Here is a 113,980-nt window from a genome sequence, read left to right on the forward strand (position 1 = left end):
CGAGCGGGTCGACGGCCGCACCTGTCGTACTCATGAGTCCGACCCTACGCACCCGGACGGTCCCTGCCTCGAAGGAGTGGTCTTCTTCACGCGGGCTGCCACTCACAGCTATCACCCCACTACGCTTGGTGAACATGAAAATTGCTTTCGTCGGGAAGGGCGGCAGCGGCAAGACCACTCTGTCCTCCCTGTTCATCCGGCATCTCGCGGCCGCCGGTGCGCCGGTCGTCGCCGTCGACGCGGACATCAACCAGCACCTGGGCGCCGCGCTGGGGCTCGACGAGTCCCGGGCGGCGGCACTGCCCGCCATGGGCGACCGGCTCCCGCTGATCAAGGACTACCTGCGCGGCGACAATCCGCGCATCGTCTCGGCGGAGACGATGATCAAGACCACTCCGCCCGGCGAGGGTTCGCGGCTGCTGCGCGTGACCGAGGACAACCCGGTGTACGACGCCTGCGCCCACGAGGTGGAACTCGACTCCGGCACCGTGCGTTTGATGGTCACCGGCCCCTTCACGGACGCCGACCTGGGCGTCGCCTGCTACCACTCCAAGACGGGAGCGGTGGAGCTGTTCCTGAACCACCTGGTGGACGGCCGCGACGAGTACGTCGTGGTGGACATGACGGCCGGTTCGGACTCCTTCGCCTCCGGCATGTTCACCCGCTTCGACATCACGTTCCTCGTGGCCGAGCCGACCCGCAAGGGGGTCTCCGTCTACCGCCAGTACAAGGAGTACGCCCGCGACTTCGGTGTCGTGCTCAGGGTCGTCGGCAACAAGGTCCAGGGCCAGGACGACCTCGACTTCCTGCGCGCCGAGATCGGGGAGGACCTGCTCACCACCGTCGGGCACTCGGACTGGGTGCGCGCCATGGAGAAGGGCCGGCCGCCCCGCTTCGAGTTCCTGGGGGACGCCGACCGCCGCGCCCTGCGCCTGCTCCAGGTCGCCGCCGACGCCACGTACGAGCTGCGCGACTGGGAGCGGTACACCCGCCAGATGGCGCACTTCCACCTGAAGAACGCCGCCTCCTGGGGCAACGAGCGGACGGGGGCCGATCTGGCGGCGCAGATCGACCCCGGATTCGTCCTGCGTGAGGGCGTCACCGCCCCCGCCTGACGTCGCCTACGGCTTGGGCGCCCCGGGGACCCCCTTGGGCGCCGGGGCCGGGCCCGAGAGGAAGGACGCCCACCCCTGCTTGGGGGCCTCGCCGACCTCCAGGCCGCGCAGCTTGGCGAGGGTCTGCGGGTCCTGGGCGTCCAGCCAGTCGGCCAGCTGGTGGAAGGAGACGCAGCGCACGTCGGGCTTGTTGCACACCTCCTTCACGACGTCTTCGACGGCGCGCATGTACGTGCCGCCGTTCCAGGACTCGAAGTGGTTGCCGATGACCAGCGGGGCGCGGTTGCCGTCGTAGGCCCGGTAGAAGCCCTTGAGCAGGCCGTCGTGCATCTGGTCGCCCCAGTAGTCGAACTTGTCGGGGTCGCCCTGGGTCAGCGTGCCCGACTGGTTGACCATGAAGTTGTAGTCCATGGTCAGCTGCTCGAAGGTGTGCCCCGGGAAGGGCACCAGCTGCATGGACAGGTCCCACAACCCGTCCTTCTTCTTGGGCCACACCTGGTTGTCGACGCCGCTGCTGTCGTAGCGGAAGCCCATCTGGCCGGCCGCCTTCATGAAGTTCTTCTGCCCCTCCAGGCAGGGGGTGCGGGCGCCGATGAGTTCCTTGTCGTAGTCGAAGGGCAGCGGTGCGGAGGCTTTGAGGCCGCTGTTGGTCTTCCAGGTCTTCACGAACTGCTTGGCCTGGTTGATCTCGCTCTTCCACTCGTCGACCGACCACTGCCCGACGCCGCCGTCGGGGCCGCAGAAGTGGCCGTTGAAGTGGGTGCCGATCTCGTTGCCCTCGAGCCACGCCAGGCGCACCTGCTTGGCGGTGTCGGCGATGCCCTGCTCGTCGTTGAAGCCGATCTCCGAACTGCCCTGCGCGTGCTGTGGAGGCCGGTACAGATCACGCTTCTCCTTCGGCAGCATGTACACGCCGCTGAGGAAGAACGTCATCTTCGCGTTGTTCTCCGTGGCCACCTTGCGGAAGTGCGAGAACAGCTTCTGGCTGTCCTCGCCGGCGCCGTCCCAGGAGAAAACGACGAACTGCGGGGGCTTCTCGCCCGCCTTGAGCCGCTCCGGCCTGGGTAGGTACGGCTGGGCTCCGGTGTACGCGGTGGACCCGTCCCCGATCAGGCGGACGACGCTACCGGGCTGCCGCGCGGGGGCCTTCTGCGGGCCGGGCGCGCCGTTCTGGGGAGCGTGGGCGCCGCTCGCGCAACCGGCGAGCGACGAGGCGCAGGCCGCGGCGGCGACGACGCCCGCGGCGATCCTCTGGGTGGCGGCCATGTTCCGCCCACCTTCTTCCTTCTCTCGTCCAACGCCGAGACGGCGTGTGCTGGTGCTGTGCCGGACGACCGGTGCCGCGCCGGCAGCGCCGTCAAGGTCGCACGGGGCCGAGAAGGAATTAGTACGACAAGCCGATAAAAAGCCCACTTCACTCATTGAGGTGACTTGCGACCTCATTTGCCTCGAAAATCTATGCAGGGACTTTACGTGGCATTACTTTTATTTTGCCAATCGTTGAATCGCTCGCTCCCGAGGGGAGACCGGACCCATGTCGGCCTGCGCGCCCGATCACGCCACCGATTCCGCCCGTACGCAGCGCTCCCATCCGCCGCACAGCCCGCCCCCGTGGTGGCGCGGCATCCGCCCCGCCGGCGCCGACGTCTCGGCCGCCCTCGCGGTCTTCCTGATCGCCCTGCCGCTGTCCCTCGGCATCGCCCTGGCCACCGGCGCCCCGCTCCAGGCCGGTCTGGTGGCCGCCGCCGTGGGCGGGCTCGTCGCCGGACGGCTCGGCGGCTCGCCACTGCAGGTCAGCGGCCCCGCCGCCGGTCTCACGGTGGTCACCGCCGACCTGATCGCCCGCTACGGCTGGCGCACGACGTGCGCGATCACCGTCCTCGCCGGCCTCGCCCAGCTCGGCCTCGGCTGTCTGCGCGTGGCCCGCGGCGCGCTCGCGGTCAGTCCCGCGGTCGTGCACGGCATGCTCGCCGGCATCGGCGTGACCATCGCCGTCGCCCAGCTGCACATCGTCCTCGGCGGTAGCCCCCAGAGCTCCGTACTCGACAATCTCAGGGCGCTGCCTGCCCAGTTGGCCGCTCTGGACCCCGCCGCCCTCGCCGCGAGCGCGCTCACCCTCGCCCTGCTGCTGCTCTGGCCCCGGCTTCCCGGCCGGGCCGGACGGCTCCTGCGCAGAGTGCCGGCCCCGCTCGCCGCCGTGGTCGGAGCCACCGCGGTCGCCTCCCTCACCGGGCTGGCGCTGACGAGGGTCGACCTGCCGTCCTGGCGCAGTCACGCCCTGGCCGGACTGCCCGAGGGACCGGTGCTCGGCCTGGTCGCCGCGGTGCTCAGCACCACCCTGGTGTGCAGCGTGCAGTCACTGCTCGGCGCGGTCGCCGTGGACAAGCTGACGGCCGCCCGCTCCGGACCGGCGACCGGCCCCGGCCGCTCGGACCTGGACCGGGAACTGCTCGGCCAGGGCGCCGCGAACATCGTCTCCGGAGCCCTCGGCGGGCTGCCGGTCGCGGGAGTGGCGGTGCGGAGTTCGGCGAACGTCCGCGCGGGCGCCGTGAGCCGGAACGCCACGATGCTGCACGGCGCTCTCGTCGTGGTCGCCGCGCTGCTGATGGTCCCGCTCCTGGAGCTGATCCCGCTCCCCTCGCTCGCCGCCCTGGTGATGGCCGTAGGCGTCCAGATGGTCTCCCTGCACCACATCCGCACGGTGACCCGGCACCGAGAGGTGCTGGTGTACGCCGTCACCACCCTCGGCGTGGTGGCCTTCGGGGTCCTGGAAGGCGTGGTTCTCGGGGTGGCTGTGGCCGTCGCCCTCGCTCTGCACCGCCTCGCCCACACCCGTGTCACGCACGAGGAGCGGGAAGGAGCCCATTACGTGCTCGTACGGGGGCAGCTGACATTCCTCGCGGTTCCACGGCTCAGCCGCACTCTGCACCATGTGCCGCAAGGGACGCACGCGGTCGTCGAGTTGGGCGGCTCGTTCATGGACCATGCGGCATACGAGTCGCTCCAGGACTGGCAGCGCACGCACACCGCGCAGGGCGGCACCGTCACGTTCACCGGCCATCGCGCCGGACTCCGCACCGGAGCCCCGGTCCCCCCGACCACCTTGACCGTCTCGACCACCACCACCGCCACCGCCACCGCCACCGCGCCGAACGCTCCCACCGGCGCGGGATGCCCCGGCCCCGCGAACCACTGCCGGCCCTGGACTCCCTGGCGCGACCATGGATCCCGCGCCCGCTTCACGACCGGCCGTGGCTCCGGGTCACAGGACGAGTGGGGCCCGAGCAGAGAGCAACTCGCGCGTGGCGTCGGCGCCTTCCAGCGCGACACCGCACCGCACGTGCGGGGCGAACTGGCCCGGTTGGCGCGGGAGGGCCAGCGGCCGTCCCAGCTCTTCCTCGCCTGCGCCGACTCCCGGGTGGTCACCTCGATGATCACAGCCAGTGGCCCCGGTGACCTCTTCGTCGTGCGGAACGTGGGCAATCTGGTGCCACCGCCGGACGAAGGCGGCGACGACTCGGTGGCCGCCGGGATCGAGTACGCGGTCGATGTGCTCGGGGTGCGCTCCATCACGGTGTGCGGCCACTCCGGCTGCGGTGCGATGCAGGCGCTACTCGGTTCCGGTTCCGGCTCCGGCTCCGGCTCCGGCTCCCAAGATCACCGTACGCCGCTCGGGCGGTGGCTGCGGTATGGGCGGCCCAGCCTCGATCGGACGGCCGACCCCGGCGGTCTCGAGCCCGTGCTGGCCGGACGGCGGCCCGCCGACGCGGTCGAGCGGTTGTGCCTCGCCAATGTCGTCCAGCAGTTGGAGAACCTGCGCGCCCATGATGCGGTGGCCTGCGCGCTGCGTGAAGGCAGGCTGGAGCTGCACGGCCTGTACTTCCACGTGGCCGAGGCGCAGACGTACTTGCTCTCGACGACGGAAGAGAGGGAGGGAGTCTTCACCCGAGTGGATGCGACGGAGGGCCTGACGAGCCCCGCCTGACCGACGCCCGGCCGGCCCAGCCGCACATCCGCGCACCGGTCGCGCCCGGCCTGCCGGGCGACACGCGCCCCGCGGGCATGGCCCGCTCCACCCCGCGGGGGCCATGCTGAACCACGGTGCCCCGCCATCCGTGGGAACCGTCGACCGCCCCGCCCCGCCCCACTTCCCCCGGCCCCGCCACGCGCCGGCGCCCGGCCCAACCCGCACAGCCGACCCACCCCCACACACCCTGCACACTTCCACCTGACCATCCGCCCCACCCCCTTACCCGGCCGCCCGCTTGACCCCCGACCGTCGGCCCACCTGACCGCCGAAACCCCCGCACAGCACCACCGCACACCACCGGAGCTGTGCGAATACTGCACAACAGGTCTAAACCAATTTCCCGTCGACCCTTGTCATCGGACCCCCACGTCTGATGAGCTGTGGCCTGGGACACAACGGACACCCTGGGAAAGGGAGATGTCGTGAGCAACGAAAGCCTGGCCAACCTCTTGAAGGAGGAGCGACGCTTCGCGCCGCCCGCTGACCTGGCCGCGAACGCCAACGTCACGGCGGAGGCGTACGAGCAGGCCAAGGCTGACAGGCTCGGCTTCTGGGCCGAGCAGGCCCGCAGGCTGACCTGGGCCAAGGAGCCGACCGAGACCCTCGACTGGTCGAACCCGCCGTTCGCCAAGTGGTTCAAGGACGGCACACTCAACGTCGCGTACAACTGCGTGGACCGGCATGTCGAGGCCGGCCACGGCGACCGCGTCGCGATCCACTTCGAGGGCGAGCCCGGCGACAGCCGCGCCATCACCTACGCCGAACTCAAGGACGAGGTGTCCAGGGCCGCCAACGCCCTGCTCGAACTGGGCGTGCGGAAGGGCGACCGGGTCGCCATCTACATGCCGATGATCCCGGAGACCGCGGTCGCGATGCTGGCCTGCGCCCGGATCGGCGCCGCGCACTCCGTGGTCTTCGGCGGTTTCTCCGCGGACGCGCTGGCCACGCGCATCCAGGACGCCGACGCCAAGGTCGTCATCACGGCCGACGGCGGCTACCGGCGCGGCAAGCCGTCCGCGCTCAAGCCTGCCGTCGACGAGGCGGTCGGCCGCGTGGAGAGCGTCCGCAACGTGCTCGTGGTCCGCCGCACCGGCCAGGAGGTCGACTGGGACGACAGCCGCGACCTGTGGTGGCACGAGACGGTCGGGCGCCAGTCGGCGGAGCACGCCCCGGAGGCGTTCGACGCGGAGCACCCGCTGTTCATCCTCTACACCTCCGGCACCACCGGTAAGCCCAAGGGCATCCTGCACACCTCCGGCGGTTACCTGACGCAGGTCGCGTACACGCACTGGGCGGTCTTCGACCTCAAGCCGGAGACGGACGTGTACTGGTGCACCGCCGACGTCGGCTGGGTCACCGGTCACTCGTACATCGTGTACGGGCCGCTGGCCAACGGCGGGACGCAGGTCATGTACGAGGGCACGCCCGACACCCCGCACCAGGGCCGCTTCTGGGAGATCGTGCAGAAGTACGGGGTGACGATCCTGTACACGGCGCCGACCGCGATCCGCACGTTCATGAAGTGGGGCGACGACATCCCCGCGAAGTTCGACCTGTCCTCCCTGCGCGTGCTCGGCTCGGTGGGCGAGCCGATCAACCCGGAGGCGTGGATCTGGTACCGCAAGAACATCGGCGCGGACCGGACCCCGGTCGTCGACACCTGGTGGCAGACGGAGACCGGCGGCATGATGATCTCCCCGCTGCCGGGCGTGACGGACGCCAAGCCCGGCTCGGCGCAGCGCCCGCTGCCCGGCATCAGCGCGACCGTCGTCGACGACGAGGCGAACGAGGTGCCCGACGGCGGCGGTGGCTACCTGGTGCTCACCGAGCCGTGGCCGTCGATGCTGCGCACCATCTGGGGCGACGACCAGCGGTTCCTCGACACCTACTGGTCGCGCTTCGAGGGCCGCTACTTCGCGGGTGACGGGGCCAAGAAGGACGACGACGGCGACATCTGGCTGCTCGGCCGCGTCGACGACGTCATGCTGGTCTCCGGCCACAACATCTCGACCACCGAGGTCGAGTCCGCGCTCGTCTCCCACCCCTCGGTCGCCGAGGCCGCCGTGGTCGGCGCCGCGGACGAGACGACCGGGCAGGCGATCGTCGCCTTCGTGATCCTGCGCGGCGCGGTGACGGAGACCGACGACCTGGTCACGGAGCTGCGCAACCACGTGGGCAGCACGCTCGGCCCGATCGCCAAGCCGAAGCGGATCCTGCCGGTGGCGGAGCTGCCGAAGACCCGCTCCGGCAAGATCATGCGCCGTCTGCTGCGCGACGTGGCCGAGAACCGCCAGCTCGGAGACGTCACGACGCTGACGGACTCCACGGTCATGGACCTCATCCAGTCCAAGCTCCCGGCGGCGCCCGGCGAGGACTGATTCCAGGTCCTCCGGGACTGGAGGCGGCCCGGGAGGGGCACCCGGCGACACAGGCGTCGGGTGCCCCTTCCCCCACCTGCCCCCACCCCCGGCGCGCGGTGAGTAAGCTGGACGAAGCAACGACAACGTAAAGAGATCCTTCAGGTGCGCCGGGAAGTCTGGTCGGCATGTGATCCGTCCTGCCCCCGCCCGGAGGTTCCCGTGACTGCGCCACGCCCCCGCTCCACCGCCACCCGCAAAGCGTTCGGACGCCTGTCCCTGCCCGAGCGGAACTTCGTCGCGGACGCGCTGCGCACCGAGACCGTCGGCGGCGTCCTGCTGCTTGTCGCCGCACTCGCGGCACTCGTCTGGGCGAACATCCCGGCCCTGCACGCCGGCTACGAGAGCATCAGCCACTTCCGCTTCGGCCCCGCCGCCCTCGGCCTCGACCTGTCCGTCGAGCACTGGGCGGCCGATGGACTGCTCGCGATCTTCTTCTTCGTGGCCGGGATCGAACTCAAACGCGAACTGGTCGCGGGCGACCTCAAAGATCCCCGAGCCGCCGCGCTACCGGTGATCGCGGCGCTGTGCGGCATGGCGGCGCCCGCCGCGGTCTACGCCCTCACCAACCTCGTCGGGGGCGGCTCCCTCGACGGCTGGGCCGTACCGACCGCCACGGACATCGCCTTCGCCCTGGCCGTCCTCGCCGTCATCGGCACCTCGCTGCCCGGCGCGCTGCGGGCCTTCCTGCTCACCCTCGCCGTCGTGGACGACCTGTTCGCCATCCTGATCATCGCGGTCTTCTTCACCGACCACCTGAACTTCGCCGCCCTCGGCGGGGCCCTCGCCGGCCTGCTCGTCTTCTGGCTGCTGCTGCGCAAGGGCGTGCGCGGCTGGTACGTGTTCGTGCCGCTCGGCCTGGTGATCTGGGGGCTGATGTACAACAGCGGCGTGCACGCCACCATCGCGGGCGTCGCGATGGGCCTGATGCTGCGCTGCACTCCCCGGGAGGGCGAGGAGCGCTCTTCGGGCGAGCGCATCGAGCACCTCGTGCGTCCTGTGTCGGCGGGGCTGGCCGTGCCGCTGTTCGCGCTGTTCAGCGCGGGCGTGTCCCTCTCCGGCGGGGCGCTGGCGGATGTGTTCACCAGGCCCGAGACGCTGGGGGTCGTGCTCGGTCTCGTCGTCGGCAAGACGGTCGGCATCTTCGGCGGGACCTGGCTCACCGCGCGGTTCACCAGGGCCTCGCTCAGCGACGACCTGGCCTGGGCCGACGTCTTCGCCCTGGCCACGCTCGCCGGGATCGGCTTCACCGTCTCCCTGCTCATCGACGAGCTGGCCTTCGACGGCGACCCGACGCTCACGGACGAGGTCAAGGCCGCCGTCCTCACCGGATCCCTCATCGCGGCGGCGCTCGCCACGGTCCTGCTCAAGATACGGAACGCCCGCTACCGCAGGCTGTACGAGGCCGAGGAGCGGGACGAGGACCTCGACGGCATCCCGGACGTGTACGAGCAGGACGACCCGGCCTACCACCTTCGGATGGCGGACATCCTCGAACACAAGGCCGCCGAACACCGCCGGATCGCCGAGGAGAAGGAGGCCGAACGGGCACGACGGCTTGCCGAAGTGCCGGGCGGGGCAGGCGAGCAGAACGACAGTCCGGCATGATCTGACGGGACGGTACAAAAAACAGGACCGTCACCGGCCAGGCGGACGTCGGGCATCGGCACGCGATGGCGGCAGCCGAAGCCGGACGGACGCCGGACGGAAGCACAACGCCCAGTCAGGCAGGAGAGGGAGACCGCGATGAGCGCACCCGACGGCAGCCCGGTCGGCGCCGAACGCAGCATCGGCCAGCTGTTCGCCTCGGCGACGACCGAGATGTCGGCGCTGGTGCATGACGAGATCGCGCTGGCCAAGGCCCAGCTGAAGCAGGACGTCAAACGCGGCGCGGTGAGCGGCGGCGCGTTCTCGGTGGCCGGGGCGGTGCTGCTGTTTTCGCTCCCGATGCTCAACTTCGCCCTCGCCTACGGCATTCGCACCTGGAGCGGCTGGAACCTCGCGGTCTGCTTCCTGCTGTCCTTCGCGGCCAACGTCCTCGTCGCCGGTTTCCTCGGGCTGATCGGCGTGGTCTTCGCGAAGAAGGCCAAGAAGGGCAAGGGCCCGCAGAAGGTCGCCGCGTCGGTCAAGCAGACGGCCGGTGTCCTGCAGCTCGCCAAGCCGCACCCGCGCCCGGAGACCCCCGCCCTGGAGGACCGCACGCCCGCCGCCATCGAGGCTGTGGCACGCTCGTCCTCATGACGGACCCCGCCACCCCTTCGGCGCAACCGACCTCGGTCGTACGGATCGGCCTGCCCGGCGACCGGGAGGTGACCCACCGGGACGTCGCCGCCAACGGCGCCCGTTTCCACATCGCCGAACTGGGCGACGGGCCCCTGGTGCTGCTGCTGCACGGTTTCCCGCAGTTCTGGTGGACCTGGCGGCACCAGCTGGTGGCCCTCGCCGACGCGGGCTTCCGGGCGGTGGCGATGGACCTGCGCGGCGTGGGCGGCAGCGACCGCACGCCCAGGGGATACGACCCGGCGGGCCTGGCCCTGGACATCACCGGGGTGATCCGTTCCCTCGGCGAGCCGGACGCCGCGCTGGTCGGCCACGACCTGGGCGGCTATCTGGCATGGACGGCGGCCGCGATGCGTCCCAAGCTCGTCCGGCGGCTGGCGGTGGCCTCCATGCCGCACCCGCGGCGCTGGCGCTCGGCGATGCTCGCGGACGTACGGCAGTCGGCGGCGAGTTCCTACATCTGGGGGTTCCAGCGGCCCTGGATCCCCGAGCGGCGGCTCACCGCCGACGACGGGGCGCTGGTGGCCCGGCTCATCCGGGACTGGTCGGGGCCCAGGCCGCCGGACGACGAGGCGGTGGACGTCTACCGCCGGGCCATGTGCATCCCGTCGACGGCGCACTGCTCCATCGAGCCGTACCGCTGGCTGGTGCGCTCCCTGGCGCGCCCGGACGGCGTCCAGTTCTACCGCCGGATGAAACGCCCCGTGCGCGTGCCGACACTGCACCTGCACGGCTCCCTCGACCCCGTCCAGCGCACCCGCAGCGCGGCCGGCTCCGGCGAGTACGTCGAGGCCCCGTACCGCTGGCGCCTCTTCGACGGCCTCGGGCACTTCCCGCACGAGGAGGACCCGGCCGCCTTCTCCGCCGAACTGGTCAACTGGCTGAAGGACCCCGAGCCCGACCGGTGACGGAGCCGTAGCGGCCGGTATCCGGACGTGAACACCTGTCCTTCGAACGGCCACTTGCCCGGCGCATAAGCCAATTGGGTTGCCCGAGGGCGGTTATCGACCTTGGGGCGGGGGCAGACGTCCCGGTATGGGCTGGACGCACGACTACAGTGACGTAGCAAGCACCCGCCGTTCGGCGAGCGGTCCGGGCTCCCCTCACCGGGATGTCCCGCAACTGACGGACACGGACCCCCGGGTGGGCATTCCGCGTATCCTGCGTCGCCGGGCCCGCTGGGTCTCCGTACGCCTGCGCCACCCTCGCGGCTGAGCCCCGAGGCCGCGACAGGCCTCCGCGTGCACCTCGTCCACCCGAACGGACCGCCCTCGGACGGCCCGCGCCCGGACGGGGCTACATCGCGCAGCTGTCGCTGTCCACCTGCTGGTTCGCCGTGCGCCCCTTGACGATGTCCTGCTGGATCTCGTCCGCGGTGAGCGCGTAACCGGTGTCGGGGTCGTCCAGGGACTTGGCGAACACCACGCCGTACACCTCGCCGTCGGTGGTGAGCAGCGGGCCGCCGGAGTTGCCCTGGCGGACGGTCGCGTAGAGCGAGTAGACGTCACGGCGGACGGTGCCGCGGTGGTAGATGTCCGGGCCGCTGGCCGGGATGCGCCCGCGTACGCGTGCGGCCCGGACGTCGTACGCCCCGTTCTGCGGGAAGCCGGCGACGATCGCGCTGTCGTCGCTGTGCGCGGCGGTGTCGGTGAACTTCAGGGCGGGCGCCTTCAGGTCGGGCACGTCGAGCACGGCGATGTCGCGGTGCCAGTCGTAGAGGACGACGGTGGCGTCGTACTTCCTGCCCACGCCGCCTATCTGGACGGTGGGTTCGTCGACGCCGCCGACGACGTGCGCGTTGGTCATGACGCGCCGCTCGCCGAAGACGAAGCCGCTGCCCTCCAGCACCTTTCCGCAGCTGTGCGCGGTGCCCACGACCTTGACGACGGACCGCTTGGCACGGTCGGCGACGACGCTGTGCCGCAGGGCCGGGTCCGGGGGCCGTACGTGGGTGATCGGCTCGTTGTCGAACGGGCTGAAGACCTGCGGGAAGCCGTTCTGCGCGAGCACCGAGGTGAAGTTGGAGAACCAGGTGTTGGCCTGCGCGGGCATCACCCCGGAGACCCCGATCAGCACCTTGGAGTTGCGCACCTGCTTGCCCACGGTCGGTATCGTCGTGCCGCCGAGGAGCGAACCGATCACCCAGGCGACGAGCAGCAGCGCGGCCACGTTGACGACGGCGCCGCCGGTCGCGTCCAGGGCGCGGGCCGGGGACCAGGTGATGTACACGCGCAGCTTGTTGCCGAGGTGGGTCGTCAGGGCCTGGCCGACCGAGGCGCACACGATGACGACGATGACCGCGACGACGGCCGCGGTGGTGCTGACCGGGGTGTTGTCCGTCAGCGCGTCCCAGATCAGCGGCAGCGCGTACAGGGCGACGACTCCACCGCCCAGGAAACCGATCACCGAAAGGATGCCGACGACGAATCCCTGGCGATAGCCGACGACCGCGAACCACACGGCGGTGACCAGCAGCAGGATGTCCAGCACGTTCACCGTGTCGAGCCTCGCCTCATCGTCTTTCGGTCACCGGTCACCGCGGGTCGGCCGGGCCGGTGGGGTGTTCCCGGGGGTCCGGACCGGACGGCACGGAACACCCTGTCATGACCCCCAGTCGAGCGGGACCTGCTTGCCGCGGTCCCACGGCAGCTCCCAGCCCGCGTAATGGAGCAGACGGTCGATGATCCCGGCGGTGAAGCCCCAGACAAGCGCCGATTCGACCAGGAATGCCGGGCCGCGGAAGCCGCTGGGATGGACCGTGGTGGCACGGTTGTCCGGATCGGTGAGATCCGCCACGGGGACGGTGAAGACACGGGCGGTCTCGGCCGGGTCGACGACGTCCACCGGCGTGGGCGTGTGCCACCAGCCGAGCACGGGTGTGACGACGAAGCCGCTGACCGGGATGTAGAGCCGGGGCAGGACGCCGAACAGCTGTACGCCGCCGGGATCGAGTCCGGTCTCCTCCTCGGCCTCGCGCAGCGCGGCCCGCAGCGGCCCCTCACCCTGCGGGTCGCCGTCCGCGGGGTCGAGCGCGCCACCGGGGAAGGAGGGCTGCCCGGCGTGCGATCGCAGTGAGCTCGACCGCTCCATGAGCAGCAGCTCGGGCCCGCGCTCGCCCTCCCCGAAGAGGACGAGCACGGCGGACTGGCGGCCCGCGCCGTCCTCCGGTGGCAGGAAGCGGCTCAGCTGGACGGGCCGGACCGTCTCGGCGACGCGCACCACCGGCTCCAGCCACCCCGGCAGCCCTTCCTTGCTGAGGACCACCGGACCGCCGGGCGTCACCGGACCGCCGCGCGCGGCGGAGGCGCCCGGCACCGCCGGACCGCCCCGCGCCGCCGCTGGGGCACCTCGCGTCGACGAAGCGTCCTGTGCCACCGAACCGCCCTGCGTGCCGCCCGCCGTCCCGCTCGTCCGCGTCATCGCCACCCCCGTCCCCGTAGTCGTCCTGCCGTGTCCAACGCCCGGCGGCACCGGGATCGTTCCGCCGGGGTCACCCGGCCGCACCCAGGGGCGGCGCGGGCTTGCCGCCCGCGTCCAGGTAGGACTGCGGCGGCTTCAGGCGCTGCCCGGGGAACCCGCCCTTCTCGTACTTCAGCAGCTTCCTGGCCTTCTCCGGGTCGGTCTCCCCCTCGCCGTACGCCGGGCACAGCGGGGCGATCGGGCAGGCCCCGCAGGCGGGCTTGCGGGCGTGGCAGATCCGGCGGCCGTGGAAGATCACGTGGTGCGACAGCATGGTCCAGTCGCTCTTGGGGAAGAGCGCGCCGACCGCGGCCTCGATCTTCACGGGATCGGTCTCGTCGGTCCACTGCCAGCGCCGCACCAGCCGCTGGAAGTGCGTGTCCACGGTGATGCCCGGACGGCCGAAGGCGTTGCCGAGGACCACGAAGGCGGTCTTGCGGCCGACGCCGGGCAGCTTGACCAGGTCCTCGAGCCGGCCCGGGACCTCGCCGTCGAACTCCTCCACCAGCGCCTTGGACAGGCCCATGACCGACTTGGTCTTGGCCCGGAAGAAGCCGCAGGGCCGCAGGATCTCCTCGACCTCCTCCGGGACGGCGGCGGCGAGGTCCTCGGGGGTCGGGTACTTCTCGAAGAGCGCGGGCGTCGTCTGGTTCACCCTCAGGTCGGTGGTCTGCGCGGACAGGACCGTGGCGACCAGCAACTGGAAGGGGTTCTCGAAGTCCAGCTCGGGGTGGGCGTACGGATAGACCTCGGCGAGCTCGCGGTCGATGCGGCGGGCGCGGCGGACGAGGGCGGTGCGCGACTCGTCCTTCGGCGGCTTCGGCGCCACGATCTTCGCGGGCGGCGCCTTCACCGCGGCGTCGGCCTTCTTCGCCGCGGCGGCCGCCTTCCTCGCCGGCCTGGCGGCCTTCGCCGTCTTCGCCGGCTTCCTCGCTCTCGCCGCTCCCCCTCCGCTCTCCGGCTCCTGTTCGCCCACGGCGGAATCCTGACGTACGACCACTCGCCCAGCCCCCTCGGCCTGTGCTCTCACCGGCGATTTGGACACCCGGCCAGCCTACGGCCCGGCACCGACATCCGCCCCGGACCCCGAAGATCGGCGCCCGATTGGACCCCTGCCGCGTACCCCGGCACACCTGTACGGCATCCTTGTGACAGATCACACTGTTTGGACCGTCCGGCAAAATGGGGAACACGGACCCCTGGCACCCAGGGGCACAAGATCCTCTGAGCAGGTCGACAAGGAGAGAACTCGTGGACGACGTTCTGCGGCGCAATCCGCTCTTCGCGGCGCTCGACGACGAGCAGGCCGCGGAGCTTCGCGCCTCCATGACGGAGGTGACCCTCGCACGCGGCGACTCGCTGTTCCACGAGGGCGACCCGGGCGACCGCCTCTACGTGGTCACCGAGGGCAAGGTCAAGCTGCACCGCACGTCCCCCGACGGCCGCGAGAACATGCTGGCCGTCGTAGGCCCCGGCGAGCTCATCGGCGAGCTGTCGCTGTTCGACCCGGGCCCGCGCACCGCCACCGCGACCGCGCTGACCGAGGTCAAGCTGCTGGCCCTCGGCCACGGCGACCTCCAGCCCTGGCTGAACGTGCGGCCCGAGGTGGCCGGCGCCCTGCTGCGCGCCGTGGCCCGGCGCCTGCGCAAGACCAACGACCAGATGTCCGACCTGGTCTTCTCCGACGTGCCGGGTCGCGTGGCCCGCGCCCTGCTGGACCTCTCGCGCCGCTTCGGCGTGCAGTCCGAGGAGGGCATCCACGTCGTCCACGACCTGACGCAGGAGGAGCTGGCCCAGCTGGTCGGCGCGTCCCGCGAGACCGTCAACAAGGCCCTCGCCGACTTCGCCCAGCGCGGCTGGCTGCGCCTGGAGGCCCGCGCCGTCATCCTGCTGGACGTCGAGCGGCTGGCCAAGAGGTCGCGTTGACGGCCTCCCCGGAAGCCGGCCCGCACAAGGGCCTCACTCCGGAGGGCTACATCGCGCGCGAAGGATCCCTCGCGCGCGTGCAGGGGACCTTCCGTCCCGTCGTCGAGGCCGCGCGGGAGCGGCTGCCGGACGTCTACGGAACCCGGCTGCACAGCGCGTACCTCTACGGATCGATCCCGCGCGGCACCGCGCGCGTGGGACGCAGCGACCTGGACCTGCTGGTCGCGCTGCGGGACGAGCCCACGGACGCCGACCGGCGAGCGGCCCTGGCGCTCGGTACCGCACTCGACCGTGAGTTCGAGCAGATCGACGGTGCCGGCACGCTGCTCTTCGGCCGGGAGCGGCTGCTCAGCGACCTGGAGCGGTACGACCTCGGCTGGTTCGTCGCCTGCCTGTGCACGCCCCTGCTCGGCGAGGACCTGGCCGCCCGGCTCCCCCGCTACCGCCCTGGCGACCCGCTGCTCGCCCGCGAGACCAACGGGGACCTGGCACTGCTCCTGCCCCGCTGGGGGGAGCGGATCGCCTCGGCCGAGGACACGGAGGCGGCCCGCAGGCTCCTGGTGCGGTTCATGTCCCGGCATCTGGTCCGGACCGGGTTCACCCTGGTCATGGCCCGCTGGCGCGGCTGGACCAGCGACCTGCACGAGATGGCCGCAGCGTTCGGCGCCCACTACCCCGCGCGGGCCGCGCAGCTGCGCGCGGCGGCCGCGTACGGGTACGACCCCGTCGGCGATCCCGCCGTGCTGCGCTCCTACGTCGACGACCTCGGCCCCTGGCTCGCCGGGGAGTACACGCGCGTGCACGGCGTCAAGGAACCGAGACCCACTCCGTAGCGGCCGGATCCGCCCCCTGAGGCCGCCCCGCCTGTCCGCCCGCCGAGGCAGCCGCCTAGATGATCCCGTGCTCCTCCAGGTACTCCAGTTGCGCCCGCACCGACAGTTCCGCCGCCGGCCACAGGGAGCGGTCCACGTCGGCGTACACATGGGCGACGACGTCGGCCGGTGTGCGGTGACCGTCCTCCACGGCCGTCTCGATCTGGGCGAGCCGGTGGGCGCGGTGGGCCAGGTAGAACTCGACGGCGCCCTGGGCGTCCTCCAGGACGGGGCCGTGCCCCGGCAGGACCGTGTGCACGCCGTCGTCGACGGTGAGGGACCTCAGCCGCCGCAGCGAGTCGAGGTAGTCGCCGAGGCGGCCGTCGGGGTGCGCCACGACCGTCGTGCCGCGCCCGAGGACCGTGTCGCCGGTGAGGACCGCCCGGTCGGCCGGGAGGTGGAAACAGAGGGAGTCGGCGGTGTGCCCGGGGGTCGGCACGACTCTCAGCTCCAGACCGCCCACGTCGATCACGTCTCCCGCGCCCAGCCCCTCGTCACCCAGGCGCAGCGCCGGATCGAGCGCGCGCACGCGCGTACGCGTCAGCTCCGCGAAGCGGGCGGCGCCCTCGGCGTGGTCCGGGTGGCCGTGGGTCAGCAGGGTCAGGGCGACGCGTTTGCCGGCCCGCGCCGCGGTGTCGACGACATTGCCCAGATGGCCGTCGTCCAGCGGCCCCGGGTCGATGACGACCGCCAGTTCCGAGCCGGGCTCGGAGACGATCCACGTGTTGGTGCCGTCCAGGGTCATGGCGGAGGCGTTGGGCGCGAGCACGTTGACGGCCCGCGCGGTGGCGGGGCCGGAGAGGACGCCGCCCCGGGGCTGTCCGGGGAGCGCTGCTGCGTCCGTCATGCGAGGGGACCTTCCTGGACTTCGGTCGGACTGGTCCGAGCCGGGACGGGCTCGGGCAGGCTGGTTCCGGCCGTGCGGGGCCGGGGTGTGCTGATTCCGGCCGTACGGGTCCGGGACGTGCCGACGGCCGTACGGGGCCGGGGCGGGGTGGGGCGAGCCGTGCGGAGCCGGGTCATGCGGGGGCCGGGCCGCCGGTCGGGACGTGCTTGGTGAACTCGTCGTGGCCCGGCCAGGACAGGACGACCTCGCCGTCCTCCAGCCGGGCCCGAGCGAGCACAGGCGTCAGGTCACGGTCCGGCGCCGCCGCGAGGGCCTCGGCGGGGCCGGCGTACGGGATCAGCTGACGCAGGGTGGCGACGGTGGGCGGCATCATCAGCAGCCGGCCCTCGTCGTACGCGGTCGCCGCGTCCCGGGGGCGGATCCACACCGTGCGGTCGGCCTCCGTGGAGGCGTTCCGGGTGCGCTGGCCCTCGGGGAGGGCGGCCACGAAGAACCAGGTGTCGTAACGGCGGGGCTCGAACTCCGGGGTGATCCAGCGCGTCCAGGCGCCCAGCAGGTCCGAGCGCAGGGTCAGGCCCCGGCGGTCGAGGAACTCGGCGAAGGAGAGCTCACGGGCGACCAGGGCGGCGCGGTCGGTCTCCCAGTCGTCGCCCGTGGTGTCGCCGACGACCGAGTCCGGTCCGGTCCCGGCGAGCAGGACGCCCGCCTCCTCGTACGTCTCCCGGACGGCCGCGCAGACGATCGCCTGGGCCGCTGTCTCGTCCACCCCGAGCCGGTCGGCCCACCACGCGCGCGTGGGGCCCGCCCAGCGGACCTGGTGGTCGTCGTCCCGGGGGTCGACGCCGCCGCCCGGGTACGCGTACGCGCCCGCGGCGAAGGCCATGGAGGCGCGTCTGCGCAGCATGTGCACGGCGGGGCCGGCGTCGGTGTCCCTGAGGAGCATGACGGTGGCCGCCCGTTTCGGCGCGACGGGGGTGAGGGCGCCGTCCGCGAGCGCGCGGATGCGGTCCGGCCAGTCCGGGGGGAACCACTGCCCATTCGCCATGGCCGGAGGCTATCCCGTGGCGCGCGAATGTTCGAGAGGTGCCCGTGGCCGGTAAGGCGCGCGACGCCTTCCAGGGGACGCGTCGCGATCCCGGCGTCCGCCCACCTCGGGCGAGCGGTCGCCCTCCGGCCGCCTCGGGGCCGTCCGCACGCGGGCCGTCCTGTGGCGAGGCGACGAGGCTCCGAGCGGCCGGGGCCCTCCGGGGACTCCCACGGAAGTCCCCCCGAGCAGGGGCCTCGCAAGGCCCGGCTGGGCCGGAGCCGGCGGCGCCGGGCGCCCGGGAGCCTCCCAGGGGCGCGGAACGCCCCTGCGGCGTACGCCTCCCAGATCCGCCTACGGCACCAGCTCGACCTGGATCTCCACCTCGACCGGCGCGTCCAGCGGGAGCACCGCCACGCCGACCGCGCTGCGCGCGTGCACGCCCTTGTCGCCCAGAACCTCGCCCAGCAGCTCGCTCGCGCCGTTGACGACGCCCGGCTGGCCCGTGAAGTCCGCGGCCGAGGCGACGAAGCCCACGACCTTCACCACACGGGCGATGCGGTCCAGGTCGCCCACGACGGACTTGACGGCCGCCAGGGCGTTCAGCGCGCAGGTACGGGCCAGTTCCTTGGCCTCCTCCGGGGTGACCTCGAGGCCCACCTTCCCGGTGACCGGGAGCTTGCCGTCCACCATCGGCAGCTGGCCGGCGGTGTAGACGTACGGCCCGGACTGCACGGCCGGCTGGTAGGCGGCCAGCGGCGGCACGACCTCGGGCAGGGTCAGGCCGAGCTCGGCCAGCTTCGCCTCGACCGCGCTCACGCCTGCTTCTCCCGCTTCAGGTAGGCCACCAGCTGCTCGGGGTTCGGGCCGGGCACGACCTGGACGAGCTCCCAGCCGTCCTCGCCCCAGGTGTCCAGGATCTGCTTCGTGGCATGGACGAGCAGCGGCACGGTTGCGTATTCCCACTTGGTCATGGGGCGACTGTAGCCGCTGATCCGCGCCCCGCCGGCGGCGACCACGACCACGGTTGTCCACAGCCTCCCGCGTGGTCCGTGCGCCGACTGGTTAGGCTCGAAGACGTGAGCAGGCTCCAGGTCGTCAGCGGCAAGGGCGGGACCGGAAAGACGACGGTCGCCGCCGCCCTCGCGCTGGCCCTGGCCACGGAGGGGAAGCGCACGCTCCTCATCGAGGTCGAGGGTCGGCAGGGCATCGCACAGCTCTTCGAAACGGAGGCGCTGCCGTATGAAGAACGGAAGATCGCCGTCGCGCCCGGGGGCGGGGAGGTGTTCGCACTCGCCATAGACCCCGAACTGGCGCTGCTGGACTATCTCCAGATGTTCTACAAGCTGGGCAGCGCCGGACGCGCCCTGAAGAAGCTCGGGGCCATCGACTTCGCCACCACCATCGCGCCCGGGGTCAGGGACGTCCTGCTGACCGGCAAGGCGTGCGAGGCGGTGCGCCGCAAGGACAAGAGCGGGCGGTTCGCCTACGACTACGTCGTCATGGACGCGCCCCCGACCGGACGCATCACCCGCTTCCTCAACGTCAACGACGAGGTGGCCGGGCTGGCCAAGATCGGCCCGATACACAATCAGGCGCAGGCGGTCATGCGGGTGCTCAAGTCGTCCGAGACGGCCGTGCATCTGGTGACGCTCCTGGAGGAGATGCCCGTCCAGGAGACCGTGGACGGCATCGCCGAACTGCGCGCCGCGCGGCTGCCGGTGGGCCGCGTCGTCGTGAACATGGTGCGGCCGCAGGTGTTGGACGCGGCCGACCTGGAACTCGTACGGACCGTTCCGCGCGCCGACCTGGCCCGGTCGCTGTCGTCGGCCGGACTCGGCGGAGCGCGGCGCGGCGGGAACGCCGAGCGGCTGGTGGACCCGTTGCTGGCCCAGGCCGAGGAGTACGCCGAGCGGTACGCGCTGGAGCAGGAGCAGCGCTCCGCCCTGGGCGAGCTGGACCTGCCGCTGCACGAACTGCCGCTGCTCGCCGAGGGCATGGACCTGGCGGGCCTGTACGAACTGGCGACCGAGCTGCGGAAGCAGGGGATGTCATGAGCCCGGATCAGGCCCTCGCGCGGGAGACCGAGCGTTCCTTCGATGGTGCGCCCCGGGGCGCCGTAGGCACCGGCGACGGCGCGCACGGGGCGGCGCGCGCGCAGGAAGCCGTGTTCGCGCGGGAGTCCTCCGCCCGGCGACGGCCGGACGCACCGGAGTCGTCCGACGCACCGGAGTCGTCCGACGCACAGGACCCGCAGGACCCGCAGGACCCGCAGGACCCGCAGGACCCGTCGGCCGCGCACGAGCCCTCGCGCGGGCACGAGAGCGCGCGTCGTCTCGCCCACACGCGTGTGCTCGACGTCGACCCGCTGCTCGACGACCCGAAGACGCGCATCGTGGTGTGCTGCGGCTCGGGCGGGGTCGGCAAGACGACCACGGCGGCGGCCCTCGGGCTGCGGGCGGCCGAGCGCGGGCGCAAGGTGGTCGTCCTGACGATCGACCCGGCCCGCCGCCTCGCCCAGTCCATGGGCATCGACTCGCTCGACAACGTCCCCCGCCGGGTGAAGGGCACCGAGGAGGACGGCGAGCTGTACGCCATGATGCTCGACATGAAGCGCACCTTCGACGAGGTCGTCGAGGCGCACGCGGACCGGGAGCGGGCCGCCGCGATCCTGTCGAACCCCTTCTACCAGTCGCTCTCGGCGGGCTTCGCGGGCACGCAGGAATACATGGCGATGGAGAAGCTGGGGCAGCTGCGGGCCAGGGACGAGTGGGACCTCATCGTCGTCGACACCCCGCCCTCGCGCTCGGCCCTGGACTTCCTGGACGCGCCCAAGCGGCTCGGCTCCTTCCTGGACGGCCGGCTGATCCGGCTGCTGACCGCCCCGGCGAAGCTGGGCGGACGCGCGGGGATGAAGTTCCTGAACGTCGGGATGTCGATGATGACCGGCACGCTCGGCAAACTGCTGGGCGGTCAGCTGCTGAAGGACGTGCAGACGTTCGTGGCCGCGATGGACACCACCTTCGGCGGCTTCCGTACGCGCGCGGACGCCACGTACAAGCTGCTCCAGGCGCCCGGGACGGCGTTCCTGGTGGTGGCGGCGCCGGAGCGGGACGCGCTGCGCGAGGCGGCGTACTTCGTGGAGCGGCTGGCCGCGGAGAGGATGCCGCTGGCCGGTCTGGTGCTCAACCGCGTCCACGGCAGCGGCGCCGACCGGCTGTCGGCCGAACGTGCGCTCGCCGCCGCGGAAAATCTTGAGGAGCCCCGCATTGTGGATCAGGGCGACGGGAAAGCTGGACTTCGTAACTCTCCCGAAACGCCGGGCAGTTCAGACTCGCCTGGTTCATCGCCCGGCACCTCGCGCGGCTCTTCCTCCGGCTCCCCCTCCGGTCCCGCCGCCGAGTCGGCCGACCCGGTCGACCAGGTCACCGCGGGTCTGCTGAAGCTGCACGCGGAGCGCATGCAGCTGCTCTCCCGCGAGCAGCGCACGCGGGACCGCTTCACCGCCCGGCACCCCGAGGTGGCGGTGGCCGAAGTGCCCGCGCTGCCCGGCGACGTGCACGACCTCGCGGGATTGCGCGACATCGGAGACCGGCTCGCGGACAACCGCCGCGAGCTGCCGGAACCCGGCGCCTGACAGCGCACGGCGGACACACGACAGACACGACAGGCACGACAGCGCATACGACACACGGCGCACGACGGAGGCACACCCTCGCATGAGCGGCGTACGCCGCGCGTGACAGGCGCACGCGGTACGGCCCGACACCTCGGCGCACCACAGGCGCGTACGGCGGGCGGACACGCGCGACAGACACACAGGGCGCGGCACGGCGCGTGACCGACATGACGGGCGTGCACGGCACGTCCCCGACCCACGTCACAGGCGCACATGTCCGGCGCACGTCCCCGACGTGCGCCGCGGACACCATGCCGCCCACGCACAGCACGCGGAGGGCGGGCGCGGAACGCCACGGACGTACCCGGGCCCATGCGCTGCCTTGGGCCCCCGGCGGGCCTCAGCCCACCGCGGCGTAGTCCTCGTACACCTGGTCGTCGTCGAGGGACACCAGGCCCGTCCCGCGCTCGTACTCCATGCGCGCCGTCTCCAGCAGCCGGCGCCACGAGGTGACGGTCGGCCGCCGACGCAGCAGCGCGCGGCGCTCCCGCTCCGTCATGCCTCCCCACACGCCGAACTCGACGCGGTTGTCGAGCGCGTCGGCGAGGCACTCGGTGCGTACCGGGCATCCGGTGCACACCGCCTTGGCCCTGTTCTGCGCTGCTCCCTGAACGAACAGTTCATCCGGATCGGTAGTGCGGCAGGCCGCCTGCGCACTCCAGTCGGTTACCCAGCCCATACCGGCGCCGTCCTCTCCCGAATCGAGGCTCCCCCACGGCGGCAGCGGCATATTCACCGCCGCCAGTTGAGGACGTTACGGAAGGTGGGCACAGCGCAACACCCCCAGCGGGCCCAATCTTGAATGGTCCGAACGGACTATGGGGCGGTGGCAGATCACCCGGGGGAGTGAGGTGACGACTTCTGCGACATTCCCGGCAGAACAGGATGGTTCAGGTGCGCCACAACGGACGCCGGGTGACACACAAGGCGATTCCGGCACGCGTGTCCCGTGCCCGCACAGCCTTCACCGTGCCGCCCCGCACCCTCCGACACGCCTGAGCCTGCGGCCCGGTGAGAAAACCGGGCGGGCCCGGAACGTTCCGGGGTCGTCGGACGTATTGATACGCGGCCACATCGCTGTGACAGTCGAGAGCAGCTTAGGCCAAGGCATATACGCGTGTCCGGCGAATGAGAACGTAGGCTGCCCTCATGCCAAAGAAGCGCTCGGGCGGTGGCCTGTCGCCATCGCAGCAGGCCGCCAAGTTCCTCGGTGTCAGTGTGCTCGCGGGAGCGGTCCTGGCCGGTATCGCACTGCCCGCCGCCGGCGCGCTGGGTCTGGCCGCCAAGGGATCGGTCCAGGGATTCGACGACATCCCCGCCAATCTCAAGCGCCCCCCGCTCAGCCAGCGCACCACGATCCTGGACGACCAGGGCCAGCAGCTGGCCCAGGTCTACTCCCGGGACCGCACGGTGGTGGAGCTGAAGGACATCTCGCCGTACATGCAGAAGGCGATCGTCGCGATCGAGGACTCGCGCTTCTACCAGCACGGCGCGATCGACCTGAAGGGCGTGCTGCGCGCCCTCAACAAGAACGCGCAGAGCGGCGGCGTCGCCCAGGGCGCGTCCACGCTCACCCAGCAGTACGTGAAGAACGTCTTCGTGGAGGAGGCCGGCGACGACCCGACGAAGGTCGCCGAGGCCACTCAGCAGACGCTCGGCCGCAAGATCAAGGAACTGAAGTACGCGATCCAGGTCGAGCAGGACCTCGGCAAGAAGAAGATCCTCGAGAACTACCTGAACATCACCTTCTTCGGTGAGCAGGCCTACGGTGTCGAGGCCGCCTCCCAGCGCTACTTCTCCACGCACGCCAAGGACCTGACCCTGCCGCAGGCCGCGCTGCTGGCCGGCATCGTGCAGTCGCCGAGCCGCTACGACCCGGTCAACGACGAGGCGGAGGCCACCAAGCGGCGCAACACCGTGCTGCAGCGGATGGCCGAGGTCGGCGACGTCTCCCAGGCGGAGGCCGACAAGGCGAAGAAGGCCCCGCTGGAGCTGAAGGTCACCCAGCCGCGCAACGGCTGCATCACGGCCGTCAAGGACGCCAGCTTCTTCTGCAAGTACGTCGAACAGATCTTCCTCACCGACCCGACCTTCGGCAAGACGCGCGCGGAGCGGGCCAAGGTGTGGAACCAGGGCGGCCTGACCATCCGCACGACCCTGGACTCGAAGGCCCAGGCCTCGGTGCAGGACTCGCTGAAGCAGCACATCCACCAGTCGGACTCCGTCGCCGCGGCGTCCGTCCTGGTCGAGCCGGGCACCGGCAAGGTCCTGGCGATGGGCCAGTCCAAGCCGTACGGCTACGGCAAGAACGAGACCGAGATCAACTACTCGGTCGGCAGCGACCTGGGCGGCTCGAACTTCGGCTTCCCGACCGGTTCGACGTTCAAGCCGTTCGTGGCGGCGGCGGCGCTGGAGCAGGGCAAGCCGCCCACGCAGGAGTACTCCTCGCCGTACCAGATGCCGTACCCGAGCCCGGTCCAGGCGTGCGACGGCAAGCAGTGGGCGAACTCGGCCCACGAGAAGCTGGAGAACGAGAGCACCACCGAGCACGGCCCGTACGCGCTGAAGGAGGCCATGGCCAAGTCGGTCAACACCTACTTCGTGCAGATGATCAGTGACATCGGCCTGTGCCCGGTGGTCACCATGACCGACAAGCTGCACGTGGTGCAGGGCAACGGCGACAAGCTGCCGCAGACGCCCTCCATCGCGCTCGGCGCGGTCGGCATCTCCCCGCTGACGATGGCCAGCGCATACGCCACGTTCGCCTCCCGCGGCATGTACTGCACCCCGGTCGCCATCGAGTCGATCACGCAGAAGATCGGCGGCCAGGAGAAGTCGCTCGCGGTGCCGAAGACCAGGTGCACGCGCGCCATGTCCGAGAAGACCGCGGACACCGTGAACGCGCTGCTCAAGGGCGTGGTCGACTCCGGTACGGGCACGCTGGCCGGTCTCTCCGACCGCGACAACGCCGGCAAGACGGGCACCACGGACGAGCGCAAGAACGCCTGGTTCGTCGGCTACACCCCGAACCTGTCCGGCGCGGTCTGGGTGGGCAGCGCCACCCAGAAGGTCCAGATGACCCAGATCCGCATCGGCGGCGTCTACCACGAGCTCGTCTACGGCGCCGACGTCCCCGGCCCGATCTGGCGGGACGCCATGACCGGCGCCCTGCAGGGCAAGGGCGCCCCGTCCTTCAACCCCGTCGACATCCCGGACGGCGGTGACAAGGGCAAGGACAAGGACAAGGGAAAAGGAAGCGGCAGGGAGAAGGGAGACAACGGCGGAAACAACGGTGACGGCGGCCTCATCGGAGGCCTCTTCGGCGGACTGACCGGCGGCACGGGCGGCGACGGCGGCAACCCCAACCCGACCTTCACCGCCCCGGGCGGCTTCATCCAGGGCCAGACGGGCGGTTCCCGCGGCAACGGCAACGGGGGCCGGCACGGCGGCTGAGGCCGCACGCGGCACAGGGGCCGGCACGGCGGGCTGAGCCGGCTGTCGGCTGAGGCCGTACGCGGCGGAACACACGGCGAGAGGGAGGGACGCCCGGCTGTCCGCCGGGCGTCCCTCCCTCTCAGCGGTTGATCGGTCGGCCCGCAGGGGCCGCCGGGATCAGCCGGCCAGCAGCTTCTTGACCACGGCGGCCACACGGCCGCCCTCGGCCTGCCCGGCGACCTTCGGGTTCACGATCTTCATGACCGCGCCCATGGCCCGCGGCCCCTCGGCGCCGGCCGCCCGGGCCTCCTCGACGGCCTGGGCGACGATCGTGTGCAGCTCGTCGTCGGACAGCTGCTTGGGCAGGTACGCGGCGAGCACCTCACCCTCCGCCTTCTCCCGCTCGGCCGACTCCGCGCGACCACCCTGCGCGAAGGCCTCGGCCGCCTCGCGGCGCTTCTTGGCCTCCTTGGTGATCACCTTGAGGACCTCGTCGTCGGAGAGCTCGCGCTTCTCCTTGCCCGCGACCTCCTCCTTGGTGATCGCGGCGAGCGTCAGCCGGAGAGTCGCGGAGCGCAGCTCGTCGCGCTCCTTGATCGCGGCGTTGAGGTCATCCTGCAGCTTCGACTTGAGCGTGGTCATGGGCCGATTGTCGCAGGTGCGAGGGCGCCGCCGCGCGCCCATTTACGCGCCCCCGCCGACGGACCACGGCGCCCATGTCCCCATCCCCGTGGCCGGTTTCCGCTGCACCACGCGGTCCTGAGACGATGGACACATGCGCGCGCGATACGGAGTTCCCCTGGGCATCACGGCGGTGGCGACCGCCGGTCTCATCTATTCGGCGGGCTTCGAGGTCCGTTCCTTCCGGCTACGACGGGTGACGGTCCCGGTCCTGCCCTCCGGCATGCGCCCCCTGCGCGTCCTGCAGGTCTCCGACATCCACATGGTCGGCGGCCAGCGCAAGAAGCAGCGCTGGCTGCGCTCGCTGGCCGGACTGCGGCCCGACTTCGTGATCAACACGGGCGACAACCTCTCGGACCCGGAGGGCGTGCCGGAGACCCTGGACGCGCTCGGCCCGCTGATGGAGTTCCCGGGCGCGTACGTCTTCGGGTCCAACGACTACTACGGTCCCAAGCCGCGCAACCCCGCCCGCTATCTACTGGAGAAGGCGAGCGGCCGGCACGGCCTGAACGGCAACAAGCCCGTCGTCGGCGCGATCCACAACCCGTGGGAGGACCTGCGCGACGGCTTCGACGCCGCCGGCTGGCTCGACCTGACCAACACCCGCGGGACCCTGAAGGTCGACGGCGTCTCCGTGGAGCTGACCGGCCTGGACGACCCGCACATCAAGCGCGACCGCTACGCGAAGGTGGCCGGCGGCCCGTCCGGCTCGGCGGACCTCTCGCTGGGCGTGGTCCACGCGCCGTACCTGCGCGTCCTGGACGCCTTCGCGGCCGACGGCTACCCGCTGATCCTGGCCGGCCACACCCACGGCGGTCAGCTCTGCATCCCCTTCTACGGCGCCCTGGTCACCAACTGCGACCTCGACGCCGACCGGGTGAAGGGCCTGTCCACCCACACCGCCGAGGGCCGCACGTCCTACCTGCACGTCTCGGCCGGCTGCGGCACCAACCGCTACACCCCGGTCCGTTTCGCCTGCCCCCCGGAGGCGACGCTGCTGACGCTGGTGGGCCGCGAGTAGAGCGGGCGGGACGGCACCAGGCCGACACGGCGGCGCCGGGAACGACGGCACGCCGGCAGGGGTGAGCACCGGAGCGGGGGAACGGCGGGGTGGGGCCGCCGCCCTCCCGTAACCCGTACGGCCCACCCGAATCGCCCGTTGTGCCCCCTCTTCCTACCTTGAGGGCATGACCGCCGCCCCGATACCCCCCATGCCCCCACCAGGGCCGATGTCCCCGGCAGCCGCATCTTCCTCCGTCCCCTCTTCGGACCCGGCCCCCGAGACGCCGCCCTCGGCCTCCACGCCGTTCACGCCGTTCCTCCGGGACATGCCGGACCTCCCCGCGATCCCCGGCATCAGCGCGCTGGCGCCCTCCGTCGTCCCCGCGGCGGCCGTGGTGACACCGGTGCGCCGGCCCTGGACGGCGGCGTACCGTCTCCTGGTCGCCGCGGCGGCCGGGGCAGGGGTGGTCGCGGAGGCGCTGACCGGCCCCCCGCTCCACGTGATGAGCCACTTCGCCGTCCAGAGCGAGATCGTCCTCGCCCTGGTCCTCGCCTCCTCGGCCGGCAGGGCCTGGTCCGCCCGCCGCCCGGTGCCCGCGGCCCTGACGGGCGCGACCGTGCTCTACGTCACCGTCGCCGCCCTGATCGACCATCTGCTCCTGACCGGGGCCTCCCCGCCGTTCTCGCTCACGGGCAGTCCCGGCACCCATCCCCTGTGGCAGTCGACGGCCGGCCACCTCATCCACACGGCGGTCCCGCTCGCCGCCCTCCTGGACTGGCTCCTGCTGACCGCCCCGGCCCGCCTGCACCTGCGCCAGGCCGCCCCGTGGCTGCTCTACCCCCTGGCCTACCTGGCCTTCTCTCTGATCCGCGGCGAACTCCTCGCCCCGGCGACGGACAACCGCTACCTCTACCCGTTCCTGGACGTCGCCCAGCACGGCTACAAACACGTCCTGGGCAACGCCCTCCTCTTGGGCCTCTCCTTCTACGCCCTGGCCCTCCTCCTCGTGGCCGTCGACCACGCCCGTCCGAACCCGGTCCGCCGCCGCTTCAGAACCGGATTTCGTCTCCGGCCACCAGTGGGCTAAAGTAAACGACGTCGCCGCGACAAGCAGTGACATCGGGGTGTAGCGCAGCTTGGCAGCGCGCTTCGTTCGGGACGAAGAGGTCGTGGGTTCAAATCCCGCCACCCCGACGCTGGTCAGAGGGCCGATCGCAATCATGCGATCGGCCCTCTGTCGTGTCCGGGGGCCGAACAGGGTGCCAGAGGCTCCTGGCTTTGGCGGGCTTCTTCACTGCGGTGGGCGCTGGGCGCGACTACGCTCGTCAGGCATGTCGCACCCTGACGATCTGCTCGTCGAAATCGCCGCGATGGTGGAGTCGCAGCACAGCAGTCGGATGTCCCTGACCGTGGTGGTCCCCGGAGCCGTCATCACCGGGCGGCTGGCCCCCGAGACCATGTGGAAGCAGCGCGTGGCGGAGGTTCTGCGGGACTCCGACGACCTGGCCCGGTTCTCGGCCGCGTTCACCGGGGCCGGGCCCGAGGGCGGCGGTGACGCGGCGGCGCCCGCGGACCGGCCCACCCATCTGCACTTCCATGTCGCCCGCATCCTCCAGGGGAGCTTCGGCATCCCCGACACGGGCGGCATGTACCGCGTCGCGTTGAAGGACGTGAGCGCCTGGACCATCGGGGACATCGGGTACTCGGATCAGTGAGCCGGACCGCGGCGGCCTGAAGGTCAGGCGGACAGGACGACCTCGGTGCCCGGTGCGGCGCCCTGGTAGGCGTCGACGACCAGGTTGAGCTGGCGCTGCAGGTACCAGGTGTTCAGGCCGAAGACGAAGGCCAGCCAGGTGCCGGCGGCGGGGCTGCACGTCACCGGCAGGCCGGCCGCGCGCTGGGCGTTCGCGATGGCCTTCCCGGTGTTGTGGAAGGAGATCAGCGGGGCGATCAGGGTCCAGCTCAGGAAGATCAGCACCAGCACGCTGCCGGCCGGGCTGAGCACCCGGCGGCGGTCGAACTCCTGGAGCTCCTTGTGGATCTTGTAGTACCAGACCAGCTGGTAGATGCCGAGGGTGACCAGCGGCAGTCCCAGCCACACCGCGACGGGACCACGGCGCTTCATGGCCAGGCCGGTCGGACGGCTCGCGACCGGGGCGCCCGTGGCGCCGGGCACGACCGCGCCGGCCTGCTGGGCCGGGTACGCCCGGCCGGACTCGGTGGTGGGCTGGATGTCGTCCATGTGGGCTTCCTCGTCTGCTGATCCCGCTGCGGTCTGTCCGAGCGGGAGCAGCGTCCCAGGAAGTGAAGACACTGTGAAGATGGTCACCGTTTCTTGTGATCATTCGTCATGTCATCGTGATCAAAGGGGTGATGGGCGCGGCCGTCGCGGTCGGCGGGTCCAGGGACGGCGCGATCGGCCTCGTCGGCGGCTTCTACCTGGTGAGGGCGTCGGGGGCGGTCGGTGATCCGCGGCCCTGAGGGGACGGCGTCCGGTCGGCGCCCGGGCGGCGCTCCGGCAGAGGTTCCTTTCGTGGGGGTTTCCGCCGGATCGGCACTCCGTGCGGATCCGTGCTAGCGTGATTTCAGTTGCGGTTTGGTACCCACGAAGCTGAGTGTGCGCCTGGTGTATGTGACCTCGGGCGCATTTTTTGTTTTTCCGGCCAGTTCCGGATGGGTCGTTGCAGCAACGGGTGCTCCACACGGAGTGGGGCGCCAAGTGACCCGTAGAGGAGAAAAACATGGCCACCGGTACCGTGAAGTGGTTCAACTCGGAAAAGGGCTTCGGCTTCATCCAGCAGGACGGCGGCGGCCCCGACGTCTTCGCCCACTACTCCAACATCGCCACCCAGGGCTTCCGCGAGCTGCAGGAAGGCCAGCGGGTGAACTTCGACGTCACGCAGGGCCAGAAGGGCCCGCAGGCGGAGAACATCACCCCCGCGTGACGTGATCCTCGGACGCCGGTGATGACGGCGTCCACCCGGTCCGGGCCGGCCTCCTCAGGAGGCCGGCCCGGACCTTTTTCGTCACAGCGCGTCGGCCAGGCGGTCGACCTGGTCGGGGTCGAGGCCGTAGCAGTAGAGCATGACCTCGTCGGCGCCGAGGCCGCCGAAGGCCGCGATGGCTTCGCGGATCGTCCGCGGGGTGGTGAGCAGGCCGGACACCATGCGGTCGGGCGTGCCGGTGAAGGCGTAGTACGCGTGCATGGCGGTCCGGGCGTCCTCGACGACCCGCCTCGGTCCCAGCGCCACGTTCAGCTGGGCGACGATGCGCGGGGCGCCCGGGCGGCCGTACTCCTTCCACTGCTTGTGGACTGTCTCGAAGAGGCCGCCCGCCCAGGACGGCGGCGCGGCGGCGAGGAACCCGTCGCCCCAGCGGGCCACGCGTTCCAGAGCTGCGGGCCGGAAGCCGCCGAAGAGGACTTCCGGGCCGCCGGAGCGGGCGGCGAGCGGGCCGACGGGCCCCACGCCCTCGCCGTACGGCTCGCCGGACCACAGACGGCGCAGGACCGCCATCTGTCCGTCCAGGCGGCGGCCCCGGGTGCGGATGTCGACGCCCGCGGCCCGGTGGTCGTCCTCCCGGCCGCCGACGCCCACGCCGAGGGTCAGCCGGCCGCCGCTCATCCGGTCGAGCGTTGCCGCCTGCTTGGCGAGCAGGGCGGTGTCGCGCAGCGGCGCGAGCAGCACCTCGGTCTGGACGCGGACGCGGGAGGTGGCGCCGGCCAGGAGGGCCAGGGCGACCAGGGGTTCGGGGTTGTCGTACACGAGCCGGTCGAGCAGGCCGAGGGTGGTGAAGGGGCCGGCCTCGGCGCGCCGGGCCCAGGTGAGCAGGGCGGCCGGATCGCCGATGGGCAGGCCGATGCCTACGTGCATGAAGAGCCTCCGTGGGCGTGGAGAAGAAGGGTCGACAAGGACTGCTGCCGCCCCTCCGGCACCTCCACGAGGTGGGACGCTCCCGCTCTGCGGCGCACTTCCGGGGAGGTCTCTTCGAAGTGGCTTTCAGCCTAGGGCGCGGCGGGCGGGCGGGACAGTGGTTTTCTCACTGGTTCCAGCTCTCGTCGTACGGGTCGTGCGGGGTCGGGACCGGTCGGGCCGCCGTCACGTTCAGGAAGGGGATCGGACCGCCGTTCACCGGGTCGGTGGTCCGGCGGGCGGTGTAGGCGCCGGTGACCCGCAGCCAGCTGTCCGGTCGCAGCACCGGGGGGATCCGGCCGGTCAGCGCGATCTTGACGGGCTGGGCGTCGGCGGCGCAGCAGTTGAGGGCCATGCGGACCAGGTACGGCGTCCCGCTCGGGTCCAGGGCGACGAAGCCCGTGACCTGGACACGGCGGCCGGCGAGGGAGCGGCCGTGGTCGTAGACGGCGCGGCCGGCGTAGTCGACCACGCTCAGCCGCAGCGGGTCGCCGGGCGGCAGGGCCGCGTAACCGTACGGCGGCTGCAGCGCGGTTCCGGAGCGTACGGCGCTGTAGGAGCCCAGGGCGGGCGGGGCGACCAGGATCAGGGCGAGGAGGGGGAGGACGAGGAGTTAGGAGACGCGGGGCTCGCGGTGGCCGTGCGGGGCTTCGTCCGCCGGGGCGTGCCGGTGGGCCGGGTCGTCGGGGCGGCGCCCTCTTTCGAACCACAGCGTCATGAGCGCCGTCACGACGAGCACCGCGCCCGACGCCAGCAGCATCGGCCGCAGTCCCGCCTTGACGTAGCGCAGGTACAGGCCGGTGACGCCCGCGTGCAGCAGGGCCGCGCCGACCAGGAACAGGACCGCCGCCTGCGTCTGCCGGTTCACAGCAGCACCGCCCCGGTCAGCACCGAACCCAGCACGGCCAGGACGAGCGTGGCGGGCGCGAAGCGCAGGGCGAAGCCCCGGCCGAAGGCGCCCGCCTGCAGGGCGAACAGCTTCAGGTCGATCATCGGCCCGACGACCAGGAACACCAGCCGGGCCGTGAGCGAGAACTGCGACAGCGAGGCCGCGACGAACGCGTCCGCCTCCGAGCAGATCGACAGCAGCACCGCCAGCGCGGCGAGCGCGAGGACCGCGACCACCGGATTCCCGGCCGCCGTGCGCAGCCAGCTCGCCGGAGCGAGCGCCTTCAGCGTCGCGGCGGCCATCGCGCCCACCACCAGGAAGCCGCCGGCGTGCATCACGTCGTGCCGTACCGAACCCCAGAACGCCGCGCCCCTGCCCTCGCCGTCGTAGTGGGCGTGGGCGGCCGGGCGCAGCCGGTCGGCGCGGCCCAGGCGCTGCCACAGCCAGCCCATCGCGCACGCCACCAGCAGACTCGCGGCGAAGCGGGCGAGGACCATCTCCGGATCGTGGGGGAAGGCGACGGCCGTGGCCGTCAGCACGATCGGGTTGATCGCGGGGGCGGAGAGCAGGAAAGCGAGCGCGGCGGCCGGGGTGACGCCGCGCCGGACCAGAGCGCCGGCCACCGGCACGGACGCGCACTCGCAGCCGGGGAGCACCGCGCCCGCGAGCCCGGCGACCGGGACGGCGAGGGCGGGCCGGCCCGGCAGGACGCGGGCGAAGAACGACGGCGGGACGAACACGGCGAGGGCCGCCGACAGCAGCACGCCGAGCACCAGGAACGGCAGGGCCTGCACCACCACGGCCACGAACACCGTCGTCCAGCTCTGCATCACCGGCGCGGACAGCGCCCCGCGCAGCGGGCCCTGCGCCACGACCATGACGAGCAGCAGCAAGGTGAGGGCGACGGGCGAGGTGAGGTGCCAGCCGTCCCGGGCCGGCTCGGCTGGTCTGCTGTCGGCCACGGGTGCGGTACCTCCGGTGTGCTGCGGTTGCCTCCCCTCCGGTACGGCGGGGAGGGGCCGGCCGTTCAGCGCCGGAGGGCGTGCACTGCGGTGTTCTCTGGAACCGCCCGTCACGGTGAGGCAGTCTTCTCGCTCGTGGGGAGCGTTCCGAATCAAGGTGGTGCGCCGGGCGAACCGGGCGCGCACATGGTGGTGTGCGGAGACGACGGGCTCGCGCACCGGCTGGCCGCCGAGCTGCGCGGTGTGTACGGCGAGCAGGTCACGCTGGTGGTGCCGCCTCCCGAGCGTGCGGTCCGTCCGCCGGTGGTCGGCCGGGTCCGGTCGGCGTCCGCCCTGCTGGACCGGATGGTCAGCGCCGCCGTGAACCGGGCGGGCGGCAACGGCAACGGCAACGGTCATGCCGACGGAGGTGGCAGCAGCAGCGGCGGCGGTTCGAACGGGGACGGCAACGGCCGGCCGGGCCGGGACGACCGGGTGGTGGAGGCCGGGGAACCGACCGAGGCCGTGCTCGCCGAGGCGGGGGTGGAACGGGCCACGGCGCTGGCGCTCGTGTACGACGACGACGAGACCAACATCCGCGCCGCGCTCACCGCCCGCCGGCTCAACCCGAGACTGCGCCTGGTCCTGCGCCTGTACAACAGGCGACTGGGCCAGCACATCCAGGAACTCCTCGACCAGGCGGCCGCGCTGGCGACGGGTGACGGTGACGCCCCGCTCGGCGGCGACGCGTCCACGACCGTGCTCTCCGACGCCGACACGGCCGCGCCCGCGCTGGCCGCGAGCGCGGTGGCCGGCACCAGCAAGGTGGTGCAGACCGACGGGCTGCTGCTGCGCGCCGTGGAACGGCCGCCGCCCGGGCCGGGGCAGGTCGCCGACCCCGGGCTGTGCACGCTGGCACTGCTGTCGGCGACGAGCACCGATCCGGCCGGTGCGGACGGCTCCGAGAACGGCGGGGACGAGGGCGGCGGGGAGCCGCGGCCCCGGCTGCTGCCGGACGAGGCGGCGATACGGGCGGCCACCGGGCGTGGCACCGTGGTGCTGGAGCAGGTCGCGTACGCCGCGGGCACGACGCTGACGGCCGGGCGCGGGTCGGGGGTGGTGCCGTCGCTCACGTCGTTGTTCTCGCGGCGGCTGCGGTGGTCGCTGGCGGGGCTGATGGGGTGCGTGTTCGCGCTCGCGGTGGCGTTGTGGGTGGTGACCGGGGTGCATCCGCTGGGCGCCCTGTACCTGACGCTGCTCGATCTGTTCGCCATCGACGATCCGGCGCTGGGTGAGTCGCTCGGCCGGCAGATCCTGCAGCTTCTGTCGGGGCTGGTCGGGTTGTTGCTGCTGCCGGTGCTGCTGGCGGCGGTGCTGGAGGCGCTGGGCACGTTCCGCTCGACGTCCGCGCTGCGCAGGCCGCCGCGCGGGCTCGGCGGGCATGTGGTGCTGCTGGGGCTGGGGAAGATCGGCACGCGGGTGCTGACGCGGCTGCGGGAGCTGGGGATTCCGGTGGTGTGCGTGGAGTCCGGGCCTCAGGCGCGGGGGCTCGCCACGGCGCGGCGGCTGCGGGTGCCGGTGGTGCTCGGGGACGTCACGCAGGAGGGGGTGCTGGAGGCGGCGAAGATCCACCGCGCGCATGCGCTGCTCGCGGTGACCAGCTCGGACACGACGAACCTGGAGGCCGTGCTGTACGCGCGGTCCGTACGGCCCGATCTGCGGGTGGTGCTGCGGCTGTACGACGACGACTTCGCCACGGCGGTGTACCGGACGCTGCGGGCGGCGCATCCGCGGGCGTTGACGCGGAGCCGGAGTGTGTCGCATCTGGCGGCGCCGGCGTTCGCCGGGGCGATGTTCGGGCGGCAGATCCTGGGGGCGATTCCCGTGGAGCGGCGGGTGCTGCTGTTCGCGTCGGTGGAGGTGGGCGGGCATCCGCAGCTGGAGGGGCGGACGGTGGCGGAGGCCTTCCGGGCGGGGTACTGGCGGGTGCTCGCGTTGGACACGGGAGTGGTGGGGCGGGAGCGGCGGGAGCCGGCGGTTCAGGAGGCGGTGGAGGAGACGGGGGGCTTGGGGAGTGTAGGGGTTGGGGTTGGGGTTGGGGTCGGTGCTGGTGTTGGTGTTGGTGCTGGTTCCGGTGGTGCCGGCGCCGGGGTGGGGGGTGGAGCTCGGGTGGCGGGGAGTGGGCCGGTGTGGAATCCGCCGGACACGTATGTGCTGGGGGCGGAGGATCGGGTGGTGTTGGCGGCGACTCGGCGGGGGTTGGCGGAGTTGTTGGGGCGGCGAGGGCGGGGAGGGGTGGGGGCGTAGGGGTTTCGAGGGTGGGGGTGGGGCGGCGGTCGGGTGGGGGCGGGCGGTGGGGGTACGGGTCTTCGGGTTCCGCCCCCGCCTCCCTCACCCGTTCCCCTCCCCGGAAGAGGCTTCGCCCCTTCGACCCCACCAGGGGCTCCTCCCCCGGGCCCCACCAGGGGCTCCTCCCCCGGGCCCCACCAGGGGCTCCTCCCCCGGGCCCCACCAGGGGCTCCGCCCCCGGGCCCCACCAGGGGCTCCGCCCCCTGCACCCCCATCCGGAGCCCTGCCCTGCGGGCCGGCGGGGGCTTGCCCCCCCTGCACTCCCATCAGAAGCTCTGTCCCACGGCCCGCGGGGGCTCCGCACCTGCGCCCCCGTCAGATGCTCAGCCCCAGCGGTCCGGAAGGCTGGTCAGAGGGCGGGTGGCAGGTGGCGTTGGGCGAAGGTCAGTTCCAGGTGGAATTGTTTGATGCGTTCGTCGATGACCAGGGAGCCGTGGCCGGCGTCGTAGCGGTAGACCTCATGGGGAGCGCCGCGGGATTCGAGGCGCTTGACGTAGTTGTCGATCTGGCGGATGGGGCAGCGGGGGTCGTTGACGCCCGCCGAGATGTGGACGGGGGCCTTGACCCGGTCGACGTAGGTGAGGGGGGAGGACGCCTCGAAGCGTTCCGGGACCTCCTCCGGGGTGCCGCCGAGGAGGGTGCGGTCCAGGGCTTTGAGGGCCTCCATCTCGTCGTGGTACGCCGTGACGTAGTCCGCGACCGGGACGGCGGCGATGCCCAGCGTCCACGCGTCCGGCTGGGTGCCCAGGCCGAGCAGCGTGAGGTAGCCGCCCCAGGAGCCGCCGGTGAGGACCAGCCGGGCGGGGTCCGCGAGGCCGGAGGCGATCGCCCACTCGCGGACCGCCGCGATGTCCTCCAGCTCGATCAGCCCCACCCGGTGCTTGAGCGCGTCCGTCCACTCCCGGCCGTAGCCCGTGGAGCCCCGGTAGTTGACGCGGATCACCGCGTAGCCGTGGTCGACCCAGGCCGCCGGGCCGGCGGCGAAGGAGTCGCTGTCGTGCCAGGTCGGGCCGCCGTGGATGTCGAAGACCGTCGGCAGGGGGCCCGTGGCGCCGGCCGGCTTCTGGACCAGGGCGTGGATCCGGCCGCCGGGGCCCTCCACCCACACGTCCTCCACCGGCACCGAGCCGGGGCACTTCATGCCGGGCGGGTCCAGGACCACTCCCCCGGCCGTCGAGCGCACCGCCGGCGGCTCGGCCGCCGAGGACCACAGGTACTCCACGCTGCCGTCCGGCCGGGCCGTCGCCCCGGAGACCGAGCCGGGCAGCGTGGGGATCTTCGTCAGTTCCCGCGTCGCCGGGTCGTAGCGGAACAGCTCGCTGCGGGCCTCGAAGCTGTGCACGACGAGCAGTCCGCTGCCGTCCGGGTACCACTCCGCGCTGACGTCACCGGGCAGGTCGAGCGCGAGGTCGGTCTCCTCGCCCGTCACCACGTCCCACACCAGCGGCTCCCAGCGGCCGCGCCGCTGGTGGCCGACGAGCAGTCTGCCGTCGCCGGTGACCGGGGCGAAGCCCAGCACCTCCAGGCCCAGCTCGACGGTCCCGCCCTTGGTGTCGTCCAGCTCGGCGACCGTCGTGCCGTCCGGGCGCAGCACCCGCAGCGCGGAGTGCATCGCGTCGCCGTGCTCGGTGTGCTCGACGGCGATCAGCGTGCCGTCATGGGAGAGGTCGCCGACCCCGGCCGACTCGCGGTGGCGGTAGATCTCCACCGGGTCCTCGCCCGAGCCCAGGCGCGCGAGGTGGAGCGTCGTGCCGTCCTCGTCCGTGGAGCGGCCCACCACGGCCGTGCGTCCGTCCCGGCCCAGGGCGAGGCCCGCCGGGTACGACGGCTCCAGCCCTGGCACGGCCTCCTCGTCGGGTCCGCCGGTGAACGGCTGGCGGCGCCAGACGCCGAACTCGTCACCGTCCTTGTCGTCGAACCACCAGATCCACTCGCCGTCCGGGGAGAGCACGCCGTCCGTCGTGCCGTTCGGCCGGTCCGTCACCTGGCGTTGCGCGCCGGTCGCCCGGTCCCACGCGTACAGCTCGTAGGTCCCCGTCGCGTTGGACACGAACAGGGAGCGGTCGGGCGCGTCCTGCGCCCAGTCGGGCAGCGACACCCGCGGCGCCCTGAAGCGCTTCTCCCAGTCCGGCATGTCCTCGATCGGTCCCCGCGGACCGCGCCGGTCCACAGGGCCGGCCCCGTTGCTCTCAGTCATGGCCCCATAGTGCCCGCCCGGGCCGACAACGCGTCGCCCCGCTCCCCAGCCTGTGGAAAACCCACCCGGGGAAATCCGTCCGCCGGGTAGTCGCCTGTGGAAAACTCCGACCCCGCGGCCGGGTCACGCGCGGCGGGGCCGTACCGTGGGGGGCGTGTACCGGTTTCTGCTGACGCCCCGCTGGTGGGGCATCAACGTCTTCGCGCTGCTGGCCATCCCCTTCTGCATCTTCATGGGATCGTGGCAGCTGAGCCGGTTCGACGCGCGCGTGGACGAGCACCGGGCCGCGACGAAGCAGGCCGCCTCGTACCGCACGGAGGCGCCGCGCCCGCTGGACGGTCTGCTGCCCGTCGACAAGCGGACCTCCGGCATGCAGACCACCGCGACCGGCCGCTACGGCAAGCAGTTGCTGGTCCCCGGCCGGGAGCTGGACGGCAAGCACGGCTACTACGTGCTGACCCTGCTGCGGACCGCCTCCGGCAAGGCGCTGCCGGTCGTCCGCGGCTGGCTGCCGGGAACGGCCGACGCCGCCGCCGCGGCGAAGGCGCCCGCGCCGCCCACCGGTCAGGTCACGGTCACCGGCGCGCTGCAGGCCTCCGAGACGCCCGGTGACAACGGGGTCAGCGCCCAGGGCGGGCTGCCGGCCGGGCAGACCGGCGCGATCAGCGCGGCCTCGCTGGTCAACCTGGTGCCGTACGACGTGTACGACGCGTGGGTGACGCTCGACACGGCGGATTCCGGGATGAAGGCGGTGCCGGCCAAGGCGCCGGAGGGCTCCGGGCTGGACCTGAAGGCGTTCCAGAACCTCGGCTACACCGGCGAGTGGTTCGTCTTCGCCGGTTTCGTGGTCTTCATGTGGTTCCGGCTGGTGCGGCGTGAGGTGGAGGCCGCTCGGGACGCCGAGCTGGGGCTGGCCCCGGAGGAACCCTCCGCCACCGCCTCGGCCGCCGTCTGAGGGCCACCACCGCCTCGGCCACCGTCAGCGCCGCCACCGCCTCGGCCGCCGTCCCAGCGGGCCGCCGTCCCGTTCGGTCTCCCGCCCGCGGTCGGTCCGGCCCGCGGTCGGTCCGCGTCGGGTGCCGCGTCGGGCGAAGTCCGCTCGCCGGTGCACCGTCCGCCCAAGCCGTCGTCCGCCCGAGCCGTCGTTCACCCGAGCCGTCGTTCACCCGAGCCGTCGTCCGGGCCTACGACGCCGCCAGCACCCCGGTGCGGTAGACCGTGCCCGCGCAGGCGTCCGGCACCGTCGCCGTCGCCGTGGGCGCGCCGCCGTCCGGCGTGTGGGAGACCACGACGCTGCCGTCCGCGGGGCCGCCGTCCTTGGTGACGAGCTGGGTCGTGGGTCCGCCGTCGGCGCCCGTGCTCGTGCCGTCCGTCGCGTTCGTCCCCTGGCTGGGTGACGGGTCGGGCGACGGTCCGCCGGTCTCGGTGCCGCCGCTCGCGCTGCCGCCGCCTCCGGCGCCGCCACCGCCGGGGCAGGTCTCGGAGGGCACCCAGGCGAACTTCACCTCGTACGCCGCCCCCGGCGCCAGGACCAGCCCGGGCGCCTCGGTGGTCGGGTCGGGCAGGCCGGTCGCCGGGTCGCCGGCGCTGTGCTGGACGACCTTGATCTTCGCGGCGTCGGCCGAGCCCTCGGCGAGCGCGGCCACCGCGCCGGAGCCGCCGACGGTACAGCTGCCGGAGGAGACGTTGGTGACGTGGAAGGTGCCGTAGACGACGCCCGCCGAGTCGGGGGCGCCGGCCGAGCCGGTGGCGGAGCCGAGCTGGGACGCCGTGCACACGGGGGTCCCGGTGACGGCGGAGGCCGACGGGTCGGCGGCGGTCGCGCCGGTGGAGCCGCCGCCGGGGGCGGTGCTCCGGTCGTGCGTGGGGTCGCTCTTCTCGCCGCTCCCCGCCGTGCCGGGCGCCCTGTCGGCCGTGCCGCCGGCGGTGCCCGATCCGCCGGCCGGGCTCTTGCCCTGGCCGGCGCCGCCCTGGGCCTGCGAGGCCTGGCCCGCGATGGCCGGGTCGGCGGCGGAGCCGGTGGCGCCCGAGACGTGCAGGAGGGCGGGGACGGCGGTGCCGATGAACAGGGCGGCGGCGGCCATGCCGACCGCGGCCTGCCGTTTGCGGGCCCGCCGCGCCGGTACCGCGTGCCGCAGGTGGTCGAGCACGCCGTCACGCGGCTCGACGTCCTCGACCGCCCGGTGCAGCATCCTGCGCAGTTCCAGCTCGTCCGAGTCGAGCCCCTCGGGACCCTGTTCGTCGAGGCTGTTCTTCACGGTTTCGTTCCCAGCGTGCGATGGCGTGTCGTGTTGCTCCGGACGCGTCGGCTCGTGCCACGCGTAGGGCTCGTGGCGCTCGTGCGAGTCGCGCCCCTCGGCGTTCTCGCTCATGTCCGCGCCCCCATCGCGACCCGGAGCGCCGCGATGCCGCGCGAGCCGTACGCCTTCACCGAACCGAGCGACACCCCGAGGGTCTCGGCGACCTGAGCCTCGGTCATGTCGGCGAAGTAGCGCAGCACCAGCACCTCGCGCTGACGGCGCTGCAGGCCCTTCATCGCCTTGATCAGCGAGTCGCGCTCCAGCTGGTCGTAGGCGCCCTCCTCGGCGCTCGCCATGTCCGGCATCGGCTTGGAGAGCAGCTTCAGACCGAGGATGCGGCGGCGCAGCGCCGAACGGGAGAGGTTGACGACCGTCTGGCGCAGGTAGGCGAGCGTCTTCTCCGGGTCGCGGACGCGCCTGCGGGCGGAGTGGACCCGGATGAAGGCCTCCTGGACGACGTCCTCGCAGGAGGCGGTGTCGTCGAGGAGCAGCGCGGCCAGGCCGAGCAGCGAGCGGTAGTGGGCGCGGTAGGTCTCGGTGAGGTGGTCGACGGTGGTACCGGCCGCGGCGGCCTCCTCGGCGGCGCCGTCACGCTGGTTCGGTATGCGGGCGGGCCGCGCGGCGGGCATGGGGGCGATCACCGGCATGCCGCCGGACGAGCCGGGCATGCGGGGCATGCGCGGCCCGAGCGGCGTGCGGGGCGGGCGCAGGGCTGCGCCGCCGGTCGCCGCCGGGGACATCCCCGGCTCGAACAGCCTGGGGGACAAGTCGAGTACCTCTGCCACGCCAGTTGGACACGTCCGCCCCCTCGGGGGTTGTACGTGCCGGGCGTCGCTTTCGCGCCGGGCGGCACGGCCGGCCACGTCCCCGCTCCGGGCGGCACCCCGCACGGTGCCCCACATGCCCTCATGCGTCCCGCTCTTCCCCTGTGTCGTTGACTGACAGGGGCGTCCCCCACGCCCCTCAGCGTCCCCACGCCCCCCGCAGGGCGACCGCATAGACGCTCCCCGCCGTCCGCGTGGTTGCGGAGGACGGGGAAGGAAATCTTCGGACGCCGAGGCGGCACGGTTCAAGTGGCACGAACCATTGGCCGGACCACATGCACTTACACAGATCTTACAAAGGGACCCACCCTTGGCCAGGGCTTTTCCCTTTCCGCGCCGCCCGGTTCACGCGGGACGGGCCCGCCGTACGACGTCGAGGCGGGGCGCGCAATGAGTGGGAGCGGAGCGCCACGCCCGGCGCACGCAGGTGAGACGGCACGCCCGGCACGTGGAGGGAAGACGCGGCGCGCGGCGGCCGCGGCGCGGTCACCGGCCGGCGGGGGCGGCCGTCTCGGCGGCGAGGAGTTCCGCGATCTGCGCGGTGTTGAGGGCGCCGCCCTTGCGGAGGTTGTCGCCGCAGACGAAGAGTTCGAGCGCTGTCGCATCGTCGAGGGCGCGGCGTACGCGGCCGACCCAGGTCGGGTCGGTGCCCACCACGTCGGCGGGGGTGGGGAACTCGCCCGCGGCCGGTTCGTCGCACAGCACCACGCCGGGGGCGGTGGCGAGGATCTCGCGTGTGCGGTCCACGGTCACCTCGTCCTCGAACCGGGCGTGCACCGTGACGGAGTGGGCGGTGATCACGGGGACGCGTACGCAGGTCACCGCGACCGGCAGCCGGGGCAGCCCGAGGATCCTGCGGGTGGCGTCCCGTACGTCCCGCTCCCGTGACGACCAGCCGTCGTCGCACAGCGACCCGACCCACGGCACCACGTTCAGCGCCACCGGGTCGGGGAAGGGACCCGTGTCGTCGCCCACGGTCCGGCGTACGTCCCCGGGGCCGGTGCCCAGTTCCGTCCCGGCGACCAGGGACAGTTGCCGGCGCAGCGCCGCCACGCCCGCCTGCCCGGCGCCGCTCACCGCCTGGTACGCGGAGACGACCAGGTCGCGCAGCCCGAACTCGGCGTGCAGCGCGCCCAGGGCCACGATCATGGTGAGCGTGGTGCAGTCGGGGCCGGCGACGATCCCGCGCGGTCGGCGCCGCACCGCGTGCGCGTTGACCTCGGGGACGACGAGCGGGACCTCGGGGTCGGCGCGGAAGGCCCCGGAGTTGTCGACGACGACCGCGCCCTTGGCCACCGCGACGGGCGCCCACCGGGCGGCGACCTCCTCGGGGACGTCGAACAGGGCGATGTCCACCCCGTCCAGCGCCTCCTCGGTGAGGGCGACGACCTCGACCTCCTCGCCGCGCACGGCCAGCTTGCGCCCGGCCGAGCGCGGGGAGGCGATCAGGCGGATCTCGCCCCAGACGTCCGCCCGCTGGGACAGGATCCCGAGCAGGACCGTGCCGACGGCTCCGGTCGCTCCCACGACCGCGAGCGTCGGTCGTCCGGTCATCGGCGTACGCCTCCGTGCCAGGTGCCCCGGCGGGGGCCGGTCATCGCCCGGTGCCGCCGTAGACGACGGCCTCGTCGCTCTCGGAGTCGAGCCCGAAGGCGCTGTGGACGGCGCGGACGGCCTCGGCCACGTCGTCCTTGCGGGTGACCACCGAGATGCGGATCTCGGAGGTCGAGATCAGCTCGATGTTCACGCCGGCGTCGGACAGCGCGGTGAAGAAGTCGGCCGTGACGCCGGGGTTGGTCTTCATGCCCGCGCCGACCAGGGAGATCTTGCCGATCTGGTCGTCGTAGCGCAGGGAGTCGAAGCCGATGCCGGAGCGGTTCTTCTCCAGCGCGTCGATGGCCTTGCGGCCCTCGGCCTTGGGCAGCGTGAAGGAGATGTCCGTCAGACCGGTGGAGGCGGCGGACACGTTCTGCACGACCATGTCGATGTTGATCTCGGCGTCGGCGATCGTGCGGAAGATGGAGGCGGCCTCGCCCGGCTTGTCGGGCACGCCGACGACCGTGATCTTGGCCTCGGAGGTGTCGTGCGCGACACCGGAGATGATGGCCTGCTCCACCTGCTTGTCCCCTTGCTCGATCGGCTCGCTGCTGACCCACGTGCCCTGCAGCCCGCTGAAGGAGGAGCGCACGTGGATCGGGATGTTGTACCGCCGGGCATACTCCACGCAGCGGTGGAGCAGCACCTTGGACCCGGAGGCGGCCAGTTCGAGCATGTCCTCGAACGAGATCCAGTCGATCTTCCGGGCCTTCTTCACCACGCGCGGGTCGGCGGTGAACACGCCGTCCACGTCGGTGTAGATCTCGCACACCTCGGCGTCCAGGGCGGCGGCGAGCGCCACGGCGGTGGTGTCGGAGCCACCGCGCCCGAGCGTGGTGATGTCCTTCTTGTCCTGGCTGACGCCCTGGAAACCGGCGACGATGGCGATGTTGCCCTCGTCCAGCGCGGTCCGGATGCGGCCCGGCGTGACGTCGATGATCCGGGCTTTGTTGTGGACCGAGTCGGTGATGACACCTGCCTGGCTGCCGGTGAACGACTGGGCCTTGTGCCCCAGGTTCTTGATCGCCATGGCCAGCAGGGCCATGGAGATCCGCTCTCCGGCGGTCAGCAGCATGTCGAGCTCGCGCCCGGCAGGAATCGGGGATACCTGCTCGGCGAGATCGATCAGCTCGTCCGTCGTGTCGCCCATCGCGGAAACGACGACGACAACATCGTTGCCGTTCTTCTTCGCTTCCACGATCCGCTTGGCGACGCGCTTGATGCCCTCGGCATCGGCTACGGAGGAGCCTCCGTACTTCTGCACGACAAGGCCCACGTGCGCTCCTCGCTCAGTCCGTGTCTATCGCACATACGCATATGCGAGTGCGGTCGGCTCAGTCTATCGAGCGTCCGAAATCGCCCCTTCGCGATGTCGCATCGTGAGATGCCGGACGCCCGTCCGTCAGGACGGCTCATGCCCACGGGGTGGGACGCCACTCGGAACGTGGGCGGCGTCACAGCGTGTCGGTCCGCGTCAGGGCACCCGGCGCGGATCCGGCCGGGCCGGGCGGTACGTCACGGCGCGCGGCGCAGCCCCAGCGGTCCGGCGATCTCCTCGGCCATGACCTGGCCCGCCTCGAACTCCAGGGTCTCGTCGCCCATGCCCTGGTCGGTGTCCAGGCCGTCCAGCTCCGCCAGCGGCTGGTTGAGGCGGACGTGGGCGACCAGGGACTGCAGGGCGCGCAGGGCCGCGGAGGCCGTCCCGCCCCAGTTGGAGAAGTAGGAGAACTGCCACCACCACAGGGCCTCGACGGTACGGCCGGCGCGGTAGTGGGCCATGCCGTGGCGCAGGTCGGCGACGACGTCCGCGAGGTCGTCGGAGATCCGGGCGGGGACCGGGGCGCGGCGCGGCTCGTAGGGGTCGAAGACCTCGGAGTAGACGTCGATCGGCTCCAGGAGACGGGCCAGGTTCTCGCGGAGGATGTCCACGTCCTGCTCGGGGCCGGGGTCGGGCTCGTAGCGCTCGTCGGGGACGATGTCCTCGTGCGCGCCTAGCCGGCCGCCGGCCAGCAGCAGCTGGGAGACCTCCAGGAGGAGGAAGGGCACCGCGGAGTCCGGCTCGTCGCCCTTGGCGACCTCGGTGACGGCGACCAGGAAGCTCTCGATCTGGTCGGCGATCTGGACCGCGAAGTCGTCGGGGTTCTGGCTGGTCGCGTGCAGCGTGGCGTCAGACATCTAGGAGTCGTCTCCCCTCGAAGGCGCGGCCGAGGGTGACCTCGTCCGCGTACTCCAGGTCGCCACCCACCGGGAGGCCGCTGGCCAGGCGGGTGACCTTCAGGCCCATGGGCTTGATCATGCGGGCGAGGTACGTCGCCGTGGCCTCGCCCTCGAGGTTCGGGTCCGTGGCCAGGATCAGCTCGGTGACCGTGCCGTCCGCCAGGCGGGCCAGCAGTTCGCGTATGCGCAGGTCGTCCGGGCCGACGCCCTCGATGGGGCTGATCGCGCCGCCGAGCACGTGGTAGCGGCCGCGGAACTCGCGGGTGCGCTCGATGGCGACGACGTCCTTGGGCTCCTCCACCACGCAGATGACGGACTGGTCGCGGCGGCTGTCACGGCAGATGCCGCACAGCTCCTCCTGCGCCACGTTGCCGCAGACGGCGCAGAAGCGGACCTTCGCCTTCACCTCCATGAGGGCCTGGGCCAGGCGCCGCACGTCCGTCGGTTCCGCCTGCAGGATGTGGAAGGCGATCCGCTGCGCGCTCTTGGGACCGACGCCGGGCAGCCGCCCGAGCTCGTCGATGAGGTCCTGGACCACGCCTTCGTACACCGGGTCGCCGTCCTTCCTGTGTGTCGCTTCGTGCTTCGGTACGTACCGTAGTTGCCCGCGGGCGCCCTAGAAAGGCAGTCCGGGGATGCCGCTGCCGCCGCCGAGGCCCTGGGCCAGCGGGCCGAGCTTCTGCTGCTGGAGGGTCTGGGCGTTCTCGTTGGCCGCCTGGACGGCGGCGACGATCAGGTCGGCGAGGGTCTCGGTGTCGTCCGGGTCGACCGCCTTCGGGTCGATCTTCAGGGCGCGCAGCTCACCGGCGCCGGTGACGGTGGCCTTGACCAGACCGCCGCCCGCCTGCCCGTCGACCTCGGTCCGCGCCAGTTCCTCCTGGGCCCGCGCCAGGTCCTGCTGCATCTTCTGGGCCTGCTGGAGCAGCTGCTGCATGTTGGGCTGGCCACCACCGGGAATCACGATCGGCTCCTGCTTTCGTACGGCGTCTGCGCGGGGACGGTCTGGATGCTTCCCCGCTGGCACGAGCCTACGTGGTCCGGGCAGGCCGTGCCCCACCACTCTTTCGGGTGACTTCCCTGTGCGTCCTTCCCCGGGCCCGGGCCCTCTTACGGGCGGAAAAGGCGTACTTCCCGGCTGATCGCCACCCGTCGGGGGGTAGGAAGGGGTCCGGCACGGCGGCACGCGTCCCATCGGCGTGTGCCGGCGTCACGGACCGTGATCAGTAGGGAGTGCCGGGTGGGTCAGCCGGAGATGCAGCCCGAGCGTCCGCCTCGGGACGGGCGGGGGGACGGTGCGGCCGGGCTGCGGCCGGGTGATCTGACCGGACGGCCGTTCCCGCTGGGCGACTGGGGCGAGCCCGCCCAGCGGCTGGACGACCTGTACCGGTGGGTGGAGCGGGGCGCCCTGCAGACGGCGGCCTGGTATCTGACGGAGCGGGTGTGGAAGCGGCGCGGGGCGCGGGCGCTGCGGTGCGGGGCCGCGGCGGGCGCGGTGGCCGGGGCGGCGCTGCCGCTGCTGGATCTGACCGGGGTGCTGAGCGGTGCGGCGCGGTGGGGGTATCTGGCGCTGCTGGTGTCCGTGGCCTGTGCCGGGGCCGACCGCTACTTCGGGGTGACCTCGGGGTGGATGCGGGACGTGGCGACCGCGCAGGCGGTGCAGCGGCGGTTGCAGCTCCTCCAGTTCGACTGGGCCTCGGAGAACGTGCGGGAGGTCCTGGGTCCGGCCGAGGGCACGGCCGGCGAGGCCGCGGAGCGGTGCCTCGGGGTGCTGCGGCGGTTCTCGGAGGACGTGACCGAGCTGGTGCGCACGGAGACGGCCGACTGGATGGTGGAGTTCCGGGCCGGTCCGGCGCCGATGGGCCTGCAGTCGTCCGTGCCGCCCGCCGGGCGGCCGGAGCCGCACGGCGGGCAGGGGCGCCTTCCGCTGCCGCCGGGGGGCGCGCGGCCGAACATGCCCCGGCAGCGCCCGCCGGAGCCGAGGTGAACGCGCCCTCGCGGCGCGTGCGCCCCCGGGTGTCCCGGTCCGCGCTCACGCGCAGAGCTTGAGCCCCTCCGGGGTCCAGCACGGCACGTGGCCGTGGGTGCGGACGACGTCCTGTCCGTTGCCCCGGGTCAGGTAGGTGAGGAAGCTGGAGGCCAGGGAGTCGGCGGGTGGGCGGCCGTAGGTGTAGGCGTACTCGATCTCCCGGTACGGGTACGCGCTCGTGCCGTGTTCGATCGCGTCCACCGACGCGCTCTCGCCGTCCAGGTCGATACGGTGGACGCCCTTCGCCCCGGCGGCCAGGTTCAGTTCGCTGTACCCGATCGCGCCCCGGGCCGCGGCCACCTGGGCCAGCACCTGGTCGGTGGAATCGAGTTCGCAGCGGACCACCGCGGCCGTGACGTCGTCCTTGTGGACGCAGTCCACCGAGGAGGCGGCGATCTCGCCCCGGCCGCCCAGGACATGCCGCTGGAGCACCTGCCGGGTGCCGGAGCCGGAGTCCCGGCTGACCAGGACGACCGGCAGCCGGGGGCCGCCCAGCTGCCGCCAGTCGGTGACCTCGCCGCGGTAGAGCCGCCGTACGTCCTGGGTGGACAGGTTCCTCAGGGGGACGGTGTCGTTGACGACCAGGGCGAACACGGACACCGCCACCCTGTTCTCCCTCAGTCGGGGCAGGCCGCCCGGCTTGGGACCGTCGGAGAAGGCGACGACCGCCGGGGAGCCCTTCCCGTCGCGCGCGCCGGCCGCCGCCAGGTCGCGGATCCCGGCCGCCGAGCCGTGCGGGTCGACGGTGATCCTCGCGCCCGCGCAGTCGTGTTCGTACTTGGCCGCCACCTCGCGCAGCACCGGCGCGAAGACCGTGGACCCGGTGAGGGTGAGCGTGCCGCGTTCGCAGCCGACGGGCGGCGGGTCGTCGTCGCGGACGACGACGATCGCGGCCAGCGTCACCACGCACACCGTCAGCAGGATCGTGATCGTCCTGGCGGCCCGGCTGAACAGGGGCGGCTTGTCGTCGGGCGTGGCGCTGCGGTTGGGGTGCACCTCCCCGTCGCGCAGCCCGCCGGTCAGCCGGATTCCGCGGCCCACGTCCCCGCCGGAGAGCAGGACCAGCAGCTTGAAGTGGTCGCCGCGGTTGAGCGGGACGCGCGGGATGCGCAGCCGGTTGCCCTCGTAGCCGAAGCCCCGTTCCGCGGTGAAGTGGTCCATGAGGTGGTCGGCGTCGGTCGGCTGGGTGACCGACACCCCGCGGATGGTGCGGTCGGCGAACACGGCGGTCAGTCCGTGGTGTTCGGGGCCGGTGTAGTCGTCGCGGCCGATGCCCTGCGAGCCGTCGTTCTCGATGCGCAGCAGCACCAGCGTCGCGTCCGCCATGTCCGGCGTCTCGTCGAACAGCCCGAGGCGGCTGTTGGCCCGGCCCGACCGGACGTCGTCGCCGATCGGGCTGTCCATCTGCACCCGGTACCCGATGCGCTTGCGGCGCGGCACCCGGCGCTCGTACCAGAGCATCAGCCCGGACGCGGCGATGCCGAGGACCGCCGTCCCCACGGCCACGACGTTCTCCGCGCTCAGCCACTCCATCCGTGTGCCCCCGCCCCTCGGGTCCCCCTGGCCGGATCGTGTGGGTCACCGTACGTCCGCGCGGACGGCCCTTCCGGTGCCCCCGGATGAATTCCGGGGGAAGTCCGACGGACGTGGACGGGGCGGGAATCGAGTGCTCGCCTACTCCTTGGCGTAGGTCAGCGCGTCGCCGGTGGAGGGGTTCTCGCGGCGCAGCCCGCCGCCCGGGAGGAGGGTGACCTCGGTGGCCGCGCCCGGGGTGCAGGACGTGCTGTCCCGGCCGACCGTGACGGTGGAGGCGGCCGACGGCGGCGGAGCGGCCCGGCGTCTACGGTTCCGTAACGGCACGCCTTCGACAGACTGTCGTGAAAACCCCGTGACCGCAGACAGGACGCCCATGCCGGGCCCGGCGGCCCGGGTCCTAGGCTCGCGGTATGACCCCTCAGCCCTCTCAGCCGCCCCGGCCGAACCCCGAAGCCGGTGCCGCCGTCAAGGCCGCCGACCGTGCCCACGTGTTCCACTCCTGGTCCGCGCAGGACCTCATCGACCCGCCGGCCGTGGCCGGCGCCGAAGGGTCGTACTTCTGGGACTACGACGGCAAGCGCTATCTGGACTTCACCAGCGGGCTCGTCTTCACCAACATCGGCTACCAGCACCCCAAGGTCGTCGCCGCGATCCAGGAGCAGGCCGCGTCGATGACCACGTTCGCGCCGGCGTTCGCCGTCGAGGCGCGCTCGGAGGCGGCGCGGCTGATCGCCGAGCGGACGCCGGGCGACCTCGACAAGATCTTCTTCACCAACGGCGGCGCCGACGCCGTCGAGCACGCGATCCGCATGGCGCGGCTGCACACCGGGCGGCCCAAGGTGCTGTCGGCGTACCGCTCCTACCACGGCGGCACGCAGCAGGCCGTGAACGTCACCGGCGACCCGCGCCGCTGGGCCTCCGACAACGGCTCGGCGGGGGTCGTCCACTTCTGGGCGCCGTTCCTCTACCGCTCCCGCTTCTACGCCGAGACCGAGGAGCAGGAGTGCGCGCGGGCGCTGGAGCATCTGGAGACGACGATCGCCTTCGAGGGGCCCTCGACCGTCGCCGCGGTCGTCCTGGAGACGATCCCGGGCACGGCGGGGATCATGGTGCCGCCGCCCGGCTACCTCGCCGGGGTGCGGGAGATCTGCGACAAGTACGGGATCGTGTTCGTCCTGGACGAGGTCATGGCCGGGTTCGGGCGCACCGGCGAGTGGTTCGCCGCCGACCTGTCCGGTGTCGTGCCGGACCTGATGACCTTCGCCAAGGGCGTCAACTCCGGCTATGTGCCGCTCGGCGGCGTCGCGATCTCCGGGGCGATCGCCGAGACGTTCGGCAAGCGGGCCTACCCGGGCGGGCTGACGTACTCCGGGCATCCGCTGGCGTGCGCCGCCGCCGTCGCGACGATCAACACGATGGCCGAGGAGGGCGTCGTCGAGAACGCCGCCCGGCTCGGCGCCGAGGTCGTGGAGCCGGGGCTGCGCGCGCTGGCCGAGCGGCACCCGAGCGTCGGCGAGGTGCGCGGCGTCGGCATGTTCTGGGCGCTGGAGCTGGTGCGGAACCGCGAGACCCGCGAACCGCTGGTCCCCTACAACGCGGCCGGCGAGGCGAACGCGCCGATGGCCGCCTTCGCCGCCGCCGCGAAGGCCCACGGCCTGTGGCCCTTCGTGAACATGAACCGCACCCATGTCGTCCCGCCGTGCAACGCGAGCGAGGCGGAGCTGAAGGAGGGGCTGTCGGCCCTGGACGCGGCGCTGTCCGTGGCCGACGAGCACACCGAGTGACACCGCGATAGCGGAAGACCCGAACGCGTAAGGTGGCGTGCTCGTAGGGACAGATGTACGAGCACGCCACTCGCACGCGTAAGGGAGACGCTCCGACCATGCCCGGCATCAGCGGCCCGGCCGCCGTGACGCGCAGCACCCTGCGCCAGCAGATCGCGGACGCGTTGCGCGACGAGGTGCTGGCGGGGCGGCTGCAGCCGGGGCAGGAGTTCACGGTCAAGGAGATAGCCGAGCAGTACGGGGTCTCCGCGACGCCCGTGCGGGAGGCGCTCGTCGACCTGGCCGCGCAGGGGCTGCTGGAGGCCGACCAGCACCGCGGCTTCCGGGTGCACGAGTACTCGCCGGCCGACTTCGTCGAGATGATCGAGGCGCGCGGCCTGGTCACCGACGGCATGTTCCGGGCTCTCGTCGAGGGGGCCCACGGCACCGGCCGCGCGATCCTGGCCTCCAAGGCGCCCCGGGCCACCACGCCCGCCGCGTCCGCCGCGTCCGAAGGGGCCACCGCGCCCGTCCCGCCCCGCCTCCGCCCTCCGCTGGACCTGCGGACGGCCGCCACGCTCGCCGGGGTGCGCCGGCGCGGCGAGGAGGCGCAGCGGGCGGCCACCGCGGGCGACCTGACCGTGCTGATCGGCTACGACCTGCGGTTCTGGCGGGAGCTGAGCGCCCTGTTCGGCAACGCCCACCTCTCCGACTTCCTGCACCGGCTGCGCGTGCGGTCCTGGGTGTGCGCGGTGCAGCACCTGCGCCGCCACGACGATCTGCGCGGCCTGCTGTGGACCGGCCACACCGAGCTCGTGGACGCCCTCGCCCGCGACGACATACCGGCGGCCCGCGCGATCGTCGCCGACCACCACGCGCACTCGCTCACCCTGCTCGACCGGCCGGCCGGCGCATGAGCGAGGCCGCCGCCGACCGGGCCGCCGCCGACGGCGCCGCACCCGACGACCGGACCGTCGACCTGTCGGTCGTCATCCCCGCCTACAACGAGGAGGAGCGGCTCGGGCCCTCCCTCGACGCCGTCACCGCCTACCTGGGCGCCGGAGCGGCCCGATTCGGCGAGTGGGAGGTCGTCGTCGCCGACGACGGGTCCACCGACGGCACCGCCGGCCTCGTCACCGCACGCCGGGACCCGCGCGTCCGGCTGGTGACCGGCGACCGCAACCGCGGCAAGGGGCACGCGCTGCGCCTGGGCGTCGCCGCCACCCGCGGCCGGCGCGTGCTGCTGACCGACGCCGACCTGGCCGCCCCCATCGAGGAGCTGGAGCGTCTCGACGAGGCGATCGGCGAGGACACCGCCGCCGCGATCGGCTCCCGTTCCGTGCCCGGCGCGTCGATAGAGCACCACCAGCACCGGGTCCGCGAACTCCTCGGCCACGCCGGGAACGTCCTCATCCGGCGGGTCGCGGTGCCCGGGATACGCGACACCCAGTGCGGTTTCAAGCTGTTCGACGGCGAGCGCGCCCGCGCGGCCTTCGCCGCCACCCGGCTCAACGGCTGGGGCATCGACGTGGAGGTCCTCCAGCACTTCCACCGGGCCGGCTGGCCCGTCGCCGAGGTCCCGGTCCGCTGGTCCCACCGGCCCGGTTCCAAGGTCGGCCCCCTCGACTACGGCCGGGTCCTCGCCGAGCTGGCCCGGTTGCGGGCCCGTTCGGTGCGGCCCGCCGACCTGTTCGCCGCCGTCCTGTTCCTGCTGATGTCGGTGACCCTGTACTCGGGCCGCCTCTTCGACCCGGCCCACCGCTACCTGCCCGACTCGATGCAGGACCAGAACCAGTGGGAGTGGTTCTTCACCGTCGTCGCCGACAGCGTCGCCCACCCGCACAATCCCCTGTTCACCGACCTCCAGAACTTCCCCGACGGCGTGAACCTGATGGCGAACACGGCCATGCTCGGCCTGTCCGTGCCCTTCGCTCCCCTCACGCTCGCCTTCGGCCCCGCCGTCTCGCTCAGCGTCTGCATGGCGCTGGGGCTCGCCGCGACGGCCGCCGCCTGGTACTGGCTGATCGTCCGGCGCGTGACGGCGCACCGGGGCGCGGCCGTGGTCGGCGCGTCGCTGGCCGCCTTCGCCCCGCCGATGGTCAGCCACGCCAACGCGCACCCCAACTTCGTGATCCTGTTCATGGTGCCGCTGATCGTCGACCGTGCGCTGCGGCTGTGCGCGGGCGCCCGCGTCCGGCGGGACGGGATCTTGCTCGGGCTGATGGCGGCGTACCAGGTCTTCCTGGGCGAGGAGCCGCTGCTGCTGGCCGCGATCGGCATGACGCTGTTCGCCGTCGCGTACGGGGCGGCCCGCCCGGACGTGGCCCGGGCTGCCTGGCGGCCGCTGCTGAAGGGGCTGCTGACCGCCGGCGCCGTCTGCCTGCCGATCGTCGCCTTCCCGCTGTACTGGCAGTTCACGGGCCCGCAGAGCTACGGCAGCGTCCTGCACGGCGACAACGCGGGCAACAGCCCGCTGGCGCTGCTGGCCTTCGCCGAGCGTTCCCTGTTCGCGGGCGACGCGCAGAGCGCGAACGCGCTCGCCTCGAACCCCACCGAGCAGAACGCCTTCTACGGCTGGCCGCTGATCCTGGTCACCTTCGCGATCACCGTACGACTGTGGGAGTCCGCGCTGGTCAAGGCGCTGGCGGTGACGGCGGCCGGTGCGGCGTTCCTGTCCCTGGGCCCCAGGTTCCGCCTGCCGCTGACCCACACCGTCTACCCGGGCCCGTGGGCCCTGCTCGCCCACCGGCCGCTGTTCGAGTCGGTCATCGAGAGCCGGGTCGCGATGGTCTGCGCGCCCGCGCTCGGCATGCTGCTCGCGCTCGCCCTCGCCCGGCTGTCGGGCGCCCGCCCGCGCACGCTCTACGGCGGCCTGCTCGCGGTGAGCCTCGCCCTGCTCCCGCTGGTCCCGGCCCCGCTGAAGGCGGTCGACCGGGCCCCGGTGCCGGCGTTCATCGCCGACGGCATGTGGAAGCCGTACCTGCGCGACGGCGAGTCGCTGGTGCCCGTCCCGCTGCCCGACCCCGGCGCGGCGGAGGCGCTGCACTGGCAGACGGCGGCCCACCTCGGCTTCCGGCTGCCCGGCGGTTACTTCAACGGCCCCTACGGTCCCGACCGCGTCGGCATCTACGGCGCCGTGCCCCGGCCGACGTCGAGCATGCTGCGGGACGTGCGCTACACCGGCGTCGTCCCGCCGATCGACGAGACGCGGCGGCGGCAGGCGCGGCAGGACTTCGCCCACTGGCACGCGGGCGTCCTGGTCCTTGCCCCCCAGCAGAACGACGACCGGCTGCGCGAGGTGCTCTTCCGGCTGGTGGGCCGGGAGGGTAAGTGGACCGGCGGGGTATGGGTATGGGATCTGCACGGGAGGAGCTGACGGGCACCGCACCGACTACGCTCTACACTCCCCCGGGCACCGCGCCCGGTCACCCCGACCGCCGCCCCCACGACATCGCGATCCACCGAACACACGCGCCTCGCCGCGCCCACTCTTCTACGGGAGGAGCCCTCCTTGGCCTGTGACCTGTGGCTGGTACCGCTCGTCGACGTGTTGTGCCACACGCCCGACAACCCGTTCGCCGAGGAACTCGCGCAGTACAACGCGGCGTTGGCGCAGAACGGGCTGCCGCCGGTGCCGGTGTACCAGTACATGCCGGGCCTGTCCGGAGACGTCGCGCCGGTGGCCGGCTTCGACTACGACGCGCTGCACTTCCTGCGCCGCGCCCACCTCCTCCAGCTGTGCGGCCTGCCGCTCACCCCGGTCGACGAACTGGGCGGAGACTACGAGCAGTTGCTGGAGATGTTCGAGTCGACGGCCCAGCAGTCCCATCTGGTCTGGCACTACGACCACGCGGGCGCCTACGTCCCGCTGGACTTCCCGCACCCCCTGTCCAACGACGAACTCCTGTCGAGCGGCGGACCGTTGGGTTCCTCTCAGGGGCTCCTGCGGGAACTGGAGCACGTCGCGCCGGCCATCGGCATCGACCCGGCCAACCCGCCCGCTCCCCCGGCGCCGCCGACGGCCCCCACGGAGCTGGAGCAGCCGGCCGCGCCCGCCCCCTACGACCCGAGTCCCTTCGCCCGCGAGCGCCACGTCTGGCTCGGCCTGCACGCGGCGGCGACGCGCAGCCTGGCCCAGGGCTCGATGATCGTGTTCAGCTGAGGGCCGGGACGGGCCGGCCCCGCAGGGGGGCCGGCCGGAGGGATCAGAACACCGGCGTCCCGGCCTGGGTCAGCTTCCAGTTGACGGCCGCGAAATCGGCCGGGTCGAGGCTGCCCTTGCCGGTGACGTAGTCGATCATCAGCTGGCGGATCTCGTCGGTGGAGCTGTAGGCGATCTCGGCGCTCGCGATGTGCGGGTAGCCGGAGCCGCCGTTGGCGCGGTAGTTGTTCACCGCGACGACGAAGACCTGGTCGGCGGCGACCGGCGCGCCCCGGTAGGAGAGGTTCTTGATCCGGGAGCCCTCCGGCTCGGCGATGTCGATCTCGTAGTCGACGCCGGCCGCGGTGTCGTACATGTAGTCCCAGAAGCTGTTGGCGTTGGTCAGGGTGGCGGTGTCCACCTTCGTGCCGGCCGGGACCCGGTGGTAGTACTTCGCCGCGTACTCCAGGTAGTCCTTCAGCTGGGCGCCGGTGAGCTTCTTGGCGTACAGCGTGTTGTCGTAGATGTAGAGCCCCGCGATGTCGCGGATCGTCACGTCGCCGGCCGGGATGTCGGCCGTGCGGCTGAACGGCGCGGCGACGGAGACCAGCGGCAGCGCCGCGTCCGCCGCCGACAGCCCGGCGGCCACGGACTTGGACTGGACCTCGTGGATGAAGTCCATGATGGGCACGTCGCGCCAGCACGCCTCGGCCCCCGAGAGGTCCTGCGTACAGGTGCCGACCGGGGTGTTGACGTACGTGACCACCAGCTCGTGGTCGGCCTTCAGGAGCCGGGTGATCTCCGGGTCCTCCTCGGCGTCCTTCGGGTCGAGGGTCTGCGCCTTCACCTCGGTGACCTGCCAGCGGCCGTGGCGCAGTTCGAGGTCGAAGTCGAAGACGGTCAACCGCATGCCGTAGCAGTACGGCTCGGACAGGACGACGTCCTTGCCGGTCTGCTCGTTCCTCACCGTGTACGACGACACCTCGACGTGGGTGTGGCCCACCAGGATCGCGTCGATGCCGGGGACCTGTTCGGCGACGAGGTTGGAGGCGTTCTCCACGTACGGCAGCTCGTCTCCGTAGGAGGAACTGCCGTCCAGGCCCGAGTGGTCGGTGAGGAAGACGACGTCGCAGCCGAGGGCGCGCAGCCTCGGCACGTACTTCCTCGCCTGCTCCACCAGCCCGGTGAAGGCCATCTTCCCGCTGACGTTGTCCTTGTCCCACAGCGCGATGCCGGGGTTGGTCAGGCCGAGGACGCCCACCTTGATGTCGGGGGCTCCGGGGACCCGGATCCGCTTGACTGCGTACGGCTGGAAGGCGGGCCGCAGCGTCCTGGCGTCCAGCGCGTTGGCGCCGAGCAGCGGGAAGTCGCACTGCTTCTCGAACTCGCGCAGCACGTCGATGCCGTAGTTGAACTCGTGGTTGCCGAGGGCGGCGGCGTCGTAGCGCATGTGGTTCATGGCCACGGCCATCGGATGCGCGGGCCCCTTGTGGCCGCCCTTGCCGGTGATGGGGTCCACGCGCGCGAAGTAGTACGCCAGCGACGTCCCCTGGATGATGTCGCCGGCGTCGACGAGCAGCACCCGGTCCTCGCCCTTGGCCGCGCGCTGCCGCTCGACGAGCGTGGCGACGCGGGCGACGCCGACGGAGTCGCCCTGGGCGTCCTTGTAGGCGGCGTCGGTGTAGTAGTCCCAGTCGAAGACGTGGCTGTGCAGGTCGGTGGTGCCCAGGATGGAGAACGACCAGGTGCGCGGCCCGTGGTGCGACGGGTGCGGCCCGCCGTGCGCCTCGGCGGCCTGCGCCGTACCGGTCCCGGCCACTGAGGCGGCGGCCACCGCCGCCGACGTCGCGGCCGACTTCTGCATGAACTGACGGCGGTTCAGGGGGCTTGCCGGCATGCGGTTCTCCTGGGCGTGAGACACGGGCGGTACGGGCAACTACACGCGTAGAGCGTGGCCTCGGCCCGCCCGGCCGGGAACCAGGAGCAGACCATGTCCAGGTCAAGGAACGGCATGGCGTGCGGACGGGGCAGCCGGCATGCGGCGGGGGCGCACGGCAGGACGGCCGACGGGGCGGCCGGAGGGAACACGGGCACACGGCGGGGCGGCCGGCACGGAAGATCCGTGCCGGCCGCCCCGTGGGTCCGCGTCACGCGCGGGGCCCGCCTCAGATGAACGAGTTGATCTCGATCGTCTCGTCGCGGCCCGGGCCGACGCCGATCGCGGAGATCGGGGCGCCGGACATCTCCTCCAGGGCCTTGACGTAGGCCTGGGCGTTCTTCGGGAGGTCACCGAAGGTCTTGGCCTTCGTGATGTCCTCCTGCCAGCCGGGGAGGTACTCGTAGACGGGCTTCGCGTGGTGGAAGTCGGTCTGCGAGTACGGCAGCTCCTCGACGCGCCGGCCGTCGATCTCGTAGGCGACGCAGACCGGGATCTGCTCCCAGCCGGTGAGGACGTCCAGCTTGGTGAGGAAGAAGTCGGTCAGGCCGTTCACGCGGGTGGCGTAGCGGGCGATCACCGCGTCGAACCAGCCGCAGCGGCGGTCGCGGCCGGTGGTCACACCGCGCTCGCCGCCGATGCGGCGCAGCGCCTCGCCGTCCTCGTCGAGCAGCTCGGTCGGGAAGGGGCCCGAGCCGACTCGGGTCGTGTAGGCCTTGAGGATGCCGATGACCCGGCTGATCTTCGTCGGGCCCACGCCGGAACCGGTGCAGGCGCCGCCCGCCGTCGGGTTGGACGAGGTGACGAACGGGTAGGTGCCGTGGTCGATGTCCAGCAGCGTGCCCTGGCCGCCCTCGAAGAGGACCACCTTGTCGTCCTCCAGCGCCTGGTTGAGGACCAGCACGGTGTCGGCGACGTACGGCTTGATCTGCTCGGCGTAGCCCAGCAGCTCCTCGACCACCTGGCCGGCGGCGATCGCGCGGCGGTTGTACAGCTTGGTCAGGATCTGGTTCTTGGCCTCGAGAGCCGCCTCGACCTTCTGGGTCAGGATCGACTCGTCGTACAGGTCCTGGACCCGGATGCCCACGCGGTTGATCTTGTCCGCGTAGGTCGGGCCGATGCCGCGCCCGGTGGTGCCGATCTTCCGCTTGCCGAGGAAGCGTTCCGTCACCTTGTCGACGGTGACGTTGTACGGCGTGATGATGTGAGCGTTTCCGCTGATCAGGAGCTTCGACGTGTCGACGCCGCGCTCGTTCAGACCGCTCAGCTCGGAGAGCAGGACCGACGGGTCGACGACGACTCCGTTGCCGATCACCGGCGTACAACCGGGAGACAGGATTCCGGAAGGGAGGAGGTGCAGTGCATACTTCTGGTCGCCGACGACGACCGTGTGGCCGGCGTTGTTGCCGCCCTGATAACGCACTACATAGTCCACTGAGCCGCCGAGCAGGTCGGTGGCCTTTCCCTTGCCTTCGTCACCCCACTGAGCACCGAGCAGCACAAGTGCGGGCACGCGCGTACACCCCTTCCGGGCGGGGCATGTCCAAGGTCAGGGGCGTACGCGGGTTCACCGCCGCGTACACCGCGCGACCGTCTTCGGCCGCACACAACCGTCGGACCGGATGCCCCGGAATAGACGAAGCCCCTGGCGCAATAGCGCAAGGGGCTCTTGCACAAAGATGCTACCCGAGGAAGCGAGGCAGGACCGAGGTGGCGACATATCCGACGTCCGAACAGCTGCTGGTGGTCATCGACCCGGTCGCCCGGCGGACGGACGGGGAGTCCGTGCGGATCGCGAAGGACGTGCTCGGCGCGGGCGCCGCGGTGAAGGTGTGCCTGCCCGAGGACCCGGAGGAGTTCGCCCGGGCGCTGGCGCGGCGCGGGTCACGGCGGCCGGTGGTGATCGGGGACGACCGGGCGCTGCTGCGGGCGGTGTCCGTGCTGCACCGGCGCCGTGAACTGGCCGGCTGCGCGCTCTCGGCGGTGCCGGTCGGGGCGGCCGTGTCCCTGGCCCGTTCGCTGGGCGTGCCCACAGGGCCGGTGGCGGCGGCCCGGGCGGTCCTGGACGGCGCGGTGCGCCGGCTCGACCTGCTCGTCGACGACAGCGACGGCGTGGTGCTGGGGGCGCTGCGCATTCCGCCGCTGGTGGCACGGGACCTGGAGGCGGGGGCCACGGTGGTCGGCGCGGGCCCGGGAGCGGGCCTGGGCGCGGGCCGTGACTGGCTGCGCACCTGCCAGTCGCTGGTGCGGACCCTGGTGACCCGCCCCCCCCGGCCGGCCGCCGACGCCGGGCCCGGGCCCGCACGGCTGCGGGTGGAGGTCGACGGGGAGACGGTCGTGGACCTGGACCAGCCGGTGGAGGCGGTGTCGGTCGCGCCGGGCGAGTCCGGCAAGGCACAGGTGGAGGTACGGCCGGTGTCGGGGCCCGGCGCGGAGGCGTCGCCGCTGCTGGCGCGGGGACGCACGGTGACCGTCTCCGGAGCGGACTTCCGCTACCGGGCGGACGCGACGGTGTCCGGACCGGTGCGGACGCGGACGTGGCGGGTACGGGAGGACGCCTGGGGGCTGGTGGTGCCGGTGACGGGCCAAGGAGCCGACGGGTGAGTCGGCCGGAGGCCGGGCTCAGCCATGCTTTCGGTCCGTGGCGGCGTGGGACGGCCGGTGGTGTGACCGCGGGCCCGTCGGCCGACCGGACGGCCGCGTCCGCGACGGTCACCCGCCGTCGGGCTTGCGGTCGTCGGGACCGGCGGTACCGGGTCGGCGGCGGGGCCGGCGCCTGGACGATTCAGTCGGCGTACTGCTTCAGTTCGGTGGTGTCGAGTTCGATCCCCAGCGGTTCCGGCAGTGACAGCACGCCACCGAAGGATTTCCTGACCGTGCTGCCGTACCCCCGTTCCGCCCCGGGTTCGCTGAACAGCGTGACCGAGCAGTCGTCACGGTCGACCAGCAGGTAACACGGGATGCCCGCCGCGCCGTACGCCACGGGCTTCTCCTGCCGGTCACGCCGGTCGGTGTCGGAGTCGTACGACGTGACCTCCAGCACGAGGAGCACGCCCTCGGCCGGTGCCCACTCACCGTGCCCGGCGAAGTGCGCGGCGGGCACGAGCACCCCGTCCGGGCGGGCCCGACCCTTGCGGTACTTCTCCACCTTCAGCCCTTGCCCCTGGTACAGGTCCAGGTCGGGTCTCGCCTGCATGCACTGCCGCATCAGCCACATGTCGATGGTGTTGTAGTCGCCGTCCGGCACTCGCTTGGCCCCGATCCGCCCGTCGATGAACTCGAACCTGACGGCGTCGTCGGTCTCCTTGGCCGCGTACGCGGCGATCCTCTCGAACTCCTCGACCGACATCTGGGACGCGTGCGACGTGCGCTCTGCCATAACCGTCATGCTGCCTCCACTCGTAGGCGTGCACCAGCTTGCCGGGCGAGGTGGCGGCGCCGGACGCGGTCGCGCGGAGATCAGCCGATCAGGTGATCACCGCACCGTCACTTGCAACCCCTCCAGCCCCCGGATCACGAAGTTCGGCTTCCGCTCCGGCTCGGCGGCCAGGGCGAGGGCCGGGGCGCGTTCCAGCAGGGCGGTCATGGAGGCGGCCAGTTCGATGCGGGCCAGCGGGGCGCCGATGCAGTAGTGGATGCCCGCGCTGAAGGAGATGTGCGGGTTGTCGCGGCGTGCGAGGTCCAGCCGGCCGGGCTCGGTGAAGACCTCCGGGTCGTGGTTGGCCGAGCCGAAGAGCATGGCGATCTCCGCGCCCCTCGGGATGGTGGCGCCGTCGATCTCGATGTCGTCCAGCACCCACCGTTCGAAGAGCTGGAGCGGGGTGTCGTAGCGCATCAGCTCCTCGACGGCGGACGGGATCAGCGTGTGGTCGGCGCGGAGGGCCGCCAGCTGGTCCGGGTTGCGGAACAGGGCCCACCAGCCGTTGACCGTCGCGTTCACGGTGGCCTCGTGGCCGGCGTTGAGGAGCAGCACCGCCGTGGAGATCATCTCCTGTTCGGTCAGCCGGTCGCCCTCGTCGTGCGCCGCGATCAGGCCGGAGACCAGGTCGTCGCCGGGCTCCTCGCGGCGGGCCGCGATCAGTTCGCGCAGGTAGTCGGAGAACTCCACCGACGCCCGTACCGCCTTCGCCGCCGTCTCCTCCGGCGGATTCAGCTCGTACATCCCGCAGATCGCCGCCGACCAGGGCCGCAGCAGATGCCGGTCCGCCTCCGGGATGCCGAGCATCTCGGCGATCACCGCCACCGGCAGGGGTTCGGCGACGTCCGCGAGCAGGTCGCCGCCGCCCGCCTCGACGAGCCGGGACACCAGCTCGCCGGCGAGCGTCTCGACGTACGGCTTCAGCCGCTCCACCGTCCTCGGGGTGAACGCCTTGGACACCAGGCGCCGGATGCGGGTGTGGTCCGGCGGCTCCAGGTCGAGCATCCCGTGGTCGTTGAGGGTGTGGAACGGCTCCTGCTCCGGCGGGGGCGGCGTCCGCCCGAACTCCTCGTGCGTGAACCGGTGCCGGTAGGTGCGGCCCAGCCGCCGGTCCCGCAGCAGCGCCGAGACGTCCGCGTGGTGCGGGACCAGCCACTGGCCGGTGGGCTCGTAGCGGAGCACGCGGCCCCGGGCGCGCAGCTCGGCGTAGGCGGGGTAGGGGTCGGCGACGAACGCCGGGTCCCACGGGTCGAAGGCGAGATCGGATGCAGCCGTCATGGACGGACGATAGGACAGGTGACGTCCAGGCGGGGAGCCGGCCCGTGGTCAGGAGCTCCGCCGATCCGGCCGGGAGAAGCCGGGATTCAGCGGCTGACGCCGCCCGCCCCCACTTCACCCCCGCACTTCACCCCTTCGACGAAGGCCGCGAAGGAGGCAGCGGGGACGGAGAGCACGGCACGTGCGGGGTCCTTGGAGTCACGGATGGCTATACGGGAGGGGAGGGCGGCGATCTCGACGCAGGTGTTGCCCTCGCCTCCGCCGGAGTAGCTGGACTTCCGCCAGTTCATCAAAGCTCCTTCGTCAACCGGTGAATGAAGTCCCGGGACTCCAAGGGGCCCAGCGACGACTCCCTCACGGTACGGAAGACTTTTCGGAGCCGATCCAAGTGTGTTTCCTCATCGATGAACAGCGTCCCGGTAGGCGCGTCGAGGAGCCCGGTGTCCAGTTTCGGCACCCGTCCGCCCATGTACATCATCGAGGCGTCAGCACCGGCGAAACCGTCCCGGTCGATCGGGATGACTCGTACGGTGGCGTGACCCTTCTCGATCTCATCCAGAATGAGCCGGAGCTGCGACACCGCCGTCTGGCGGTCCGCCACCCGGATGCGCAGGGCGAATTCGTGGACCACCGTCTCGTACGGGGTCGGCTCGGCGCTCTCGATCACCGTGCGCCGCCTCATCCGGTGCTCCACTCGCGGCTCCAGCTCGCTATCGGGCAGCTCCGGGCGCATGTACCTGAAGACGGCACGCGCGTAATCCGGGGTTTGGAGAAGCCCGGGCACGTACGTGATCACGACTTCCCGTAGGAACGTCGCGTGGTGTTCTGCCTCCGCCACATCCAGGTTCACCTGCGGCAGGATTCCTCGGTAGTCGTCCCACCAACCACGCGAGCGTTCGCCGGCCAGAGCCGCCAAGGCCTCGATGAACTCCTCGTCCCCGCATTCGTAGTGAGCCGCAAGGCGACGAACGCGCTCCGGGCTGATTCCCGAGATGCCTGCTTCCACCTGGCTCATCTGGGCTGAAGTCGAGTTCAGGAAGGCCGCCGCTTCGCGCGCCTTCAGGCCCGCCGCATCGCGCAGCTTGCGCAACTCGGTGCCCAGTCGCACCTGCCGGGCTGTGGGAGTACTCCTCGGCGCCATTCATGCTCCTGTCACCAACGCCTGTGCAGGCGCACCACGTTCGGGTGCCTGATTATGGCAACGGCTTGCGTGAGGAGAAATTTCTCCTCTACCGTCAGTGACGCGACGCACACGCTGCGGCACCCCGGGACACCGGAAGCGCACCGCTCCGTCCTGCCATGACGGTGCGGCAATGCCACCGCCCGAAGGCCGCCACTCCCCTCACCTCATCGAACGGAGTCGACGCATGCCCGAGAACGATCCCTGGGAGTACTCCCTCTACATCCCGAACGACCCGCGCGCCGTCACCATCAGTCGCCGCACCCTCCGTCTGATCCTCACGATGCACGGGCTGATCCGTCTCGTGGACGTCGCCGAGCTGCTCGCGGCGGAGCTGGTCACCAACGCCGTGCTGCACACCAAGGGGCCCGCCGCGCTGCGGGTGCGCTGGTCGGGCACGGCGTTGCGGATCGGCGCGTGGGACGCGGACCCCGAACCGCCGGACGCGCCCGAGCGGTTGACGGACGTGGCCGAGGACGAGTCCGGGCGGGGGCTCGGTCTGGTCCGGGCCTGTGCGGACGTGTGGGGGTGGCATCCCCTCTCCAGGTTCGGCAACCGGGGCAAGTACGTGTGGTGCGAGCTCGGCGATCAGCCCGGTATGACGAGCCGTGCCTCGTAGGCGAACACCGCCGCCTGGGTGCGGTCCCGCAGGCCGAGTTTCACCAGGACCCGGCTCACATGGGTCTTGATCGTGGACTCGGCGACCACCAGCCGCTCCGCTATCTCCCCGTTCGACAGGCCCCCCGCGATCAGTACCAGCACCTCCGTCTCCCGCTCCGTCAGGTCCCCGTACGCGGCCTGCGCGGCGGCCGCCGGCCGGGGCGGCGCCTCGGCCAGCTTCGAGAACTCCGTGATCAGCCGTCTGGTGACCGAGGGGGCGAGCAGTGCCTCACCGGCGGCCACCACCCGCACCCCGTCGGCGAGCTGCCGCGCCGAGGCGTCCTTGAGCAGGAACCCGGAGGCTCCCGCCCGCAGCGCCTGATACACGTACTCGTCGAGGTCGAACGTGGTCAGCACCAGCACCTTCGCCGCGCCGTCGGCGGCGACGATCTCCCTCGTCGCCTCCAGGCCGTTCAGCTCGGGCATGCGGATGTCCATCAGCACGACGTCCGGGGAGAGCTCGCGGACCTTCACGACCGCGTCCCGGCCGTTGACGGCCTCGCCGACGACCTCGATGTCCGGCATGGCGTTGAGCAGGACGGAGAAGCCCTCGCGCACCATCATCTGATCATCCGCGATCAGTACGCGGATCGCACGGTCCGTCATGCGCCGTCCTCGGTCGGCGCGGCGACCGGCAGGAACACCGCCACCTCGTAGCCGCCGCCGTCCGTCGGGCCGGCCGTCATCTCGCCGTTCAGCATCGTCACCCGCTCCCGCATTCCGGTGATGCCGTGCCCGGCGCCGGGCGACGGCTTGACCTGATACGCCTCCGGGATCGGACCGTTGACGACCCTCAGGCCGAGACCGCCCAGGACGTAGGAGACCTCGACGCGGGCCGTCGCGCCCGGCGCGTGCCGCAGGCTGTTGCTCAGGGCCTCCTGGACGATCCGGTACGCCGACAGCTCCACGCCCGGCGGGAGTTCGCGCACCGCTCCGGTCGTCACCTTCTCCACGCTCAGGCCCGCGTCCCGCACGTTGGCCAGCAGGGTGTCGAGGTCGGCGAGGGTGGGCTGCGGGGCCTGCGGCGCCTCGTAGTCCTCCGCCCGGACCACGCCGAGGACCCGGCGCAGTTCGGTGAGGGCCGCCACCGCGTTCTCCCGGATCGTGGCGAAGGCCTTCTCCAGCTCCGGCGGCGGGTTCTGGACCCGGTAGGGGGCGGCCTCGGCCTGGATGGCGACCACGGACATGTGGTGGGCCACGACGTCGTGCAGTTCGCGGGCGATCGTGGTGCGCTCCTCCAGCAGGGTGCGGCGGGAGCGCTCGTGCGCGGTCACCGTCTGCTGCGCGGTCACCGTCTGCTCGGCGTCCCGGCGTATGTGCCAGACGGTGACGGCCAGCAACACGAACGCGGACGCCGTCAGCATGGCCGCCGAGTTGTCGTCGTAGTGGTAGCCGGACACCGCCCTACCGGTGAAGGAGCACCCCGCGGTGAGCACCCACATCCACGCCGCCGTGCGCGGCCGGGTGCGTATCGCCACGACCGTGAGCACCGTCAGGTAGGAGACGAAGCCCGCCGGCGGCCACGGCCAGTCGTCGTAGGTCCCGGCGACCACCGACCCGCCGACGGCCGCCGCCAGAGCCAGCCAGAACGCCCCCACCGGGCGGACCAGCGTGAGCAGCACCGGGACCAGCGCGGACAGTCCGTACACCGGTGCCGTCAGGTCCCTCTCGGCGGACGACCAGGCGGCGAGCATGGTCAGCAGGCCGATCCCGGACACCAGTGCGTGCGGCGCCCAAGCCGCCCACTCCCGCAGCCGGCCGGGCAGCTGCCCGATCAGCGGGCCGCAGGCGTCCCTGCGGGGCAGCGGACGGTAGGCGAAGGCGTTCTGGAACAGGTCCTGCCGCAGCCCCCGCAGGGCCTGCGCCGCCGCCCGGTACTCCGGGCTGCGCGGCTTGTAGGGGCTGAACGCGCCGTCCGGCGCCGTCTGCGTCTGGGTCGTCTCGGTCACGATGAAAACCGTAGGCGGGAACCGCCGGCGTCGGCGTCCCCAGTGAGAGGGGTTCCGCGGCCTCCCTCTCAGGTACTACGGGTAGGCCTCGGGCGGCCCGCGCTCAGTAGCCGGAGGGCCGCACCAGCCCGGATTCGTACGCGAACACCGCCGCCTGGGTACGGTCCCTGAGCCCCAGTTTGATCAGGATGCGGCCGACGTGGGTCTTCACCGTCTGCTCGGCGACGACGAGGCGCTCGGCGATCTCCGCGTTCGACAGGCCCTGGGCGATCAGCGCGAGCACCTCCGTCTCCCGCTCGGTCAGGGTGCCGACGCGCGCCTTGAGCGGGCCGCGCGGCCTGCCGTTCATCCGGGAGAACTCGGCGATCAGCCTGCGGGTGATCCCCGGCGCCAGCAGAGCGTCACCGGCCGCGACCACCCGCACCGCCTCGGCCAGCTGGTCGGCGGAGGCGTCCTTCAGGAGGAAGCCGGACGCTCCGGCGCACAGCGCCTCGTACACGTACTCGTCGAGGTCGAAGGTGGTGAGCACCAGCACTCGCGTGCCCGGCGCGTGGGCCGTGACGTGGCGGGTGGCCTCGATCCCGTTCAGCTCGGGCATGCGGATGTCCATGAGGACGACGTCCGGGGCGAGTTCGGCGACCTTGGCGACGGCGTCCCGGCCGTCCACCGCCTGGCCGACCACCTCGATGCCCGGCTGGACGTCGAGCAGGACGCCGAAGCCCTGACGGACCATCTGCTGGTCGTCGGCGATGAGGACGCGGATGCTGCCGCTGCTCATGGGATCTCTTCTCCTGTCGGGGGCGGTGGGCCCGGCGCGGCGGTGTCCTGCGGGGTACGGGGCGCGGCCGGCGGTTCGAGGACGAAGTCAGGAGCGCCGGCCGGTCCGGCGTGGGCCACGGTCAGACCGGGCAGGCCGGGACCGGCGAGGGGAGCCGTGCCGTCGCGGGGCAGGAAGGCGGTGACGGCGAAGCCTCCGTGCAGCGTCCTGACCGCGGTGACGTGGCCGCCCAGCATCGCCGCCCGCTCACGCATGCCCAGCAGACCGTGCCCCGCGCCCGCGGAGGGCGCGACGGGCCGCCGCGGACGGGAGTTGACCACACTCAGGCAGAGGCCGTCGGGGATGTGGGTGATCTCCACGCGGGCCGTCGAACCCGGGGCGTGCCGGAGGACGTTGCTGAGAGCCTCCTGGACGATGCGGTACGCCGACAGCTCCACGCCGGGCGGATACGGCCGCGGCCGGCTCCGGGCGTCCTCGGTCTCCAGGACCACCGTCAGTCCGGCGGCGCGGATGTTCTCGACCAGGGCGTCGAGGCGGTCGAGGGTGGGCTGCGGCCCCCACGGCGCCGCTGCGGCGCCCCGTTCGCCGGGGCCGTCGGGATCCTCGAGGTTCGGCGAGCGCAGGACGCCGAGCACGCGGCGCAGTTCGGCGAGCGCCTCCAGCGCGTTCTGCCGGATGCCGGCGAGGTTCTCCTTGAGCTCGTCCGAGGGATTCTCCGTCAGGTACGGCGCCACCTGTGCCTGGATGGAGATGACCGACATGTGGTGGGCGACGACGTCGTGCAGTTCCCTGGCGATGCGGCTGCGTTCCTCCAGGAGGGTGCGGCGGGCCCGTTCCTCCGCGGTCAGCGTGGTCTGGCGGCCCAGCTCCGCGCGGGCCTCGCGGCGGCCCCGCAGAGCGGCGCCGAGGACCACCGCGACCGTGAACAGGACCACCGCGAGGACCCCTGTGGGCTGGTGTCTCCCCGCGCCCCACAGACCTTCCAGGACGTAGGTGACCAGCGCGGTCACGGCCAGCGCCTCCACGGCGACGCGGACGCGCACCCGCAGGGCCAGCAGCAGCAGCACGACGAGATGGCCGATGAGCCCGGCCGACGTCCAGGGCCAGGGCCGCACGAAGTCGGCCCTCAGCCGGTCGTGCACCGCGACCGCCGCCACCACCGTGACGGCGGTCGACAGCCACCACGCCGGGACGGGCCTCCACAGGGCGAGCACCACCGCGCCGCTCTGGCACAGCGCGATGAGGAGCGCGTACGTCAGGGCCAGACCGTCGCTCTCGTGGAGCTGGGCCGGTCCGCCGGCCAGGACCCCGACGGCGAACAGCCACACGATGCCGTGCGGCAGCCAGCGCAGCCAGACGGAGGGCGGCATGGGGTCCGCCTCCAGGGTCCACAGGTCGCCGCGCAGTGTCCGCAGTCCTCGCCGGACGCGGGTCTCCCCTCCGATCACGCGTCCACCCTAGGGTCTCTCGCGGGAACCGGGCCGTGCTCGCCGGCTCCGGGGCGGTGCGTCCGGGCCACGGGGGAGCGGCGGGGGCCGGTGCCGTGTTCGCGGCCGTGAAACGCCGTCCAGCACACGGCCAGCGCCAGCGCGAAGACCGGGAGCCAGGCCAGTCGGTACGCCACCCACTCCAGGTCGTCGGGGCGGGTGTGGAGCCCGGGCAGGCGGCCGGCGAGGAGGCCCAGGGCGGTGGTCGCCATCAGAGCGGTCTGGTGCCAGAGGAAGATCGTCATCGCGGACAGGTTGACCAGGGCCACGGCCGCCCAGGCGAGCGGACGGCGCATCGCTCGGCCCAGCCGATCGCGCAGCAGCAGGGCCAGGCCGCACTGGGCGAGGCCGAAGGTGACGGTGGCCAGGGTGGGCGGGTCCAGGTTGGAGACCGCGGCGCCCGGGACGCCGACCATCGACGCCGGGTAGCCCGCCCAGACGACGAGTGCGGCGGTCGCCGCCGTGCCGCCGCCCAGCAGCAGCCAGCCCGCGCGGCGGCTTTCCAGTTCACCGCGGGACCAGGCCGCGCCGAGGGCGTACGGAACCAGCCAGCCGGCGGGCAGGTTCAGCCAGCCGAGCCGGTCGGGGGCGCCGAGGCCGAAGCGGAGGACGTCCACGTGCAGGACGACGGCCAGGGGCCACAGCGGGCTGAGCCGGGTCAGCAGCGGGGTGGCGGCGGTCAGCGCGGCGAAGACCAGCAGGAACCACATCGGGGACAACGCCAGCTTGACGAGGGTGCGGACGGTGACCGGGTCCGTCCCGGTCAGCAGGAGTGCGGTGGCGGCCGGCGCCCACAGGGCCAGTACCGCGGCGGCCGGCCTGGACAGACGGGACAGACGGGAGCGCAGCCACCGCGGATAGGTGACACCGCGGGCACGGGCCGACAGATGGCTGCGCGTGGCCACGTGGCCACCGACCAGGAAGAACACGGCCAGGGTCTGGAAGGCCCAGGAGACGGGCGCCAGCCAGGGCATGAAGTGCAGGGGACTCGCGGTGCGGAGCGTCGGCCGAGGATGGGTACGGAGGTCCGCGACCAGCGCGGTGACCAGCCAGTGCCCGAGGACCACTCCGAGGATCGCTCCCGCGCGCAGGGCGTCCACCGCGCGGTCCCGGTGCGGCGGGGTGGCGGCGTCGACACGGCGGGCGGCGGCGCGCAGACGGGAGAAGACGCGTATGCGGAAGGAGACGCGCGGGCGGGAGCAGACGCGTAGACGGCCGGGACGGGTGAGCGCGACGGTGCGGTGATCAGTGACCACGGGTCTCCTTCGCGGCGCCCAGGACGATCCGGGCAAGGTGGGACAGGGACGGGGAACCGGGCTTGAAGTAGTCGCTGTGGCCGCCTCTTCCGGCCGGGAAGACCCGGGCGCCGAAGGCCGGGTCCACGGGGTCGGCGCCGAAGCCGAACGTCCTGCCGAACAGGTCGGCGTGGACGTGCGGCACGTTCGCCACCCAGTCGTCGTCGCCACGGGCCGCCCAGACGCGGGCACGGGTGCGCAGCGCCGCCACGGAGTCGGCGCCGGTGCCGGGACTGCCGAGCAGGACCATGTCGGACACGGCCAGTCCCGCGGCGGCGCGGCCGCACACCACCGAACCGTAGGAGTGGCACACCGGGGCGATGCGCGCCGCGCGGCCGGTCAGGACCCGCAGCTCGCGGACCAGCTGCCGCAGGTGCGGGGCCGCCTGTTCGGCGCGGCGCGTGGTGAGGACCGTGGTGCTGACCGTGTCCGGTGTCTCGTAGCCGAGCCAGGCGACCACCGCCGGGTGTGTTCCGGCGGGGGCCCGGCGGGTCAGCTCCCGGGAGAGGGCGAGGGCGTCCGCCCGGAAGCGGCCGTAGGTGTCGAGCGAGGTGTCCGAGCCGGGGACGAGGACGGCGACGCGGTCCGCGTGCGCCAGGTCGCCGATCACCTCCGTGACACGGCCCGGGCCGCGGCCGTCGAAGGCGAGCAGGTGGCGGGAGGAGGACGCCAGGCTTCGGTCCACGGCCGCGCGGTGCGCGTAACCGTGCGCGGCGGCCATGCGGGACGCCTGCGCGGCGTCGGCGCGGTTCGCCGCGTAGGCCGACGTCAAAGCGGCGGGCGTGGTCGGAGCGGCGGGATCCGCCGGTGCCGGGGCGGGGATCCGGGGGCGGGCGGCCGCCGACAGGGGCACCACCACGGCCGCGACGACGAGGACGGCGAGCAGCGCCCGGACCGCTCGGCGCAGTCTCCGGGCCGCGCCACCGTCCCGCGGCCCTCGCGGCGCCGTCTCCCGCCCCCCTCCGGTGACGCCCACCGCCCGCCGCCCGTCGACGACCGCCGTATCCGGTCCCATGGCTCTCCCCCTCCGCTCCGCTCGCGCAACTGGCGCGACTGGAAGGGAAATTACGGATCGGACCGCATCGTTCGCGTCCCGCCCGGGAGCTGTCCTCCGCCGTAGCTCTCAGGTATTACGGGTATGAGGGGAGGCAGATCCCGCGGTCGCGACCAGGCGCCCGGATCCGGGATCGCTCCGGGCCTCTCGGACCGAAGCCGCTCCACAGTGCCCGGATCCGTGGCCACCCTGGCACTCAGGTCCTCGACACCCCCGGGCCGCCGGGATGCGAGGCCGCCTCAGGGGCCGGCGGGCCGCCGTTCACCACGCCAGCTGGGCGATCTCCTCCGCGACCACCGCGCAGGCGTCCGCCGCCGGGTCGATCAGGGGGAAGTGGCCGACCTCCTCCAGGAGGGTCAGGCCCACCAGTTCGCCCGCCTTCGCCGCCGCGTCCGCGTACGCCTCCGCCACCGCCTCCGGCACGACCACGTCCGCACGCCCCTGCACCAGCGTCGTCGCGATGCCCGTCGGCAGCAGCAGGGCCGGGTCGGCGTACGGCCGCCGCATTCCGAACTCCTCGCCCTCACCCAGAAGTTGGCGCACCGCACCGCCGCACACATCCAGTTCCACGGCGGTCGCGAGGTCGGCGATGGGGGCGAGCGCGACCACACCCCGCAGCGGGGCGGGTCCGTCCGTGCGCCAGGCGGAGCCGGCGGGCAGGACGTGCCGGGCCGCCGCCCACAGGGCCAGGTGACCGCCCGCCGAGTGGCCGGTGAGCACGATGCGGCGCTCATCGGCCTGCGGGAGCGCCTGCCGGAGAAGGGCGGGCAGCGCGTCGAGCGCGGCGGCCACGTCGTCGAACGTGTCCGGCCAGCGGCCCGCGACCGGCGCCTCGGCATCCCCGCCGGGGGCGTCCGCGCCGCGCCGGTACTCGACGTTGGCCACGGCGAAGCCACGCCGCGCGAGGAAGTCCGCGAACGGCGTGAGGTGGAGCCGGTCGTAAGGGGCCCGCCAGGCGCCGCCGTGCAGCACCACGACGAGCGGGGCGGAGGCGGTGGGCGCCGGGTCGCCGGGGCCGCGCGGCGCGTAGAAGTCGATCACCTGGTCGGGGTGGTCGCCGTACGCGGCGGTGGCGTCGGGGGCGACGGGCGCGTGCGAGAAGGCGGACGCCTCCTCCGCGGCGTCCCGCGCCGCCGGGTCCCGCCCGGCCCTGTCGCCTGCGGCATCGCGGGGTACGGCGGCGTCCGGCATTGCTCCAACCTCTCAGCGGTGAAACGGCGTTGCGGCGAAACGGCGGCGCAACGGAGACCGGCGAACCGGGAGTCGGGCTCGGCACCGGTTCGGCCGTTGGCGGGACGGTACCAGGCCGGTGACGTGCACCGACACGCGCGTTCGACGCCCGGCGCGGGAGCGGCCGCCGAAGGGCCGCCGAGGGCCCGGCGAAGGGCCGGCGAAGGGCCGCCGAGGCGGCGGATCGGCCTACGGGGCGGACCGTACGAACGGGCCGGAGAGATCCGCCGGGGGCGGACCGGTCGCGGACCGGGGCAGGCCCGGCAGGGCGCCCGGCCCACCCCCGCTCCCTACGACTCGCCGAGCACCTCCGCCAGCACCCGCGCCGCCCGCTCCACGTCCGCGAAGGAGACGTACAGCGGGGTGAAGCCGAAGCGCAGCACGTCCGGGTGGCGGAAGTCGCCGACCACGCCGCGCTCGATCAGCCGCCTCATCACCTCCCCGGCGTCCGGGCAGCGCAGGGCCACCTGGCTGCCCCGCCGCTCGTGCTCGGCCGGCGTCACCGATTCCACCCGCCCGGCGGGGACGTGGGCGGCGACGCACTCCAGGAAGAAGTCCGTCAGCGCCAGGGACTTGGCCCGCACCGCCTCGACCGACACCCCCTCCCAGACGTCCAGCGCCGCTTCCAGGGCGAGCAGGGAGAGGATGTCCGGGGTGCCGACCCGGCCGCGCACCGCGCCCTTCGCCGGCTCGTAGTCGGGCCGCATGCCGAACGGCTCGGCGTGCGAGTTCCAGCCGGGCAGCGGGGAGTCGAAACGGTCCTGGAGGCCGGCGCGGACGTACAGGAACGCCGGTGAACCCGGGCCGCCGTTGAGGTACTTGTACGTGCAGCCGACCGCGAGGGCCACCCCGTGCTCGTCCAGCCCGACCGGCAGGGCGCCCGCGCTGTGGCACAGGTCCCAGACGGCGTACGCCCCCGCCGCGTGCACGGCGGCCGTCAGGGACGGCAGGTCGTGCAGGCGGCCGGTGCGGTAGTCGACGTGGTTGAGCAGGACCGCGGCGGTGCGCGGGCCGAGCGCCCCGGGCACCTCGTGCGGCAGCACCGGACGCAGGACGCAGTCCGTCATCCGGGCCGCGGACCGCGCGATGTACCCGTCGGTGGGGAAGGTCGACGCGTCGATCAGGATCTCGTCCCGGACGTCCGCGCCGGCGCCGTCCCCGCGGCCCGCCTCCCGGGCCATCCGCACCGCCGCCACCAGCGCCTTGAAGACGTTGACGCTGGTCGAGTCGCCGACCACGATCTGTCCCGGCGCGGCCCCGACCAGCGGGGCGATCCGGTCGCCGATCCGCTCGGGCGCGGTCCACCAGCCGCTCTCGCCCCAGGAGCGGATGCGCAGCTCGCCCCACTGGCGGCGCACGACGTCCGCGACCCGGTCCGGGACGCCGGCCGGGAGCGCGCCCAGCGAGTTGCCGTCCAGGTAGACGCCGTCGTCGAGGACGAACCGGTCGCGCAGCGACGCCAGCGGGTCGGCGGCGTCCAGCTCCCGCGCCCTGCCCGACGGCGCCTGTGCCCCCGCCGTGGCCTCCGCCGCCCGGTCCAGGAGCGACCTCGGCTCCGCCTGCGCCGGTTCCGTCGATTCCGTCAGCTCAGACATGGGACCTCGCCGTCCACAGTTCGGGGAACACGTTCTTCCGCGCCCGCTTCTCCAGCCAGGCCACACCGGCGGAGCCGCCCGTGCCCGCCTTGGCGCCCATCGCGCGGCGGGTGGCGACCAGGTGGTCGTTGCGCCAGCGCCACACCAGTTCGGCGACATCCGTCAACGCCTCGCCCAGCCGGGCGAGTTCGTCGTTCTGGTCGCCCGCGTAAAGCGCCGTCCAGACGGCCTCCACCTCCGGGGACGGCTCGTGGCGCAGGGAGACGTCGCGCCGCAGCACGGCCTCCGGGACGGCGTGTCCGCGCCGGGCGAGCAGCCGCAGCACCTCGTCGTACAGGCTCGGCTCGTGGAGCGCCTTCTCCAGCTCGGCGTGGACGCGGGGCGCGCCGCGGTGCGGGACGAGCATCGACGCGGACTTGTCGCCGAGCAGGAACTCCATGCGCCGGTACATCGCCGACTGGAACCCGGAGCCCTCGCCGAGGGCGCCGCGGTAGCTGTTGAACTGGGCCGGGGTGAGCTGTCCGAGTGGCTTCCAGGAGGCGTTCAGCGCCTCCAGCTCCCGTACGGAGCGCTTCAGCGCGGCGATCGCCGTCGGCACGTCGTCCGTGCGCAGGGCGTGGGCCGCGGTCTCCCACTCATGGACGATGACGGTGAACCACAGCTCCATGACCTGGGTCGTGACCAGGAAGACCATCTCTCCGGGATCGTCGGAGAGGGTGTGCTGGAGGTGGGTGAGCACGTCCGCCTTGACGTAGTCCTCGTACGGCGTCGTGCCTTCGAAGTCGAGATGCGGGGTCTCGGGCTCAGCGGCGGCCCTCTCGGGCCTCGCGGTCGGTTGAGCCTGGTGGGACATCGCTGTCTCCTGCATGTACTCCGGGTAGCGGTCCGCCCCTGCCGATGCCGGCACGGGGGCCCCGGTCCCCACCCGCATCCTGCGCACCCCCGGCGCAGATCGCAAGGTCGGCCCGGTGCCGCCCGGCCCCCGGTCAGGTGCCGCCCGGTGCCGTCAGGTCCCGCCCGGTGCCGTCCGGTCTCGTCCGGTCTCGCACGGCCCTTACGGTCCGTACGGTCCGCTCGGGGGCCGGGGCGGGAAAGGCAGGGGCGGACCGGCGGCCCGGCGCCCAGTGGCAGACTGCTTCCATGACCACGCACAAGAACCTGCTCGGCGGCCCGGAGCCGACCCGCCTCCCGGAGAACGAGGAGGCGTACCGCCTGCTGGAAGAGGAGTCGCTGCCGGCGGCCGAGGTCGCGGCCCAGCACCCGACGTTCTCGCTGGCCTGGGCGGTCCTCGCCGACGACGCCTTCGCCGGGGGCCGGGTCGTCGAGTCGTACGCCTACGCGCGGACCGGGTACCACCGCGGGCTCGACCAGCTGCGCCGGGCCGGGTGGAAGGGGCACGGCCCCATCCCCTGGGACCACAGCGCCAACCGCGGCTTCCTGCGCTGCCTGGCCGCGCTCGCCCGCGCCGCCGGTGAGATCGGAGAGACGGACGAGGCGACCCGGTGCCGGGAGTTCCTGCGGGACAGCAGCGAAGAGGCGTACGCCGAACTGAAGGCCTGAGCGCACGGTCGGCGCCGAGCCCCAGGGCGCGTTGCCCTAGGGCTCCGTCGTCCCGCGCTCCGGTTCCAGGGGCGGGGCGGTCACGGAGCCGTGGGTGCGGCACTCCGGGTGCCGGCATGCGGTGACCGGGCGGCGGACGGTCGCGAAGGCCAGCACCGCCCCCGCCACCAGCACCCCCGCGCAGATCGGCATGGCCCGCCGGAACGCCGCGTCGAAGGCGTCCGCCGAGCGGTACGCGTCCGGCCCCATCCCGGCCAGCAGCGGCAGCGCCGCCACCGCGACCAGGCCCGCCGCGCGGGCGGCGGCGTTGTTGATGCCGCTGGCCAGGCCCGCACGGGAGGTGTCCACGGAGGCGAGGACGGTGGCGGTCAGCGGGGCGACCAGGGTCACCATGCCGGCGCCCATGACCAGCAGGGCGGGCAGCACGTCGGTGAGGTAGTCCGCGTCCTTGCCGACCCGCCGCATCAGCAGCATCGCGGCCGCGCACAGCAACGGGCCCACGGTCAGCGGGACGCGCGGGCCGATGCGGTCGGCGAGGGCGCCCGAGCGGGCCGAGAACAGCAGCATGAGGACGGTCGTCGGGAGCAGCGCGGTGCCCGCCCGCAGCGGCGAGTAGCCCGCCACCACCTGGAGCTGGAGGGCGGTCAGGAAGAAGAAGCCGCCGAACGCCGCGTACACGCACAGCGTGACCAGGTTGACCGCCGTGAACTGGCGGGAGGCGAAGATGTCCGGCGGCAGCATCGGGTCCGGGCGGCGCCTCTCCACGTACACGAAGGCGACGCCCGCCGCGACCCCGGCGGCCGCGGTGACCGCGACGGCCGCCGAGCCGCCGGGCGCCTCGATGAGGGCGTAGGTCACCAGGGCCAGGGCGAGCGCGCCCAGGGCCGCCCCGGTGACGTCGAAGCGGCCGTGCGCGGCGCCGGCCGAGGACTCGGGGACGTGCCGGACGGCCACGGGCGCGCACAGCAGCGCCAGCGGGACGTTGAGCAGGAACACCCAGCGCCAGCCGGGGCCGTCTACGAGCCAGCCGCCCACGAACGGGCCGACGGCCGCCCCGATGCCGCCGAAGCCCGACCACAGGCCGACCGCACGCGCCCGGTCGTCCGGGTGGAAGGATGCCTGGATCAGCGCCAGGGAGCCGGGGGTCAGCAGGGCCCCGCCGACGCCCTGGAGGGCGCGGGCGGCGATCAGCACGCCGGTGGACGGAGCGAGGCCGCACAGCAGGGAGGCCGAGGCGAACCACACCACGCCGAGCACGAAGACCTTCCGGCGGCCGTAGGTGTCGCCCAGGGAGCCGCCGAGCAGGATCAGCGCGGCCAGGGTGAGCATGTACGCGTTGACGGTCCACTGGAGGGCGGCCAGGTCGGCGTCCAGGTCCTGGCCGATCCGTGGCAGGGCGACGTTGACGACGGTCGAGTCCAGCAGGGCCATGCTGGAGCCGAGCACGGTGGTGAACAGGATCCATCGGCCGGCGGGGCTGGAGATCCTGACGTCGGGCGCGTGCTGGGGCGCGTGCTGTGCGGGGACAGCCATGCCGCGATCATCCCCCGTCGGCCGCCGACGGGCCAGACGAGAACCGCCCGGCCCGACGAGAACCGGCCGGCCGGACGAGAACGGACCGGCCGAACGCAAACCGGCGAGCCGCACCAGAACCGACCGGCCGGACCAGAACCGACCGGCCCGACGAGACCCGACCGGCCGGACCAGAACCGTCCAGCCGCACGCAAACCGGCGAGCCCCACCAGAACCGACCGGCCGGACCAGAACCGACGGGCCCGACCAGAACCGGCCGGCCGGGCCGTAACCGGCGGCCGGACGAGAACGGACCCGGCGCCTGGAGCGCCGGGTCCGCCGAAGGATCGTCTGCCGCGACGATCCGGGTGCTACTTGATGCGGGTGCCCGCCGAACGCAGGTGGCCGCAGGCCTCCACGACACGCGCCGACATGCCGCCCTCGGCCAGCTTGCCCCAGGTGCGCGGGTCGTACGTCTTCTTCGAGCCGACCTCGCCGTCGACCTTCAGGACACCGTCGTAGTTCTTGAACATGTGGTCGACGACCGGACGCGTGAACGCGTACTGGGTGTCGGTGTCGATGTTCATCTTGACCACGCCGTTCTCCAGGGCGGTGCGGATCTCCTCCTCCGAGGAACCGGAGCCGCCGTGGAAGACGAAGTCGAACGGCTGCGAGCCGGCCGGCTTGTCGTACTTCGCGGCCACGCCCTCGTTGAGCTCCTTGAGCAGCTCGGGACGGAGCACCACGTTGCCCGGCTTGTACACGCCGTGCACGTTGCCGAAGGAGGCGGCCAGCAGGTAGCGGCCCTTGTCGCCCAGGCCCAGGGCCTCGGCGGTGCGGATCGCGTCGTCGACCGTGGTGTAGAGGGAGTCGTTGATCTCGTGGGAGACGCCGTCCTCCTCGCCGCCGGTCGGGGTGATCTCCACCTCGAGGATGATCTTGGCGGCGCGGGCCTGCTCCAGCAGCTCCTGCGCGATCTGGAGGTTGTCGGCGAGGGTCTCCGCGGAGCCGTCCCACATGTGGGACTGGAACAGCGGGCTCAGGCCGGCGTCGACGCGCTTCCGGGAGAGCGCGAGCAGCGGACGCACGTACCCGTCGAGCTTGTCCTTCGGGCAGTGGTCCGTGTGCAGCGCGATGTTGACCGGGTACTTCTCGGCGACGATGTGCGCGAACTCGGCCAGGGCCACGGCGCCGGTGACCATGTCCTTGCTGTACTGGCCGCCGAGGAACTCCGCGCCACCCGTGGAGATCTGGACGATGCCGTCGCTCTCCGCCTCCGCGAAGCCGCGCAGGGCCGCGTGCAGGGTCTGGGAGGACGTCACGTTGATGGCCGGGTAGGCGAACTTGCCTGCCTTCGCCCGGTCGAGCATCTCGTTGTAGACCTCGGGGGTTGCGATGGGCATCTGTCCGCTCCTTGTATGTGCGGGGTGCGTTCTGCGTTCTTACGGCCCTGACCTAGGGAGTGACGTCATCGTCGGCCCCATCTTCGCAGACGGGGCCGGATGCTACGGACACCCTGTCCAGCCTGTGGATAACGGGTCGCGTGCGGACGGCGAACGCGCCCCCGCGCGCTCAGTCCAGGCCCAGTTCGTCCTTCGAGTACGCGAAGACGTACGGCACCCCGGCGCCCTGACGGATCTTCTCGTCGGCGCCCGTGGCCCGGTCGACGATCGTGGCGACCGCGACCACCTCCGCGCCCGCCTCGCGCACCGCCTCGACGGCGGTGAGCGGGGAACCGCCGGTGGTGGACGTGTCCTCGACGACCAGGACACGGCGGCCCTTGATGTCCGGACCCTCCACGCGCCGCTGCAGGCCGTGCGCCTTGGCGGCCTTGCGCACCACGAAGGCGTCCAGCTTCCGCCCGCGCGCGGCGGCCGCGTGCAGCATCGACGCGGCGACGGGGTCGGCGCCCATCGTCAGGCCGCCGACCGCGTCGAACTCGAAGTCGGCGGTCAGGTCGAGCAGCACCTGGCCGACCAGCGGGGCCGCCTCACCGTCGAGGGTGATGCGCCGAAGGTCGACGTAGTAGTCGGCTTCCAGACCCGACGACAGGGTCACCTTGCCGTGCACCACGGCCTTGTCCTTGATCTGCTGCAGCAGCTCGCCGCGAACGTCGCTCATGGCAGCCAGCTTAGTTGCGGCGCCAGGCCCAGGTGGTCGCGGCCTCGAGCGGCTCCAGCGGCGTGACCAGGCGCGGACGGGTGTTCAGGCCGTTGGGCGGGCCGGTCTGCGGCTCCACGCACACGGCGGCCTCCTGCTCGTCGTAGACGACGACCCACTGGTCGGGGCTGGTCACCTTCAGCTCCAGCTGCCCGGGCCAGGTGAGCGCGACGTCGACGCCGTCGGGCATCCCGAAGCAGTCGTCCCACGGACCCGGCTTCGGGTCGACGCGGCGGCCGGTGGGCAGGTGGTCCTCGCCGCGCTCCTCCTGCCAGGCGGGACGGAAGTCCAGCCGCACGTCCTCGCCGCCGAGGTTCCGGTTGAACCAGGGGTGCCAGCCGATCTGGGCCGGGAAGGAGGACGCGTACGTCTCCACCGACATCCGCAGCGTCAGGGAGTCCTCGGTCAGCGTGACGACCTGGGTGACGCGGGCGGGGTAGGGCCAGGGCTCGACGAGGTCGTACGTGATCACCGCCTCGTCCGCCGAGACGCGGGCCGTGCGCCAGGCGCCGTCGCGCGCGGTGCCGTGGATGGCGTGCGGCGGGGAGTTGAGCGGCATCCGGTGGACGGTGGCGCCGTCCCGGAACTCGCCGTCACGGATCCGGCCGCACCAGGGGACCATCGGGAAACAGCCGAACTTCCCGCCCTGGCGCAGCAGCTCCAGACCGCCCACCCGGAGTCCTCCGATGCGGCCGCCGTTGCCCGGCTGAACGGTCGCTTCCGCGTCGCCCGCGGTCAGCGTGATGTCTTCGTTACTCACGGGACGAGGCTACTGGGCCGATCAGGAGGCCGGTCCGCGCCCGGGGCGGCCGGGGTGTCAGCGGCGGCGGCGCAGGGCCCTGCCCACGACGATCGCCCCGGCCACCGCGAGCGCCGCGGCGGGGGCCGCCCAGCGCAGCGCGGAACCCGCGGAGACGGTGAGCGGCGCGGGGACGGGGGCGTAGCGACCACGCGGCGGCGCGTGGTCCACCTCCTCGGCGCTGCGCCCGATCATCGTGCGGCGCGCGTGCGCGGCCTCGGCGGGCGGCCCGGCGGACTCGGCGAAGCCTCCGGAGCCGGAACCGGGAACGGAGCCGGAACCGGAACCGGGAACGGAGCCGGAGCCGGAGCCGGAGCCGGGAACGGAGCCGGAACCGGGAACGGCGTCTTCGGCCGGGCCGTCCGCCCCGCCCTCCTCGTCCTCCTCGTCGCTCAGGCCATTCGCGCTCTCGTCGCCCTCGTACGGGCCGTACTCGTCGTCGACCGCCGGGTCGAGGGAGGGCGGCGGGACCTCGGTGTCGAAGACGGAGGCGGGCTCGGCGGGCTCGGCGGGGTGATCGGCGGGGAGCGGTCCGGCGGCGCCGGCGTCCTCGGCGGAATCCGAGACGGGGGCGGGGCCGGAGGAGGCCGCGCCACCGGGGGCCGCGTCACCGGGGCCGGTGGGGGCGGCCGGGGGCGGCGGCGCCGGGGCGTCGTCCGCGTCCGGCGTGGCCTCGAAGTCGCCCGTCGCCAGCGGGGCGAAGTCCTCGGTGGCGAGTTCCTCCGTGGACTCCGGATCCGGCTCGGCCTCCACCCCCGTCCTGCCTGCCTCCGGTCCGGCGTCCCCGTCGGCCGGGCTGCCTGCCTCCGGTCCGGCGCTCCCGTCGGCCAGGTTCTGCGCGAAGCGGTTCAGCAGCCGGGCCACGGCGGTCCGCACGGCGTCCGGGGCCAGCTCGGCGACCCGGCCGTCGGCGGACGCGGTGCCGTCGGCGATGAGCGTCGTCCCGTCGTCGGCGTCGCGGAGGCGGAGGGTGAGCGCGAGCTTCACCGATCCGGTGCCCCGGGACTCGGCCGCCTCGCCCTCGACGGCGTACGTGCCGTCGTCCCGGGCCAGGAGGCGCAGGGCGCCCCGGTAGGTGATGGAGGTGCCGCCGATCCGCATCTTCAGGCGGCCGGCGACGGGCTCGGCGCCCGCGTCCTGCTGGAACCCGGGGACCGCCCGGGCAACCTGGTCGGGGTCGGCGAGCGCCGCCCGCAGCCGCCGGGCCGGAACCGGAACGAACACCTCGTGCTCCATGTCAGCCGACATTACCCAGTGAAGGCCCCGAATACCCTTCCCGCCCCGTGACCGTTCTCGCGGGACCGCTCCCACGGGACCCTTCCCACGAGAGCGAGCACCGCCCGTGAAACGGCGGGGACTCCCGGCCCCTGCCCCGGCGAGCCGCCGGTCAGGCCTCGCCGCCCGGCCGGACGAGGCCCGTCTCGTACGCCATTACCACCGCCTGCGCGCGGCTCGCCAGGCTCAGTTTGGCCATCGTGCGGTTGAGGTGGGTCTTGATGGTGGCCTCGCTGATGAAGAGGCGGTCGGCCGCCTCGGCGTTGGTCAGGCCCCGGGCGACCAGCCGGAGCACCTCCACTTCGCGGGTGGTGAGGGCGCGCAGGCCGGGCGGGGACTCCGCGGGCGCCGGCGGGGCGTCCGTACGCTCCGTGAACGCCTCCACCAGCCGCCGGGTGACCACCGGCGCGAACAGGGAGTCGCCGCCGTGCACGGCGGCCACCGCGGCCAGCAGGCGTTCGGGGCCCGCGTCCTTGAGGAGGAAGCCGGCCGCGCCGGCCCGCAGGGCGCCGTACACGTACTCGTCGAGGTCGAAGGTGGTGAGGATCAGGATGCGGGGCGCCGGGTCCGCCGCGTCGGCGAGGATCCGCCGGGTCGCCTCGATGCCCGTCATCCCGGGCATGCGGATGTCCATCAGGATCACGTCCGGCCGGGTCCTGGCGGCCAGGGTCACCGCTTCCGCCCCGTCCGCGGCCTCCGCGACGACCTCCATGCCGGGGGCGGCGCGCAGCAGCGCGACCAGTCCGCTGCGCACGAGGAACTGGTCGTCGACCACCAGCACTCTGATCATTCCCTGACGGCGTCTCCCCGGCGTGCGGCCTGCTCCGACGTCGGAAGGGTCAGACGCACGCCGAATCCCCCCTCGCGCCGCGGGCCGACGACGATCGTCCCGCCGTAGAGCTTGGCGCGCTCGCGCATGCCGATCAACCCGTGACCGCGGTGCTGCCGCATTCTGTCCGGATCCACCCCCCTCCCACGCTCCTTGCCGTGGTCCCGGCCGTGTTCCCGCCCGCGGTCCCGGCCCGCTTCCCGGCCGGACTCCCTGCCGCGGTCCCTGCCCTGCGTCCGGCCGCCGTCCCTGCTCTGACCCCGGCCGCCGTCGCGCTCCTTGCCCCGGCCGCCGTCGCGCTCCTTGCCCGGGCCGCTCCCGTCGTCGGTGACCGACACCTCTATCTCGCCCGCGCGGTAGGCGAGTTCCACGGCGGCACGGGCCCCCGGCGCGTGCTTCAGCACGTTCGTCAGGGCCTCCTGGACGACCCGGTAGACGCACAGCTGGATCCCGGACGGCAGCGTCCTCGGCTCACCGCGCACGCGCAGGGCGACCGGGACGCCGCCCGCCCGGACCCGTTCCACCATCTCCTCCAGCCGGTCCAGGCCGGGCGTCGGCTCGGTGGCGGCGCCGCCCCGCTCCTCGCCGTCCAGGCCGTCCGCGCGCAACAGCCCCAGCATGCGGCGCAGTTCCGCCAGCGCCTCGCCGCTCGCGGTGCCGATGGTGCCCAGCGCGGCGCGCGCGGTGGGCGCGTCCGAGTCGAAGACGAACCGGGCCAGGCCCGCCTGGACGTTGATGACCGCCATGTGGTGGGCGACCACGTCGTGCAGTTCGCGCGCGATCCGCACCCGCTCCTCGGCGACCTCGCGCCGCGCCCGCTCGGCCTGCTCGGCGCGCAGCCGGACGGTCAGTTCGGCGCTCCTGCGGGCGAGGTGGCCGAACCACCACAGCGCCAGCGGATAGCCGACCGCCTGGCCCACGACCGACGCCATCATGTCCGACCCGCTGACCACTCCCGCGTAGACCCACACGGCGCCCAGCAGGGCGGCGCACACCGCGGTGGTCCGGGCGGGCCGGGTGGCGGCCACCGTGTAGAGGGCGACCATGGCGGCCGGGGAGTTCACCACCGGCCAGTTCCCGAGGGCGACGTAGAGCGCCCAGCAGACGTGGACGAAGAGGAGGACGGCGACCGGGGCCCTGCCGCGCAGGGCGAGCGGCAGGTTGGTCAGGGCGACGAGCACCCAGGCGGACACGTCGAGCGGGGGCCACCCCTGGCTGCCGGCCTCCGCGCCGAGCAGGCACGCGACGGCCGTCGGCACCAGGGCCGTCAGGCCGTCGACCACGAGGGGGTGGGTCCGCATCGCCGCAGCGTAAACCCGGTGCGCGAGGCTCCGCGTCAACCTTTCGCGGTACCGCGGAAGTTGCAGGAACCGAGCGGCTACCGCGTCGGTTCACCCCGGGCTCCACCCGCGGCGTGATGCGCCGCCGCACCATGCGGCCGTACGTTCATGACGCACCGGCAGCACTGCGTCGGACCGGGGCTTCCGGAGACGTCGGGACCGCCGGGGCCGACGACAGCCGCGGGGAACGGCCGGGGGCCGGGGCGGGGGAGGCGGGATCCCGTGCCGCCGTACGTCGCCCCGGTCGCCGCAGCGGGGGGAAGCCCGGTGGCCCGTCCCACTCCGGGGGAGGGACGGGCCACCGGCACGCCCGTACGGCGCACACGTCCCCTGCGCGCCCGGTGCCGCCTGCCGCCGAGGGGTCAGCCGGCGTAGCGCGGGTGGATCAGCGTCGACGCGGGCAGGTCGCGGACACGGGTGCGGGCGGCGGCGCGGGCGTCCGCGACGAGCGTGACCGCGGTGAGCGTGCGCGGGCGTGGCGCCCGGGGGTCCAGGGCGAGGTCCGGCGCGGTGCGGGCGGCCAGGACGAAACCCCAGTCGCGCGGGGCGCGCAGGGCGCCGGACGCCCGGTCGGGCCCGGCGGCGAAACGGGAGCCGCGGCCGCCCACCCGGTAGGGGACGGTGCGCAGCCCGGCCGCGCGGATGGTCGTGTCCACCGTCCAGAACACGCTCGGCCGGGAGGCGAGCGGGCCCGCGTGCACCGCGAGCCGCCCGCCGGGCGCCAGGGCGCGCCGGGCCAGGTCGTAGAACTCCCGCGAGTACAGCTTGGTGCTCGCCGTGATGCCCGGGTCGGGCAGGTCCTCGATCACCACGTCGTACGCCGCCGCGGGCGTCACCCGCAGCCGGGCGAACGCGTCGGCCGTCCGCACATGGACGCGCCGGTCGCCGTACACGTGCCCGTTCAGCCGGGCGAGGGCCGGGTCGGTGCGCGCCAGGCGGACGACGGCCGGGTCCAGTTCGACGACGTCCACGCGGTCCACGCCCGGGTGGCGCAGCACCTCGCGGGCGGCGAGGCCGTCGCCGCCGCCGAGGATCAGCACGCGGGCGTGCGGACCGGCCATCGCGGGCTGGACGAGCCCCTCGTGGTAGCGGCGCTCGTCCTGGCTGCTGACCCTGAGCCGTCCGTCGAGGAACAGGTCGAGCGGACGGCCCCGGGTGCCGCCGGCCAGCACGATCTCCTGGACGCCGGTCTGCATCGCCACCCGCACGTCGTCGCCGTAGACCGCCTGCCGGGCGGCCTGTTCGAAGTCGTCGGCCAGGGCGGCGGCCGAGCCGAGCAGGGCGAGCACGGCGAGGTTGGCGGCGAGCAGCAGCCGTCGCCCGCGCGGGGTGAGGTCCCGCCGGAACAGGCCGAGCACGAGGGTCCCGCCGGCCAGCACGTTGACCGCGCCGGTGAGCAGCGCGCCGGTCAGCTGGCCGAGCAGCGGCAGCAGGAGGAACGGGAAGGCGAGGCCGCCGACGAGCGCGCCGACGTAGTCGGCGGCGAACAGGTCGGCGACCGCGCCGCCGGCGTCCTGGCGGCGGATCCGCTGGATCAGCTCCATCAGCAGCGGCACCTCGGCGCCGACGAGCAGGCCGATGGCGAGCGAGAAGGCGACCAGCAGGCAGCGCGGGCCGCTCGCCCACAGGCCGCCCCAGTCGCCGGTCCACGCGAAGACGGCGTAGAGCGCCATGGCGCTGCCCCCGCCGACCAGGGCGAGCGTCGCCTCGATGGCGCCGAAGGCGATCGCCGCGCGCCGCCGCAGCCGCTTCGCGACGAGCGAGCCGACGCCCATCGCGAACACCATCACGGACAGCACGACGGACGCCTGGGTGACCGAGTCGCCCATCAGGTAAGAGGCCAGCGCGACCAGTTCGAGTTCGTACACGAGTGCGCAGGCCGCGCAGACGAAGACGCCGGTGAGGACGAGGAACCGGCCGGTTCCCGGCCGGACGGGCAGCCGGGCGCAGCCACTTCGTGGGGGCGCCGGGCGGGGCGGGGCCGGGGCGTGCGGTTCGATCACGACTGCGACGTTACGTCACGGGCCTGCCACGCTTCGTCACCCACACGTGTGGAAACGGAGTCACTGACGCATCCTTTGTTTGAACTCGCTCAGTTGACGCCGACCGGTGCGGACCGGCGTGCGCCGACCCTGGTGCGGGTCGCCACCAACTGCCCGTCCTGCGGGTAGGCGTGCCAGGTGCGCCAGTGCACCTGGCCGCCCTGCCGCTGGGCCAGCATGGCGGTGAACGCGTGCGGACTGCCCGGGAAGACGCCGGCCAGGCCGTTGGGGTGGTCGCAGACGAGGGCCAGCAGTTCCTGCGCGCGCCCGGCGAACGAACCGGGCGACAACTCCTCGACGCGCGCGGCGAACTCGTACTCCCAGTCGCCGATCCGCTTGGCGACGCCGAGCGGCAGGGGCGTGCTGGAGCCCGCGATGCACGCCACCGTCTCCGAGCAGGTGCCCCGCTCCTCCTCCAGGAGGACCTGGTGGGAGGCGCCGAGAAGTCTCAACTGCAGTTTCGCGCCGGACAGTTCGAGGTCGAGTGTGGCGAGTGCGGGCAGCGGCTCGCGTCCCAGCGCCCAGGCGAGGTCGGCCGCGCGCGTGTCGGTGTAGGAGGTCTTCAGGGTCGTGAGCATGGATCGGCTCCGCTAGCACGCTTAAGAAAGTGGGGATTCAGGGGCCGGCGCACCCCGGTCGACACGGGGGAGGACGGCCCGGTCAGCCCAGTTCAGAAGGGGTGTGAGCAGGATGTCCTGGGGGCTGCGTCGGCGAGTTAGAGGGAATCACGAACGGCGGTGCCGCCACAGCTTTTTTACCCAACTTCGTGGGGTTTCCATCCCTCAGAGGGTTTTACAGCTCAACTGTTCAACTACGGCGTACGCCAGGGCGTACATATCGGCGCACTCGGTGGTGTGCGCCGGGGCGCCCGGCGGAAGCGACTTCCCCGGCGGACGCCCCGGCACGGACGCGGCGCTCGCCGGGCCCGGTCGGCGAACCGGCCCGGAGAGCGGACCCGGGCGGCGACCGGCCCGGAGAGCGGACCGGCCGACGGCGCGGCCCGCTGGGCGCGGCCGGCCGACGACCCGGCCCAGGAGCTCAGCTGCCCCGTGTCAGCTGCCTCCGCCGCATCCGCCCCCGCACGACGAGCCGCAGGACGACCCGCCGCACGAGGAGTGACCGCCGCAGGAGGAGTGCCCCCCGCAGGAGTGGTGACCACCCGAGTGGTGACCGCCGGAATGGTGGCCGCCGGACGACGAGCTCCCGCCGTCCGACGCCCACCAACCGGCGCCCCCGCCGCCTCCCGCTCCCCCGCTGTACGCCCGCGTGCGACGCGCCTTGCCCGACCGGACCTTCCGGCCGCCGCGCGCCTTCCCCCGTGCCGCGGCGCCCAGGAACAGCACCGCGATCACCGCCAGGACCATGAAGAAGACCATGGCGTCACGCTCCTTCCGCTCCCCCGGGACGCCTCCCCGGGAACGCCCCCCGTGGGCGCTTCGCTCGCTGCGTGCCCCGGATATCCCCGGCCGCCGCGCGGACCAAAGCACACTTGAGGAAGTCCAGAGCTTGGGCGCAGGATGGCCGGCATGACCTCCAGCGCACGCCCGCTCCTCAACCGCCGGCTCGCCGAGTTCGGGACGACGATCTTCGCCGAGATGTCCGCCCTCGCCGTGAGCACCGGGGCGATCAACCTGGGACAGGGCTTCCCCGACACCGACGGCCCCGAAGCGATCCGTGAGGCGGCGGTACGGGCGCTGCGCGACGGGCGCGGCAACCAGTACCCGCCGGGGCCCGGCGTCCCCGAACTGCGCACGGCCGTCGCCGAGCACCAGCTGCGGCGCTACGGCCTCTCCTACGACCCGGACACGGAGGTGCTGGTCACCGCGGGCGCCACCGAGGCCATCGCGGCGGCCCTGCTGGCGCTGGTGGAGCCGGGCGACGAGGTGGTCGCCCTGGAGCCGTACTACGACTCCTACGCGGCCTGCATCGCCATGGCGGGCGGGCGGCGCGTACCGGTGACGCTGCGGCCGCACGAGGGCGCGTTCCGGCTGGACCTCGACGAACTGCGGGCGGCCGTGACCGACCGGACCCGGCTGCTGCTGATCAACACCCCGCACAATCCGACCGGCACGGTGCTCACCCGCGAGGAGCTGACGGCGATCGCCGAACTGGCCGTCGCGCGCGATCTGCTGGTGGTCACCGACGAGGTGTACGAGCACCTGGTCTTCGACGACGCGGAGCACATCCCGCTCGCCACGCTCCCCGGGATGCGCGAGCGCACGGTCACGATCGGCTCGGCCGGCAAGACGTTCTCGTTCACCGGCTGGAAGGTCGGCTGGATCACGGCCGCTCCCGGCCTGGTCACGGCGGTGCGCTCGGCCAAGCAGTTCCTGACGTACGTGGCCTCGGGCCCCTTCCAGTACGCGGTCGCCGAGGCGCTGGCGCTGCCCGAGTCGTTCTTCGCCGCCTTCCGCGAGGACATGCGGGCCAAGCGGGACGTGCTGGCCGCCGGGCTCGCGGAGGCGGGCTTCGGGGTCTTCCAGCCGGCGGGCACCTACTTCGTCACCACCGACATCCGCCCCCTCGGCGAGAGCGACGGCTTCGCCTTCTGCCGCGCGCTGCCCGAACGGGCGGGCGTGGTCGCCATCCCCAACGCGGTCTTCTACGACCACCGCGTCGAGGGCGCCCCCTTCGTCCGCTTCGCCTTCTGCAAGCAGATCCCCGTACTCCAGGAAGCCGCCACCCGCTTGAAAACCCTGGCGGCCTGACCCGCCGGGGACGGCGGCCGGGCAACACCCCTGCCGGGGCCGGGGGGCGGGGGGCGGGGCTCCCCGGCCGGGGCCGGGGGCGGGGCCGGGGCCGGGAGCGGAGGTCAAGGCTCCCCTGCCGGCTGGGAGCGCGGCCCCGCAAGGGCGCACGGGGCGGAGCCCCGCGAGGACTGGGACCGAACCCGCGCCGGGGGCGCAGGGGCGAAGCCCCGCGAGGGCCGAGCCGGGCGCCGGGGACGAAGCACCCGCAAGGGCCGGTGCGGAGCCCCGCCGGGGTGCGGGGGCGGAGCCCCGCGAGAACCGGGACCGACCCGCGCAGGGGGCGCAGGGGGCGGAGCCGCCCGGGGAGGGGAAACGGGTGGGGGCGGCGGGGCGAAGACACCCAGGGCCCGCACACAGCGGGAGCCCGGTGCGGGGCGTGGGACCTCGAAGGTCCCGCCCCGGCCGGGCTCCCGTCCACTCACGCGTCGTAGCCGAGGGTCCTCACGGATCCACGGCCGAACCCGCGCGGACGCGTACTACGCCTCGCCGTCCTCCGGCTTGTCCGCCTCGTCGATCTCCTCCTCCAGACCGAGCTGCTCGACCAGCCAGCGGTCGAACTCCAGCGCGGCCCGCACCCAGCTGACGGTCGAGGAGACGAAGTGCTCCAGGCTCACGCCCACGCCGATCAGCATCTGCGCCTCGCCGATGAGGCGGACGGCGCCGTCGTCGTGGGTGTGGGTGTAGACCTTCGGCCACAGGGTGCGGCGGTTCCAGTCGTCGATGGCCTCCAGCAGCTGGGGCTTGTCGTCGATCTTGTGCGGCCGGTCGTAGAACGTCCGCACCGAGAAGACCTGCTGGTCGCCCTCGCCACGGAACATGAAGTACGTGCGGAACTGCTCCCACGGCGCGACGAGGTCACCCTCCTCGTCGACGAGGTGCTTGAGCTCCATCTGGTCCAGGAGCTGCTTCACAAGGTCCTGATCCGGGACGACGGGGCCCGCCGGTCCTTGGGGCTGCGGCTCGGGCTGGCCCCCGAAGTTCGGAATCGAGGACGGGTCGATGCTCACCGTGTTTTTCCCTTCGTACGGATCCCGCCATCCTCCCCCATCCGGGGAGGGGCGTGGCAAGCCCCTCAGGCCCCTGTCAGCCCTGGGCTGACACGATCCGGTCACCCGAGCGGCCGCAGGCCGGGTACCCGCTCCGCCCCGGGCCTGACACGCCTCACCACCGCCCCGGCACGGATTGGGCCTCCTTCCCCGGGAGCCGGGGAAGGAGGCCGGGGAAGGGGGCCGTACGGCGGACCGCCGTACGGGTGGCCACCGCCGGGCGAACCGGACCGGGGCCGCCCGACGGACGACCGGCGCCACACGGCCGACGACCGCCGCGCACCGCCCCCGGTCGCTCCCGGTCGACTCCGGCCGCCCCCGGCCGCCCCCGGTCGACTACAGCGTCTTGCCGGTCGCAGGCCCCACCAGCAGCCCCTCGCCGAACCGGTCGACACGCACCGTGTCGCCGTCCTTGATCTCCCCGGAGAGGATCTCCTTGGCGAGCCGGTCGCCGATGGCCGTCTGCACCAGGCGGCGCAGCGGTCGGGCGCCGTAGGCGGGGTCCATGCCCTCGTCGGCGAGCCAGGCCAGCGCCTCGGGCGTGACGTCCAGCGCCAGGCGCCGTTCCGCCAGCCGCTTGGCGAGCCGGTCGATGGCGAGCTTCGCGATCCGGCTCAGTTCCTCCTTGGTGAGGGCCGAGAAGACCACCAGGTCGTCCAGCCGGTTGAGGAACTCCGGCTTGAAGGAGGCGCGGACGACCTCAAGGACCTGCTCCTTCTTCTCCGCCTCGCCGGCGATCGGGTCGATCAGGAACTGGCTGCCCAGGTTGGAGGTGAGGATCAGGATCGTGTTGCGGAAGTCGACCGTGCGGCCCTGCCCGTCGGTGAGCCGGCCGTCGTCCAGCACCTGGAGCAGGACGTCGAAGACCTCCGGGTGGGCCTTCTCCACCTCGTCCAGCAGCACCACGCTGTACGGCCGGCGGCGCACCGCCTCGGTGAGCTGGCCGCCCTCCTCGTAGCCGACGTATCCGGGCGGGGCGCCGACCAGCCGGGCCACGCTGTGCTTCTCGCTGTACTCCGACATGTCGATGCGGACCATCGCCCGCTCGTCGTCGAACAGGAAGTCCGCGAGCGCCTTGGCCAGCTCCGTCTTGCCCACGCCCGTCGGGCCGAGGAAGAGGAAGGAGCCGGTGGGCCGGTCGGGGTCGGCGATGCCGGCGCGGGAGCGGCGCACCGCGTCGGAGACCGCGCGCACGGCCTCGCCCTGGCCGATCAGCCGCTTGCCGATCTCGTCCTCCATGCGCAGCAGCTTCTGCGTCTCGCCCTCCAGCAGGCGGCCGGCCGGGATGCCGGTCCAGGAGGCGACCACGTCGGCGATGTCGTCGGGGCCGACCTCCTCCTTGACCATGGTGTCCTTGGCGGCCTCCTCCTCGGCGCGCGAGGCGGCCTCCAGCTCCTTCTCCAGCTCCGGGATCTCCGCGTACAGCAGCTTGGAGGCGGTGTCGAAGTCGCCGTCGCGCTGGGCGCGCTCGGCCTGGCCGCGCCGGTCGTCGAGCTTCTCCTTCAGCTCGCCGACCCGGTTGAGGGACTGCTTCTCCTTCTCCCAGCGGGCGGTCAGGCCGCGCAGCTCCTCCTCCTTGTCGGCGAGGTCGCGGCGCAGCTTCTCCAGCCGCTCGCGCGAGGCGGCGTCGGTCTCCTTGTCGAGGGCCAGCTCCTCCATGCGCAGCCGGTCGACGGCGCGCTGGAGCTCGTCGATCTCGACCGGCGAGGAGTCGATCTCCATGCGCAGCCGGGAGGCGGCCTCGTCGACGAGGTCGATCGCCTTGTCGGGCAGGAAACGGGAGGTGATGTAGCGGTCGGACAGGGTCGCGGCGGCCACCAGCGCGGAGTCGTTGATCTGCACCTTGTGGTGGGCCTCGTAGCGGCCCTTGAGCCCGCGCAGGATCGCGATGGAGTCCTCCACGCTGGGCTCGGCGACCAGCACCTGCTGGAAGCGCCGCTCCAGGGCGGGGTCCTTCTCGATCCGCTCGCGGTACTCGTCGAGCGTGGTCGCGCCGACCATGCGCAGCTCGCCGCGGGCCAGCATCGGCTTGAGCATGTTGCCCGCGTCCATGGCGGAGTCGCCGCCGGCGCCCGCGCCGACGACCGTGTGCAGCTCGTCGATGAAGGTGATGATCTGCCCGTCGGAGTCCTTGATCTCCGCCAGGACGGTCTTCAGCCGCTCCTCGAACTCGCCGCGGTACTTCGCGCCCGCGACCATCGCCCCGAGGTCGAGCGCGACCAGCCGCTTGTCCTTCAGGGACTCGGGCACGTCGCCCTTGACGATCCGCTGGGCGAGGCCCTCGACGACGGCGGTCTTGCCGACGCCGGGCTCACCGATGAGGACCGGGTTGTTCTTCGTGCGCCGCGACAGCACCTGCACGACACGGCGGATCTCCTGGTCCCGGCCGATGACCGGGTCCAGCTTCCCCTCGCGTGCCGCCGCCGTGAAGTCGGTGCCGAACTTCTCCAGGGCCTTGTACTGGCCCTCGGGGTCGGGTGTGGTCACCCGGCGCCCTCCCCTCGCCTTCTGAAACGCCTCTTGCAGCTTCTTCGCACCGGCTCCCTGACCGGCCAGCACCTCGCCGGCCGCACCGCCCTTCGCGGCGATGCCGAGGAGCAGGTGCTCGGTGGACAGGTACTCGTCGCCCAGGTCCCTCGCGCGGCTCTGCGCGTCCGCGATCACCGCCAGCAGCTCACGGTTGGGCTGCGGCGGCGCCACGGTGGAACCGGTCACGCTCGGCAGCGACGCGAGCACCCGCTCGGCGCCGGCCCGGACGGTCGCCTGGTCGGCGTCGACGGCCGACAGCAGGTCGATGATGTTCTCGTTGTCCTGCCCCTCCAGCAGCGCGAGCAGCAGGTGGGCGGGGGTCAGGTCGGGGTGTCCACCGGACACGGCCCGGTTGCCGGCCGCCTGAATCGCGTCCCGGCTCCTGTTGGTCAGCTCGGCGTCCACGGTCGCTTCTCTCCTCCTCGGCGTCGGCGGTCTGCCACGTCTCCCGGTGCTGACTCAGTCAACGTGCACAAAGTTGAGTCTATTCCACTCAACCCGGTTGCGGGAGCCCCGCCCGGCCCGGGTTTCGCGCCGCCGGACCCGCCCAACCGTCCTCCTCCCCGTTCCCGCCTCCGCCCCCGGGTCGGCTAACTTCCGTGTCCATGGCCACCACCTCGTATGCCCTGGACCCGGGGGCTCCCGACGCGGCGTATCTCAGCTTCTGGCGGGAACGGCACGTGTGCACGCTGACCACCCTCCGCCCCGACGGCACCCCGCACGTCGTCCCCGTCTCGGTGACCTACGACCCCGAGGCGCGGCTCGCCCGGGTGATCACCAGCGGGACGAGCGCGAAGGTGCGGCACGTACGGGCGGCCGGGGAGCGGGGCGCGCCGGTGGCCGTGTGCCAGGTGGACGGCCGGCGGTGGGCGACGCTGGAGGGACGCGCGTACGTCCGTACGGAGCCGGAACACGTCGCGGAGGCGGAACGCCGCTACACCGAGCGCTACGAGAAGGTCCCGAGGCCGAACCCGGCCCGCGTGGTGATCGAGATCCGGCTGACCCGGGCACTGGGGCGTGGCTGAGGGGAACGGCGCGCAGGGGCTGTTTCCGGCCACAGACCGGGGCGGAGGACAGTCACGCAACTCCACGCGAACGCGCACAAAACTGCAGCGGCGTCACCGTGTTCAGGTCACGGTGACGCCGCTGCGGGGGGGAAGCGCCTGAGCGATCTGTTACGACGGGGGAATCGCGTCAGGCACTGCGGGGGGTGGCTGAGATGGTCCTGATGTCGGCGGGCTCCGGCGCCACCTGCCGGTGGTCCCGCTGGTCCAGGTTCACGAAGATCATTCCGTAGCGGATGGCGCACCGCACGGGCTGCGGCGCCCCGCGAGGCCGGCGCAGGCATCGGAAGGCCCGCACGTCGCCGTCCTCGTCCCGCGTGACGACGACCGGCTCACCGAAGACGGTCACCATCAACGAGTCACCACTGTGGGGGATGGCGGTGACCAGGTCGATGAAGTGCCAGCCGGAGCGGTAGGCGGTGGCCATCTCGCGGCGGAAGGAGCGGTCGTCGGGTGGTGTGGTCATCGGTCAGCCCCACGTGCTGTCGTCTGGACGAACGGGGGAAGCCGAGTCGGCCACGACGAATGTCCTGGCACCACCGGGTGCGACTACTCCCCACGTGCTGTCCGCCCGGGTCGTATGACCCTCCGCGCCCGACAGGCCAGCCAGCGCGCTGATGGCCAGGACGGCAGAGCAGGCGGCAACAAGCACTGAGCGAAGCATTCTCTTATGCATAGTCGGCTTCGTCCTCACTTGAAGGTCCCCTCTCCCCCGTCAGTCATAGACGATGGCTCATTCGGGCACATCATGGCCACCCAAACGGTGCATCATGTTCCTGCACGTTCAGGACCCTGGGGGGTGGAGATTTCTTGACAAATCAGACCAATGTCTCACATCCCCATGCGATGAGTGAGCTGTGCGAGGAAGGAGCCCGTCTTTACGCGCAGGCGCTCCGCGCGGGCCGCGTGGCACGGGAAGACGCGGAGCCGGCGCCCTGCCTGGTGGAGTTCGCTCTCCTGCACCCCGATCCGGACGATCCGAACTGGCTGCGCCCAGTGCCTCCGTCGGTCGCCCTGGCCCATCGGCTCAACCCCATCGAGCGGGAGATCGCCGATCGCAGGCGGCTCTCCGTCGAACTGGCCGAGGCGTTCGAGCCATTCATGGCGCTCAGCGCGCAGGTCACCACGGCCACGCACTCCATTTCGGTGCTGGAGGGCCTGGACAGGATCAACGCGGCACTGGATCTGGCCACGTCCGAGTGCCGGTCGGAAATGCTCACCGTGCAGCCCAGCAGCCGCCGCCTCGAACACACTCTCGTACAGGGACTCGAACGCGACCGTCCGCTCATCGAACGCGGCGTACGCATCCGGACGTTGTACCAGCACACCGCTCGGTACAGTCCCGAGACACTCGGCTACGTCTCCCAGTTCGCCGACGGCAAGGTGGAGTATCGCACCATCGACGAGCTGGTCGAGCGCCTCATCATCTGCGACGAGACAGTGGCGTTCATCCCCACCCGTGACGACCGCCAGGTCGCTCTGGAGCTACGTCACCCGGGTCTCGTCCGATACCTGATCAAAGTTTTCGAGTTCATGTGGGCCAGAGCCGTACCGTTGAGCACCGGCGCCCCCTACGAGACCGCCCCCGACGGCATCACGGAGATCCAGCACTCCATCGCCAAGCTCCTCGTCGAGGGACACGTCGACGAGGCCATCGCCCGCCGTCTGGGCATGAACGTCCGCACCTGCCGCGCCCACATCGCCAAACTCGCCTCCGCTCTCGGCAGTGGCAGCCGGGCGCAACTCGGCTACCTCATCGCACAGTCCGGCATCCTGAAGCAGGAACCCTGAAGCCGACGGAAGGACACCCGGTGAGCCCGGCACCACACCCGGAGCACGGCCCGGAGGACCTCTGCGCCGAGAGAGCGGCCCTGTACGAACGCGCCCTATGGCAAGGGCACATAAACGGCCAGGAAGCGGCTCAGCAGCCGTCCGTCGGTGCCGTCACCCCCCGCCAGCACGCCATAGCCGCCCTCCTCGTCGAAGGGCACACCGACGCCGTCATCACCGAACGCCTCGGCATGAACGTCCGCACCGCCCGCGAACACATCGCCGAACTCGCCGCCACCCTCGGCAGCGCCAACCGCGCCCAGCTCGGCTACCTCATCGCACGGTCCGGGATCCTGGACCGGGAGCGCTGACCGCGGACGTCCCGCCGGTGGCCGGGGGGCCGTCCAGGCCCGCCTGGGCGATCCGGACGCCCAGCTGTGTACGGCTGGCCGCGCCGAGCGTCTCCGAGAGCCGGGCGATGTGCGCCCGGCAGGTACGCACGCTGATGCCCAGCCGCTCGGCGATCACCGCGTCCTGGTGGCCCTCCGCCAGCAGCGCGGCGATGGACCGCTCCCGGTGGGAGATGCCCTCGATGCCGGTGTCGGGCAGCGGCGCGGTCAGCGGGATCGCCAGGCGCCAGAGGCGTTCGAAGACCGTCACCAGGTACTCGACCAGGGCCGGATGGCGCAGCTCCAGGGCCATGGTGCGGTCGGAGTTGGCGGGGATGAAGGCCACCGTGCGGTCGAAGAGGATCAGCCGGTCGATGACCTCGTCCAGCGTGCGGGCCTCGACGGTGTCGCCCATCAGCTCCAGGTAGTTGAGCAGGCCCTGCCCGTGCCGGGCCACGTGCGTGTACAGGTCGCGCATGCGCACGCCCCGGCCGCGCAGCGCCAGCGCCCGGTGCAGGCCCTCCGACAGCTCGTGCTCGCGGCGGATGCCGCCGGGCTGGACGGTCAGCACCTCCGTCCGGCACGCCTCGGTCGCCTCGTCCATGGCCGCCTGGATGCGGGACAGGCCGTCCAGGACCCGGATCGCGCTGCCCTCGACGGTGGTGGCGGGCACCTGCAGCCGGCGGCCCAGTCCCGCGTACCGCTCGTAGGCCGCCACGGCCGAGCCGACCCGCCGGTGGCTCGCGCTGACCTCGTCGTACATCCCGCGCAGCAGGCGGGTCATGACCTCCTGGGGCGCGGTCGGCACCAGGAAGTCCATGTCGTCGGGGTCCGGGTGCAGCAGCGCCAGTTCGAGCAGGCAGGGCACCGGCTCCGCGTCGCGGCGCGGTACCCGGCCGCGGCGCACGGCGCGGGAGTACACCCGCTCCCCTGCGTCGCACAGCCGGTCGGCGCCGTGTGGATGCTCCTGGGTCCCGTGCCCGGCCATGGCCCGTCACACCCCCAGTCTCCGCGTCGTTCCGCAGCGCAACTATGCGCGGCCCGGACCGGCTGTGCAACACGGCTTCCCCGGACCCGAGCGCCGCAATCCACCGGTATCACCCGATGTGCACGCGCCTCCGTCCGGCGCGTTGCAGGAACCTGACGGTGTGAGCGACGGGTCCGGCGGGCCGGACGGATCAGGGCCGCGCCAGGGCTACTTGAGCCCCGCCGCGGAGCACGCCGACTTGTACTGGGCGGTGCAGATCTCGGACGTCTTGTAGATGCCGTCGGAGATGACGGTGTCCTTGATGTTGGACTTGGTCAGGGCGACCACGGGGACCAGCTGGGCCGGGATGCCCTTGGCGGTCGGGCTGTCGACCTTGTCCCGGGTCAGGGAGTCGAACTGGATGTCCTTGCCCTGCACCTTGGCGACGGCCATCTCGGCGGCGTTCTCCGCCTCCGTCGGGTAGGACTTGTAGACGCTCATGTACTGCTCGTCGGTGAGGATCCGCTGCACGGCGTCGAGTTCGGCGTCCTGGCCGGTGATCGGCGGCAGCTTGGTGACGCCCGCGGCGTGCAGGGCCTTGATGATGCCGCCGGCCATGCCGTCGTTGGCGGAGTAGACGCCGGCGATGGCGTCCTTGCCGATCGCGTTGATCGCCTCGGCCATGTTCGCCTGGGCGTTCTCCGGCTTCCAGTCCTTGGTGTCGTAGGACTTCGCGATCGTCACCTTGCCGGTCAGCTGGGCGAGGGCGCCCTCCTTGAACTGCTTGGCGTTCGGGTCGGTGGGCGAGCCGTTCATCATGACGATCTTCGCGGAGCCGGTCGATCCCACCGCGTCGAGCAGCGAGCGGCCCTGCACCTCGCCGACCAGCTCGTTGTCGAAGGAGATGTACGCCTCGATCGGACCCTCGGCGAGCCGGTCGTAGGCGATGACCGGGATGCCCGCGCTCTTGGCCTTCTTCACCTGTGCGGCGATGGCGTGCGAGTCGACAGCGTCGAGCAGGATGACGTCGACCTTCTCGTCGATCATCTTCTGCATCTGCTCGGCCTGCTTGGACGCGCTGGCCCCGGCGTTGGCGTAGTCGACGACGCCCTGCTTGTTGGTCAGCTCGGCGACCTTGCTCCGGATGATCGGGGCGTCGAACTTGTCGTACCGCGTGTTGGCGGTCTCCGGCAGCAGCAGGCCCACCTTCACGTCGTTGCCCTTCGTCGGGCTCGCGTCGCCACCGCTGCCCGACCCTCCGAGCGCCCCGCAGGCGGCCAGTGAGAGGGACAGCGTGGACGCGGCCACGGCTATGGCGATACGACGCATCGAGGTGCTCACTTCTGGTGCCTTCCGGACGAGGACGCAGCATTGCGACCCAGGTGACTGAAAAGCCAACGCGGCAGCCGGTACCGGCGTCAAGCCGTACCACTTAACGAGATGGCAACACCACATTCCGCTTCAGGTGTGAAAACCTCGGGGAGCCTTACGGAATCATCTCCAAACGCCCTTTACGGACTCTCCACGGACAGCGGCCCCCGCCCACCCGCGAGTTCGCCCCCTTCCCTCCGGCCTCACCGAAGGGCCCGCCGGAGCCGCGCCGAAGGGCCCTCGGACACCCCTTGAAGGGTTCTCGGGCACCCGCTGAGGGGTTTTCGGACACCCGCCGAAAGCCCCTCGGCGCCCGCCGGAACGGCACCGGGAAAGCCCAGCGGAGAGCCCGCGGACGCACTCCGGAAAGGGCCGGGAGAGGTGCGCCGAGGGGCGGCGGACCCGCGTCGGGAGCCCCGGGAGAGGCCCCCGAAGGGCTTGCGGAGGCGCACCCGGGAGGCTTTCGGGCAGGCACGGCGAAGGGCCGGGAGAGCGATGTCTCCCGGCCCTTCGTCCGCTGTTCCCGGCGCGCCCGCCGGCCTCGGGCCGGCCTGCCGGTCCCGCTAGTCCGACTGCTGCTGCCGCTTGGGCCGCCACACCACCAGCGCGCTGGTCTGCTGGACCTCCTGGTAGGGGACCAGATCCCGGCGGTAGGAGGCGTGGACGGCGGCCTCCCGCTGGCGCATCGTGGCCGCCGCGCCCTCCAGGGCGGACTGGAGTTCCGCGACCCGCGCCTGCAGCGCGGCGACCTGGTTCTCCAGTTCGATGATCCGCTTGATGCCCGCCAGGTTGATGCCCTCGTCCTGCGACAACTGCTGCACCTGACGGAGCAGTTCGATGTCGCGGGCCGAGTAGCGGCGGCCCCGGCCGGCGGTGCGGTCGGGTGAGACCAGGCCCAGCCGGTCGTACTGGCGGAGGGTCTGGGGGTGCAGCCCGGACAGCTGCGCCGCCACGGAGATGACGTACACCGGTGTGTCTTCCGTCAGTTCATACGGGTTACGACGGCGGCCGTCCATCTCCCTCAAGCTCCCTTCGCGGCCTCGAACAGCTCCGCCCGCGGGTCCTCGCCCGCGGTCGCCTCGCGGTACGCCTCCAGCGCGTCACGAGCCTTCCCCGACACGTCCTTCGGGACACTCACCTCGACGGTGACCAAGAGGTCGCCCCGGGTGCCGTCCTTGCGGACCGCTCCCTTGCCGCGGGCCCGCATCGTACGCCCGTTCGGTGTGCCCGGAGGCAGCTTCAGCGTCACCGGCGGGCCGCCGAGCGTCGGCACCCGCACCTCGCCGCCGAGCGCGGCCTCGTCGAACGTGACCGGCACCGTGACGGTGAGGTTGTCGTCCTTGCGGCCGAAGACCGGGTGCTCCCCGACGTGCACCACCACGTACAGGTCGCCCGCCGGGCCGCCGCGCTCGCCCGGAGCGCCCTTGCCGCGCAGCCGGATGCGCTGCCCGTCCGACACCCCGGCCGGGATGCGGACCTGCATCGTCCGGGACGACTTGGCGCGCCCGGAGCCCTTGCAGACCTCGCACGGGTTCTCCGCGATCAGCCCGCGGCCCTTGCAGTCCGGGCACGGGTCGGTCAGCGAGAAGCCACCGCCCGAACCGCGCGCCACCTGACCGGTGCCGACGCAGGTCGGGCACACGCGCGGTGTGCCGTTGGCGTCGCCGGTGCCCGAACAGGCCTTGCACGGCGCCTGCGAGGACATCCGCAGCGGAACCGTGGCGCCCTCGATGGCCTCGGTGAAGCTCAGCGTGACCTCGGACTCGATGTCCTGGCCGCGGCGTGGCTGCGTACGCGTGCCCGCGCCCGCCCCGCCCCGGTTGAACAGGCCTCCGAAGACGTCGCCGAGCCCGCCGCCGAAGCCGCCGCTCTGACCGCCGCCCCCGCCCTGGGCACCCCCGAAGAGGTCGCCCAGGTCGAAGTTGAAGGAACCGCCGCCCGGCCCGGGACGGAAGCCGCCGCCCGCGAACAGGGCGCGCGCCTCGTCGTACTCCTTGCGCTTCTTGGGGTCACCGAGGACGTCGTTCGCCTCGGAGATCTCCTTGAAACGTTCCTCCGCCTTGGCGTTGCCCTTGTTGGCGTCCGGGTGGAACTCGCGGGCGAGCTTCCGGTACGCCTTCTTGATCTCGGCCTCGGTGGCGTCCTTGGGGACGCCGAGGACCTTGTAGTAGTCCTTCTCGATGAAGTCCTTGGTGCTCATCCCCGACGTCCCTCCTCTCGTGCGTCGCGTGCTCCTGCGTCAGCCCTCGTCCGGGCCACCGCTGTCCTTGTCGTCGGCCTGCTCGGCGGCCTTGTCCGTGCCGGACTCGTCCGCCGCCTTGACCGTCTGCGCTCCCGGCTGCGGCTCGGCCACCGCCACCCGCGCGGGGCGGATGGTGCGCTCGCCGATCCGGTACCCGGGCTGCAGGATCGCCACGCACGTCGTCTCGGTGACGTCCGGCGCGTAGCTGTGCATCAGCGCCTCGTGGATCGTCGGGTCGAAGGGCTCGCCCTCCTTGCCGAACTGCTGCAGCCCCATCTTGGCGGCCACGGTCTCCAGCGACTCGCCGACGGACTTGAAACCGCCCACCAGTTCGCCGTGTTCCCGGGCGCGCCCGATGTCGTCGAGGACGGGCAGCAGCTCGGTCAGGAGGTTCGCGATGGCGATCTCCTTGACCGCGATGCGGTCCCGCTCGACCCGGCGCCGGTAGTTCTGGTACTCGGCCTGGAGCCGCTGGAGGTCCGCGGTGCGCTCGCCGAGCGCGGTGCGCACCTGGTCCAGCTGGGCCGTCAGGCCGGCCTTCTCGCTCGCGTCCCCGGCCGGGGCCGCCCCCTCCTCGGAGGAGGAGGCGGCCTTCGGCTCGGCGTCGTCAGGGGTGGCGCCGGAGGGGACGTCGGGCTTCTCCTCGAAACCCGGGGTCTCCTCCGTCACGCGGCACCGTCCTTGCGCTCGTCGTCGACGATCTCGGCGTCCACCACGTCGTCGTCGGCCTTCGCCTGGCCGGCGCCCGCGTCACCGGCGCCACCGGCGGCCTGCGCGCCCTGGGCGTCGGCGTACATCGCCTGGCCGAGCTTCTGGGAGACGGCGGCGACCTTCTCCGTGGCGGTGCGGATCTCGGCGCTGTCCTCGCCCTTGAGCTTCTCCTTCAGCTCGGCGACGGCCTCCTCGACCTCGGTCTTGACCTCGCCCGGGACCTTGTCCTCGTTGTCCTTGAGGAACTTCTCGGTCTGGTAGACGAGCTGCTCGCCCTGGTTGCGGGTCTCGGCGGCCTCGCGGCGGCGGTGGTCCTCCTCCGCGTACTGCTCGGCCTCCTGGCGCATGCGGTCGACCTCGTCCTTCGGCAGCGAGGAGCCGCCGGTGACGGTCATCTTCTGCTCCTTGCCCGTGCCCAGGTCCTTGGCGGTCACGTGCATGATGCCGTTGGCGTCGATGTCGAAGGAGACCTCGATCTGCGGGACGCCGCGCGGCGCCGGCGGCAGACCGGTCAGCTCGAACATGCCGAGCTTCTTGTTGTACGCGGCGATCTCGCGCTCGCCCTGGTAGACCTGGATCTGCACCGACGGCTGGTTGTCCTCGGCCGTGGTGAAGATCTCCGACCGCTTGGTCGGGATGGTCGTGTTGCGCTCGATGAGCTTGGTCATGATGCCGCCCTTGGTCTCGATGCCGAGGGACAGCGGGGTGACGTCGAGGAGCAGGACGTCCTTGACCTCGCCCTTGAGGACGCCGGCCTGGAGCGAGGCGCCGATGGCGACGACCTCGTCCGGGTTCACGCCCTTGTTGGCCTCCTTGCCGCCGGTCAGCTCCTTGACGAGCTCGGCGACGGCGGGCATACGGGTCGAGCCGCCGACGAGGACGACGTGGTCGATCTCGTTGATCGAGATGCCGGCGTCCTTGATGACGTTGTGGAACGGCGTCTTGCAGCGCTCCAGCAGGTCCGCGGTCAGCTGCTGGAACTGGGCGCGGGTGAGCTTCTCGTCCAGGTGCAGCGGGCCCTCGGCGGACGCCGTGATGTAGGGCAGGTTGATCGAGGTCTCGGTGGACGAGGACAGCTCGATCTTGGCCTTCTCCGCCGCCTCACGCAGACGCTGGAGGGCCATCTTGTCCTTGGACAGGTCCACGCCGTGGCCGGACTGGAACTGCTTGACCAGGTAGTCGACGACGCGCTGGTCCCAGTCGTCGCCACCGAGGTGGTTGTCGCCGTTGGTGGCCTTCACCTCGACGACGCCGTCGCCGATCTCCAGCAGCGAGACGTCGAAGGTGCCGCCACCGAGGTCGAAGACCAGGATCGTCTGGTCGTCCTTGTCGAGGCCGTACGCCAGCGCGGCGGCCGTCGGCTCGTTGACGATGCGCAGCACGTTCAGACCGGCGATCTCGCCGGCCTCCTTGGTGGCCTGGCGCTCGGCGTCGTTGAAGTACGCCGGGACGGTGATGACCGCGTCGGTCACCTTCTCGCCCAGGTAGGCCTCGGCGTCCCGCTTCAGCTTCTGCAGCACGAAGGCGCTGATCTGCTGCGGGTTGAAGTCCTTGCCGTCCAGGTTGATCTTCCAGTCGGTGCCCATGTGGCGCTTGACCGACCGGATGGTCCTGTCGACGTTGGTGACCGCCTGGCGCTTGGCCACCTCGCCGACCAGCACCTCGCCGTTCTTGGCGAAGGCGACGACGGACGGCGTGGTCCTGGCGCCCTCGGCGTTGGTGATGACGGTGGGCTCGCCGCCCTCCAGAACGCTGACGACGGAGTTAGTCGTGCCCAGGTCGATGCCGACCGCACGTGCCATGGTGAGTTCCTCCAGCTGACTTGAGTGCAACAGACTCAAGTGTGCCCGACACCCGGCACGGGGTCAAGAGACCTGAGCGGAGGAGGCTCAACTCTTATCCATCCCTTACACGCAACGACTCTCTGAGCTGCGACGACGCCGACTGCTGCGGCGGCGGAACCGGGTATTCGGAAGGACGACGGAGACCGCCGGGGCCGTATCCGGCGTCATGTCCGGAGCCGTAGCCGGAGTCACGTCCGGGGCCGTACCCGGCGCCGCGGCCGGAGTCGCGTCCGGTGCCGCGGCCGGCGGTCCGGGCGCCCCGCGCCCCGGGAGCCTCCGGACCGCGCGCGGCCGGCGGGACGCGTACCCCGCGAACACCTCGGCGCGCGTCCGTCCCCGGGTCGCGCACGTCCTGACGCGCCCCCGTCCCCGGTGCCGGGGCGCGCCCGGCGCGCGCTTCCGCGCCCGGACCCCGGGGAGCACCCAGCGCCCTCAGCCCCTTCCGGCCCTTGGACGTCTCCGGGCCCGCCGCCTCTCCGTCTCCGTCCGCTTCTGCCCGGCTCCGGGAGCCGTATGTCTCGAAAAGGGACGTTCTGCCGGACGATCTGGATCCCACGGCCGTGACGCCCGTGGAGGTTCTGGAGGCCGTGGCGGTCCTGGAGGCCGGCGTGGCCCTGGAGGCCGCGGCACCTGTGGCGTAGGAGCCGGTGTCGCGACGGGAACCGGGTGCGGGGCGGGAGCCGGTGGCCGGGCGGTGGGCGGGGGTGTGCCGGCGGGTGGTGGTGTGGCGGTGGGTGCCGGTGCCCTGCGGGCCGCCGGGGCGGCGCGGCCCGTAGACCCGTACGCGCAGCAGGCCGAGGACGGCGGCCAGGACCACCCCGGCGGTCCAGAGCGCGCCGGTCGGCGGGAGCCAGCCCGTGTGCACCAGGACCCCGACGAGCACCGTCGCGAAGGCGGCGACGCCGATCACGACGGTCGCGCCGGGCGGGGTGAGGCCGAGCCGGCGCAGCCGGTGCGCGAGGTGGTCGGGGCCGCGGCGCCGCACCGGGCGCCGGGCCAGCCGCCGGGAGAGGAGGACGAGCACCGCGTCGGCGCCGGCCGTGGCGGTGAGCGCGAACAGCACCGCCGCGGTGGGGCCGGGGTCGTAGCCGGTACGGACGAGCACCGCCGAGGCGGCGAGCACGAAGCCCGTGAACAGGGAGCCGCATGCGCCGAAGGCGATCCGCGCGGGGTGCCAGTTGTGCATCAGGAAGCCGGTGAGGGCCGCGGCCAGGATGCTGAGCAGCACCGCCAGGTCGTCCATCATCTCGGCCGCCGCGCAGGCGCCCGCGCCGAAGGCGGTCAGCACGCCGACCGTGCCCGCGAGCCCGTCGGCGTGGTCGAGCCCCCGGAAGGCCGCGGCCACGCAGGCGATCCAGGCCACGGCGGCGATCCCGGCGGGCAGCCCGGTCTCGTCGTAGGGCACCACGAAGGCCGCCGCCACGGCCGTGCCCACGAGCAGGATCCGGTTGCGCAGTCGCCAGACGTCCGCGACCAGCCCGAGGACCGCGACGCCGGCGCCGGCGGCGAGCACCCTGCCCACCCCGGGGCTGAGCGGGGCCGTACCCGTCCAGCCGCCCGCCGCCGCGACCAGGCAGGTGCTGGCCACCACGGCCACCCCGCCCAGCAGCGGCACCGGCCGCACCCGCCGCCGGTCGACCAGCCCGAGCCGCAGCGCGGGCGCCCGGAACAGGGCCGAGAGCACGGCGGCGAGAAGGAGGGCGGCGGTGGCGGTGACGATCCCGTAGAGCACGGTTCTTAAATTAGGGGTATATCGGGCGATCGGGTGTGAATAACACGATCGGAACAGGATCCGTTTCCCGGCGGCCCGACCTCCGGACACGGCCCGGATCCGGCCGGAGACCCGGCCGCGGACGGGGGCAGGGGCCCTCGTCAGGGCACCCTCAGCGACTCAGATCACCCCGCGTCCGGCTACATTGCGACGGAGGATGGGGGTAGTCTCAAACGGACTGCATAAGTTACCGCTTAGTAATTTCGAGGCCGCCTCACAGGAGCCCCAATGCAACTCGCCGCGATCATCGTGTCGCTGGTCCTGATCGTGGTCGGCGTGGCACTGTTCGGCCGCGCCGTACTGCAGATCTACAACTACATGCGGCTCGGCCAGTCCGTGCCCGCCGGGACCCGCACCGACGAGCCCGTCCAGCGCACCGTCACCGTGGTCAAGGAGTTCCTCGGCCACACCCGGATGAACCGCTGGGGTGTCGTCGGCGTGGCGCACTGGTTCGTGGCGGTGGGCTTCTTCTCGCTGCTGCTGACGATCGTCAACGCCATCGGCCAGCTCTTCCAGGCCGACTGGCTCCTGCCGATCATCGGCGAGTGGGCGCCGTACAACATGTTCGTCGAGTTCATCGGCACGATGACGGTGCTCGGCATCCTGGTCCTCATCGCGATCCGCCAGCTGAGCAAGCCGGACAAGCCGGGCCGCAAGTCCCGCTTCGCCGGCTCCAACTTCGGCCAGGCGTACTTCGTCGAGGCCGTCATCCTCATCGTCGGCGTCTGCATCTTCATGCTGCACGCCCTCGAAGGCGCCCAGCACCACGTGGACGGCTACGAGGCGTCGTTCTTCGTCTCCTACCCGGTCGTCTCCTGGCTGCGGGGCATGGACGTCTCCACGCTCCAGAACCTCACCTACTTCTTCGCCGGCCTGAAGATCGCGACCTCCTTCATCTGGATGATCACGGTCGCCCTGAAGACCGACATGGGCGTGGCCTGGCACCGCTTCCTGGCCTTCCCGAACATCTGGTTCAAGCGCGAGGCGGACGGCGGCACGGCGCTCGGCGCGCTCCAGCCGATGACCTCGGGCGGCAAGGCGATCGACTTCACCGACCCCGGTGACGACGACGTCTTCGGCGTCTCCCAGGTCGAGCACTTCTCCTGGAAGGGCCTGCTGGACTTCTCCACCTGCACCGAGTGCGGCCGCTGCCAGTCGCAGTGCCCCGCCTGGAACACCGGCAAGCCGCTCTCCCCGAAGCTCCTGATCATGTCGCTGCGCGACCACGCGCACGCCAAGGCGCCCTACCTGCTGGCCGGCGGCGGCAAGAGCATGGAGGGCGAGGAGAAGGCCTCCGAGGAGCAGCTCAAGGACGTTCCCGCCGCCGCCCTCGCCGAAGCCGAGCGCCCGCTGATCGGCACCGCCGAGGAGAACGGCGTCATCGACCCCGACGTCCTGTGGTCCTGCACCACCTGCGGCGCCTGCGTGGAGCAGTGCCCGGTGGACATCGAGCACGTCGACCACATCGTCGACATGCGCCGCTACCAGGTCATGATCGAGTCCGCGTTCCCGTCCGAGGCGGGCACGATGCTCAAGAACCTGGAGAAGAAGGGCAACCCCTGGGGCCTGGCCAAGAAGCAGCGCCTGGAGTGGACCAAGGAGGTCGACTTCGAGGTCCCGGTCGTCGGCAAGGACATCGAGGACCTCACCGAGGTCGAGTACCTGTACTGGGTCGGCTGCGCCGGCGCCCTGGAGGACCGCGCCAAGAAGACCACCAAGGCCTTTGCGGAACTCCTCCACATGGCGGGCGTCAAGTTCGCGATCATGGGCGGCGACGAGAAGTGCACCGGCGACTCCGCCCGCCGCCTCGGCAACGAGCCCCTGTTCCAGGAGCTCGGCATGGAGAACGTCGCGGCGCTGAACATGGCCTTCGGCGAGGACGACGAGGACGAGTCGACCAAGAAGCCGAAGTCCGCGAAGAAGATCGTCGCGACCTGCCCGCACTGCCTCAACACGATCGGCAACGAGTACCCGCAGCTGGGCGGCGACTACGAGGTCATCCACCACACCCAGCTGCTCCAGCACCTCGTCGACGAGGGCAAGCTGATCCCGGTCACCCCGGTCGAGGGCATCATCACCTACCACGACCCCTGCTACCTGGGCCGCCACAACAAGATCTACACGCCCCCGCGCGAGATCATCGGCAAGGTCCCGGGCCTCAGGAACGAGGAGATGCACCGCCACAAGGAGCGCGGCTTCTGCTGCGGCGCCGGCGGCGCCCGGATGTGGATGGAAGAGCGCATCGGCAAGCGCATCAACAACGAGCGCGTCGACGAGGCCCTGTCGCTGAACCCCGACATCGTCTCCACCGCCTGCCCGTTCTGCCTCGTCATGCTGACCGACTCGGTCAACGGCAAGAAGAACGACGGCAAGGCCAAGGAGTCCATCCAGGTCGTCGACGTCGCCCAGCTCCTGTTGGAGTCCGTCAAGACCCCGGTGGACGAGCCCCCGGCGGGCGAGGCGGACAGCGAGAGCGCCCCTGAGCCGGAGCCGGTGAAGTAGCGGCTCCCCCGCACGGCCCGACGCCCCCGTCTCCGTGGCACTCGCCACGGAGACGGGGGCGTCTTCCGTGCGACGGCCTGGTCGACCGGGTCCGCCGACTACCGTCCGGCTTCCGTCCGGCCACCGGTCGACTACCGTCCGGCTTCCGTCCGGCCACCGGCCGACTTCCGTCCGGCTCCGGCCGCCCCTGGTGGCCGGGAGCCGGCCGGCCACCGGTTCGGCCACCAGCCCTACCGGTTCGGCCGGTTCGGCCACCGGCCGGCCGTCGCTCGGTCGGCTACGCGCCGCCCTCGTTCCCCTTGGGGGCCGCCTGCTGCACCACCTCGAAGGACCACAGGGTGGAGCCGCTGGCGGCCGGCCGCTGCGGCTGCCCGCCGCCCTCTCCGCCGCCCCCGTGGTGCGCGGCCTTCATCGGCCCCTCCATCCAGGCCTGGAACGACTCCTCGTCCCGCCACCGGGTGTAGACGAGGTAGGTGTCGGTCCCCTCGACGGGACGCAGCAGCTCGAACCACTCGAACCCGTCGGAGTTCTCCACGGCGTGCGCACGGGAGGCGAACCGCTTCTCCAGCGTCTCCCGCTGCTCGGCCGGCACGGTCAGCACGTTGATCTTCACTACGCTCATGCCCCCATCCTGCCCGCTCCCCCGCCCCCGGCGGCGGCGGACCCGGCCGGAACGCCCCCGGACGCGGGACCGCGTCGGGGTCCGTACGGGGACGAGGCGCGGGTCCGACAGGGGCCCGCGGGGGCCGTACGGGAAACCGTCCGGGGGCACATCCGGGGGCGGATCCGGGGGTCATCCGGGAGAGCCCCCGGGGACCCGTCCGGGAGAGCACCGGGGGCCATCCGGGAGGCCCCTTAGGGGATGTCACAGCTCGGCCGCAAAGCCGCCCCCGAAGGCCCGGCCCAGGCACGTCACTCCGCGCGACCGGGTACGTTCGAGGACGTGGCTGGATTCAGGAACGGACGCGGCGGACGGGACGACCGTGCCCCGCAAGCGCGCCCCCAACAACCCCCGTACGGACGGCAGAGCCCCCAGGGCTCCCCGTCGTACGGCTATCCGCCGGCGTCACAGCCGTACCCGCAGCAGCAGCGACCGCCGCACGGCCGACCGCGCTACGCGGGCGGCGGACCGGGCGCGGGCCAGGGCGCCGGCGCGGGCCAGTGGCCCCCGGTGAACGGCGGCGGCTACGGCGGACACGGCGGCCAGGACGAGCCGGAGTACTTCGGCGACGGCGGCGCGCATCCGCACGCCGGCCCCGACCCCTACGCGGCGGACAACCCTGGCCACACCCAGGCGTTCGCGATCGGCGAGGACCCGTACTCCCAGAGCGAGACCTACCGCGCGGGTTCGGCCGCGGCCGGCCCGATCGGCCCCCGCCTGCACTGGAAGGACCTGCTGCGCGGCATCGTCCTGGCCCCCCAGCAGACGTTCCTGCAGATGCGCGACTACACGATGTGGGGCCCCGCCCTCATCGTGACGTTCCTCTACGGCCTGCTGGCGGTCTTCGGCTTCGACGGCGCCCGCAAGGACGCGATCAACGCGACCCTCTCCAACGCGGTCCCGATCGTCGTGATCACGGCCGTCGCCATGGTGATCAGCGCGTTCATCCTCGGCGTGGTCACCCACACCCTGGCCCGCCAGCTGGGCGGCGACGGCGCCTGGCAGCCCACGGTCGGCCTGTCCATGCTGATCATGTCCATCACGGACGCGCCGCGTCTGGTCGTCGCGATGTTCGTCGGCGGCGACGCGGCCTTCGTCCAGGTGCTCGGCTGGGCCACCTGGATCGCGGGCGGCGCCCTGCTGACGATGATGGTCGGCCGCTCCCACGACCTGCCCTGGCCCAAGGCCCTGGGCGCCTCGGCGATCCAGCTGATCGCCCTGCTGTCGATCGTGAAGCTGGGGACGTTCTGACGAAGACAGGCGGAAGGGGGGCCGGCGGCAGCCGGCCCCCCTTCCGCCTGTCCGGGACAGCCCTCAGGCGTCGAGCACCTGCCCCGACCGCTTGACCACGGGCGGTTCGACGGACGTGGCAAATGGACTGAATGACGGTAGTAACCTGCTGCGGTACAGACGGACCAGGTCGCAGGCAGGGGAGGCCCCGATCATGGCGCGCAAGGTGGGCATCTACACGCGGATCTCGCGTGACGACGAGGGCGAGGCCCTGGGCGTCGCTCGCCAGCGAACGGACTGCGAGCGCCTGGCAGACCTCCGCACCTGGCAACCGGTGAAGGTCTACGAGGACAACGACGTGTCCGCGTTCAAGCGGAACGTCGTCCGCGAAGAGTTCGAGCTCATGCTCAAGGACCTCCGAGCCGGCCTGATCGACGGAGTCGTGGCGTACGACCTCGACCGCCTGGCCCGCCAGCCCCGCGACCTTGAGCGCCTGATCGAGATCTTCGACGAACGCCCGCGGCTGGAGTTCGCGACCGTCACCAACGACGTGAACCTCGGCACGGCCGACGGGCGGACCATGGCCCGGATCATGGTGGCGTTCGCCAACAAGTCGTCACACGACACCTCACGGCGCATCAAGCGCAAGCACCTTGAGTTGGCCCAGCAGGGCAAGAGCAACGGAGGCCCGGCGCCCTACGGGTGGCAGAAGGAAGACCGGAACAAGGTCGACCCCGAGGCGGCGCGCCACATCCGCGCGGCCCAGAAGGAAGTACTGGCTGGGGTCCGCATCGGCACGATCCGCACGCGCTGGCAGGAAGAGGGACTGGGCAACCCTCGCGCCGGCACCAAGCGCATGGCCCACCACCACGTCGAGCACATTCTGACCAACCCGAGGTTGGTGGGCTACCGGACGTACCACGGAGAGATCCTTCACGGCGAGGACGGCAAGCCCGTCAGGGGCGAGTGGGAGACGATCAACACCCCGGAGGAGCGGGAGGCCGTCTGCGCGGCCATCGCCGAACGCAAGCAGAACAAGACCGGTCAGTCCCTCGCGCGTAAGTACCTGCTCTCCGGGATCGCCCGCTGCGGCCTGTGCAAGAACAAGATCCGGGGGCAGGTCAACCACAAGTGGAAGCCGGGGTCCAAGGGCGCGCAGTACACCTACCAGTGCTCTGGGGTGAACGGCGGCTGTGGCAAGGTCGGCCGCGTGGGCGAGCCCGTGGACAAGCTCATTGCCCGCCTCGTCCTCCAGGAGCAGCGCGAGAAGGCCGCCACAACGGCTGTGCCGACCGAGGAACGGTGGCCCAAGGAAGAGGAGTTGGAATCTCTCCTTCTGGACATCGCCCAGCTCATCGAGGCGGAGAAGGCCAAGACGATCACCGTCTCCACGCTCCTGCAACTCCTCCCCGACAAGGAGCGTGAACGGGACGCCCTGAAGCTGGAACGAGCCCGCTTCTACAAGGAACAGAAGCAGGCGGAGGCCAAGGGGAACACGGCCGATCTGACCGAGGCAGAGTTCTTCGATCTCCCGATCGAGCGCCAGCGAGAGATCGTGCTGCACAGCCTCACAGCCGTGATCGTGCACCCCGCAGGACGGGGCAAGCGAAGGTTCGACCCCAACCTGATCGACCCTGTCTGGCGATGACCAGAAGGGCCCTGGTGGTACCACCAGGGCCCTTCCCTTCGATGGCTCGGGCCGTCAGCAGCGGTGGTGCGTAGAGCCATCGCGGAGAGCGTTCAGAGGCACATCCCTCAGCAGCTGGCGCGCCCAATGACAACCTCAGCGATGCCCTGCTATCCGTGTGGCCGACGAGGTTGACCGGGCGGGTACAGCCGCGGACGTTGCGGACCTGCTCCGTCACGCGGTCGAAGTCTTCGAGTTGGGCCAGCTCGATCAGGTCCCGCAGGGCGGGGCTGACGACGTGGCGCAGGTCCAGGGGGGGCGCTTCATGGAGCGGGTTTCTCCCTTCGTGTGCCGGGCTCGGACACAGGGGCCGGATCGGCAGGGGCCGGGGTGGCGGGCACCGGTACAGCGGCAGGTCGGAGGGGCCGCCGACCTCGGTCTGTAGGAGCTGGTAAGCGGCGCCATGGGACTGACCCCAGTGCATCGCGGCCCGCCACAGAACACGCCCGAGCCCCTGCCCCCGCGCCTCGGGCAGAACGGCGAAGTACTGGGGCATGAGCTGGGGGCAGCCGCGCACGGCTCGGGCCCAGCTGTCGAGGCGGGGCCAGCTCCAGAGAGCTTTCGGTCAAAGTGACGATATGGTGGCGACTGCCGCGACGGGCGCGCGACGGAATCGGAATCACCGACGCGCAGCGCTGGCGCGGCCGATCATGATTGAGCCGGACGGCCCCGTTACTTTCACCCGTGAGAGTTGGGCAAATGTGACGTACGACCGTTTCGGTCACGCGCCGCATTCCATGGGCCTCGGTACCGGAGTAGACCGTTTCAGCAGGTCAGAGCCCTACGAAGGTCCCGTGAGCGTCGGGCCCTCCAGGGTGCCCCTCGCTTGTGGTGCGGTCTATAGTGGGCCCCAGCGACGCAACCAGAACTCTCAAATTTCACGTGTGAAAGCACGAGGCTTCTGGATCACGAACTGGCTCCAAGCAGAGGAGCTCGGCCCTGGCTGCAACCAGAGCCGAGCTCATGCGTGGAGTTCGAGCGAGCCCGGCCGACTAAGCAACGGCCGGGCTCGCTTCTTGCTGCCCAACCTTCGTCCGGTACATCGCTCTCATGGCGCTACCGCGCCAGCTGCTCCACACAGCTCGCGATCGCCACCAGCACGGCGAGGAGGTCGATCAGGAACTGGGCCTTCGCGAGGCCACTTCCTTGATCGGTCCCTTCGTGCTTCGACGTCCGCCTTCTTGCCATGTCGCACCACCAATCCGGTGAAACGGTCCCCATGGAACTGGGGTCCTCGACCTCCTGGCCGAGGCGCAGGATGGACCGGAAGTGGACGGCAAGAGCATATATGCAGGCACCGACACCAGCCGGGGGCTGTACTGTCGGCGCCTACCGCCGCTCCAGGACTACAGTGCTTCCAGGTTCGGCTTGGGCGGCTCGCCCGACTTACTTACTGGAGGCAAGACGGACCACGGGAAGTTGATCCAGTCGTCGGTGCGCTTCCAGACGTACTCGCACTTCACCAGCGAGTGGGACTTCTCGTAGACGACGGCGCTGCGGACCTCGGCGACGGTGTCGAGGCAGAAGTCGCGGACCAGCTTGAGGGTCTTGCCGGTGTCGGCGACGTCGTCGGTGATCAGGACCTTCTTGTCGGAGAAGTCGATCACGTTGGGGACGGGCGCGAGCATGACGGGCATCTCGAGGGTGGTGCCCACGCCGGTGTAGAACTCCACGTTCACGAGGTGGATGTTCTTGCAGTCCAGGGCGTAGGCGAGGCCGCCGGCGACGAAGACGCCGCCGCGCGCGATGCTGAGCACGATGTCCGGCTCGTACCCGTCGTCGGCGATGGTCTGCGCGAGCTCGCGCACCGCGGCGCCGAACCGCTCGTAGGTCAGGTTCTCTCGTACGTCGCTCATGTCGGTGGTGCCCCTCAGACCTGGGTGCGGTGGAAGTTGAGGAAGGACCGCGAGGCGGTGGGCCCGCGCTGCCCCTGGTATCGGGAGCCGTAGCGCTCGCTGCCGTACGGCGCCTCGGCGGGCGAGGTGAGCCGGAACATGCACAGCTGCCCGATCTTCATGCCCGGCCAGAGCTTGATCGGCAGGGTGGCGAGGTTCGACAGCTCGAGCGTGACGTGGCCGGAGAAACCGGGGTCGATGAACCCGGCCGTGGAGTGCGTGACGAGCCCGAGGCGCCCCAGCGAGCTCTTGCCCTCCAGGCGGGAGGCGAGGTCGTCGGGGAGCGTGATGACCTCGTAGGTACTGGCGAGGACGAACTCGCCGGGATGCAGGATGAACGGTTCGTCCCCGTCCGGCTCCACGAGCCGGGTCAGGTCCGACTGCTCCACGGAGGGGTCGATGTGGGGGTAGCGGTGGTTCTCGAACACCCGGAAGTAGCGGTCGAGCCGCACGTCGATGCTCGACGGCTGCACCATGGATTCGTCGAAGGGATCGATCCGTACCCGCCCGGATTCGATCTCGGCCCGGATGTCCTTGTCTGAGAGAAGCACGTCCCGAGGATACGCAAGGCGCGCGGAGCCCCCACAATCAGGACGACTCCACGCGCCGCGGCCTTCCGCTGGTACGGGCCGGTCTACCGCTTCTCGAGGACCACCGGCACCGCGCTGCGGAGCCGGGCACACCGAGGACACCTCACGAGCCGGCCGGGTCCGAGCCGCTCGGCCTGCTGCATCGGGAACGAAGCGGTGCTGAACACGTGCCCTTCGGCACAACGAACGACGGTGCGCTCCATCAAGCCTTCAAGTCCCTTCCCCAGAACCCCGCCAGGCCTTCTGCCGCCCGACGGCGAAAGCACACATTACGGGATCAAAGAGACGACCCTCCAGGCGGCACTCCGTCCCTCCCGGAGCCCTCCGCCGGGCGCCCACGGTACGCCCCAACTCCGTTCCCCGGCACGGCCGGTGCCCCCACTTCACCCCCTGAAACGCACGCGGGCCCCACGGCTGCGACGCCGGGGGCCAGGGATGGGGTACAGTGAGCGAGCGCCGGACACCGACTGCGGTCGGCGGCTCACGCGGGTGTAGTTTAATGGTAGAACATCAGCTTCCCAAGCTGAGAGCGCGAGTTCGATTCTCGTCACCCGCTCCATGAAGAAGGCCCAGGTCAGCGACCTGGGCCTCAGTCGTGTCCGGGCCGAACGCGGTGGCTGTCATCATCATGTGACGGCAAGGGCGCGGCTACCGGCGGGATGGACTCTGGAGGAGATCCGCGACGTCTCCGGAGATCGGGACGCCGTGGTTCTCGACACCGACCGTGTCGTGACGTGGGTGGGCCGGCCGGGAGGGGACGAACGGCTCCGTCCCGGGATCGTCCTCGGATTCCACGGGCTGTGCCTGGTGAAGCCGGTCGACGACGAGGACTGGTACATGGGCAGTCTCCACGACGACGGCAGTGTCGGCTGCTGGAGTGCCTACGGCGACCTTCGCGAGGCACTTCGCGGTCTGTAGCCCCGGTGGCCTGCCTCGCTCGGATCAGCACGGCGAGGAACGGCTCGGTCTGGCGTCTCGTCCAGCGGGAGTGGGCGCTCGGCCGCCGAGGGGCCGGTGTCGGAGGGGGAGGTCGTCGGGGAGTACTCGGAACGCCTCATGGTGGCCCAGCGGACGTGCGGCTCGGACGTCTCGTCGGTCTCGGTCGAGGGTGAGGATCGCGTCCGCGTCGGAATCGGCGGCGAGCGCCACGTTCACCGCGTCGGCGAGGCCGGGGTCCAGCGCGCGGTCGCGGACAGGGGCGGACCGGGCGGCGCCAGGGTGATCCTCCGGCCTGGCCGGGAGGGTTCGTCCCGCCGGTGGTCCGGGCGGGTCGGCCGGACCCGTGTCGGGGGCTCGGTGGTGTGGGGCGGGTCACTGGAACTCGTCGGGGCGGCCGGAGAGGTAGGGGGTGTGAGATGTGATGAGCAGGGAGACCGGGAGCGCGTGCGCGCACGGATCGGTGCGGGCGACCACGAGGCGTTCACCGCGCTCTACGAGGAACACGCGCGGGAGGTCTACAACCACGCCTACCGGCTGACGGGTGACTGGTCGACGGCCGAGGAGGTGCTCTCCGAGACCTTCCTGGCGGCCTGGCGGACCCGTCACGCCGTCGAACCGGAGGGCGGCTCGCTGCGGCCCTGGCTGCTCGGGATCGCCACCAACAAGGCACGCAACACCAACCGCGGTATCGGGCGGCGGCTGGCCTTCCTGGCCCGCCGTCCCACCCCGGAACTGGTGGCGGACATCGCGGACGCCACGGTCGGACGCGTCGACGACGCACGGCGTCTCGCCGCGGTCCGGCGGGCGCTGGGCGGGCTGCGCCGCCAGGAACACGAGGTGCTGGCCCTCTGCGTCTGGTCCGGTCTGGACTACGCCGAGGCCGCCGAGGCCCTGGACGTCCCGGTGGGCACCGTGCGGTCGCGGCTGTCCCGCGCCCGTACCCGGCTTCGCCGGCTCACCGACGAGGAACTCGGCCGGCCGCCGGGCGGGTCCGCGCGGGAGGCGCGCACCGGAGAACCGGTCCGGTCGGGGCGGGAACCCCGTCCCGGCCGCGGAGAGGTAGAGAGCAGGGCCGTGTTCGTGGCCCTGCCCATCCAGGAGGAAGCCCGATGAACGACCGTACCTCCGGCCCCGAGCGGGCCGAACGCGAGGAGCTGGCCCGGCTGTTGCCGGCCCCGGCCGAACGGGACCTGCCCCCTGGCCGTCATCTCCACCACAAGGACACCCTGATGCGTCTGATCGACCAGGACGGCGACCGCGCCCCCGCCCGCCCCCGCCTCCTGCGCCCCGCCGTTCTGCTGCCCGCCGCCGGGCTGGCCCTGGGCGGGGTGCTGCTGACCACGCTCGCGGCCACCGGCCGGGACAACGCTCCGGCACCGTCCGCCGCGAGCACGGGCTCCCGGGCCACGGCACCGCGAGGCGCGGCCGTGCTGCTCGACCGGATCGCCTCGGTCGCCGCGAAGAAGGACGAACAGAAGGTCGCCGACGACCAGTTCGTGTACGTCAGGACACTGCAGACCGAGAACGACGGCGAGTTCGGCGGCCCGGTGAAGCCGACCGAGCCGCGTGAGCGTGAGGTCTGGATGTCGCAGGAGGCGGGACCGGTGATCCATGTCGGCCTGATCCACGAGGACGGCTCGTACTACCCGATCGAGGTCGGCGTCCCGGACGGCGAGCCCGCCGTCGGCTACCCGGCGGGCCTCAGCCGGCCGACGTACAAGTGGCTGGCCTCGCTGCCCACCGGCCCCGACGCCCTGCTCCACCGGCTCACCACCGAGATCACCCGGGACCAGGACCGGCGCGACACCCCGGCCGAGGACCGGGACCGGGCCCAGGACACCTTCGACACCATCGGTGAGCTGCTGCGGGAGACCGTGATGCCGCCGAGGACCGCGGCCGCCTTCTACAAGGCCGCGGCGGAGATCCCCGGCGTGACCGTGGACCCCGACGCGGTGGACGCGGCCGGCCGGCACGGGATCGGCGTGGCCCGCGACAACACCCGCACCGGTGAACGCACCACCTGGATCTTCGACTCGACCACCCTGGAGTACCTGGGCGAACGGAGCTACCTCACCAGGGACACTTCCATGGGCAAGAAGGGCACCCTGATCAACAAGTCGGCGGTCATGGAGCGCGCGGTCGTCAACGCCCTCCGCGAGGAGCCGTCGGCAGAGAAGACCTCGGCCGGGAAGACCTCGGCCGGGAAGTCGTCGGCCGGGAAGTCGTCGACGACGGCCTGACCCTGTCAGGGAGCCGCCGGGGCGTCGCCGCGCGCCCCGGCATGCATGCTGTTGCTCCACCGTTCCCGTCCACCGGAAGTCCCACGGTCCCGCGTCCGTGTCCAGTTCGGAGTCGCAGCAGTGCTTTTCGATGTCAGTCGTGGTGAGCTCGTCGGTCTCTTCGGTGAGGCAGGGGTCGCGAGGGTGGCCGACGGCGCTTTTCCGGCGGCCGCCGCCGGTTCCGAGGGCGCCCGGATGCTGCGGGCCGTCGGGGTCCCCACCGGGACGCTCCTGCTGCGCCGGCCCGGCGAGGGGGACGGTCTGCTGCCGCTCGTCCGGGACGTCGTCCCCGTCGAGGACTTCGAGGGCGCCGAGGAGGGTGCGGGTGGCTGGCCCGTCATCGGGTGGCTGCTCAACGCGCACCTCGCCCTCGACCCCGTGTCCGGCAAGGTGTACGCCTTCGATCCCGATGAGGAGACCGTGCGGGAGCTGCACACGGACGTCTCCTCCCTCGTCCACGTCACCCTCCGGTTCCAGCGTCTGCTCGACGAGTTCGCCTTCAGCGGCGACGACGAGGAAGCCGACTTCGAGCGTCTGGACGGCGAGGTCGAGCGCATCCGTGAGGAGACCGGCCGTGTCGACCCGCTGCCCTTCCAGGACGACGAGACCGTCTGGTCGGTGGTCGGCGAGGAGATCGCCATGGGGCAGCGATTCCGGGGCGACAGCCCGGGAGCCCGCTCCCTGTACGGGTGACCGGGTGATCGGCGGCGGCTCCCGCTCTCCGTTGAACAGGTTCGAATCCCGGATGTCCCCGGTGATCACTCCTGCTACTGTCACCCTGCTCACGCAGGGACGAGCGGCGGTTCACTGAGCGCCCCCCTTGCGTCGAGTGCCCTGGGGAGGGACTTCTTTCGTGTTTCGTCCGCTGGACAAGCGGGCCCGGCGCCGGCAGCGCGCACTGGGCCGTA

The 113,980-nt window shown here is 72.3% G+C and carries 99 protein-coding genes, 2 tRNA genes and 4 pseudogenes (2 of these 105 running past the window's edge); 41 read left to right on the forward strand and 64 right to left on the reverse strand.

All coding sequences use genetic code 11. The features are described from left to right. Positions 1-34: the 5' portion of an oxidoreductase gene (locus tag ACH5A8_RS10030; protein ID WP_398999998.1), read on the reverse strand. It extends 791 nt beyond the left edge of the window; only the first 34 of its 825 coding nucleotides appear in the window; its start codon is at positions 32-34; its stop codon lies off the left edge, out of view. A 100-nt stretch (positions 35-134) separates the two neighbouring features. Between ACH5A8_RS10030 and ACH5A8_RS10035 the strand changes: the two genes are divergently transcribed. Further along, on the forward strand, positions 135-1,115 hold the full coding sequence (locus ACH5A8_RS10035) for an ATP-binding protein (RefSeq protein WP_399000000.1): 981 nt from the start codon (positions 135-137) through the stop codon (positions 1,113-1,115). 6 nt (positions 1,116-1,121) lie between these two features. On the opposite strand, the gene ACH5A8_RS10040 is transcribed toward ACH5A8_RS10035, so the two are convergent. Then, entirely contained in the window at positions 1,122-2,381 is a 1,260-nt protein-coding gene (locus tag ACH5A8_RS10040; protein WP_399000002.1) for a hypothetical protein, read from the reverse strand. 268 nt (positions 2,382-2,649) lie between these two features. Here ACH5A8_RS10040 and ACH5A8_RS10045 point away from each other — a divergent pair, with 268 nt between their 5' ends. The 6 genes from ACH5A8_RS10045 (at position 2,650) to ACH5A8_RS10070 (ending at position 11,057) form a co-directional block, all read left to right on the forward strand. After that, the gene (locus tag ACH5A8_RS10045; RefSeq protein WP_399000004.1) at positions 2,650-5,100 is read left to right on the forward strand and encodes a bifunctional SulP family inorganic anion transporter/carbonic anhydrase; all 2,451 of its coding nucleotides are present in this window, start codon (positions 2,650-2,652) and stop codon (positions 5,098-5,100) included. Positions 5,101-5,567: 467 nt separating this feature from the next. Beyond that, on the forward strand, positions 5,568-7,523 hold the full coding sequence (acs, locus tag ACH5A8_RS10050; protein ID WP_399000007.1) for an acetate--CoA ligase: 1,956 nt from the start codon (positions 5,568-5,570) through the stop codon (positions 7,521-7,523). A 201-nt stretch (positions 7,524-7,724) separates the two neighbouring features. Further along, a complete protein-coding gene (gene nhaA / locus ACH5A8_RS10055; RefSeq protein ID WP_399000009.1) occupies positions 7,725-9,170 on the forward strand; it encodes a Na+/H+ antiporter NhaA in 1,446 nt (481 codons plus the stop codon). A gap of 138 nt (positions 9,171-9,308) precedes the next feature. Further along, positions 9,309-9,803: a phage holin family protein gene (locus tag ACH5A8_RS10060; RefSeq protein ID WP_396318759.1), complete on the forward strand. Its 495-nt coding sequence runs from the start codon at positions 9,309-9,311 to the stop codon at positions 9,801-9,803. Then, on the forward strand, positions 9,800-10,750 hold the full coding sequence (locus ACH5A8_RS10065; RefSeq protein ID WP_399000011.1) for an alpha/beta fold hydrolase: 951 nt from the start codon (positions 9,800-9,802) through the stop codon (positions 10,748-10,750). Before ACH5A8_RS10060 ends, ACH5A8_RS10065 begins: the two co-directional genes overlap by 4 nt. Positions 10,751-10,877: 127 nt before the next feature. Beyond that, positions 10,878-11,057, forward strand: a complete 180-nt coding sequence (locus tag ACH5A8_RS10070) for a hypothetical protein (protein WP_399000013.1) — start codon at positions 10,878-10,880, stop codon at positions 11,055-11,057. A gap of 81 nt (positions 11,058-11,138) precedes the next feature. Here ACH5A8_RS10070 and ACH5A8_RS10075 read toward each other — a convergent pair whose 3' ends face one another. From ACH5A8_RS10075 to nth, 3 genes are all read right to left on the reverse strand, one after another. After that, on the reverse strand, positions 11,139-12,338 hold the full coding sequence (locus tag ACH5A8_RS10075) for a MarP family serine protease (RefSeq protein WP_399000015.1): 1,200 nt from the start codon (positions 12,336-12,338) through the stop codon (positions 11,139-11,141). 105 nt (positions 12,339-12,443) lie between these two features. Beyond that, the gene (locus tag ACH5A8_RS10080) at positions 12,444-13,157 is read right to left on the reverse strand and encodes an NUDIX hydrolase (RefSeq protein ID WP_399000017.1); all 714 of its coding nucleotides are present in this window, start codon (positions 13,155-13,157) and stop codon (positions 12,444-12,446) included. 175 nt (positions 13,158-13,332) lie between these two features. Beyond that, on the reverse strand, positions 13,333-14,277 hold the full coding sequence (gene nth, locus ACH5A8_RS10085) for an endonuclease III (protein WP_399000019.1): 945 nt from the start codon (positions 14,275-14,277) through the stop codon (positions 13,333-13,335). A 275-nt stretch (positions 14,278-14,552) separates the two neighbouring features. Here nth and ACH5A8_RS10090 point away from each other — a divergent pair, with 275 nt between their 5' ends. Together ACH5A8_RS10090 and ACH5A8_RS10095 are read left to right on the forward strand one after the other, a co-directional pair. Then, a complete protein-coding gene (locus ACH5A8_RS10090) occupies positions 14,553-15,227 on the forward strand; it encodes a Crp/Fnr family transcriptional regulator (RefSeq protein WP_009189818.1) in 675 nt (224 codons plus the stop codon). A gap of 77 nt (positions 15,228-15,304) precedes the next feature. Next, positions 15,305-16,060, forward strand: a complete 756-nt coding sequence (locus ACH5A8_RS10095) for a nucleotidyltransferase domain-containing protein (RefSeq protein ID WP_399000021.1) — start codon at positions 15,305-15,307, stop codon at positions 16,058-16,060. A 55-nt stretch (positions 16,061-16,115) separates the two neighbouring features. On the opposite strand, the gene ACH5A8_RS10100 is transcribed toward ACH5A8_RS10095, so the two are convergent. The 4 genes from ACH5A8_RS10100 to ACH5A8_RS10115 form a co-directional block, all read right to left on the reverse strand. Next, positions 16,116-16,946 (reverse strand): MBL fold metallo-hydrolase, encoded by an 831-nt coding sequence (locus ACH5A8_RS10100; protein ID WP_399000023.1) that lies wholly within the window; start codon positions 16,944-16,946, stop codon positions 16,116-16,118. Between the two features lie 172 nt (positions 16,947-17,118). Then, positions 17,119-17,991 carry an NUDIX hydrolase gene (locus tag ACH5A8_RS10105; RefSeq protein WP_399000025.1) on the reverse strand — a complete coding sequence of 291 codons (873 nt, stop codon included), beginning with the start codon at positions 17,989-17,991 and terminating at the stop codon, positions 17,119-17,121. 333 nt (positions 17,992-18,324) lie between these two features. Continuing rightward, a complete protein-coding gene (locus tag ACH5A8_RS10110; protein WP_399000027.1) occupies positions 18,325-18,789 on the reverse strand; it encodes a RidA family protein in 465 nt (154 codons plus the stop codon). Beyond that, positions 18,786-18,944 (reverse strand): DUF4177 domain-containing protein, encoded by a 159-nt coding sequence (locus tag ACH5A8_RS10115; RefSeq protein WP_009189813.1) that lies wholly within the window; start codon positions 18,942-18,944, stop codon positions 18,786-18,788. Before ACH5A8_RS10115 ends, ACH5A8_RS10110 begins: the two co-directional genes overlap by 4 nt. A gap of 105 nt (positions 18,945-19,049) precedes the next feature. Here ACH5A8_RS10115 and ACH5A8_RS10120 point away from each other — a divergent pair, with 105 nt between their 5' ends. After that, entirely contained in the window at positions 19,050-20,027 is a 978-nt protein-coding gene (locus ACH5A8_RS10120; RefSeq protein WP_396318861.1) for an ArsA family ATPase, read from the forward strand. Beyond that, positions 20,024-21,607: an ArsA family ATPase gene (locus ACH5A8_RS10125; protein WP_399000029.1), complete on the forward strand. Its 1,584-nt coding sequence runs from the start codon at positions 20,024-20,026 to the stop codon at positions 21,605-21,607. Before ACH5A8_RS10120 ends, ACH5A8_RS10125 begins: the two co-directional genes overlap by 4 nt. Before the next feature lie 382 nt (positions 21,608-21,989). Here the strand turns inward: ACH5A8_RS10125 and wblA are convergent, their stop codons facing one another. Next, on the reverse strand, positions 21,990-22,328 hold the full coding sequence (wblA, locus tag ACH5A8_RS10130) for a transcriptional regulator WblA (RefSeq protein WP_019982590.1): 339 nt from the start codon (positions 22,326-22,328) through the stop codon (positions 21,990-21,992). 470 nt (positions 22,329-22,798) lie between these two features. Here wblA and ACH5A8_RS10135 point away from each other — a divergent pair, with 470 nt between their 5' ends. Beyond that, positions 22,799-25,102 (forward strand): transglycosylase domain-containing protein, encoded by a 2,304-nt coding sequence (locus tag ACH5A8_RS10135; RefSeq protein ID WP_399000031.1) that lies wholly within the window; start codon positions 22,799-22,801, stop codon positions 25,100-25,102. Positions 25,103-25,261: 159 nt separating this feature from the next. Here ACH5A8_RS10135 and ACH5A8_RS10140 read toward each other — a convergent pair whose 3' ends face one another. After that, positions 25,262-25,726 carry a GatB/YqeY domain-containing protein gene (locus tag ACH5A8_RS10140; RefSeq protein WP_399000033.1) on the reverse strand — a complete coding sequence of 155 codons (465 nt, stop codon included), beginning with the start codon at positions 25,724-25,726 and terminating at the stop codon, positions 25,262-25,264. A 133-nt stretch (positions 25,727-25,859) separates the two neighbouring features. Between ACH5A8_RS10140 and ACH5A8_RS10145 the strand changes: the two genes are divergently transcribed. The 4 genes from ACH5A8_RS10145 (at position 25,860) to ACH5A8_RS10160 (ending at position 28,483) form a co-directional block, all read left to right on the forward strand. Continuing rightward, entirely contained in the window at positions 25,860-26,786 is a 927-nt protein-coding gene (locus ACH5A8_RS10145) for a metallophosphoesterase (protein WP_399000035.1), read from the forward strand. A gap of 307 nt (positions 26,787-27,093) precedes the next feature. Beyond that, positions 27,094-27,855 (forward strand): Pr6Pr family membrane protein, encoded by a 762-nt coding sequence (locus ACH5A8_RS10150; RefSeq protein ID WP_399000038.1) that lies wholly within the window; start codon positions 27,094-27,096, stop codon positions 27,853-27,855. Between the two features lie 33 nt (positions 27,856-27,888). Next, a tRNA-Pro gene (locus ACH5A8_RS10155) sits at positions 27,889-27,962 on the forward strand. Positions 27,963-28,099: 137 nt separating this feature from the next. Beyond that, the gene (locus ACH5A8_RS10160; RefSeq protein ID WP_399000040.1) at positions 28,100-28,483 is read left to right on the forward strand and encodes a hypothetical protein; all 384 of its coding nucleotides are present in this window, start codon (positions 28,100-28,102) and stop codon (positions 28,481-28,483) included. 23 nt (positions 28,484-28,506) lie between these two features. Here ACH5A8_RS10160 and ACH5A8_RS10165 read toward each other — a convergent pair whose 3' ends face one another. Next, positions 28,507-29,010, reverse strand: a complete 504-nt coding sequence (locus ACH5A8_RS10165) for a DUF4234 domain-containing protein (protein WP_399000042.1) — start codon at positions 29,008-29,010, stop codon at positions 28,507-28,509. A gap of 95 nt (positions 29,011-29,105) precedes the next feature. On the opposite strand from ACH5A8_RS10165, the gene ACH5A8_RS10170 reads away from it, so the two are divergent. Continuing rightward, entirely contained in the window at positions 29,106-29,249 is a 144-nt protein-coding gene (locus ACH5A8_RS10170; RefSeq protein WP_399000044.1) for a hypothetical protein, read from the forward strand. 260 nt (positions 29,250-29,509) lie between these two features. Beyond that, entirely contained in the window at positions 29,510-29,713 is a 204-nt protein-coding gene (locus tag ACH5A8_RS10175) for a cold-shock protein (RefSeq protein WP_399000046.1), read from the forward strand. Positions 29,714-29,794: 81 nt separating this feature from the next. Here ACH5A8_RS10175 and ACH5A8_RS10180 read toward each other — a convergent pair whose 3' ends face one another. The 3 genes and pseudogenes from ACH5A8_RS10180 to ACH5A8_RS10190 all read right to left on the reverse strand — a co-directional run bounded on the left by ACH5A8_RS10180 (position 29,795) and on the right by ACH5A8_RS10190 (position 32,530). Next, positions 29,795-30,640 (reverse strand): LLM class flavin-dependent oxidoreductase, encoded by an 846-nt coding sequence (locus tag ACH5A8_RS10180; protein ID WP_399000048.1) that lies wholly within the window; start codon positions 30,638-30,640, stop codon positions 29,795-29,797. A 166-nt stretch (positions 30,641-30,806) separates the two neighbouring features. Then, a pseudogene (locus ACH5A8_RS10185) lies at positions 30,807-31,547 on the reverse strand (TIGR03943 family putative permease subunit). Continuing rightward, the gene (locus ACH5A8_RS10190) at positions 31,544-32,530 is read right to left on the reverse strand and encodes a permease (RefSeq protein ID WP_399000050.1); all 987 of its coding nucleotides are present in this window, start codon (positions 32,528-32,530) and stop codon (positions 31,544-31,546) included. The pseudogene ACH5A8_RS10185 and the gene ACH5A8_RS10190 overlap by 4 nt, the downstream one beginning before the upstream one ends. A 186-nt stretch (positions 32,531-32,716) precedes the next feature. Between ACH5A8_RS10190 and ACH5A8_RS10195 the strand changes: the two genes are divergently transcribed. After that, entirely contained in the window at positions 32,717-34,816 is a 2,100-nt protein-coding gene (locus ACH5A8_RS10195) for an NAD-binding protein (protein WP_399000052.1), read from the forward strand. Positions 34,817-35,207: 391 nt separating this feature from the next. Here the strand turns inward: ACH5A8_RS10195 and ACH5A8_RS10200 are convergent, their stop codons facing one another. Next, on the reverse strand, positions 35,208-37,055 hold the full coding sequence (locus tag ACH5A8_RS10200) for a prolyl oligopeptidase family serine peptidase (RefSeq protein WP_399000054.1): 1,848 nt from the start codon (positions 37,053-37,055) through the stop codon (positions 35,208-35,210). Positions 37,056-37,209: 154 nt separating this feature from the next. On the opposite strand from ACH5A8_RS10200, the gene ACH5A8_RS10205 reads away from it, so the two are divergent. Continuing rightward, the gene (locus ACH5A8_RS10205; protein ID WP_399000056.1) at positions 37,210-38,010 is read left to right on the forward strand and encodes an SURF1 family protein; all 801 of its coding nucleotides are present in this window, start codon (positions 37,210-37,212) and stop codon (positions 38,008-38,010) included. 229 nt (positions 38,011-38,239) lie between these two features. Here ACH5A8_RS10205 and ACH5A8_RS10210 read toward each other — a convergent pair whose 3' ends face one another. From ACH5A8_RS10210 to ACH5A8_RS10240, 7 genes are all read right to left on the reverse strand, one after another. Next, positions 38,240-39,313, reverse strand: a complete 1,074-nt coding sequence (locus tag ACH5A8_RS10210; RefSeq protein ID WP_399000058.1) for a DUF4232 domain-containing protein — start codon at positions 39,311-39,313, stop codon at positions 38,240-38,242. 110 nt (positions 39,314-39,423) lie between these two features. Next, positions 39,424-40,023: a SigE family RNA polymerase sigma factor gene (locus ACH5A8_RS10215; protein WP_399000649.1), complete on the reverse strand. Its 600-nt coding sequence runs from the start codon at positions 40,021-40,023 to the stop codon at positions 39,424-39,426. A 642-nt stretch (positions 40,024-40,665) separates the two neighbouring features. Then, a complete protein-coding gene (locus ACH5A8_RS10220; protein ID WP_399000060.1) occupies positions 40,666-41,733 on the reverse strand; it encodes an aspartate-semialdehyde dehydrogenase in 1,068 nt (355 codons plus the stop codon). Positions 41,734-41,773: 40 nt separating this feature from the next. Further along, positions 41,774-43,051, reverse strand: a complete 1,278-nt coding sequence (locus ACH5A8_RS10225) for an aspartate kinase (protein WP_399000062.1) — start codon at positions 43,049-43,051, stop codon at positions 41,774-41,776. A gap of 239 nt (positions 43,052-43,290) precedes the next feature. After that, positions 43,291-43,950: a DUF5063 domain-containing protein gene (locus ACH5A8_RS10230; protein ID WP_399000065.1), complete on the reverse strand. Its 660-nt coding sequence runs from the start codon at positions 43,948-43,950 to the stop codon at positions 43,291-43,293. Next, on the reverse strand, positions 43,943-44,542 hold the full coding sequence (recR, locus tag ACH5A8_RS10235; protein ID WP_009189793.1) for a recombination mediator RecR: 600 nt from the start codon (positions 44,540-44,542) through the stop codon (positions 43,943-43,945). The genes ACH5A8_RS10230 and recR overlap by 8 nt, the downstream gene beginning before the upstream one ends. Before the next feature lie 66 nt (positions 44,543-44,608). After that, positions 44,609-44,953 carry a YbaB/EbfC family nucleoid-associated protein gene (locus ACH5A8_RS10240; protein ID WP_399000069.1) on the reverse strand — a complete coding sequence of 115 codons (345 nt, stop codon included), beginning with the start codon at positions 44,951-44,953 and terminating at the stop codon, positions 44,609-44,611. Between the two features lie 276 nt (positions 44,954-45,229). On the opposite strand from ACH5A8_RS10240, the gene ACH5A8_RS10245 reads away from it, so the two are divergent. After that, positions 45,230-45,976, forward strand: a complete 747-nt coding sequence (locus ACH5A8_RS10245) for an SLATT domain-containing protein (protein WP_399000071.1) — start codon at positions 45,230-45,232, stop codon at positions 45,974-45,976. 45 nt (positions 45,977-46,021) lie between these two features. On the opposite strand, the gene ACH5A8_RS10250 is transcribed toward ACH5A8_RS10245, so the two are convergent. After that, positions 46,022-47,551: a substrate-binding domain-containing protein gene (locus tag ACH5A8_RS10250; RefSeq protein ID WP_399000073.1), complete on the reverse strand. Its 1,530-nt coding sequence runs from the start codon at positions 47,549-47,551 to the stop codon at positions 46,022-46,024. 413 nt (positions 47,552-47,964) lie between these two features. Here ACH5A8_RS10250 and ACH5A8_RS10255 point away from each other — a divergent pair, with 413 nt between their 5' ends. The 4 genes from ACH5A8_RS10255 to ACH5A8_RS10270 all read left to right on the forward strand — a co-directional run bounded on the left by ACH5A8_RS10255 (position 47,965) and on the right by ACH5A8_RS10270 (position 53,479). Continuing rightward, the gene (locus ACH5A8_RS10255; RefSeq protein WP_399000075.1) at positions 47,965-49,338 is read left to right on the forward strand and encodes an aspartate aminotransferase family protein; all 1,374 of its coding nucleotides are present in this window, start codon (positions 47,965-47,967) and stop codon (positions 49,336-49,338) included. 98 nt (positions 49,339-49,436) lie between these two features. Then, positions 49,437-50,234, forward strand: a complete 798-nt coding sequence (locus ACH5A8_RS10260; RefSeq protein ID WP_399000078.1) for a GntR family transcriptional regulator — start codon at positions 49,437-49,439, stop codon at positions 50,232-50,234. Then, positions 50,231-52,693, forward strand: a complete 2,463-nt coding sequence (locus ACH5A8_RS10265) for a dolichyl-phosphate beta-glucosyltransferase (protein WP_399000080.1) — start codon at positions 50,231-50,233, stop codon at positions 52,691-52,693. Before ACH5A8_RS10260 ends, ACH5A8_RS10265 begins: the two co-directional genes overlap by 4 nt. Positions 52,694-52,828: 135 nt before the next feature. Continuing rightward, positions 52,829-53,479, forward strand: a complete 651-nt coding sequence (locus ACH5A8_RS10270; protein ID WP_399000082.1) for a hypothetical protein — start codon at positions 52,829-52,831, stop codon at positions 53,477-53,479. A gap of 43 nt (positions 53,480-53,522) precedes the next feature. Here the strand turns inward: ACH5A8_RS10270 and ACH5A8_RS10275 are convergent, their stop codons facing one another. Next, on the reverse strand, positions 53,523-55,355 hold the full coding sequence (locus tag ACH5A8_RS10275; RefSeq protein WP_399000084.1) for a bifunctional metallophosphatase/5'-nucleotidase: 1,833 nt from the start codon (positions 55,353-55,355) through the stop codon (positions 53,523-53,525). Positions 55,356-55,623: 268 nt separating this feature from the next. Continuing rightward, positions 55,624-56,907 carry an adenylosuccinate synthase gene (locus tag ACH5A8_RS10280; RefSeq protein WP_399000086.1) on the reverse strand — a complete coding sequence of 428 codons (1,284 nt, stop codon included), beginning with the start codon at positions 56,905-56,907 and terminating at the stop codon, positions 55,624-55,626. 197 nt (positions 56,908-57,104) lie between these two features. Here ACH5A8_RS10280 and ACH5A8_RS10285 point away from each other — a divergent pair, with 197 nt between their 5' ends. After that, positions 57,105-57,998 (forward strand): diacylglycerol kinase family protein, encoded by an 894-nt coding sequence (locus tag ACH5A8_RS10285; protein ID WP_399000088.1) that lies wholly within the window; start codon positions 57,105-57,107, stop codon positions 57,996-57,998. A 181-nt stretch (positions 57,999-58,179) separates the two neighbouring features. Here ACH5A8_RS10285 and ACH5A8_RS10290 read toward each other — a convergent pair whose 3' ends face one another. From ACH5A8_RS10290 to ACH5A8_RS10305, 4 genes are all read right to left on the reverse strand, one after another. Further along, entirely contained in the window at positions 58,180-58,782 is a 603-nt protein-coding gene (locus ACH5A8_RS10290; protein ID WP_399000090.1) for a Uma2 family endonuclease, read from the reverse strand. Between the two features lie 87 nt (positions 58,783-58,869). Then, positions 58,870-60,090: a cytochrome P450 gene (locus tag ACH5A8_RS10295; protein WP_399000092.1), complete on the reverse strand. Its 1,221-nt coding sequence runs from the start codon at positions 60,088-60,090 to the stop codon at positions 58,870-58,872. Between the two features lie 86 nt (positions 60,091-60,176). After that, positions 60,177-60,380: a DUF397 domain-containing protein gene (locus ACH5A8_RS10300; RefSeq protein ID WP_399000094.1), complete on the reverse strand. Its 204-nt coding sequence runs from the start codon at positions 60,378-60,380 to the stop codon at positions 60,177-60,179. Then, a complete protein-coding gene (locus ACH5A8_RS10305) occupies positions 60,380-61,231 on the reverse strand; it encodes a helix-turn-helix domain-containing protein (protein WP_399000096.1) in 852 nt (283 codons plus the stop codon). Before ACH5A8_RS10305 ends, ACH5A8_RS10300 begins: the two co-directional genes overlap by 1 nt. Positions 61,232-61,457: 226 nt before the next feature. Between ACH5A8_RS10305 and ACH5A8_RS10310 the strand changes: the two genes are divergently transcribed. Further along, positions 61,458-61,889: an ATP-binding protein gene (locus ACH5A8_RS10310; protein WP_399000097.1), complete on the forward strand. Its 432-nt coding sequence runs from the start codon at positions 61,458-61,460 to the stop codon at positions 61,887-61,889. Here ACH5A8_RS10310 and ACH5A8_RS10315 read toward each other — a convergent pair. From ACH5A8_RS10315 to ACH5A8_RS10355, 9 genes are all read right to left on the reverse strand, one after another. Then, on the reverse strand, positions 61,859-62,536 hold the full coding sequence (locus tag ACH5A8_RS10315; RefSeq protein ID WP_399000098.1) for a response regulator: 678 nt from the start codon (positions 62,534-62,536) through the stop codon (positions 61,859-61,861). The genes ACH5A8_RS10310 and ACH5A8_RS10315 overlap by 31 nt on opposite strands. Continuing rightward, positions 62,533-63,879 carry a sensor histidine kinase gene (locus ACH5A8_RS10320; RefSeq protein ID WP_399000100.1) on the reverse strand — a complete coding sequence of 449 codons (1,347 nt, stop codon included), beginning with the start codon at positions 63,877-63,879 and terminating at the stop codon, positions 62,533-62,535. Before ACH5A8_RS10320 ends, ACH5A8_RS10315 begins: the two co-directional genes overlap by 4 nt. Before the next feature lie 103 nt (positions 63,880-63,982). After that, complete coding sequence (locus tag ACH5A8_RS10325) at positions 63,983-64,657, reverse strand: response regulator (protein ID WP_399000103.1); 675 nt, start codon at positions 64,655-64,657, stop codon at positions 63,983-63,985. Continuing rightward, positions 64,654-66,027 (reverse strand): sensor histidine kinase, encoded by a 1,374-nt coding sequence (locus ACH5A8_RS10330; protein WP_399000651.1) that lies wholly within the window; start codon positions 66,025-66,027, stop codon positions 64,654-64,656. The genes ACH5A8_RS10325 and ACH5A8_RS10330 overlap by 4 nt, the downstream gene beginning before the upstream one ends. 74 nt (positions 66,028-66,101) lie before the next feature. Beyond that, complete coding sequence (locus ACH5A8_RS10335) at positions 66,102-67,301, reverse strand: acyltransferase (protein ID WP_399000652.1); 1,200 nt, start codon at positions 67,299-67,301, stop codon at positions 66,102-66,104. An 88-nt stretch (positions 67,302-67,389) separates the two neighbouring features. Continuing rightward, entirely contained in the window at positions 67,390-68,454 is a 1,065-nt protein-coding gene (locus tag ACH5A8_RS10340; RefSeq protein WP_399000105.1) for an alpha/beta hydrolase, read from the reverse strand. A gap of 300 nt (positions 68,455-68,754) precedes the next feature. Further along, entirely contained in the window at positions 68,755-69,684 is a 930-nt protein-coding gene (locus tag ACH5A8_RS10345) for an alpha/beta hydrolase (protein ID WP_399000107.1), read from the reverse strand. Positions 69,685-70,013: 329 nt separating this feature from the next. Next, entirely contained in the window at positions 70,014-71,318 is a 1,305-nt protein-coding gene (kynU, locus tag ACH5A8_RS10350) for a kynureninase (protein ID WP_399000109.1), read from the reverse strand. Further along, the gene (locus tag ACH5A8_RS10355; protein ID WP_399000654.1) at positions 71,311-72,171 is read right to left on the reverse strand and encodes a tryptophan 2,3-dioxygenase family protein; all 861 of its coding nucleotides are present in this window, start codon (positions 72,169-72,171) and stop codon (positions 71,311-71,313) included. Before ACH5A8_RS10355 ends, kynU begins: the two co-directional genes overlap by 8 nt. A 287-nt stretch (positions 72,172-72,458) precedes the next feature. On the opposite strand from ACH5A8_RS10355, the gene ACH5A8_RS10360 reads away from it, so the two are divergent. Continuing rightward, positions 72,459-72,878 (forward strand): DUF3151 domain-containing protein, encoded by a 420-nt coding sequence (locus tag ACH5A8_RS10360; RefSeq protein ID WP_399000111.1) that lies wholly within the window; start codon positions 72,459-72,461, stop codon positions 72,876-72,878. Between the two features lie 36 nt (positions 72,879-72,914). Here ACH5A8_RS10360 and ACH5A8_RS10365 read toward each other — a convergent pair whose 3' ends face one another. The 9 genes from ACH5A8_RS10365 to ACH5A8_RS10405 all read right to left on the reverse strand — a co-directional run bounded on the left by ACH5A8_RS10365 (position 72,915) and on the right by ACH5A8_RS10405 (position 83,413). Then, positions 72,915-74,411 (reverse strand): MFS transporter, encoded by a 1,497-nt coding sequence (locus tag ACH5A8_RS10365; RefSeq protein WP_399000113.1) that lies wholly within the window; start codon positions 74,409-74,411, stop codon positions 72,915-72,917. A gap of 350 nt (positions 74,412-74,761) precedes the next feature. After that, on the reverse strand, positions 74,762-75,793 hold the full coding sequence (gene fbaA / locus ACH5A8_RS10370; protein ID WP_399000115.1) for a class II fructose-bisphosphate aldolase: 1,032 nt from the start codon (positions 75,791-75,793) through the stop codon (positions 74,762-74,764). Positions 75,794-75,962: 169 nt separating this feature from the next. Then, on the reverse strand, positions 75,963-76,511 hold the full coding sequence (pyrE, locus tag ACH5A8_RS10375; protein WP_399000117.1) for an orotate phosphoribosyltransferase: 549 nt from the start codon (positions 76,509-76,511) through the stop codon (positions 75,963-75,965). Between the two features lie 10 nt (positions 76,512-76,521). Then, positions 76,522-77,310 (reverse strand): aldose 1-epimerase, encoded by a 789-nt coding sequence (locus ACH5A8_RS10380; RefSeq protein ID WP_399000120.1) that lies wholly within the window; start codon positions 77,308-77,310, stop codon positions 76,522-76,524. Positions 77,311-77,367: 57 nt separating this feature from the next. Next, positions 77,368-78,585 (reverse strand): SRPBCC domain-containing protein, encoded by a 1,218-nt coding sequence (locus ACH5A8_RS10385; RefSeq protein WP_399000122.1) that lies wholly within the window; start codon positions 78,583-78,585, stop codon positions 77,368-77,370. Positions 78,586-78,736: 151 nt separating this feature from the next. Next, the gene (locus tag ACH5A8_RS10390) at positions 78,737-79,414 is read right to left on the reverse strand and encodes a response regulator (RefSeq protein ID WP_399000124.1); all 678 of its coding nucleotides are present in this window, start codon (positions 79,412-79,414) and stop codon (positions 78,737-78,739) included. Then, positions 79,411-80,754, reverse strand: a complete 1,344-nt coding sequence (locus ACH5A8_RS10395; protein ID WP_399000126.1) for a histidine kinase — start codon at positions 80,752-80,754, stop codon at positions 79,411-79,413. The genes ACH5A8_RS10390 and ACH5A8_RS10395 overlap by 4 nt, the downstream gene beginning before the upstream one ends. Positions 80,755-81,155: 401 nt before the next feature. After that, entirely contained in the window at positions 81,156-82,796 is a 1,641-nt protein-coding gene (locus ACH5A8_RS10400; RefSeq protein ID WP_399000128.1) for a polyamine aminopropyltransferase, read from the reverse strand. An 89-nt stretch (positions 82,797-82,885) separates the two neighbouring features. Then, a complete protein-coding gene (locus tag ACH5A8_RS10405) occupies positions 82,886-83,413 on the reverse strand; it encodes a DUF2617 family protein (RefSeq protein WP_399000130.1) in 528 nt (175 codons plus the stop codon). A 939-nt stretch (positions 83,414-84,352) separates the two neighbouring features. Between ACH5A8_RS10405 and ACH5A8_RS10410 the strand changes: the two genes are divergently transcribed. Beyond that, positions 84,353-85,543 carry a pyridoxal phosphate-dependent aminotransferase gene (locus ACH5A8_RS10410; RefSeq protein ID WP_399000133.1) on the forward strand — a complete coding sequence of 397 codons (1,191 nt, stop codon included), beginning with the start codon at positions 84,353-84,355 and terminating at the stop codon, positions 85,541-85,543. Between the two features lie 518 nt (positions 85,544-86,061). Here ACH5A8_RS10410 and ACH5A8_RS10415 read toward each other — a convergent pair. Together ACH5A8_RS10415 and clpB are read right to left on the reverse strand one after the other, a co-directional pair. Further along, positions 86,062-86,592 (reverse strand): YbjN domain-containing protein, encoded by a 531-nt coding sequence (locus tag ACH5A8_RS10415; protein WP_399000135.1) that lies wholly within the window; start codon positions 86,590-86,592, stop codon positions 86,062-86,064. Positions 86,593-86,967: 375 nt separating this feature from the next. After that, positions 86,968-89,565 (reverse strand): ATP-dependent chaperone ClpB, encoded by a 2,598-nt coding sequence (gene clpB / locus ACH5A8_RS10420; RefSeq protein ID WP_399000137.1) that lies wholly within the window; start codon positions 89,563-89,565, stop codon positions 86,968-86,970. A gap of 200 nt (positions 89,566-89,765) precedes the next feature. Here clpB and ACH5A8_RS10425 point away from each other — a divergent pair, with 200 nt between their 5' ends. Continuing rightward, positions 89,766-90,185: a pyridoxamine 5'-phosphate oxidase family protein gene (locus tag ACH5A8_RS10425; protein ID WP_399000139.1), complete on the forward strand. Its 420-nt coding sequence runs from the start codon at positions 89,766-89,768 to the stop codon at positions 90,183-90,185. 169 nt (positions 90,186-90,354) lie between these two features. Here the strand turns inward: ACH5A8_RS10425 and ACH5A8_RS10430 are convergent, their stop codons facing one another. Next, positions 90,355-90,690, reverse strand: a complete 336-nt coding sequence (locus ACH5A8_RS10430; RefSeq protein ID WP_399000140.1) for a hypothetical protein — start codon at positions 90,688-90,690, stop codon at positions 90,355-90,357. A gap of 380 nt (positions 90,691-91,070) precedes the next feature. On the opposite strand from ACH5A8_RS10430, the gene ACH5A8_RS10435 reads away from it, so the two are divergent. Both ACH5A8_RS10435 and ACH5A8_RS10440 read left to right on the forward strand, forming a co-directional pair. Then, complete coding sequence (locus tag ACH5A8_RS10435) at positions 91,071-92,015, forward strand: helix-turn-helix transcriptional regulator (RefSeq protein ID WP_399000142.1); 945 nt, start codon at positions 91,071-91,073, stop codon at positions 92,013-92,015. Between the two features lie 128 nt (positions 92,016-92,143). After that, a pseudogene (locus ACH5A8_RS10440) lies at positions 92,144-92,365 on the forward strand (helix-turn-helix transcriptional regulator); the annotation flags it as partial. Here the strand turns inward: ACH5A8_RS10440 and ACH5A8_RS10445 are convergent. From ACH5A8_RS10445 to ACH5A8_RS10475, 7 genes are all read right to left on the reverse strand, one after another. Then, positions 92,328-93,371 (reverse strand): LuxR C-terminal-related transcriptional regulator, encoded by a 1,044-nt coding sequence (locus ACH5A8_RS10445; RefSeq protein ID WP_399000144.1) that lies wholly within the window; start codon positions 93,369-93,371, stop codon positions 92,328-92,330. The pseudogene ACH5A8_RS10440 and the gene ACH5A8_RS10445 sit on opposite strands and share 38 nt — an antisense overlap. Positions 93,372-93,578: 207 nt before the next feature. After that, complete coding sequence (locus ACH5A8_RS10450; RefSeq protein ID WP_399000656.1) at positions 93,579-94,679, reverse strand: sugar ABC transporter substrate-binding protein; 1,101 nt, start codon at positions 94,677-94,679, stop codon at positions 93,579-93,581. A 605-nt stretch (positions 94,680-95,284) separates the two neighbouring features. Continuing rightward, on the reverse strand, positions 95,285-95,737 hold the full coding sequence (locus tag ACH5A8_RS10455) for a heat shock protein transcriptional repressor HspR (protein WP_399000146.1): 453 nt from the start codon (positions 95,735-95,737) through the stop codon (positions 95,285-95,287). A gap of 5 nt (positions 95,738-95,742) precedes the next feature. Next, positions 95,743-96,921 carry a molecular chaperone DnaJ gene (gene dnaJ / locus ACH5A8_RS10460; RefSeq protein ID WP_399000148.1) on the reverse strand — a complete coding sequence of 393 codons (1,179 nt, stop codon included), beginning with the start codon at positions 96,919-96,921 and terminating at the stop codon, positions 95,743-95,745. A 39-nt stretch (positions 96,922-96,960) separates the two neighbouring features. After that, positions 96,961-97,632 carry a nucleotide exchange factor GrpE gene (gene grpE / locus ACH5A8_RS10465; RefSeq protein ID WP_399000150.1) on the reverse strand — a complete coding sequence of 224 codons (672 nt, stop codon included), beginning with the start codon at positions 97,630-97,632 and terminating at the stop codon, positions 96,961-96,963. Next, a complete protein-coding gene (dnaK, locus tag ACH5A8_RS10470) occupies positions 97,629-99,476 on the reverse strand; it encodes a molecular chaperone DnaK (RefSeq protein ID WP_019983315.1) in 1,848 nt (615 codons plus the stop codon). Before dnaK ends, grpE begins: the two co-directional genes overlap by 4 nt. A 94-nt stretch (positions 99,477-99,570) precedes the next feature. Beyond that, positions 99,571-101,250, reverse strand: coding sequence for an undecaprenyl/decaprenyl-phosphate alpha-N-acetylglucosaminyl 1-phosphate transferase (locus tag ACH5A8_RS10475; RefSeq protein ID WP_399000152.1), 1,680 nt, complete (start codon positions 101,248-101,250; stop codon positions 99,571-99,573). Positions 101,251-101,517: 267 nt separating this feature from the next. On the opposite strand from ACH5A8_RS10475, the gene ACH5A8_RS10480 reads away from it, so the two are divergent. Further along, positions 101,518-103,791, forward strand: coding sequence for a (Fe-S)-binding protein (locus ACH5A8_RS10480; RefSeq protein WP_399000154.1), 2,274 nt, complete (start codon positions 101,518-101,520; stop codon positions 103,789-103,791). 277 nt (positions 103,792-104,068) lie between these two features. On the opposite strand, the gene ACH5A8_RS10485 is transcribed toward ACH5A8_RS10480, so the two are convergent. Further along, entirely contained in the window at positions 104,069-104,413 is a 345-nt protein-coding gene (locus tag ACH5A8_RS10485) for an antibiotic biosynthesis monooxygenase family protein (RefSeq protein WP_399000156.1), read from the reverse strand. Between the two features lie 240 nt (positions 104,414-104,653). Between ACH5A8_RS10485 and ACH5A8_RS10490 the strand changes: the two genes are divergently transcribed. Both ACH5A8_RS10490 and ACH5A8_RS10495 read left to right on the forward strand, forming a co-directional pair. After that, positions 104,654-105,703, forward strand: a complete 1,050-nt coding sequence (locus ACH5A8_RS10490) for a Yip1 family protein (protein ID WP_399000158.1) — start codon at positions 104,654-104,656, stop codon at positions 105,701-105,703. Positions 105,704-105,896: 193 nt separating this feature from the next. Next, positions 105,897-107,330 carry a recombinase family protein gene (locus ACH5A8_RS10495; protein ID WP_399000160.1) on the forward strand — a complete coding sequence of 478 codons (1,434 nt, stop codon included), beginning with the start codon at positions 105,897-105,899 and terminating at the stop codon, positions 107,328-107,330. Here the strand turns inward: ACH5A8_RS10495 and ACH5A8_RS10500 are convergent. The 4 genes and pseudogenes from ACH5A8_RS10500 to dcd all read right to left on the reverse strand — a co-directional run. Beyond that, positions 107,251-107,880: pseudogene (locus ACH5A8_RS10500) on the reverse strand (GNAT family N-acetyltransferase); the annotation flags it as partial. The gene ACH5A8_RS10495 and the pseudogene ACH5A8_RS10500 overlap by 80 nt on opposite strands. Positions 107,881-108,425: 545 nt before the next feature. Continuing rightward, positions 108,426-108,557, reverse strand: coding sequence for a hypothetical protein (locus ACH5A8_RS10505; protein ID WP_399000162.1), 132 nt, complete (start codon positions 108,555-108,557; stop codon positions 108,426-108,428). Positions 108,558-108,715: 158 nt separating this feature from the next. Beyond that, positions 108,716-109,225: a phosphoribosyltransferase gene (locus ACH5A8_RS10510; RefSeq protein WP_399000164.1), complete on the reverse strand. Its 510-nt coding sequence runs from the start codon at positions 109,223-109,225 to the stop codon at positions 108,716-108,718. A gap of 14 nt (positions 109,226-109,239) precedes the next feature. Further along, positions 109,240-109,815, reverse strand: a complete 576-nt coding sequence (gene dcd / locus ACH5A8_RS10515; protein WP_396318882.1) for a dCTP deaminase — start codon at positions 109,813-109,815, stop codon at positions 109,240-109,242. A gap of 524 nt (positions 109,816-110,339) precedes the next feature. Here dcd and ACH5A8_RS10520 point away from each other — a divergent pair. Continuing rightward, a tRNA-Gly gene (locus ACH5A8_RS10520) sits at positions 110,340-110,413 on the forward strand. Continuing rightward, positions 110,413-110,772, forward strand: a complete 360-nt coding sequence (locus tag ACH5A8_RS10525; RefSeq protein ID WP_399000166.1) for a hypothetical protein — start codon at positions 110,413-110,415, stop codon at positions 110,770-110,772. The genes ACH5A8_RS10520 and ACH5A8_RS10525 overlap by 1 nt, the downstream gene beginning before the upstream one ends. A gap of 102 nt (positions 110,773-110,874) precedes the next feature. Here the strand turns inward: ACH5A8_RS10525 and ACH5A8_RS10530 are convergent. Continuing rightward, positions 110,875-111,078 (reverse strand): annotated as a pseudogene (locus ACH5A8_RS10530) (VapC toxin family PIN domain ribonuclease); the annotation flags it as partial. Positions 111,079-111,237: 159 nt separating this feature from the next. On the opposite strand from ACH5A8_RS10530, the gene ACH5A8_RS10535 reads away from it, so the two are divergent. From ACH5A8_RS10535 to ACH5A8_RS10550, 4 genes are all read left to right on the forward strand, one after another. Next, complete coding sequence (locus ACH5A8_RS10535; protein ID WP_399000168.1) at positions 111,238-111,906, forward strand: RNA polymerase sigma factor; 669 nt, start codon at positions 111,238-111,240, stop codon at positions 111,904-111,906. Next, positions 111,903-113,033 carry a CU044_5270 family protein gene (locus tag ACH5A8_RS10540; protein WP_399000170.1) on the forward strand — a complete coding sequence of 377 codons (1,131 nt, stop codon included), beginning with the start codon at positions 111,903-111,905 and terminating at the stop codon, positions 113,031-113,033. The genes ACH5A8_RS10535 and ACH5A8_RS10540 overlap by 4 nt, the downstream gene beginning before the upstream one ends. A 120-nt stretch (positions 113,034-113,153) precedes the next feature. Then, entirely contained in the window at positions 113,154-113,765 is a 612-nt protein-coding gene (locus tag ACH5A8_RS10545) for an SUKH-4 family immunity protein (protein ID WP_399000171.1), read from the forward strand. Positions 113,766-113,925: 160 nt separating this feature from the next. Next, a protein-coding gene (locus ACH5A8_RS10550) for an FG-GAP-like repeat-containing protein (protein ID WP_399000173.1) crosses the window boundary here: on the forward strand, positions 113,926-113,980 show its beginning. The gene runs 3,179 nt beyond the window's last position; 55 of the gene's 3,234 nt are visible here — the first part of the coding sequence; it begins with the start codon at positions 113,926-113,928; the stop codon falls past the right edge of the window.

The sequence above is a fragment of the Streptomyces sp. NPDC018610 genome (genome assembly GCF_044391765.1).
Taxonomy (GTDB): domain Bacteria; phylum Actinomycetota; class Actinomycetes; order Streptomycetales; family Streptomycetaceae; genus Streptomyces.

Bases quoted from the DNA above. Each gene is read 5' to 3' on its own strand.
- ACH5A8_RS10035 (WP_399000000.1), top strand. From the start codon at position 135: ATGAAAATTGCTTTCGTCGGGAAGGGCGGCAGCGGCAAGACCACTCTG.
- ACH5A8_RS10040 (WP_399000002.1), bottom strand. From the start codon at position 2,381: ATGGCCGCCACCCAGAGGATCGCCGCGGGCGTCGTCGCCGCCGCGGCC.
- ACH5A8_RS10045 (WP_399000004.1), top strand. From the start codon at position 2,650: ATGTCGGCCTGCGCGCCCGATCACGCCACCGATTCCGCCCGTACGCAG.
- ACH5A8_RS10060 (WP_396318759.1), top strand. From the start codon at position 9,309: ATGAGCGCACCCGACGGCAGCCCGGTCGGCGCCGAACGCAGCATCGGC.
- ACH5A8_RS10065 (WP_399000011.1), top strand. From the start codon at position 9,800: ATGACGGACCCCGCCACCCCTTCGGCGCAACCGACCTCGGTCGTACGG.
- ACH5A8_RS10070 (WP_399000013.1), top strand. From the start codon at position 10,878: ATGGGCTGGACGCACGACTACAGTGACGTAGCAAGCACCCGCCGTTCG.
- ACH5A8_RS10100 (WP_399000023.1), bottom strand. From the start codon at position 16,946: ATGACGGACGCAGCAGCGCTCCCCGGACAGCCCCGGGGCGGCGTCCTC.
- ACH5A8_RS10105 (WP_399000025.1), bottom strand. From the start codon at position 17,991: ATGGCGAATGGGCAGTGGTTCCCCCCGGACTGGCCGGACCGCATCCGC.
- ACH5A8_RS10115 (WP_009189813.1), bottom strand. From the start codon at position 18,944: ATGACCAAGTGGGAATACGCAACCGTGCCGCTGCTCGTCCATGCCACG.
- ACH5A8_RS10125 (WP_399000029.1), top strand. From the start codon at position 20,024: ATGAGCCCGGATCAGGCCCTCGCGCGGGAGACCGAGCGTTCCTTCGAT.
- wblA (WP_019982590.1), bottom strand. From the start codon at position 22,328: ATGGGCTGGGTAACCGACTGGAGTGCGCAGGCGGCCTGCCGCACTACC.
- ACH5A8_RS10135 (WP_399000031.1), top strand. From the start codon at position 22,799: ATGCCAAAGAAGCGCTCGGGCGGTGGCCTGTCGCCATCGCAGCAGGCC.
- ACH5A8_RS10140 (WP_399000033.1), bottom strand. From the start codon at position 25,726: ATGACCACGCTCAAGTCGAAGCTGCAGGATGACCTCAACGCCGCGATC.
- ACH5A8_RS10145 (WP_399000035.1), top strand. From the start codon at position 25,860: ATGCGCGCGCGATACGGAGTTCCCCTGGGCATCACGGCGGTGGCGACC.
- ACH5A8_RS10150 (WP_399000038.1), top strand. From the start codon at position 27,094: ATGCCGGACCTCCCCGCGATCCCCGGCATCAGCGCGCTGGCGCCCTCC.
- ACH5A8_RS10160 (WP_399000040.1), top strand. From the start codon at position 28,100: ATGTCGCACCCTGACGATCTGCTCGTCGAAATCGCCGCGATGGTGGAG.
- ACH5A8_RS10165 (WP_399000042.1), bottom strand. From the start codon at position 29,010: ATGGACGACATCCAGCCCACCACCGAGTCCGGCCGGGCGTACCCGGCC.
- ACH5A8_RS10175 (WP_399000046.1), top strand. From the start codon at position 29,510: ATGGCCACCGGTACCGTGAAGTGGTTCAACTCGGAAAAGGGCTTCGGC.
- ACH5A8_RS10180 (WP_399000048.1), bottom strand. From the start codon at position 30,640: ATGCACGTAGGCATCGGCCTGCCCATCGGCGATCCGGCCGCCCTGCTC.
- ACH5A8_RS10195 (WP_399000052.1), top strand. From the start codon at position 32,717: ATGGTGGTGTGCGGAGACGACGGGCTCGCGCACCGGCTGGCCGCCGAG.
- ACH5A8_RS10200 (WP_399000054.1), bottom strand. From the start codon at position 37,055: ATGACTGAGAGCAACGGGGCCGGCCCTGTGGACCGGCGCGGTCCGCGG.
- ACH5A8_RS10215 (WP_399000649.1), bottom strand. From the start codon at position 40,023: ATGCCCGGCTCGTCCGGCGGCATGCCGGTGATCGCCCCCATGCCCGCC.
- ACH5A8_RS10220 (WP_399000060.1), bottom strand. From the start codon at position 41,733: ATGACCGGACGACCGACGCTCGCGGTCGTGGGAGCGACCGGAGCCGTC.
- ACH5A8_RS10230 (WP_399000065.1), bottom strand. From the start codon at position 43,950: ATGTCTGACGCCACGCTGCACGCGACCAGCCAGAACCCCGACGACTTC.
- ACH5A8_RS10250 (WP_399000073.1), bottom strand. From the start codon at position 47,551: ATGGAGTGGCTGAGCGCGGAGAACGTCGTGGCCGTGGGGACGGCGGTC.
- ACH5A8_RS10255 (WP_399000075.1), top strand. From the start codon at position 47,965: ATGACCCCTCAGCCCTCTCAGCCGCCCCGGCCGAACCCCGAAGCCGGT.
- ACH5A8_RS10260 (WP_399000078.1), top strand. From the start codon at position 49,437: ATGCCCGGCATCAGCGGCCCGGCCGCCGTGACGCGCAGCACCCTGCGC.
- ACH5A8_RS10265 (WP_399000080.1), top strand. From the start codon at position 50,231: ATGAGCGAGGCCGCCGCCGACCGGGCCGCCGCCGACGGCGCCGCACCC.
- ACH5A8_RS10275 (WP_399000084.1), bottom strand. From the start codon at position 55,355: ATGCCGGCAAGCCCCCTGAACCGCCGTCAGTTCATGCAGAAGTCGGCC.
- ACH5A8_RS10290 (WP_399000090.1), bottom strand. From the start codon at position 58,782: ATGACGGTTATGGCAGAGCGCACGTCGCACGCGTCCCAGATGTCGGTC.
- ACH5A8_RS10295 (WP_399000092.1), bottom strand. From the start codon at position 60,090: ATGACGGCTGCATCCGATCTCGCCTTCGACCCGTGGGACCCGGCGTTC.
- ACH5A8_RS10300 (WP_399000094.1), bottom strand. From the start codon at position 60,380: ATGAACTGGCGGAAGTCCAGCTACTCCGGCGGAGGCGAGGGCAACACC.
- ACH5A8_RS10305 (WP_399000096.1), bottom strand. From the start codon at position 61,231: ATGGCGCCGAGGAGTACTCCCACAGCCCGGCAGGTGCGACTGGGCACC.
- ACH5A8_RS10310 (WP_399000097.1), top strand. From the start codon at position 61,458: ATGCCCGAGAACGATCCCTGGGAGTACTCCCTCTACATCCCGAACGAC.
- ACH5A8_RS10315 (WP_399000098.1), bottom strand. From the start codon at position 62,536: ATGACGGACCGTGCGATCCGCGTACTGATCGCGGATGATCAGATGATG.
- ACH5A8_RS10325 (WP_399000103.1), bottom strand. From the start codon at position 64,657: ATGAGCAGCGGCAGCATCCGCGTCCTCATCGCCGACGACCAGCAGATG.
- ACH5A8_RS10330 (WP_399000651.1), bottom strand. From the start codon at position 66,027: ATGCCGCCCTCCGTCTGGCTGCGCTGGCTGCCGCACGGCATCGTGTGG.
- ACH5A8_RS10340 (WP_399000105.1), bottom strand. From the start codon at position 68,454: ATGGGACCGGATACGGCGGTCGTCGACGGGCGGCGGGCGGTGGGCGTC.
- ACH5A8_RS10345 (WP_399000107.1), bottom strand. From the start codon at position 69,684: ATGCCGGACGCCGCCGTACCCCGCGATGCCGCAGGCGACAGGGCCGGG.
- kynU (WP_399000109.1), bottom strand. From the start codon at position 71,318: ATGTCTGAGCTGACGGAATCGACGGAACCGGCGCAGGCGGAGCCGAGG.
- ACH5A8_RS10355 (WP_399000654.1), bottom strand. From the start codon at position 72,171: ATGTCCCACCAGGCTCAACCGACCGCGAGGCCCGAGAGGGCCGCCGCT.
- ACH5A8_RS10360 (WP_399000111.1), top strand. From the start codon at position 72,459: ATGACCACGCACAAGAACCTGCTCGGCGGCCCGGAGCCGACCCGCCTC.
- ACH5A8_RS10365 (WP_399000113.1), bottom strand. From the start codon at position 74,411: ATGGCTGTCCCCGCACAGCACGCGCCCCAGCACGCGCCCGACGTCAGG.
- fbaA (WP_399000115.1), bottom strand. From the start codon at position 75,793: ATGCCCATCGCAACCCCCGAGGTCTACAACGAGATGCTCGACCGGGCG.
- pyrE (WP_399000117.1), bottom strand. From the start codon at position 76,511: ATGAGCGACGTTCGCGGCGAGCTGCTGCAGCAGATCAAGGACAAGGCC.
- ACH5A8_RS10385 (WP_399000122.1), bottom strand. From the start codon at position 78,585: ATGGAGCACGAGGTGTTCGTTCCGGTTCCGGCCCGGCGGCTGCGGGCG.
- ACH5A8_RS10390 (WP_399000124.1), bottom strand. From the start codon at position 79,414: ATGATCAGAGTGCTGGTGGTCGACGACCAGTTCCTCGTGCGCAGCGGA.
- ACH5A8_RS10395 (WP_399000126.1), bottom strand. From the start codon at position 80,754: ATGCGGACCCACCCCCTCGTGGTCGACGGCCTGACGGCCCTGGTGCCG.
- ACH5A8_RS10405 (WP_399000130.1), bottom strand. From the start codon at position 83,413: ATGCTCACGACCCTGAAGACCTCCTACACCGACACGCGCGCGGCCGAC.
- ACH5A8_RS10410 (WP_399000133.1), top strand. From the start codon at position 84,353: ATGGCCGGCATGACCTCCAGCGCACGCCCGCTCCTCAACCGCCGGCTC.
- ACH5A8_RS10425 (WP_399000139.1), top strand. From the start codon at position 89,766: ATGGCCACCACCTCGTATGCCCTGGACCCGGGGGCTCCCGACGCGGCG.
- ACH5A8_RS10430 (WP_399000140.1), bottom strand. From the start codon at position 90,690: ATGACCACACCACCCGACGACCGCTCCTTCCGCCGCGAGATGGCCACC.
- ACH5A8_RS10435 (WP_399000142.1), top strand. From the start codon at position 91,071: ATGAGTGAGCTGTGCGAGGAAGGAGCCCGTCTTTACGCGCAGGCGCTC.
- ACH5A8_RS10445 (WP_399000144.1), bottom strand. From the start codon at position 93,371: ATGGCCGGGCACGGGACCCAGGAGCATCCACACGGCGCCGACCGGCTG.
- ACH5A8_RS10450 (WP_399000656.1), bottom strand. From the start codon at position 94,679: ATGCGTCGTATCGCCATAGCCGTGGCCGCGTCCACGCTGTCCCTCTCA.
- ACH5A8_RS10455 (WP_399000146.1), bottom strand. From the start codon at position 95,737: ATGGACGGCCGCCGTCGTAACCCGTATGAACTGACGGAAGACACACCG.
- dnaJ (WP_399000148.1), bottom strand. From the start codon at position 96,921: ATGAGCACCAAGGACTTCATCGAGAAGGACTACTACAAGGTCCTCGGC.
- dnaK (WP_019983315.1), bottom strand. From the start codon at position 99,476: ATGGCACGTGCGGTCGGCATCGACCTGGGCACGACTAACTCCGTCGTC.
- ACH5A8_RS10480 (WP_399000154.1), top strand. From the start codon at position 101,518: ATGCAACTCGCCGCGATCATCGTGTCGCTGGTCCTGATCGTGGTCGGC.
- ACH5A8_RS10485 (WP_399000156.1), bottom strand. From the start codon at position 104,413: ATGAGCGTAGTGAAGATCAACGTGCTGACCGTGCCGGCCGAGCAGCGG.
- ACH5A8_RS10490 (WP_399000158.1), top strand. From the start codon at position 104,654: ATGTCACAGCTCGGCCGCAAAGCCGCCCCCGAAGGCCCGGCCCAGGCA.
- ACH5A8_RS10495 (WP_399000160.1), top strand. From the start codon at position 105,897: ATGGCGCGCAAGGTGGGCATCTACACGCGGATCTCGCGTGACGACGAG.
- ACH5A8_RS10505 (WP_399000162.1), bottom strand. From the start codon at position 108,557: ATGGCAAGAAGGCGGACGTCGAAGCACGAAGGGACCGATCAAGGAAGT.
- ACH5A8_RS10510 (WP_399000164.1), bottom strand. From the start codon at position 109,225: ATGAGCGACGTACGAGAGAACCTGACCTACGAGCGGTTCGGCGCCGCG.
- ACH5A8_RS10525 (WP_399000166.1), top strand. From the start codon at position 110,413: ATGAAGAAGGCCCAGGTCAGCGACCTGGGCCTCAGTCGTGTCCGGGCC.
- ACH5A8_RS10540 (WP_399000170.1), top strand. From the start codon at position 111,903: ATGAACGACCGTACCTCCGGCCCCGAGCGGGCCGAACGCGAGGAGCTG.